We start from the raw sequence: 109,960 nt of genomic DNA, 5'->3' as shown, positions 1-109,960 counted from the left end.
TGGCACAGACCTCCTGACAACTGTCTGTCAGGAGCGATCTTCACTCCTGTCTTTCTGACATGCGCGATCAGCGATTATTTTATCACGCCTTGAAGGGCGGTGCTGCTTTATAGCTCAGCGGCAAGCGGCCTCCATCTGCATAGATTGTCTGGCCGGTCACAAAGCTTGAATCGCTCGACGCGAGAAATGAAGCAATGGCAGCCATTTCAGATGGTTGACCGATTCTTCCCAAAGGCGTGCGTTCCAGTATCGCGTTTCGCGCGCCTGTATCGCTGTTTACGGCAGACAGCATATCGGTTTCGATGGACCCGGGGCCGATTGCATTAACGCGAATGCCCCATTTTGCGAGCGCTATTGCCATCGTACGTGTCAGCTGGTTCACGCCACCTTTGGATACGGAATAAGCAAGCTGGTCGGGCAGGCCGAATATCGCGTTGATCGACGACATATTGATAATGCTGCCAGCCTCGCCACCCGCTTCCACGCGTGCAACCATACGCTTTGCAACCGCCTGAGAGCAGAGAAACGCCCCTTTGAGATTGACGCGCATAACGCGGTCGAAATCGTCTTCTTTCAGATCGAGAAAATCTGCCTGATGTACGATGCCAGCATTGTTGACGAGAATATCGATCTCCCCAAGATTGGCCGTGGCATAAGTCAGCAGATTATGGATATCAAGTTTATCGGCGACATCGCAGGCAATCGAAAGAATGCGGCCATATTGTTCCAAGTCTTTGACGGCTTTCGTTGCCGCCGCGCCGTCAATATCTGACAAAACGACGCTTGCACCGTCCATAAGGAAACGCCTGGCAATGGCATAGCCAATACCGCGGGCAGCACCGGTGACAATTGCCACTTTGCCTTCTAATTGCATGGATCATTCTCCGATTTTTGCCGGAGAGTGGACCGGCGATTTTCGCCGGTCAAGACCATGCGGTGCGATAACAAACGTCAGGCAAAGGCCAGACCAATGTGCCGCTCACGCAAAGTGGCACCGATTTCGTCGAGAATCGCCGGATCATCGATGGTCGCGGGCATTTTCCACTGTTCGCCATCGGCGATTTTCTGAATCGTGGAGCGCAAGATCTTGCCGGAACGGGTTTTGGGCAAACGTTTGACCGTCAGAGCAAGCCGGAAAGCCGCCACCGGACCAATGGCATCGCGAATCATGCTCACGCATTCCTTTTCGACCTCTCGCGGGTCGCGGTCGATGTTGGATTTGAGAACGATAAAGCCGCAAGGCACTTGACCTTTTACGGCATCGGAAATGCCAAGCACTGCACATTCGGCAACATCTGGATGACTGGAGAGCACTTCCTCCATAGCACCCGTCGACAGACGGTGGCCGGCGACATTGATAATGTCGTCAGTGCGGCTCATGATGTAGAGATAGCCGTCTTCATCCATGTAACCCGCGTCGGCCGTTTTGTAATAGCCGGGAAACTCATGGAGATAGGCTTTGCGGAAGCGCTCATCGGCATTCCATAAAGTTGGAAGGCAGCCGGGCGGCAATGGCAATTTGATGAGGATATTGCCAAGCTGGCCACGTTCGACCTCATGGCCTGCATCATCGAGCACCTGAATATCATAGCCGGGCAGGCAGACTGCGGGTGAACCATATTTGGTTTCGAGCAACCCAAGACCGAGCGGATTGGCAACCATCGGCCAGCCGCTTTCCGTCTGCCACCAGTGGTCAATGACCGGACAACCCAGCAGGTTTTCCGCCCAATGGATCGTGTCTGGGTCGGCGCGTTCGCCAGCCAGATATGGCATAGCCAATACCGCGGGCAGCACCGGTGACAATTGCCACTTTGCCTTCTAATTGCATGGATCATTCTCCGATTTTTGCCGGAGAGTGGACCGGCGATTTTCGCCGGTCAAGACCATGCGGTGCGATAACAAACGTCAGGCAAAGGCCAGACCAATGTGCCGCTCACGCAAAGTGGCACCGATTTCGTCGAGAATCGCCGGATCATCGATGGTCGCGGGCATTTTCCACTGTTCGCCATCGGCGATTTTCTGAATCGTGGAGCGCAAGATCTTGCCGGAACGGGTTTTGGGCAAACGTTTGACCGTCAGAGCAAGCCGGAAAGCCGCCACCGGACCAATGGCATCGCGAATCATGCTCACGCATTCCTTTTCGACCTCTCGCGGGTCGCGGTCGATGTTGGATTTGAGAACGATAAAGCCGCAAGGCACTTGACCTTTTACGGCATCGGAAATGCCAAGCACTGCACATTCGGCAACATCTGGATGACTGGAGAGCACTTCCTCCATAGCACCCGTCGACAGACGGTGGCCGGCGACATTGATAATGTCGTCAGTGCGGCTCATGATGTAGAGATAGCCGTCTTCATCCATGTAACCCGCGTCGGCCGTTTTGTAATAGCCGGGAAACTCATGGAGATAGGCTTTGCGGAAGCGCTCATCGGCATTCCATAAAGTTGGAAGGCAGCCGGGCGGCAATGGCAATTTGATGAGGATATTGCCAAGCTGGCCACGTTCGACCTCATGGCCTGCATCATCGAGCACCTGAATATCATAGCCGGGCAGGCAGACTGCGGGTGAACCATATTTGGTTTCGAGCAACCCAAGACCGAGCGGATTGGCAACCATCGGCCAGCCGCTTTCCGTCTGCCACCAGTGGTCAATGACCGGACAACCCAGCAGGTTTTCCGCCCAATGGATCGTGTCTGGGTCGGCGCGTTCGCCAGCCAGATAAAGCGCACGTAATTTGGAAAGGTCGTATTGGCGTACAAAGTTGCCGTCTGCATCTTCCTTTTTGATCGCGCGCAAAGCAGTCGGTGCTGTGAACATCCCCTCCACGCCATGCTCGGCAATAATGCGCCAATAGGTGCCTGCATCTGGCGTTCCAATGGGCTTGCCTTCAAAGAGAATGCTGGTGGCACCGGCAAGGAGCGGCGCATAGACGATATAGGAATGGCCGACCACCCAGCCGACATCGGAAGCGGCCCAGAATACCTGTCCCGGGTCAATGCCGAATACATTTTTCAGCGACCAGGCAAGGGCGACCATATGGCCGCCATTGTCGCGCACGACGCCTTTGGGCTCACCCGTGGTGCCGGAGGTGTAAAGTATATAAAGAGGATCGGTTGCCGCCACAGGCGTGCAGGGAACATGGCGACCGCGGGCAGCATCAACCGCTGTGCGGTAGTCAATGTCACGGCCTTCCAGCGGCGTGTGCCAATGCTGGTCGCGCTGCAGAATGATGCAGTGGCTGACCTTATGATGCGCTGTTTCCACCGCCTTATCGAGCATGTCCTGATAGGGAACGACGCGATTGGGCTCGATGCCGCATGAGCCCGCAATGATCATCACTGGCTTTGCATCATCAATGCGCGTGGCAAGCTCGTTTGCGGCAAAGCCGCCAAAGACAACGGAATGTATTGCGCCGATACGCGCACAGGCAAGCATTGCCGCCGCAGCCTCCGGGACCATTGGCATATAAATGAGCACGCGGTCGCCTTTGGTTACGCCGTTATCGATCATGACGGCAGAAAGGGCTTCGACTTCCTCAAGCAGTTCCCGGTATGTCAGCTTGCGCGCCGTACCGGTGATCGGGCTTTCATAAATCAGAGCGACCTGATCGCCGCGCCCATTGGCGACATGACGATCAAGCGCATTGTAACAGGTGTTGCACTCCGCACCCTTGAACCAGCGGCCATACACACCTTCATCGCTTGCGAGAACCTGATCCCATGGCTTGAACCAGTCTATAGCTCCGGCTGCTTCAGCCCAGAAGCCCTCAGGGTCATTCTGCCAACCGGCGTAGGTTTCTGCATATTTTGATGTCATGCTGTTCCTCCCAGAAGCACATGCTTTATCGGACCAGATGATCCATTAAAGCATCGCGATACCATGCGGGATGAAAGCGTTAGACAGACCACTCTGGTTCGACGCCATCTGGCTTTGTCTCCTCCAAACGCTTTTCATCTCCTTCGGCTATTAGTTTACGCCGAGGATTAAAGCTTCGTCCATGAAACTTAAGACGAATAAGTGTATCACGAATAGGCATAAATTGACGCGGCTTGCAGGATGCTGATCGCTTGCCACGAAAAGGAATGAAAGGTGTTTTTGTGAGCAAGGTCCTGCCTGTACTGCTTCTTGTCCTGATGGGGCTGCACATCATCAAGCCACTTGGCTTGCCGGGTCTGAAAAAGCGCGGCGATTTCTGGAAGATTGCAGCCTTTGCCCTGTTCGTTATGGCACTGGTGGTCGGTTTTCATTTTACTGAAAACTAAAATTTTGATCTGAAACGACTTTTTATTGGCAAAATGCCGCCGCCATGGTGATTTTAGCCATAATTGGGTTTTGACATAGCTCCCTATAATCCCATCTAAAGGATATGAAGTACAAGGAGGAGAGATGCGACGTGCCCTACTAAGCCTGCCATTTATTCTGGCCGCATCGATGATAGGCCTTCCAGTTCACACCGCGTTTGCAGAAAGCATCAATGCGGGAGACAGGGAAGCCACCACTGAGCTGCCGTTTAACGGTGCAGCCGTGGCGGAATTCGACACACCATGGGCGCTTGCATTTCTGCCGGGCGGCAAACTGATCCTTACCGAGAAGGGCGGCAAGATTTTTGTCGTGACCCAAAAGGGTGAGAAGACAGAAGTCTCAGGTGTTCCCGAGGTGCTTTTCAGTGGCCAGAATGGTTTGCTGGATGTGGTTCCTGCGCCTGACTTTACGAAAAGCAACGCGATCTATTTTACCTATGTTATGCCGGAAAATGGTGGCGGAAGCCTTGTGCTTGATCGCGCTGTTTTATCCGAGAGCAAAGGCAAAGCGGAACTCAAAGATCTTAAGACGATCTGGAAGCAATCGACGGTGGCAAAGGGTGGGCAGCCCGGCGGTAAAATCGCCTTTTCACCCGATAAAAAGCATCTGTTTCTGTCGGTTGGGGATCGTATGATCCCTGCTACTGCGCAGGATGAGAATGCGCCGATGGGCAAGATTTTGCGGATGAATCTGGATGGTTCAACGCCAAAGGATAATCCCAATGCATCAGATGATGGCATCAAGGCGCTGACCTGGACGACCGGTCATCGCAATCCCTATGGCCTTGCTTTCGCACCCGATGGCAAGCTGTGGGAACACGAGATGGGACCACGCGGCGGTGATGAATTCAACCTGATTAAACCGGGTCTGAACTATGGTTGGCCGATTGTTTCCAATGGCGACAATTACAGCGGCAGGCCGATTCCGCGCCACAGCACGCGCCCGGAATTTGAGGCGCCGATGTTGTACTGGACGCCGGTGATTTCGCCGGGTGGACTGGCGTTTTACAAGGGCAAGATGTCTGGTGACTGGAACGGCTCTGCGCTGATTGCGGGCCTGTCGTCCCAGGCACTTATTCGCGTGACTATCGACAGTGATGGTCAGCCGCATGAAGTCGATCGGTTCGCTATGGAAAATCGAATCCGTGATGTGGCGGTTGGGCCTGACGGCGCGATCTGGGTAATCGAAGATGCTCATCCGGGTCGGTTGTTGAAACTGACGCCCAAACCATAAAAATCAGGCCCCGGATTTCCGGGGCCTGATTTTTACTTCTTGAGAACATCAACGCCGGGAAGCGGCTTGCCTTCCATCCATTCAAGGAAAGCGCCGCCAGCGGTTGAGATATAGGTGAAGTCATCGGCAACGCCTGCTTGATTAAGGGCTGCAACTGTGTCGCCACCGCCGCCGACCGATACCAGCTTGCCAGCTTTGGTACGCTCCGCAACATGCTTGGCGGTCTTGACGGTTGCCGCATCGAACGGATGCAGTTCAAAGGCACCCAGCGGACCGTTCCAGACGAGCGTTGCCGCATCGTCAATGGCTGAGGCAATCAGATCCGTCGAAAGCGCGCCCGCGTCGAGAATCATGCCGTCGCTTGGGATCGCTTCCACACCATAGGTTTGATTTGGCGTGTTGGCAGCAAAGTGCCAGCCCACAACCGCATCAACCGGCAGGATGATGGCGCATTTGGTCTTTTCAGCCTTGGCCATAATTTCGCGCGCAGTGTGGGCAAGATCATGTTCGCAAAGCGATTTGCCGACATCGTGGCCCTGTGCTGCGAGGAAGGTGTTGGCCATGCCGCCGCCGATCACCAAGGCATCGACCTTTTCAATCAGGTTTGAAAGCAGGTCGAGCTTGGTCGAAACCTTGGCACCGCCCACGATTGCCACAACTGGGCGCGCTGGCTGGCCGAGGCCTTTTTCAAGTGCTTCGAGCTCTGCCTGCATGGCGCGTCCAGCATAGGCCGGCAGCACATGCGCGAGACCTTCGGTCGAAGCGTGGGCGCGGTGAGCAGCCGAGAAGGCATCGTTGACATAGATGTCGCCATTGGCTGCGAGTGCGCTCACAAATTCCGGGTCGTTCTTTTCTTCGCCCTTATGGAAGCGGGTATTTTCGAGAAGCAGGACATCGCCGTCTTTCAGCGCGTCAACCGCAGCCTTGGCCTTGTCACCAATGCAGTCTTCAGCAAAATGCACGGCGTGCCCCAGCACTTTTGAGAGTGGCTTGACGACGTGGTTGAGCGAGTTCTCGTCAGAAGCAACGCCTTTGGGGCGTCCGAAATGGGCGAGCAGGATAACCTTCGCACCTTTCTTTGACAGTTCCGTAATGGTTGGAACAATACGTTCAATACGGGTGAGGTCAGTGACCTCGCCGTTCGCCATCGGCACGTTAAGATCTACACGGACCAGAACGCGTTTGGATTTGACGTCGGCATCATCGAGGGTGCGAAAGGACATTTTTCTTCTCTCGGTTTTGAAAATGTAAGTGAAAACGCCCCTTCATGATTGAAGGGGCGTTGTCAGTCATTAGATCAGCTTGCCGAAGGCGACTGCGGTGTCGCTCATGCGGCTTGAGAAGCCCCATTCATTGTCATACCACGACAGGATGCGCACCATGGTGCCGTCCATGACCTTGGTCTGGTCGGTGTGGAAAACCGACGAATGCGAATCATGGTTGAAGTCGTGCGAAACAAGCTTCTCATCGGTGTAGCCGAGAATGCCCTTGAGACGGCCATTGGCGGCTTCACGGATTGCATTGTTGACTTCTTCAACGGTTGTTTCGCGCTTGGCGATGAAGGTGAGATCGACAACCGAAACGTTGGGCGTTGGAACGCGGATTGCAACGCCATCGAGTTTGCCTTTAAGTTCCGGCAGAACCAGACCAACAGCCTTCGCAGCACCCGTTGAAGTCGGGATCATGGAAAGCGCTGCTGCGCGAGCGCGGTAGAGATCCTTGTGCATGGTGTCCAGCGTCGGCTGGTCGCCCGTATAGGAGTGGATCGTGGTCATGAAGCCCTTTTCGATGCCGATGACATCGTTGAGAACCTGAGCCACGGGTGCAAGGCAGTTGGTGGTGCACGAAGCGTTGGAAATGACCTGATGGTCCTTCGTCAGCTTGTCATGGTTGACACCGTAAACGACAGTCAGGTCCGCGCCGTCGGCAGGAGCCGAAACGATGACACGCTTTGCGCCAGCTTCAAGGTGAAGGGCTGCCTTGTCGCGTGCGGTGAAGATACCGGTGCATTCCAGTGCGATATCGACGCCTTCTTCCTTCCATGGAAGTTCAGCCGGGTTGCGGACAGCGTGAACTTTGATCGGGCCGTAGCCGACGTCGATGGTGTCGCCAGCGACTTTCACGTCCTTTGGAAAACGACCATGAACGCTGTCATAGCGCAAAAGATGTGCATTTGTTTCTACTGGGCCGAGGTCATTGATTGCAACGACCTGAATGTCGGTGCGGCCCGACTCGACGATAGCGCGAAGGACATTGCGGCCGATGCGGCCAAAACCGTTGATTGCGACGCGAACTGCCATTTTCTCTATATCTCCCAAAAGGGTTCTGCCTATGCAGTGGCTTGATAAAACAGTTGAAGGTTTTTGCAAATGCTTCAGCTGGAAATGTAAACGCCGGCGTGTTTAACGCCGGCGTTTGATAATTATGCGGCGGCGTTGAGTTTCTTTTCCGCAGCTTCGGCAGCAGCTTCTGCTGTGATGCCGAAATGCTTGTAGAGATCGTTGATTTCGCCCGAAGCGCCGAAGCCCTTCATGCCGATAAACACGCCGTTTTCGCCGATGAAGCGTTCCCAGCCGAGCGCCAGACCTGCTTCGATTGCGACCCTGACCTGTGCATTGCCGAGTGTGGCCTGCTTGTAGGCATCGCTCTGTTCTTCGAACAGTTCAAAGCAAGGAACGGAAACAACGCGGGTTGCAATGCCTTTGCCTTCGAGAAGGTCGCGGGCTTTGAGGGCGATTTCCACTTCCGAACCGGTTGCGAAGATCGAAACCTTTGCATCGCCGTTTGCAGCAGCGAGTTCGTAGGCGCCGAATGCGGAGAGGTTTTCTTCGCGATGTTCAGTGCGCACGACCGGCAGGTTCTGACGGGTCAGAGCCAGTGTTGACGGTGTACCCTTCGAATGCAGTGCAATCTGCCAGCATTCGGCCACTTCCACAGCATCTGCCGGACGGAAGACATTGTGGTTTGGAATGGCGCGCAGAGCTGCGAGATGCTCGACGGGCTGATGCGTCGGGCCGTCTTCGCCAAGACCGATCGAATCATGGGTCATGACGTAAACAACGCGGATGCCCATCAGTGATGACAGACGCATTGCCGGACGGCAATAATCCGAGAAGCACATGAAGGTGCCCGAATAAGGGATCAGACCGCCATGCAGTGTGATGCCGTTCATGGCAGCAGCCATGCCGTGTTCACGAATGCCGTAATGGATGTAGCGGCCACCGTAGTTTTCCGGCGTCACAGCCTTGGTCTGACTGGTCTTGGTGTTGTTGGAACCGGTGAGGTCGGCAGAGCCGCCCAGCGTTTCAGGCACAACGCCGTTGATGACTTCCAGAGCCATTTCCGAAGATTTGCGGGTCGCAACCTTCGGCTTTTCAGCGGAAAGCTTCTTTTTGTATTCGTTGATCGCGTCATCGAAGTTTGCCGGCATGTCGCCGCGCATACGACGTTCGAATTCTGCGCGGGTTTCAGCATCGACATTTGCCAGACGCTTTTCCCATTCCTGACGCTTCTTGGCAGCGTTCAGACCGGCAACGCGCCATGCGTCGAGAACTTCTGCAGGTACGACGAATGGCTCTGCTGTCCAGCCGAGTGCCTTGCGGGTCGCAGCGATTTCTTCTGCGCCGAGTGGCGAGCCGTGGACCTTGTTGGTGCCAGCCTTGTTTGGCGAGCCAAAACCAATGGTGGTCTTGCAGGCGATGAAGGTTGGCTTTTCCGAAACCTTGGCCATTTCGATGGCTTTGGCAATCGCGTCCTGATCGTGGCCGTCAACAGCGAGCGTGTTCCAGCCGGAAGCGGCGAAGCGTGCAGGCTGGTCAGTGTTGTCAGAAAGCGAGATCGGGCCGTCGATGGAGATGTTGTTGTCATCCCAGAAGACGATGAGCTTGTTGAGCTGCAGATGGCCAGCAAGGGCAATGGCTTCCTGGCTGATGCCTTCCATGAGGCAGCCGTCGCCAGCAATCACATAGGTGTAGTGGTCAACAAGGCTGTCGCCAAACTGTGCATTGAGAATGCGTTCGGAGAGCGCCATGCCAACAGCATTGGCGATGCCCTGACCGAGCGGACCGGTCGTGGTTTCGATACCAGCGGCATGGCCATATTCAGGGTGGCCTGCGGTGCGCGCGCCGAGCTGGCGGAAATTCTTGATTTCATCGATGGTGATGTCTTCGTAGCCCGAAAGATAGAGCAGCGAATAAAGAAGCATCGAGCCGTGACCGGCTGAGAGCACGAAACGGTCGCGATCTGGCCAATGCGGGTTCTGCGGGTCGTGTGACAGGAAACGCGTATAAAGCGTCGTCGCGATGTCGGCTGCACCCATCGGGAGTCCGGGATGGCCGGAATTGGCTTTTTCAACCGCATCAATCGACAGGAAGCGGATTGCGTTGGCCAACTGGTTTTGTTTATCGGAATTCGTCATGGTCTCGGCCGTCTTTCCATAGTGGTTTTAACGGGGTTGCGGCGATGCCTCGGAACTGAAGCACGAACTCCTTATACTAAACGATTTAATCTCTTTAAACCGATTAAATGCTTGAGATGCTCGCGCTGCAGAAGGCTTTGGGACACATAGCAGCTGCATTTGTGGAGTCAACAAAACGATAGCTTTTCGACAATAAACAGTCTGCGATCATCGTGCTATACCAGCTAATTTATGGGGTGTTCATCACTGAAAAGCCTTTTTTGCGCGGATAACGGTGCATGAATGGCCTCTCGGCCCCCTCATTTGTTGCTTATCGGGCGGTCGATTATTACAGTCTTTTCAAAGATGCCCGTCCGGCAGGCGCGATTCGATGTCTGTGATCTGGCATTGGAAAGGAAATGGATGGCACCCGATACGACCCTCAGGCAGGTTCTTGAAAGGCTGGAAAAGGCACTCAACACGCTTGAACAAGCGGTGGACCTGCGGCTGGACAAGGAAGGCGATTTCGCCGAAGCTGAGGAAGAGGTGCAGCGTATGAACGCTGACCGTAGCCGTCTTGCACAGGAACTCGATCAGTCTGAGGCGCGCGCTGAACGGCTTGAAGCTGCGAACCGCGAAGTTTCGCGCCGTCTTGTGACAGCTATGGAAACCATTCGCGCCGTTCTGGATCGATAAAGGATACAAGCATGGCGACTGTAACCGTTACCATCGATGGCAAAGCGTATCGCATGGCCTGCGATGAAGGTCAGGAAGAGCATCTTTCCGGGCTGGCTGATCTTTTTGACCAATATGTCACGCATCTCAAATCATCGTTCGGTGAAATTGGCGATCTTCGCTTGACGGTCATGGCTGGCATTATGGTCATGGATGAGCTTGCAGAAATGCAAAAGCGCATCAAGGGCCTTGAAAGCGAGGTCGAGGCGTTAAGACGGTCGCGCGACGAGGCTCTGACCAATGCTGATCAGAACGATGCTGCCATCACTGGTGTGCTCGCAGATGTTGCCACACGGCTTGAGCAGGTGGCATCACGCATCGCGCCGCGCCCAGGGTCGGTGTGATCTAAAAAAGATTTCTGTATCTGGCGCTTACGCCACTGGCGCTCCCGCCTGACTAAGCCTATATATGGCATTGGCGTACTGCGCTTCCCGACAGGTGTAACAGCATCCCCGGGGCCTTATTGATCTCTAAGGGAGCTGTCCCTGTGAAGGCCCGTGGGCTTTCGCATATGGCGCCCACCTACGTTGTAGGTTCCCGGGATCAAACACTACCATCGGTCGTCGTGGTCGCCACTTTCTTTCGCTTTTGTGCCGTTCGGGGCCAAGCGCTTTGTTATTGAAGGCAAATATGTTTTAAAACGCCTTATCCTTCAAAGTTATGTGCGTTTTCTGATGACTTCTTCTTCGCCCGATCTGCCCCCTTTTTCTGAACGTATCAGCATCGCTGTTCCGATTGCTGCGGTGTATGGGCTGTTGCTTTATGTCCTGATCTGGCTGACGCCTGTTTCTGACATGATGCCTTTTATCGCCGGACTCATGCTGTTGCCGATGGGGATTGCCAGCCTTGCATCCAGTATCAGCGATCCACGGGCGCAAAAGACTCTTTGGCGCCATGTAAAAATGAGCTGGATGATTATTGGCGGCCTTGTCGTCATCAGCATGGTCTTCTTCCGGGAAGGTGGCATTTGCGTGATTATGGCGGCCCCATTTTTCGCTGTTTTTTCCGCAATTGGATCATGGTTGACGCTTTCGCTCATCCGCCGCTTTCGCACACCACGCTCCACAATGCTGGTGATTGCATTGCCGTTGATGTTCTACCCATTTGAACCATTGCTACACTATGAGCCGCATGAGGGAGCGGTCACGACAATTATCGATATTGCAGCTTCGCCTGATGTCGTGTGGGCGCAGACCGCTGAAATCCGCCATGTCCGCCCGGATGAACTGTCATGGACATTCAGTCACGGCATTGTTGGTGTTCCGCAGCCTGTTGATGCGCGTTTGGAGGGGGAGGGTGTTGGTGCTATACGCCAGCTTGAATGGACTCGTGGCGTCCGATTTCAGGAGATTGTGACGCGTTGGGAAGAAAACCGCCTTCTGGCTTGGGATTTCAATTTTGGTCCGGAGTCGATACCGGCGGCTGTTGAAGCCCATATCAACGTGGATAGTTCTTATCTCAAGCTTACCAATGGTGATTATCGCCTTGAAGCGCTGCCCAATGGTCATACACGGCTCACACTCACCACACGCTACCGGATTGCAACGCCGATTAACTTCTACTGCGACCTGTGGGGCCAGGTCTTTCTGAATGATTTCCATGGGGTTGTTGTGAAAGTCATTCGCGATCGCGCGGAGAGATTAGCAACAGCGGCTTGACGGATAAGCGCATTCCGGTTCCACTATCAGCAATTGGTGGAGGCGTTGGATGAGTGATCACGGACAGCCGCGATACGGCGATAAACAACAATTGAGGCGAGCGGTGCTTTCGCGTCGCGATGCGCTTGATCCGCGGTTTCGCTATGAGGCTTCTCTAACGGCAGCAAAAAAAGCAGAAACTGCAATTCCCGCACGCAAGGGCATCATTATTGCCGGCTATTGGCCGATCCGCTCCGAGATCGATCCGCGTCCGCTTTTATCTTTCATGCGTGATAAGGGGGCTCGCCTGTGTCTGCCGGTGGTTCTGGATAAGGAAACAATCGCTTTTCGTGAATTTTTGCCGGATGCAGAGCTGGTTCAAACCGGCTTTGGGACGATGGGACCCGATGAAAATGCGCCGCTGGTTGATCCTGCCATTATGCTTATGCCGCTTGCCGGTTTTGACAGACGCGGCCATAGGCTCGGCTATGGTGCCGGTCACTATGACCGCGCGCTGGCGCGTTTTGCGGAGCGTGGCCTGGAGCCGCTGTTGATCGGCATGGCTTTTGATTGTCAGCAAGTGCCACATGTGCCCAATGAGCCGCATGATATTGCTCTTCACCAGATACTGACAGAGACTGGCTTGCGCTCCTTCGATCAGGGCTGATAAAGACGAATTTATGAGATTACTTTTTCTTGGTGACATGGTGGGCCGGTCAGGGCGCACGGCGGTTTATGAAAAGCTGCCGGGCTTGATTTCTGATCTGAAGCTGGATTTCGTGATCGTCAACGGTGAGAACGCCGCTGGCGGCTTTGGTATTACCGAAGAGATTTTTCACGACACGATCCGCGCGGGCGCGGATGTGGTGACGACCGGCAATCACGTGTGGGATCAGCGTGAGGCGCTGGATTTCTCCAAGCGTGAAGACCGTTTCCTTCGCCCTGCGAATTTTCCGAAAGGAACGGCTGGCAAGGGCGAGGGGCTTTATATCGCCAAAAATGGTGCCCGCGTGCTGGTATCCAATGTGATGGGTCGCGTGTTCATGCACCCGGATCTGGATGATCCGTTTATCGCTGCCGAAAAAATCCTCGAAGCTTGCCCGCTTGGCGAGCAGGCGGATGCTGTATTTTTTGATTTCCATGCAGAAGCTACCAGCGAAAAGCAGTGCTTTGGCCATTTTGTCGATGGTCGGGCCAGCGCGGTTGTGGGAACGCATACCCATGTGCCGACTGCCGATTGCCAGATTCTGCGCAACGGCACGGCCTATATGTCGGATGCCGGTATGTGTGGCGATTATGATTCGTCTCTTGGCATGGATAAGGAAGAGCCGCTCAACCGCTTCTTGTCGAAGGTGCCCAAGGGTCGTTTTGAAGCTGCCAGTGGTCCTGCCACTGTTTGCGGGGTCGGCATCGAGATTTCTGATCGCACCGGACTTGCGGAAAAGGCTGCCCCTTTGCGCATTGGCGCAAGGCTCGAAGAAACGATCCCTGCTTTCTGGCGGTAGGTCTTTATAATTTTATCCGAACGCCCGCATAATCGTCGGTGACGGCGATGCGGGTGCAAAGCTCTGACCATTCGCAAGATGTACAGGCTTTGCGAATGCTGCCATCGGCGAAAGCCGCTCGCATCTGGCCAAGCTGTAGGGAATCAGGTGAGAGTTGTGCGCCAACTAAGATCGTTCGGCCAAACAGCTCCGCTATATCTTTTATAGCCAGCCTGTCCCGAACAGCCACGCTTGCTTGAAAACAGTGGCAATCACTCTCGCAGAGCAGTGGCTGGCAGATGTCGTCGGGGCCATCGATGATCTCAATGTCTTCCCCGTTCGACAAACGCCCGGCAATCGCATCGTAATTTTCCACGAAAGCCGGGCTGTAGCCCTTGCCGATATAGGTCAGCATACAAAGAAGATGATGACCGCGCAGGCGTACTGTCATTGATCGTTTATCGTGCTGCTGCTTTGAGAATTGCAGCGCCGAGTGCCGACTTGATCAGCGCGCCAACGAGGAACGGCGTGACACCAAAGGCAACGGCTTTTTCAATGCCTATCACGCTCGAAAGCCACATGGCACCGAGTGCAAGGCCAAGCAGGTTGGCAGTGCCGAATGATACAAATGCCAGCATGACGTTTTTGCCGTTCCAGCCACGTTCCGCAAGATATCCGGTCAGGGCTGCCATAATCGGGAACGAGACCAGATAGCCAGCTGTCGGGCCTGCGAAATGTGCGATGCCGCCAGCACCACCAGCCAGAACCGGCAGGCCGATCATGGCTTCGCCGAGCCATGCAAGAACCGTGGCAAGGCCAAGACGCCAGCCATAGAGTGCGCCGATCAACGGCACGACCAGTGTCTGTAGTGTGACGGGAACCGGCACCATTGGAACTTCGATCTGCGATGAGATGGCGAGTACAAACGTGCCGAAAACAACGGCTGCAAGACGCAGGGCCGGTGAACGGGATTCAAGGTTAAGCGGGCTGAAGGAAGGGCGGGTTTGGGTGATGCTTGTCATGGCGTCCTCAAATTATAGATAAAATAGAGATTCGATCTATTTAAATTCCAGATAAGTGGCGTGCTTGGCAAGTAAGAAATTCATTGAATAGATAAAATGCTGTTTGCGCACACCAAACAATCCCAAGTTTGGTCGAACTTTGGGATGAAAAGCAGAAAACTGAAAACTGGTTGTGGGGGATTAGCCTACAATTGCAAAGGAATCACGCGTCTTGCCCGAGGCCGTTTTTACCGGGCGATGACCGATCCATTGAACATGACGCGCTAGGATGCCTGCGGCAGTATCGACATCGTTTTGACGCAGCGCGTCGAGTATCGCACGGTGATCATGATCTGTGCGGGTTTCCCATTCCGAACGCCATGTGGCGAACAGAAATCGTGCGCTGGCGGCATGGAGATCGTCGATGGCGGCGAGTAGCCGCGGCATGTTGCAGGGTTCAAGAATCAGGCGGTGAAAGCGCCGATTGGCTGCCTCCCAGCTTTTTACATCGCGCGATTTGTCGCCTTCAACGGTGGCCTGTTCGGCCGCATCCAGTGTGGCGCGTGTAATGTGGGGTGCAGCATGGTGGAGTGCGAGCACTTCAAGGGCTGCGCGCATTTCTGCAACTTCGCGGATTTCGCTGATACTGAAAGATGCAACGCGAACGCCCCGGCGTGGTTCTGAAACCGCAAGCCCCTGCGCCTCAAGCCGCCTGAAAGCCTCGCGCACCGGCACGTGGCTTGTTTCGAACTCCTCGGCGATATGGTCTTGCCGCAATTTGGTGCCGGGTTCGATTTCGCCCGCAATAATCCGGTCCGCAAGAATGCGGCTGATACGGGCGGCGATTGTTTCGCCGGGCGTGTCGCTGGTGTGCTGATTCATGGTTTTATAGATAATATTTTTTGATTATGCGCGTCGACCGATAAGTGAGCGATCAACATAGGATTTTGTAATTTGGCGCTTTTGCTGGACGAATGCGGCTCAATTCCTTATAACGCGGCCATTCAGCACGGAAAGCGCGGTGGCCGATATGCCTACGGCCAGACCCATTCTTATGTGACGCTTTCTCCGTGCGCATCATATGAACAGAACAGGGGTGCCATGGCTGGCCATTCACAGTTTAAGAATATCATGCACCGCAAAGGGCGTCAGGATGCCGTGCGGTCGAAAATGTTTTCCAAGCTCGGACGCGAAATTACCGTTGCGGCCAAGCAGGGTCTGCCTGACCCGTTGATGAACCCGCGCCTGCGTCTGGCAATCCAGAACGCCAAGGCGCAGTCGATGCCGAAAGATAACATCGAGCGTGCCATCAAGAAGGCTGCCGGCAATGACGGCGAAAACTATGATGAAGTGCGCTACGAGGGCCGTGGTCCGGGCGGCGTCATGGTTATCGTTGAAGCGCTGACCGACAACCGCAACCGCACCGCATCCAATGTGCGTGCGGCTTTCACCAAGTCGGGTGGTGCACTGGGCGAAACCGGCTCTGCCGCGTTCATGTTCGATCGCGTTGGGGAAATCATCTATAAGTCGTCAGCTGGTGATGCTGACACAATTATGGAAGCCGCGATCGAGGCGGGTGCTGATGATGTTCAGTCCGGCGAAGAAGAGCACGTGATCCTCTGCGCTTTTGAAGACATTGGTGAAGTGTCAAAGGCGCTGGAAGCAGCACTTGGCGAAGCCGAATCGATCAAAACGATTTGGAAGCCGCAGACCAATACTGAACTGGATGAGGAAAAGGCACGCTCGGTGCTCAAGCTTCTCAATGTGCTCGAAGATGATGATGACGTTCAGAACGTCTACAGCAACTTTGAAGTCAGCGACGAAGTGATGGAAAAGCTGAGCGCCTAAGTTCTGGTATCAGTTCCGAATATGAAAACTCCCGGCTTGTCCGGGAGTTTTTTATCGGGCGTCATTCTTTGAAATGCAGACAACAAAAAACCTCGCCTAAGCGAGGTTTTTCGTCAGTTCATATTCGGCGGTATTAGATACCGAGATTGCCGAAACGATTCTTGAACTTGGTTACGCGGCCACCGCGATCAAGCAGGGTCTGCGAGCCACCGGTCCATGCTGGATGCGTGGATGGATCGATATCGAGGTTCATCGTATCGCCTTCCTTGCCCCATGTAGAACGGGTCATGTATTCGGTGCCATCGGTCATCACGACCTTGATGGTGTGGTAGTCGGGATGGATATCAGCTTTCATCTTCTCAATCCTGAAAGTCTGGGAGCAAAAGCCCAGCTCTAATTTTAAAACTGCGGCACTTTCGCCCAATGACAGATATGAAGACCCGTTACCAACAGCAACGGCTTCCAAAAGGGTTGGCGAGCCTATACATCAGGCGCACGGCAATAACAAGGGCGCAATCTCAAGAATGGCCAGCAGAGACAGTCAAATTCGCATGAATCCAGATTTAGACGCGCGGGGAGAACGTAAACGTCGTTCGCTGAAGCCGTTAAAGCGGATGATTCCCTTTCTTGCACGCTACAAGACTCTTGTGGTCGGCGCGCTTTTTTCGCTGGTCCTTGCAGCCGCCACAACGCTTGCCGTTCCCGTTGCTGTGCGTCGCATGATTGATCATGGCTTCACCGGCGCCAATGCCGTCTTCGTCAATAATTACTTCGGTATGCTGGTCGCGCTGGCGCTGGTTCTGGCGCTGGCATCGGGTCTGCGCTATTTCTTCGTCATATCGCTGGGCGAGCGCGTGGTTGCGGATTTGCGCAATGCCGTCTTCTCTCATGTAACCAGCCTTTCGCCGGAATTCTTTGATCGCTCGCAATCCGGCGAGATCGTCTCGCGCCTCTCTGTCGATACCACACAGATCAAATCTGTTGTGGGGGCTACGGCGTCTGTGGCGCTGCGCAATGTGATTCTGGGTGTCGGTGCGCTGATTATGATGGTTGTCACCAGCCCCAAGCTGTCCGCACTTGTGATCGCCGCGATTCCGCTGATCGTGATTCCACTGATTGCCTTTGGTCGTTCGGTGCGCCGCCGTTCACGCATGACGCAGGATATGCTGGCGCATGCCAATGCCTATGCCAGCGAACAGATCGGTGCCATGCGCACACTGCAAGCTTTTACCAACGAAAATATGGTGGTTCGGCATTTTGCAAATGCGGTCGAGAAGGCCTATCAGGCAGCGCGCTCTTCGATCAAGGCGCGGGCCATTCTCACAGGTTTTGCGATTTTTCTGATTTTCTCCAGTGTGGTTGCTGTGCTCTGGTTCGGTTCGCGTGATGTGCTGTCTGGCACAATGAGCGCGGGCACGCTGGGGCAGTTCGTCCTTTATGCGGTGTTTGCGGCCAGCGCCTTTGGTGCGCTTTCAGAAGTGGGGGGCGAGCTTGCGCAGGCCGCAGGTGCCACAGAACGTCTTGCAGAAATTCTTGATGAAAATCCCGGCATTTCTGCTCCTGCAAATCCCGTTGCTTTGCCTGAACCGCCGCGTGGCGAAATCAGCTTTGACAATGTGTCTTTTTCCTATCCGACACGGCCTCATGCGCCTTCGCTTCATGGCTTAAGCTTCGCTGTAAAGCCGGGAGAGACAGTTGCGATTGTCGGCCCATCCGGGGCTGGTAAAAGCACGATCTTCTCGCTGGTGATGCGTTATTACGATCCGCAGAGCGGCTCGGTGATGATGGATGGTGTTGCTTTGCCTCAAGCTGATCCTGCGAAGGTGCGCGAACGCATTGCGGTGGTGCCACAGGATGTGGCGATCTTTGCCACCAGCATTCGCGAAAATATTGGTTTTGGTAAGCCCGGTGCGAGCGATGCGGACATTGAAGCCGCAGCCAAAGCGGCGCTTGCGCATGACTTCATTATGGCGCTGGACAAGGGTTATGATACGCAAGTCGGTGAACGCGGCGTGACACTTTCAGGCGGCCAGCGTCAGCGCATTGCGATTGCGCGTGCGATTCTGCGTGCCGCGCCTATTCTGTTGCTGGATGAAGCCACTTCGGCGCTGGATGCAGAAAGCGAAATGCTGGTGCAGAAGGCGCTCGACAGTCTCATGGACAACCGCACGACGCTTGTCGTGGCGCATCGTCTGGCAACAGTTCTCAAAGCCGACCGTATTCTGGTGCTTGACAAGGGCCAGATCGTCGAAGAGGGCACGCATCAGACGCTGGTTGAGAAGGGTGGCATTTATGCCCGCCTCGCCAAGCTGCAATTTGAAGCAGGCGCAGGCGTCTTCGGTAAATGAATAAGGGGGGCTTCAAGCCCCTTTAACTCATTATCTCTCAGTAAGCTTAAGCTCGATGCGGCGGTTTCTCGCACGGGCATCGGCGGTATCGGAATTGTCGAGTGGCTGATATTCGCCAAAACCTGCTGCAACCAGGCGGTTGGCTGGCACGCCATTGGCGATCAGATATTTGACCACTGCCGTTGCGCGCGCGGAAGACAGTTCCCAATTGTCGCGGAAGCGGCCAGTGCCTGTCAGGGGTACATTATCGGTATGACCGTCCACGCGCAGAACCCAGTTGATGTCATCCGGGATTTCCTGATTGAGCGTGATGACGGCTGCCGCAAGCTTTTTCATCTCTTCTAGACCGGCAGGGTTGAGATCAGCCGAGCCCGTTGGGAAAAGCACCTCTGACTGGAACACGAAACGGTCGCCGACAATGCGGATGTTTTCCTTGTCTGACAGTATAGCACGCAGGCGGCCAAAGAAGTCGGAGCGGTAGCGGTTAAGTTCTTGTACGCGCTGCGCAAGCGCCACATTAAGACGGCGACCGAGATCGGCGATCTTGGCTGTCGATTCGCGATCACGCGATTCGGAAGCATTCAACGCATCTTCAAGCGCTGCGATCTGGCGGCGGAGTGCTGAAATCTGCTGGTTGAGCAATTCCACCTGAGAAAGTGCCTGTGCACTGACCTGTTTTTCCGCGTCGAGACTCTGGCTTAATTCACCTGCGCGCTTTTCTGCGGCAGCTCCTGCACCACTGCCTTCATTGAGCAGGGCTTGCAGGCGAGAGCGTTCGCTTTCCGCACCCGAGAGCGAGGCTTGCAGATTGGCAATCGTGTCCTGCAGGTCCTGCGAATTGCTTTTTTCAAGCGATAGGAGTTGCGTGAGTTCCTGTATCTGGCTGTTCAGGCGCGCCAAAGCGCTGTCTTTGCTATCAACATCGCGGCTGAGCAGAAATTGCCCGAGCACGAAGACCGTCAGCAGGAACATGATGGCCAGCAGCAATGTTGTGAGCGCATCAACAAAACCGGGCCAGTAATCAATATGGCGCTGCGGGCGACGGTTACGGGCAAGAGCCATGGTGCTTACTCCGAACGTTCGCTTGGGGTTTTGGCACTTATCGTCTTGTTAAGACGGTCAAGCGTTTCGCGGATGGCCTTTTGCTCTTCTGCCTGTTTTTCAACCCAGTCGCGCATCATCTGCTGTTCGCTGCGCATGCTCTTGACCAGACCCTGAATGCCTTCGGCAAGATTGGCAAGGGCTGCTGATGTGCGCTGGCTGGAAGCCTCGCCACCCTGCAAATTCTGCACGCGTTCGGCAAGATTGCGAATACCGCCGAGATGCTCATCGATGCCAAGATCAGAGCCAAGATCGGTCACGGATGACAGCCAGTTTTCAAGCTCGGTGTAAAAACGATTCTGGGCGCGGCCAGCCTGAAGATCAAGGAAGCCGAGAATCAGCGATCCCGAAAGACCAAACAGCGAGGATGAGAAGGCCGTTCCCATGCCCGAAAGTGGTGCCTGTAATCCGGCTTTGAGCGAATCAAGAACATCTGTGGTGCTGCCTGAGCTTGGATCAAGGGATTGGATAGTCTGGCCGATCGAGCCGACCGTCCCAAGCAGCCCCCAGAATGTACCGAGCAGGCCCAGAAAGACCAGAAGGCCGATGAGATAACGCGAAATATCGCGGCTTTCATCAAGGCGCGTGGCAATCGATTCGAGAATGGAGCGGGTGGAGTTGGTGGTGAGTGCCATTGATTGTCTGCGGCCAATCAATGCGCGCATCGGTGCAAGGAGAACCGGTGGGCGCGTGGCGCCGTCGCGATCCCCGTCGCGGAAGGAATTGACCCAGCGAATTTCAGGCAGCAATCGCAGAACCTGTCCGAAGGCAAGCAGGATGCCGACGAGCAGAACGCCGAAAATCAGGCCGTTAAGGACGGGATTGGTGATGAAGAATGTATGTATCTGTCGTATCAGCACAGCCGCCAGAAAGGCGACGATGATCAGAAAGATCACCATGGACAGAATGACAATTCTCGGACTGCTCAGGCGGTAGGGATCATAATCCCGCGTGTCGTCCAGTCGTTCCCGAGAAAGTCTCAAATCGCTCATGCGTTTCGCTCCGTGGATATCCGCAGGGATAATCTGTCGTGGGGGAGCCTACTGCATAATTTGGTGAAGCGGAATCGTCCGGCGTGAAAAAAATATGCGCAAAACAAAGCACCCCGGCAATCATGCCGGGGTGCTTTGTTGAAAGAAACGTATGATCAGATTGGTTTGTTGATCGTCTTGAGCAGGGCTTTCTGAATGCTTTCATTGCCTGCAACGATGGTCTTGGTGCCGAAAATGTCCTGACCACCCTTTTTATCGGATACAAAGCCACCGGCTTCACGGATCATCAGCATGCCAGCACCGAGATCCCACGGGTGCATACCGTCTTCCCAGAAGCCGTCGAGACGGCCTGCGGCGACATAAGCGAGATCGAGAGCAACCGCACCCATACGGCGGATACCGGCGGTTTCACCCATGACGTTGCGCAGTTCGACCAGATAATGGCCGTGGCCGGGGCGACCCAGATGCGGGATGCCGGTGCCGATCACGCAATCGACCAGCTTTGTGCGCGCTGCAACGCGCAGACGGCGATCATTGAGGAACGCGCCACCGCCGCGTTCAGCGGTATAAAGCTCATCCATCGCTGGGTTGTAAATGACGCCAGCAACAATCTGTCCCTGACGCTCGAGAGCGATAGAGACTGCAAAAACCGGAATACCATGCAGGAAGTTGGTGGTTCCATCCAATGGATCGACCAGCCAGCGATGCTGTCCGTCCTTGGAAGGAACTTCGCCCGATTCTTCCATCAGGAAGCCAAAATCCGGGCGGGCGCGGCTCAGTTCGGTGTAGATGATTTTTTCCGCTTTGCGGTCCGCCTGACTGACATAGTCGCCGGGGCCCTTCAGTGAAACCTGAAGATTTTGCACTTCACCGAAATCGCGCGCAAGGCCGCGACCGGCTTTCATGGCGGTTTGAACCATAACATTGAGGAGGGCTGAACGGGCCATCTGATCATCCTTTGAGAGCGCATAACGAAACCTGTGAGCCGGTTTTCGATACATATGCGCGTTAATAAACCTGTGAGTGTCGATCTGACGCGATCAGACCACTGACACTCAAAACTGAGCAAGCTGAGAAAGAACTGTCACATCCCCTTGAGAAGGGGGGACTGCGGCGCCGGGCATGTGCCGGCGCCGCTCAATTTTGAAAAAAGACGTTATGCGCGGCTGATATAGGTCAGTTCGCTGGTGTCAACGATCACGCGTTCGCCCGATTCAATGAATGGCGGAACGAGGATGCGGATACCGTTTTCAAGCACTGCTGGCTTATAGGAAGAAGCAGCGGTCTGGCCTTTGACGACCGGGTCAGCTTCGACGATTGCCAAAGTTACCTGTTCCGGAAGACGAATGCCGATTGGCTTTTCTTCGTAAAGTTCAACCGTAACCATCATGCCGTCCTGAAGGAAGGCTGCGCGGTCGCCGACGAAATCCTTGAGGAGTTCGAGCTGCTCGTAGGATTCGGTATCCATGAAAATCAGCGCTTCGCCCTGTTCGTAGAGGAACGAGAAGTCCTTCTGTTCCAAACGAACCCGTTCAACGGTTTCTGCTGCACGGAAACGTTCGTTGAGCTTGGTGCCGGTGATGAGGTTTTTCAGTTCGACCTGATTGTATGCGCCGCCTTTGCCTGGCTTGACCGCATTGGTCTTGACCGCAACCCACAGGCCGCCATCATGCTCAATGACGTTGCCGGGGCGGATTTCGTTACCATTGATCTTCATGAGTTTAATCCGGGAATAAATGTGAAAACTGTTGCGGCCCGGCGCATCACGACAGAAAGGCAATCTCCCGCATCTTTTCGGGGATTGCGTCCATCTTTAACTCGAACCACGATAATCGGGCTCTCCAAGACCATAAATTGGCGCTTTGTGCAAGTCTGCGGCGTCAATGAGCGGATCAGACACCCAAAAAACTACCCGGAATTTACCGCACGCGCAGACTGTTTGCTGTTTGAACAGCCTCTTTAAGCTGTTCGTCGGCGAGTCCATCCATCATATCGTTGAGGTCGGGTGAGCGATAACCGGCCCGTTGCGCGACGATGTACCATGCCGCAGCCTTGACCAGATCGCCATCTGTGCCGATACCATCGCGATAGAGCCGGGCAAGCCATGCCTGCGCCATCACTGTGCCACGCTGGGCGGCAATCTGCATCCAGCCAAAGCCTTGTTCGTAATTGCGATCGCCGCCACGCCCTTCAATAAGCCAGCGCGCAAGATCATATTGCGCTGTGTCATAGCCTTTGCGCGCCGAAAGCAACAGATAGTCGCGAGCCTTCTTATCGTCATGAGTGATTTTGTCAGTGCCGTTGGCGTAGATCTGACTGAGCGCATACTCAGCATCCGGCAATTTTGCTGTTGCAGCTTTTTCAAACCACGGGAAAGCTTCATCCAATCCCTTTGGTCCGGGCGTCTTCATGATGACAAGCTGGCCGTAATTAAACTGTGCCATTGCATTGCCGCCTTCAGCCGCCTCATGCATCAGCTTGGTGGCCTTGGCCGTATCTTTGTGAATATATCTGCCCTGTAAAAGCAGGGCTGCATAGCGAAACTGTGCTTCGTTCACGCCTTTTTCGGCGGCTTTCGCATACCATTCTGCCGCCTTTGTCTGATCGGCTGGCACGCCAAGACCACGGGCATAGATTTCGGCAACCAGAGTTTGGGATGCTGGATCGCCTTCTTCAGCTTGTGGCAGGGCAAGATTGAAAGCTGTCAGATAGAGGCCGCGCTGATAGGCACCAAATGCTTCATCAACCGGCTTGTCCCCAAACCGGCGTGGATCGATGGCTGGCAAATGTGCTGTTGTTGCCGGTTGCGGCAACATTTTTGGCTTCTCAGCCGGTTTGTCGCTTTTGCTGTCGTGTTTTGCTTGCGCGCCTGCGGGTTTGTCTGCAGCGCTTGCAGCCATGACGGCTGGAGTGGATGCAGCAAAGATCAAAGCCGTGGCGAGAAGAATTCTGCTCTTCATGGGGCGTGCAAACCTTGAACGTTATTTATCGAAACGTGGAGCGTGTTCATCCAGAAGCCGATTGGCATGTGCTACGGCCTCTGCCGGGTCTTCCGCCTCAAAGACAGCACGGCCAAGGGCAACAAAATCAGCGCCGGTTTTAGATGCGGGGATGACACTTTCAACCGTGTTGCCTGCCTGGGCGATGCTTGGGATTTCGACCATCTCCGACCACCATTCAGCCAATGACAGATTGCGGGGATGGGCATCGGGCTTGTTATCCGCACCAATTTTGCCAAAGAAAACATAATCGGGCTGCAACTCACCAATTTCCATGGCGCTATGGCGATCACGCAGATTGCCAGTGCCAATAATGAATTTAGGTGTGTGCTTCTCAATGGCTTCGGCAAGTTCCGCCGCCTTGCCTTCAATATGAATGCCGTCCGCACCCACACGGCCTGCGATGCGCGTATCATTGAGAATGATGGCTGCGGCAGCTTTGGCCTGAATCACAGGAACCGCTTTTGCAGCGGATGCCTGAAATGTTGCTTCATCAAGATCGCTGCCATCAAGGATCACACTTGCCACATCGCCGCCTGAAAGCGCTGCGGTCAGGAGTTTCGCCAGTGCATCCCCATTGGCCATGGGTGGTGCAACCAGCAAAAGGCGGCAGCGTTCATTGTTTTGTTTTGCAGTTGGCGCGTTCATAAACCAAACCTAGCGAAAAATGTTGATGGAATTCGGGCATAAAGTAAGAGGCGTTCGTTGAACAGCCCCTTTAGGCGGACTCAGCCTTGTCCGACATGCGCTGTCTGGGTGCTGGCATAATGTTATCCACTGGAACGAAAGTTGATTGGAACCAACCGGGTTCTGCCCGAATTAACAGCTATATAGGCGGCAATGAGTGTTGCGCTATTGCAGACAGAAAACAAACAGCAGGCAGACGAAATGACGAATGAAACGGCGAAAATAGTGCCAAAAGTCCGCGATACACGCATTGATGTGTTTCGCGCTCTGGCTCTGCTTACCATTTTCATCAATCATGTGCCGGGTACGATTTATGAGCACTTCACGCATAAGAATCTTGGCTTTTCTGATTCTGCCGAAGCTTTTGTTCTGATTTCAGGTATGGCCGTTGCATTGGCCTATGGTTCCAAGTTTGCACCGGGCAACCGTCTGGTTCTGACACTGAAAATGTGGCGCCGTGCATGTGTTCTTTATACAGCGCATATTATGACCACGCTTGCGACGGTGGGTATTTTTGCTTCCGCTGCCATTTTCCTCAAGCATCGTGAGCTTCTCACACAGATCAATATCGGACCGCTGGTCAAACAGCCGGTCGAGGCGCTTCTTGGCCTTGTCACACTCGGCCATCAGCTTGGCTATAACAACATTTTGTCGATGTATGCGGTCGTGCTTCTGCTGACGCCGCTGCTGCTGCTGCTTGCGCGTATCAGCCTGTCGCTGATGCTTGGTGTGTCGGGCATGGTGTGGTTGCTGTCGGGTCTTTATCATGTCGCGCCAGTGAATTATCCAACGCCGGGTGTCTGGTTCCTCAATCCACTATCGTGGCAGTTTCTGTTTGCCATCGGTATTGCCGGCGTCATGTATGTGCGTCGCGGCGATAAAATTCCGGCACATCCTGCATTGATTGCAGCTGCTGTTGGCTATCTGGTGCTGTCGCTTGCATGGGTTCGTCTTCCGCTTTGGGGTATTGATGCCTCAATGGGCATGCCTGCGGTGCTGACCGGTTTCGACAAGACGTTCCTTTCGGCGCCCCGTCTTTTGCATGTGCTGGCGATGGCCTATCTGATCGCGGTTGTGCCGACGCTTAACAGCATTGCGCGTACGTCACCACAAAACCCGCTGGCCATTCTGGGCAAGCATTCGCTGCCTGTGTTTATTGCCGGGACTCTTCTGGCGATGGTTGCACAGGTAATGAAGCTCGTTAATCCGGGCGGCTTTCCATATGACACGTTGCTGATTGCAACCGGTGTCGTGATGCAGTTCGCTTTGGCTTATTATCTTGAATGGCTGCCGACCATTGGCTGGGGCAAGAAGCCTGTACTTAAGCCGGTTTCTGCCGAGGGTGCAAAGGCTCCGGTTGTTTCAAGCCCCAAGCCCGCATTGCAGCAGGCTTAAAAATACGGATTTTAAAAGCCGCCTCCGGGCGGCTTTTATGTCTGTCGGGCCTGAAACACACGATGTTAACCATTCATTAATCTTAATACCGTTAAATAGTTCATATCCAGTTCGGCTGGATTCTTACCGAGTGGTTTAGCCACTCTGTTTGACGCCTCCCTGTTAAACTCCTGAGAGCCGCCTTTGCGGCTCTTTTTTTATGCCTTTTTGCCAGTTTGCAGCCGCAGCCATTTACCATTCCTGAAAATCCTCCCCAAATTTTTAACCTTTCGTTAAACATATTCTTGCGCGACGGTGCATGAAGGTGCAGTTTATCGTGGACTCATGAAAACTGCCTGTTCCGTCTTCGCTCTCCCCATGGTCGAACAGCAGTTCAAATAATTCATTTGCATACCTTGGCGGTATGCGAGCAACAAAATGGACGTGAACGCGTTCATGTAAGGTGGCAGAGCAGTGATTAGCGAACAGGGACAGATGCCGGGTAATATGATCAGCCTCGCCGAGCGCATGGTTTTCTCGGATTCCTTTAAGCCGATTTACAGTGAAGGCATGGATATGGTTGAGGAAGCCGCGAGCTATCTCGACGGGGAGGGCCGTGAAGAAGCGCGCAGTCTTTCGCGCGTTGCTGCAACCCTTTATGCAGCCGAATCGATGCGCCTGACCACACGGCTCATGCAGGTGGCTTCGTGGCTCTTGTTGCAGCGTGCCGCGCGCAATGGCGAAATGTCCCGCAAACAGGTCGAAGCCGAAAAGGCAAAGGTGCGTCTTGATACGCCGTCTGCCGGTGATATTGCGCCGGGCTGGAACGAATTGCCGTTCGCCTTCATTGAACTCATCGAACGCTCAATGCGCCTTCAGGCGCGTGTGCGCCGCATGGACCGCAATGTTTACGGTGAAGTTGTTTCATTGCAAAGCGCACCCCATGGCAATCCCGTATCGGATCAGATCGTTTTGCTGAAGACGGCTTTCGGCGCATCTTAGAGCGTGCCGCGCTTAATCGTACCCAATAGGCTCGCTCTATCTTCTTGTTCTCACGCATGTCGTTCTTGAAACGTAGCGGGAACCCGCCTTTCCGCGTTGTACTTGAGAGCGCCGAGACCGTGTTGGGCGCACAAAGGTCTCTCTAAATCTGGAAAATGACAGCGGCGCGATTGCGAAGGTTTTGATCGTCGCCGATTGGTTTTTCGTTATGCTCAACCCAGGCATGTGCGACGAACGGGAAACGCTGTATGCCAAGATACAATCGGGTATTTGCTATAGACCGCACCAGTGCATAGCATCGCACTGCGATTGCAAATTCAAGACATTCAAAGCGGAATGGCGAAAGTCGAGACGCCACCATTATGTCGTCGGAAAACGCGTTTATATCCAGAATAGGAAGCCATTTTCGGAACAACCACCTGTGGCGCGTGATAAAATTTACCGCTCCAACAATTCCGCGACGCTTTATCAGGATCTGGATCAAATAAACCCATAGAATCAAACGAGGTTTGGCGCGGCCCGAGACATAGGCGGTTGGGTTTTCTGGCAGGTAGCGCCATGAATAATCATTCATGCCTCTGGCTATCTGAGAGGCGACAGGCTCCCTTTCACCGGTCACTGACGGCGCAATCAGTGTTTCAAGTTTGGGTGACAATGCATCATTGAATTCAGGATTCAATAGCGCAGCCTGAATGATTGTCGTTTCCTCATCCGAGAGCAGTATATATTGGTCATTCTTACTGTCAAAAATGACACCGCCGTCTCTTGTGAAGCATGGATGGTAATAATCCCTGAATGTGATGCCCATTACATTTCGCTTTTCCAGCATTTGTAATAAAGTTCGAGCGACAAAAGCAGCAGCGTTGACGGCGAAATGAATTCGCCGCCCATTTGGCATCTGCGAATATCGTCAAGCACATTCGCTTTATTGATAAAGCCACATTTGGCTGCTTCGCCATTGAGTATCAACTCAACGATGTGTTCACTTTCCGCACGGATCATACGCTGGACAATACCGCTGATATCTCCTTTTCCCTTACGCATGAAACTCGTGGCGCCGAAACGACGATGGAAGCTTTCTCTTTGCGGCAATCTATTGAATTCATAAGAAAAGGTTGAGCTGTCCGACCTGTTTTCCGACCAACGGATCAGCGTTTCATTAAGGTATGGATAGACAGTCTGATATCGGATGTCTGTTAGACGGTCTGCCGCGCCATGATGGACCGCTGCCATGAGTGATCGGCGATGCCGTATCCAATCACTCGATACGGATTGATTTTGGAAAATGCTGTTAACGCGTTTTTGCTCATTAAACGCAATTCTATACAGCTCGCTATTGAATATTGCTTTTTTATCTTGAGAGGAACCAATATTGGCCGCGCCGTAGATATGGAAATACAGCCGTGCCTGGCAGTCTGATAAGCTCTCACGAGCAAGCCGCAACCATGATTTTTGGTTCAAAACGGTAAGTTTGCGCGCCGTTTCAAAGGCTTTGGTAATATTGGGGTGTTTCTTCCAAAGATGATCAATGACTGCACTCGCCACAGGATTTGCCAGAAATATGTGGTCGCCACCGTGCCCATTTAAAATCATGCAGTCAGTCGGCAAAGACTGAGCATAATCGATCAGGTCTCGTTGCGAAGCCGAATGAAGCAGCCATAGAGATGGGCGCTTTGGTTTGTAAGCAGGTCCGGCGAACAGATCGGTGAATATGCCGTCCGAACGGATTGGTATCAGGTGAAGATTAACGCCATGCTTGCCGCAAAGCGCCTGAGCGGCAACCACATCGGAAGAATTCGATATATTGGGGTCGTAATAGGTAACGGGATATAGTTGTTCAGCCGTTCGTGGCTGTGTCAGGGCAGCGTAGAAAACACCTGAAGAATCAAGACCTCCTGACAGTTCCAGAATGAACGGTCTGTTTGGCCCGCCAGCGCTGTTGATGTGCTCAATGAGAGTTTCAGGGATTTCATTGCTATCAAGTTGAGACGTCTCACCGCAGATGAGTTTATACGTTATTTGCCCGTTTGAATGAAGAATGGCAGTGGTTCCGGGCATGACACAGCCTATTCCGGTAAAGGGCGTTTGATCTGTGGCAAACTCAGTTGATGATAGATAGTTCGCGATGAAGCCAGGATTCGATTTGAGCTTGGCCTGCATAGCTGTCATCGCGGTCATATCATCTGAGATTAGCCACTGATTTTTATTATAGAAAAAGAATATATCATGCGCGCACCAGAGTGGTCTCTCGACAGTAACTTCTCCTCCGGCTGGCTTGATGTGGAATTCTCCGCGGTGCCCATAAAGAACCATTTCATTTAATATGGGGGAGAAAGAATAAAGGAATAGATTTACTTCACAAGAGGATGAAGAATCTTTACGCTTTAAATATTTAAAAAATCCAGACGATACGAATGCATCGTCGTTTGAAATAGAGAGCACCGCATCACCAGATTTATCTTGAAAATTCGACAGACATGAATTCTCACTCATGCCTGTCTAATCATTCATTCACTGACTTAATCCATCATCCCAAAGCTGAGGTGATTCAGACCTAAATCCACCGCCGCCTTTTGTTGCTTTTTTTGCGTCTATATAATCAACAGAGTCTTGATGTTGTTTTGCCGATATAAATCTAAAAAATTTAGAGAAAGTCATAATTATTCTCCTAATATTTATTAGCTTCAAAGATAATTTGCATAAGTACTTTATAATATTAATCTAAATTTGTAATGCCCAATAAATTGGTCAAAATATAGTGTGTCCATTTTTTTGGATATGAGAGGTGGCCTGTTGGCTTGCGTATGTTTCTCTTTTGTTCACTTTTGTGCTGTCAAGTGAACCTGTCTGAGGATAGGGTTCACGTATGAAAGAAACGATTCGCATCATTGGTATTGATCCGGGGCTTCGTCGTACCGGCTGGGGCGTTGTCGAATCGCTTGGCAATTCCCTGCATTTTATCGGCTCCGGCACCGTGACGTCGAATGCCGAGCTGGATCTCGCTTCACGGCTTTGTCAGCTTCATGAAGGGCTGTCAAAAGTCCTGCATGACTTTGTCCCGCATGAAGCGGCGGTTGAGCACACATTCGTCAATAAGGATGCAACTGCCACGCTTAAGCTCGGGCAGGCACGCGGTATTGCACTTCTGGCCCCTGCGCAGGCGGGACTGCCGGTGGCAGAATATGCGCCCAATGCCGTCAAGAAGGCGGTCATTGGCGTTGGCCATGGCGAAAAGCAGCAAATCCATATGATGGTGAAAGTTCTGATGCCGCGCGCAACGTTCGATACGAGTGACGCTGCCGATGCGCTTGCCATTGCCATTTGCCATGCGCATCATCGTCAAAGCATTGTCAGCGCTCGCAGAATGCAGGCGCTTTTGAGTTAACGCGCATCTTATTGCGAAGACCGTTCTACATTTTTCGCGATGCGCTTATAGCGGGGTAGGTATCCAATGATCGGCAAGCTCAAGGGTGTGATCGATGAAATTGCAGATGATCATGCGGTTATCGACGTGCATGGCGTTGGCTATGTCGCTTTTTGTTCGGCGCGCACGCTTGGTAACCTTGGCGGGGTAGGGGAAGCTGCGGTTCTCTTGATCGAGACTTATGTACGCGAGGACATGATCCGCCTTTATGGTTTCGGGTCGCAGCTTGAGCGCGAATGGTTCCGTCTGTTGCAGAATGTGCAGGGCGTGGGTGCGAAGGTGGCGCTTGCTGTGCTTGGAACACTGACCCCTTCCGAACTTGCCAATGCGATTGCTTTGAGAGACATTGCCATGGTTTCGCGTGCGCCGGGCGTTGGCAAAAAAGTAGCCGAGCGGATTGTCACCGAGCTGAAGAACAAAGCACCGGCCTTTGCAGGAGAAGCCAGCGGAACAATCGGTCTCAAACAGGAACTTGGCTCAGGTGTTGCCTCGGCGCCGGTCAGCGATGCTGTCTCGGCGCTATCCAATCTCGGTTATTCCCGTGATCAGGCGGCCAATGCTGTGGCTGCGGCGCTAAAAGAAGCCGGTCAGGATGCCGATTCGGCCAAACTTATTCGCCTCGGTCTGAAGGAGTTGTCGCGGTGAGCTACTTGTGTGCGCTGAATGTTCATGCGAGAGGGATGGCATGAGCGACCGCAATCCCCTTATCGATGCTGATCTGCGCGGCGAAGATGCCGATACAACTTTGCGCCCGCAAACGCTGGATGATTTTGTAGGGCAAGCGCAAGCGCGCGCCAATCTCAAAGTCTTTATTGAAGCCGCCAAAGTGCGCGGCGAAGCACTCGATCACGTGCTTTTCGTCGGTCCTCCGGGACTGGGAAAAACCACGCTCGCGCAGATTATGGCCAAAGAACTGGGCGTCAATTTCCGCTCTACCTCTGGTCCGGTGATTGCCAAGGCTGGTGATCTCGCAGCGCTTCTGACCAATCTCGAAGATCGTGATGTGCTGTTTATCGACGAAATTCACCGTCTCAGCCCGGCTGTTGAAGAAATTCTCTATCCGGCAATGGAAGATTTTCAGCTTGATCTCATTATTGGTGAAGGTCCGGCAGCGCGTTCGGTGAAGATCGATCTTGCGAAATTCACGCTGGTTGCAGCGACAACGCGTCTGGGGCTTTTGACGACGCCTTTGCGCGATCGCTTTGGTATTCCTGTCAGGTTGAATTTCTATACGGTTGAAGAACTCGAATATATTGTGCGGCGCGGTGCGCGCATCATGCAGATGGGTATTTCGCCCGATGGCGCGCTGGAAGTGGCACGCCGTTCGCGCGGCACACCGCGTATTGCGGGCCGTTTGTTGCGGCGTGTTCGTGATTTCGCGCTGGTTGCCGGTGCCGATGTCATTGATCGCAAGATCGCCGATGAAGCGCTTTCGCGGCTTGAGGTCGATAATCGCGGGTTTGATCAGCTGGATCGGCGCTATCTTGATATGATCGCGCGAAATTTTGGCGGCGGACCAGTCGGGATCGAAACCATTGCGGCCGGACTATCCGAACCGCGCGATGCCATTGAAGATATTATCGAACCCTATATGATTCAGCAGGGCTTTTTGCAGCGCACGCCGCGCGGGCGTGTTCTCACGGCGCTTGCCTGGCAGCATATGGGACTTGCTGCCCCTGCGGAAGTGGCACAGCAGTCGCAGTTTGGCCTTTTCATGGAAGACGAATGACGCACACAATCGATCAGGCAGCAGCACAATCAGTTTCAGGCGCATTAAAGGATGGGGTGCATCATCTCTATGCGCGTATCTATTATGCGGATACGGATTTTTCCGGCTTTGTGTATCATGGCCGCTATCTCGAATTTTACGAGCGCGGCCGCACTGATTTTCTGCGTCTTCAGGATGTGCATCACATCGAACTTGCTGAAGGCGCCTTGGGTGAAGAAATGGTCTGGGTCGTTCGTCGCATGGAGATCGATTACAAATCGCCTGCAAAGATGGATGATCTCATTCTGATTGAAACCCGTGTGCATGAAATCCGCGGCGCGCGTGTGATCATGGCGCAGAAGATTACCTGTGGCGACCGTCTGCTTTCGGAAGCAAAAGTTGAAGCGGTGATGATTACCAAGCAGGGTCATCCGCGTCGCATACCGGACGAATGGCGTGAGGCTTTCACAAAAGCGGGCTGATATTTTCAGCCGATCTGCAATAATTAACGGGCCTATATCGCCTCTTATTAAATGCTAACTGATCTTTAACCATAATGGCCGATTAATCATGATGACGGAATCGGTTGAGAGGTTGGATCGTGTGTAACGCCTTCCTTTCACCAAAATTAACCATGACAAGCGCTGTGAGGATTTTAATTTGAAGTCCGTTTATGGTGGTTGGGGCGTTCGGTAGCGGGCGTTTTAAGAAGAATTTGTGATGCCGCCCGGTTCTGACGCCGGGCGTTTGGATTCGAGGACGGTAGATCGATGGAAAATATTGCGCTTGCGGCCCCAGCCGCCGATATTACCCTCTGGGGCCTGTTTATGCATGCGGGCTGGGTGGTCAAGCTGGTTATGCTTGGTCTCATTCTCGCTTCGGTCTGGACGTGGGCGATCATCGTGGACAAGATCGTGTCCTATGGCCGCGCACGTCGCGCCATCGATCGCTTTGAACAGGCTTTCTGGTCGGGGCAATCGCTTGAGGAGCTTTATCGCACTCTTAATGAGCGCCGCACCACGGGAATGGCGTCGATCTTTATTGCTGCCATGCGCGAATGGAAGAAATCGTTCGAAAAAGGGGCGCGCTCGCCGATTGCGCTTCAAATGCGTATCGACAAGGCAATGGATGTGGCGCTTGCCCGCGAAGGTGAAAAACTTGAATCGCGTCTCGGCTTTCTGGCTACGACCGGTTCAGCCGCGCCGTTTGTGGGGCTGTTCGGTACTGTTGTCGGTATTATGACGTCGTTTCAGGCGATTGCGGCCTCGAAAAATACCAGCCTCGCGGTTGTTGCTCCCGGTATTGCGGAAGCGCTGCTTGCAACGGCCATTGGTTTGCTCGCAGCTATCCCTGCGGTTATTGCCTATAACAAGCTCTCGGGTGATGCAGGCAAAATCAACGGACGCCTTGAAGGCTTTGCAGACGAGTTCTCCGCCATACTGTCGCGCCAAATTGATGAGAAGCTGACGCCACGCAACTAAGCGTGTTCCAGCATCAAAGCTAAATCGAGCCTTCGGGAATATTGAAATGGGCATGTCAGTTGGAAATCAGGGAATGCAATCGGGTGGTCGCCGCAGGCGTGGCCGCAAGAAGGCATTAATGAGCGAGATCAACGTTACGCCATTCGTGGACGTGATGCTGGTGCTGCTTATCATTTTCATGGTTTCCGCACCGCTTCTGACGGTTGGTGTGCCGATTGATCTGCCCGATACGCAGGCCAAGGCCATGAATGCCGATACGCAGCCAATCACTGTTTCGGTCAACAACGAAGGTCGGATCTTTATTCAGGAAACTGAAATCCCGATTGATGAAGTGGTTCCCAAGCTTCAGGCGATTGCCAAAACCGGGTATGAAGAGCGCATTTTTGTGCGCGGTGACAAGGCTGCCGATTATGGCACTGTCATGAAGGTTATGGCTCGTATCTCCGCCGCCGGTTTCAAGAATATCGGCCTTGTGACACTCCAGGAGCAGGATAGCTGACGGCATCATGAAGGCTGGCCTGATATCTTCTGTTGCACTCCATGCCGTTGCGCTTGCGCTGGTTGTGGTTTCGTTTTCCTCGCCGAAGCCTTTCGACGTGCAGGATTCGGAATCATTTCCGGTCGACATCGTGCCGATCGAATCGATCACGCAAATCCAGCAGGGCGATAAAACTGCGCCCATGAAGGAAAAGTCGGCGCCCGTTCCGACCAAAAAGCCGAACACCGTACCGGATGCCCAGAATGTCGGTGACAATGAAGTCGATCTTCAGACGCCGCCGAAACCAGACAACAAGGCCAAGCCAATTGAAGCGGCTGAGGAACCAAAGGCACAGCCGGAGCCGGTGAAAAAGCCGGAGCCGAAGCCTGATCCTAAGCCCGAACCAACGCCGCAGGAAAAGCCGACACCGGTTCCTGCGACGGAAGTGCAAACCAAGCCTGAAGCAAAACAGGACGTGAAGCCTGATCCGGTCGCAGAAGCGATCGAAAAACAGGCGGAAGCTCCTGACCAGACGGCACCGAAATTGCCGGATAATGTGCCGGCGCCACAGGCAAAGCCCAAACCGCCGCAGGCGCAGACGGCAAAAACGCCGGATCGCAAGCCCGTGGAAGAAAAGAAGCCGACGCAGTCGGCCTCGCAGACGTCGCAATCGAAAAATGATGCGATTGCTGATGAAGTGGCAGCGCTTCTCAACAAGCAGAAGACATCAGGCGGCGGTGCAAAGCGTTCGACCGATCAGGCATCGCTTGGCGGCAAGAAGAATACGGGTGGCTCAAAATTGAGCCAGAATGAAATGGATGCGCTTCGTGGTGCCATTTCCAAGTGCTGGAATGTGCCTGCCGGTGTGGCAGACGCGCCAGGACTGATTGTCACGGTGAAGATGCATCTCAATCAGGATGGTTCTATTCAGGGTGTTCCTGAAGTGACATCTGGTGGTGGCGCTGACGGTGTTGGTCGTGCAGCAGCGGAAAGTGCGAAACGCGCTGTGGCCCGTTGTGCACCTTATAACCTGCCAGCAGACAAATATGATTCATGGTCGGAAGTGATCGTCAACTTCGACCCGAGTGAAATGTTCTGATCAGCCTTGCTGGTCACTCCTATCGATTGCCTTAACGAGGCCAAAGGACAAAAGAGGTCCCTAAAGACATGAAAATCGGCATCATGAACAAAAAGATCCGGATCGTTTTTTCGGCTTTCGCCTGTATGATTGCTGCGAGCCTGGTGGCCACCATGCCTGCGCGTGCGGTGGTGGAAATCAACATCAACAAGGGTGTGGTTGAGCCATTGCCAATTGCGGTCACCGATTTTCTTTCGGGTGATCAGCTGGGTGCGAATATCACGTCGGTCATTGCAGCCGATCTTGAACGTTCGGGCCTTTTTGCGCCGATCAACAAGGGGGCTTTCATTGAAAAGATATCCAACCCTGATGCATCGCCGCGTTTTGAAGACTGGAAAGTGATCAATGCGCAGGCACTGGTGACAGGTCGTATCACCAAGCAGCCCGATGGACGGCTCAAGGCTGAATTCCGCCTTTGGGATACGTTTGGCGGTCAGCAGCTGATCGGTCAGCAGTTCTTCACAACGCCCGATAACTGGCGTCGTGTTGCGCATATTATTGCAGATGCGATTTATGAGCGCCTGACGGGTGAAAAGGGTTATTTCGATACACGCATTGTTTTTGTGGATGAATCGGGCCCTGCGCAGAAGCGCGTGAAGCGTCTGGCGATTATGGATCAGGACGGCGCGAATGTGCGCTATCTCTCTGACGGTCGTGACATGGCGCTGACACCACGCTTCTCGCCGAACCGTCAGGAAGTGACATATATGTCGTTTGCCGGTGGTCAGCCGCGCGTTTATCTGTTGCAGCTGGAAACCGGTCAGCGCGAACTGGTTGGCAACTTCCCCGGCATGTCGATTGCACCACGCTTTTCGCCGGACGGACAGAAGGTTGTCATGAGCCTTTTGCAGGACGATGGCAGCGCCAATATTTATACGATGGATCTGCGTAACCGCACGACGACACGTCTGACCAGCAGTCAGGCAATTGATACGAGTGCTTCTTATTCGCCCGATGGCTCGCAGATCGTGTTTTCGTCGGACCGTGGCGGTCGTCCGCAGCTCTATGTCATGGGTGCTGACGGTTCCAATCCACGCCGCATTTCGGCAGGGGATGGCAGCTATTCGACGCCTGTCTGGTCTCCGCGCGGTGATCTGATCGCTTTCACGAAGCAGTCGCAGGGTCAGTTCTCCATTGGTGTCATGAAAACCGACGGTACGGGTGAGCGCCTTCTGACTTCCGGCTTCCATAATGAAGGCCCGACCTGGGCTCCCAATGGCCGCGTGCTGATGTTCTTCCGCAAGGCCGCTGGTGCTGGTGGTCCCAAGCTTTTCACGATTGATCTGACAGGCCGTAATGAACGTCAGATCCAGACTCCGAACTTCGGTTCTGATCCAGCCTGGTCGCCATTGCTTGAGTAATTGCCTTCATGGTGAGCCTAAGGGCGTGAAACGTTGAGCATTTCCAGTTTTGATTGAAACATTGGAAATGCTCTATCTGTTTGTTTCATGCTTTTTTCGGTAAAATGCCATAATTCAGGCCGTTGGGTCGTGTTTCTGCCGCATTTAGCCATCATGGCCTAAAAGGAGAATTGCAACTGAAAAGCCGTTCTGCATTTGGCCATAAGGAATTGTTAACCATACTTCTTGAGCCTGCCTTAACCTAAATATGATTATTGGTTGGTCACGCAGGAACATCAAATCTTAAGGAGCTCCGGCCCATGCGCCGTTTCCAGTCGATCGCACGTAGCCCTATCGCTATTGCCCTTTTCATGTCGCTCGCCGTTGTCGGTTGTGCGTCCAAGAAGAACCTTCCGAACAATGCCGGAGATCTTGGTCTTGCTGGTGGTGCAGCAGCGCCTGGCTCTTCTCAGGATTTCACTGTGAACGTCGGTGACCGCATTCTTTTTGACCTCGACTCGTCGCTGATCCGTGCAGACGCACAGCAGACTCTGTCGAAGCAGGCTCAGTGGTTGCAGCGTTATCCGCAGTATTCGGTCACGATTGAAGGCCATGCGGACGAGCGCGGCACACGCGAATACAATCTTGCACTCGGCCAGCGCCGTGCTGCTGCAACCCGCGATTTCCTTGCGGCTCGTGGCGTTCCAACCAGCCGTATGCGTACCGTTTCCTACGGCAACGAACGTCCCGTGGCTGTTTGCGACAACAACTCTTGCTGGTCGCAGAACCGCCGTGCGGTTACCGTTCTCAACGGTGCCGGTAGCTAAGTTTCAGAAAATCGCCTGAACCTAATCCAGAAAAAGCGGCCTTTGGGCTGCTTTTTTTGTTTCAGGGACCGACTTATTGGCATCTTCGACAAATTTTGGCCGAACTCACCTGTGTGATAGGGAAAGCATCTTTGCTTTTTATGGATTTTCTCTAAAAGCGAAAGAGAGCCGCGCGAAGTTGGGTGTTCAGTTGATATTCAGGCATCAAATATCACGATGAGCATGAACATGATGACCGCGGTCGAAAGGTTTTAGGGTACATGAGCAATAGGGGCGAAAGGGAATGAGGAAACCAATGAGAAAAGTGACACTGGCATTTGCCATGCTGCCGCTTTTGGCGGGTGCTCCGGTTCTGGCTGCATCTGTTTCTTCTGAGCAGGGAACCATCCAGATTGCGCAGGCGGGCGATCTCGGCGGTGGCCAGTTTTCGCAGCAGATATGCAATCTTGCGCATCAGAATGCGCAGTCATACGCCCGCATCCTGCAACTTCGCGATAAGATGCTTCAGGTTCAGCGTGATAATGAAACCCGTTTCCGGGCACTTGAAAAAGGCAAGGGCGGCGCACAGAATCATGTTGTCATTGGTTCGACAGCCATTCTCGATGACGCCATGCGTGATAGCGGTGGCACAGGCGGGCAGGGTGGCTACCAGAGCCCCGGCTTGCAGCAGGAACTCATTCGCAACCTGACCGGCAAGGTTGAGGATGTGGATGCGCAGATTCGTTTTACCGACGAATTGCTGCAAAAAACGCAGGACGACAATCTCTTCCGATTTGAAGAGTTGGAAAAGAAAAACGGTGGCACAGCTTCCACCCAGTCAAGTGCTGGTCAGAGTGCACCATTGGCAGCACCACCTCCGGGTGGGGATCTTTGTTCGCAGGGCATGGGTAATCCGGTTGATATTGCGGATAAGCTTGGTAACCGCGCGGAAGCCATGAATTTTCAGGTTCTGGAATTTCAGGACCAGATGCAGAAAATGCAGGAAGAAAATGAACGCCGGTTCCAGAAGCTCGAAGGTGGGCGCGCTGATGCAGGCAAGGAGGCAGGTGAAACGTCACTTGCCGACGCAACAGCCACCGGAACCCCTGATAACGGGGGTTCGGGAACCACAATGCAGGGCGGGAATCTCGGTTCTTCTTCACAGACGGCGACCAATAATGTATCGGGCGCCGATTCCATGGCTATTGGTTCAGGCTCTGCCTCACAAGGCGGGCCGCAACGTGGGGAGCCGCCAAAAACGCTTGGCTCCATCGAGTTTGACAACAATGGCAATGTAATCGGCGAAACGATCAATGTTCAGCCGCGTCCGGCGGAACAGGGAGCAGCCGTGCCGGGAGGCGATGCGGTGGCGTCTCTGCCGACGGATGATAATCCGAATTCGCTTTATCAGGCTGCCTATCAATATCTTATGTCGGGCGATTACAAAGCGGCTGAAGCAGGTTTTCGCGAACATATTAAACGCTATCCAGCCGATCCGGCCACTGCCGAAGCGCGTTACTGGTTGGGTGAATCGCTTTACGGCCAATCACGTTATCCTGAAGCTGCGACTGTTTTCATCGATACGCAACGCGATTATCCAGAGTCCAAACGTGCCCCGGAAAACATGTTCAAGCTTGGTATGACGCTTGAAAAGATGGACAATAACGATGTCGCCTGCGCGACATTCAAGCAAATTCCCGAGCGTTATCCGAGCGCCGCACCTGCCATTTTGAAGCGGGTTACGGATGAACGTAAACGGATTAAATGCTGATTTTGGAGATCATTCGTGGGGCTTTCCCCGGTCGATATTTTAAAACCTTTCGAATTAGAGCATGCAAAAGGAATTGTCGCTGCTGTTTCAGGTGGCAGTGATTCACTGGCATTGCTGTTTTTGCTGAAAGACTATCTCGCGACGCTCAAGTCCCCGCCGTCGATCACCGTTGTCACCATTGATCATGGTTTGCGGGCCGAATCGGCCAAAGAAGCGGCTGATGTCGGGAAGCTTTGCAAAGCGCATGGGCTTTCTCATCGCACGCTGACATGGGACGACGCCAAGCCGAAGACAGGCATTGCCGCAGCCGCACGTTCTGCCCGATATCGCCTGCTGGTTCAGGCAGCACATGAGGCTGGTGCAGATGTTATTGCCACTGGCCACACAAGCGACGATCAGATCGAAACATTTCTGATGCGCAAAGAGCGCAGCTCGCATTCAGAAGCGCGTGGACTTGCGGCCATGGCATCGCGTTCGAGGCTCGAAAATTCGGTTGAGCTTATCCGGCCATTGCTTCATCTGTCGCGTGCTGTCTTACGCGATATGCTTTGTCAGCGGGGTGTTGTGTGGATTGATGATCCAAGCAATGTCAATACGCGTTATGAACGTCCGCGGGTGCGCGCAACCACAGCAGCATTGGCTGACCCCGCCATGGTTCTCGAAAAAATCGCTGTGGCGCGCGCTGCGCGTCAGCGTGACAACGCAATTCTGATTGCTGCTCTGGCAAATGCGCATTGTCTTCAAATGGACCCGTTTGGCACGATTGGGGTCGATGCGGATGTCTATGCTGCATTGCCAGAAAATATCCGGCGGCTTTTATCGGGGCTGCTTGCTTCGCTTGCCGGAGGGCGCCGCTTTTTGCCCGGTGATGCCGAGCGCTCGCGCATTGAAAAGCTTCTGTCAGGTCATGAGAAAGTGGACCGCTTGACAATTTTTGGCGCGCTTATCGAACTTGGCAAAAACGGCCAGCCGCACTGCTTTCGACGTGAGCGGCGCAATCTTCCCGTTATGCGTCTTGATCCGGGGCAGCAGATCATCTGGGATGGTCGGTTCCGTTTCCACAATGATGGAACAGCTTCCTTGAAGGTGGCGGCACCGGATCGGCAGGAGTTTGGCGATTTCGTTAAAGGTGCGGGACTGGAAGTTGATTCTGCGCTGCGCGAAGCTTTGCTTGTTTTGCCTGCGATTTATGAAGACGGCAAACTTTCGCAGCTTCCAATACTCGACGGGCAGAAATTGCCTGCGGGAATCAGCATCGAAAAGCACTTCGCGCTCTTTGATCACGTTCTTCCTGGCTATGATTTTGCGCTGGCAAAAGCCTTTGAGCAGCGTTTTGGACGACAATGTCCTAATTTTTATAAACCAGTTTGATAAGAATCGAAGACTGTGCGGCTCTCGCGCCTTGGCAAGGCCTTCCTTCGATCCTATGTTAGAACGAAACATCATCCCGTTCTCGCGGGGTGGCCGTGGTATCGATTGGACCCGTTATGAATCCGAACTATCGCAACTTCGCCCTTTGGGCGATCATTGCCCTGCTCTTGATCGCGCTGTTCAACCTGTTCCAGAGTCCTGGCCAGCGCACGAATTCCCGTGAAGTTTCCTATTCCCAGTTTATCGATGACGTTTCCAATGGGCGCGTGAAGTCGGTTACGATCACTGGTGAGCGGATTAGCGGTACGTTTGCTGATAATGGCTCGACCTTTCAGACCTATTCACCCGGCGATACTGGGCTGGTTTCGCGCCTTGAAGATAAAGGCGTGACGATTACTGCTCGCCCTGAAAGCGATGGTTCCAGCTCGCTTTTAGGCATTCTGCTTTCCTGGTTGCCGATGATTCTTATTCTTGGCGTGTGGATTTTCTTCATGCGTCAGATGCAGGGTGGTTCGCGCGGTGCGATGGGCTTTGGCAAGTCCAAGGCCAAGCTTTTGACCGAAGCGCATGGTCGCGTGACGTTTCAGGACGTTGCGGGCGTTGAAGAAGCCAAGCAGGATCTGGAAGAAATTGTTGAATTCCTGCGCGATCCGCAGAAATTTCAGCGTCTGGGTGGTAAGATTCCACGTGGTGTTCTGCTCGTTGGTCCTCCCGGAACCGGTAAGACTTTGCTCGCGCGCTCTGTTGCAGGCGAAGCCAATGTGCCGTTCTTCACGATTTCGGGTTCTGACTTCGTTGAAATGTTCGTCGGTGTTGGTGCAAGCCGCGTCCGTGACATGTTCGAACAGGCCAAGAAGAATGCGCCTTGCATTATCTTCATCGACGAAATCGATGCTGTCGGTCGTCATCGTGGCGCCGGTCTTGGTGGCGGTAACGACGAACGCGAACAGACACTTAACCAGCTTCTGGTTGAGATGGATGGTTTTGAAGCCAATGAATCGATCATTTTGATTGCTGCAACCAACCGTCCTGACGTTCTTGATCCTGCATTGTTGCGTCCGGGCCGTTTTGACCGTCAGGTCGTCGTTCCGAACCCGGATATTGTGGGCCGCGAGCAGATTCTCAAAGTGCATGTGCGCAATGTTCCGCTTGCACCCAATGTTGATCTCAAGGTTATCGCTCGCGGTACGCCGGGCTTTTCCGGTGCTGATCTTGCCAATCTCGTCAACGAATCTGCCCTGATGGCCGCACGCCGTAACAAGCGCCTTGTGACCATGCAGGAATTCGAAGACGCCAAGGACAAGATCATGATGGGTGCGGAACGCCGCTCCGCCATGACGCAGGAAGAAAAGGCCAATACGGCCTATCATGAAGCAGGGCACGCGATCGTTGCGCTCAATGTTCCGAGTTCGGATCCTGTTCACAAGGCAACTATTATTCCGCGCGGGCGTGCGCTGGGTATGGTGATGCAGCTTCCTGAAGGTGATCGTTATTCAGCGACCTATACATGGATGATCTCGCGTCTGGCGATCATGATGGGTGGCCGTGTGGCGGAAGAGCTGAAATTCGGCAAGGAAAACATTACGTCTGGTGCTTCTTCCGATATTCAGCAGGCGACGAAACTTGCTCGTTCGATGGTCACGCAGTGGGGTTATTCCGACAAGCTCGGTCGTGTGGCTTATGGTGACAATCAGGAAGAGGTTTTCCTGGGCCATTCGGTTTCGCGCACGCAGAATATTTCGGAAGAAACCGCGCAGATCATCGACGCCGAAGTGCGCCGCCTGATTGATGAGGCCTATGCCGATGCCACCCGCATCCTGACGGAAAAGCGTGCGGACTGGATTGCACTGGCGGAAGGTCTTCTGGAATATGAAACGCTCAGCGGCGATGAAATCAGGGAACTGATCGCAGGCAACAAGCCATCGCGTGATCAGGGCAATGATACGCCGTCGCGCGGTTCAGGTGTTCCGAAAGCGGGAAGCAAGCGTAAGCGCAAGGGTGATGAACCGGGCAGTGAGCCTGGCATGGAACCGAACCCGCAGCCGCAATAAGCATCTGTAATGATTATGAATAGCCGGGCAGTCTGCCCGGCTTTTCTGCTTTCACAGCGAGTTTTGTCGGAAAGGCTCGGTTAAGGATTTCGGCGCATCATAGGACAGATTTGGAAATTGATGCTTTAAAGTGGTCTGTTTCCCCGAAAGGTGAAATTGCAATGACGGGTGGTTTTGCGCTAATAACGCAGACAATCGATTGCCGGGCTCAGGAAAGTTCGGATGCCATTGCTGCCTTAGGGATTAACAGCGACTGATATTTGTTTGCTTCGAGACAGCTCTATGGCGCAACGCAAGGCTAAGAATATGACACGCAAGTATTTTGGAACCGATGGCATTCGCGGCAAGGCCAACAGCTTTCCGATGACGCCTGATATTGCCATGAAAGTTGGTATGGCTGTCGGTCATATCTTCCGTCGCAAGGGACAGGCCTCACGCGTTGTGATTGGCAAGGATACGCGGCGTTCCGGCTATATGCTGGAAAATGCACTGGTTGCGGGCTTCACCGCAGCCGGCATGGATGTTTTCCTGCTTGGTCCAATTCCAACGCCGGCCGTTGCTATGCTTTGCCGTTCTTTGCGTGCTGATATTGGTGTGATGATTTCGGCTTCGCATAATCCTTTCTATGATAATGGCATCAAGCTTTTCGGTCCTGATGGTTTCAAGCTGTCCGATGAAATCGAGCTGAAGATCGAAAGCCTGATCGACAGTGATTTGTCCGCGCATCTTGCGACCCATGGTGAAGTGGGCAAGGCCAAGCGCGTTGATGGTGATATCTATCGCTATATCGAATTTGCGAAACGCACGCTGCCACGCAATATTTCGCTCAATGGTCTGCGGGTTGTGGTCGATTGCGCCAATGGCGCGGGCTATAAGGTTGCACCTGCAGCGCTATGGGAGCTTGGCGCGGAGGTCATTACCATCAATGACGAGCCAAACGGTATCAACATCAATGAGGATTGTGGCTCGACCCATCCGATTGGGTTGATGAAGAAAGTGCATGAAGTGCGCGCCGATGTTGGTATTGCACTGGATGGCGACGCTGATCGTGTTCTGCTTGTCGATGAAAACGGCACGGTGATTGATGGCGATCAGCTTTTGGCTGTGATTGCCGAATCATGGGCTCGGTCTGACCGTTTGCAAGGCGGCGGTATCGTTGCGACAATTATGTCGAATCTCGGCCTCGAACGCTTTTTGCATGATCATAACATGACGCTCGCCCGCACCAAGGTCGGTGATCGTTACGTGGTTGAGCATATGCGTGAGCATGGCTTTAATGTGGGTGGCGAACAGTCAGGGCATATTGTTCTGTCAGATTTTGCGACCACGGGTGATGGCTTGGTTTCTGCATTGCAGATCCTTGCCGTTGCACAGGAAGAGAATAAGCCGCTGAGCGAATTGTGCCGCAAGTTTGAGCCGGTTCCACAGCTTCTCAAGAATGTGCGTACCGCTGGCGGAAAGCCACTTGAGAACAAGAAGGTCAAGAGCGCGATTAATGAGGCGCAGGACCGTCTTGGTACGCAAGGCCGTCTGGTTATTCGCCCTTCCGGAACCGAGCCGCTTATCCGTGTTATGGCGGAAGGCGATGATCGTGTTCTTGTTGAGAAGGTCGTCAACGATATTATCAGCGTCATTTCTTCGGAAAGTGCCGCTGCCTGATCGGCATGCGAGATAAGGTATCAGAAAGCGCGGACATTCCGCGCTTTTTTATTGGCGGAAGCGGGCGGGGTTGTAATTTAGCAGGCTAATTAAATATGGTTAAGAAATAAGGTTAAGTTGTATTTAACTTTTCATCTTTAGTCTCGCTCTTGAAATTCAGTTGCGACGCGTTTGCGGCGTAACAGCTTGATGGGACGCATAGATGAACGGCTTTATTAAAATTTTCTGCGCAAGCCTTGCTGTGTCGTTGTCCATAATGGCCTTCGCTCCGGCAGCTGTTGCGGCAGATTTTACTGAAGAGGTTCCGGAAGTAATTGTTACCCCACCTGCGGTTGGTGGCTGGTATCTGCGCGGCGATATCGGGTATTCGTGGAACCGCTTTAAGCACGCCGATTACGCCACGTCCCCTTGCACCAGCAATTGTGGCAGTTCCGTATTTGAGAACAACACCATTTCGGGCGACCTCAAAGGCTCGTTCCTTATTGGTGGCGGTGTTGGCTATCAGGTGACGGATTATTTCCGCACGGATCTAACCCTCGACTATATGGCACGCTCTAAGTTTGCTGGCGAGCGTGACGAAAGCCACATGTCCGGCTTGTCGCTTCTGGCAAATGCCTATGTTGATCTGGGAAATTTTGCAGGCGTGACCCCTTATCTGGGCGCTGGCATCGGCGGCACGCGCGTGAAATGGGCGGATGTGGTCGATACGCAGAACAATGATGTCTATTCTGGTGATGCGAACTGGCGTTTCACCTATGCGCTGATGGCCGGCGCTTCGGTTGATCTCACACACAATCTCAAGCTTGATGCCGGATATCGATATCGTCATATCAACGGCGGAAAGATGTTTGAGGGCAACCCGACTATCGGCAACGGCTACGACAAGGGCATGAATGTGCACGATATACGCGTTGGCCTTCGCTATATGTTTGGCGGCTGATCATACAGAGCGCATTGATTGAACCAACGACTCGGCAAGCCGGGTCTTTTTCTTTTTATGTCCTAACTTCCCATCCAAACCACACATAAGTTAGCAACTTAGCGATTTTTCGTTTTTAAAATTTCAAATTGCGCATAAAAGGCCGCATGAAATTCATGTTGTCTCAAAAATAAAAATTAGACTGTGCGCAGTCTGAAGGGAGAGAAATGAAAGCCCTCGTCGCTTTGTCAGATTTCGTCGGACGCTCCTTTGCTGTCTGGATACTCGTCTTTGCCGTGCTTGGCTTCCTGCTGCCATCGACGTTCAGCGTGTTTGCGCCATGGATCGTTGTGTTGCTTGGCATCATCATGTTTGGCATGGGTCTTACAATTTCGACCAAGGATTTTGCGGAAGTTGCAAAGCGGCCGTTTGAAGTGCTCATTGGTGTTGGGGCTCAATTCCTGATTATGCCGCTCCTTGCGGTTTTGTTGACCCGGATTATTCCGATGGGACCTGAGGTTGCTGCCGGTGTCATTCTTGTCGGCTGCTGTCCGGGTGGCACAGCCAGCAATGTTATGACCTATCTCAGCAAAGGAGATGTTGCGCTCAGTGTTGCCTGCACCAGTGTTACGACTTTGCTTGCTCCCCTCGTTACACCGTTTCTCGTGTGGTTTTTTGCCAGTCAGTATCTTCCGGTCGATGCGATGAGTATGTTTATCAGCATCCTCAAGGTTATTCTCGTACCGCTCGCGCTGGGCTTCATTCTGCAAAAGCTGATGCCTGGTCTTGTGAAGGCTGCGGTACCGATGCTGCCACTGGTGTCGGTTATCGGTATCGTTTTGATTGTTGCGGCTGTGGTTGCCGTCAACAAAGCCGCGATCGCCCAGTCAGGTGCAATGATTTTCGCAGTTGTCGTGCTGCATAATGGTTTCGGTTTGCTGCTGGGATATTTCGCGGCCCGCGCAGCCGGTCTTTCGCTTGCCAAACGCAAGGCCATCAGTATTGAGGTTGGTATGCAGAACAGCGGTCTGGGTGCGGCGCTTGCGAATGCGCATTTCTCGCCTTTGGCGGCTGTTCCGAGTGCTGTTTTCAGTGTGTGGCACAATGTTTCCGGTGCGCTCGTTGCAAGTATTTATAGGCGCATGCAAGATAAGCCATCCAGCAAATAACTTTTGAACAGTTGAACCCGCTGCGGCTGCCGTGGCGGGTTTTGTAAAAATAACTGCCACACCATATTGTGAAAATTTTGCTTTCCGGTATTTTCATCAGCGGGCCACGCCTCCCCAACGAGGCGCGTGCTATCTGAGAGGATAGGAAACAAAATGACGACGATTGCGAAGCCGGCAGTTCGCCCGGCTAACCCTAATTTTTCTTCAGGTCCCTGTGCAAAACGTCCCGGCTGGTCGCTTCAAGCGCTTGCCGATGCGCCGCTTGGCCGCTCGCACCGCGCGAAAATCGGCAAGAACAAGCTCAAAGAAGCCATCGACCTTACCCGTGAAATTCTTGGCGTTCCAGCTGATTACCGCATAGGCATTGTTCCTGCATCGGATACAGGTGCGATGGAAATGGTGCTGTGGTCGATGCTTGGTGAGCGCGGCGTTGATATGGTGGCATGGGAAAGCTTCGGCGCCGGCTGGGTTACAGACGTGATCAAGCAGCTCAAGCTTGAAGACACCCGCACCTTTGTTGCACCCTATGGTGAGATTGTCGATTTTGCTGAAGTTGATTTCGACCGCGACGTGGTTTTCACATGGAATGGCACCACTTCGGGTGTGCGTGTGCCGAATGCCGATTTCATTCCGGCCAACCGCAAGGGTCTGAGCATTTGCGATGCGACCTCGGCTGCTTTTGCGCAGCGCCTTGATTTTGCAAAGCTTGATGTGGTGACATTCTCCTGGCAGAAAGTGCTGGGCGGTGAAGGCGCGCATGGTATGCTCATTCTTTCCCCACGCGCTGTTGAGCGTCTGGAGAGCTATAAGCCAGCATGGCCGTTGCCAAAGATCTTCCGCATGACGTCCGGCGGTAAGCTGATCGAAGGCATTTTCGTTGGCGAAACCATCAACACCCCTTCGATGCTCTGCGTTGAAGATTATCTTGATGCACTGAGCTGGGCGCGGTCCATCGGTGGCCTTGATGGTGTTGTCGAACGTGCGGATGCAAATTTTGCCGTGCTCAATGCCTTCGTTGAGAGAACGCCGTGGATTGCCAATCTGGCCAAAAAGCCAGAAACGCGCTCCAACACATCGATATGTCTGACAATTGTTGATCCGGAAGTAAGCGCACTTTCGGCGGATGCACAGGCAGCTTTTGCCAAGGGCATCGTCTCGTCTCTCGAAAAGGAAGGCGTTGCTTTCGATATCGGTTCTTATCGCGATGCGCCTTCTGGCCTTCGCATCTGGACGGGTGCGACGGTCGAGGCTTCTGATCTGGAAGCGCTGACGGCCTGGCTTGATTGGGCTTTTGCCACGCAGAAAGCTGCATTGAAAGCCGCTGCATAATCGCAAGCGATGCAGAGAGCTGTGGCCGGAGTTGGGACGGCCATAGCCCGCATCTTATTATCGTGCACATCCGAAATCCGAAGGAGGCCCTTATGGCACCTCGCGTACTCGTATCCGATAAATTGTCGCCGACTGCCGTTCAGATTTTCAAGGATCGCGGCGTTGAAGTTGATTACCTGCCAGAGCTTGGCAAAGACAAAGAAAAGCTGCTTGAAGTTATTGGTCAGTATGACGGCCTTGCCATTCGCTCTGCCACCAAGGCAACCGAAAAGCTGATTGCAGCAGCAAGCAAGCTCAAGGTCATTGGTCGCGCCGGTATTGGCGTGGACAATGTTGATATTCCAGCGGCCTCGCGCCGCGGTATTATTGTGATGAACACGCCTTTTGGCAATTCCATCACCACCGCCGAACATGCCATTGCATTGATGTTTGCAGTTGCGCGGCAGTTGCCAGAGGCAGACGTTTCCACCCGCGCTGGCAAGTGGGAAAAGAACCGCTTCATGGGCGTGGAAATTACCGGCAAAACGCTTGGTGTTGTGGGTTGCGGCAATATTGGCGCGGTTGTTGCTGCGCGCGCTATTGGTCTCAAGATGCATGTCGTTGCGTTCGATCCGTTTCTGTCGGAAGCACGGGCGCAGGAGCTTGGCGTCGAAAAGCTTGAGCTGGATGAACTTTTGGCACGCGCTGATTTCATCACGCTGCACACACCACTGACCGATAAAACGCGCGGCATCATCAATGCTGAGGCACTTGCGAAAACAAAGCCGGGCGTGCGCATTGTCAATTGTGCACGCGGCGGTCTGATCGTTGAAAAAGACTTAGTCGCAGCGCTGAAATCCGGTCATGTTGCCGGTGCCGGGATTGATGTCTTCGAAACCGAACCCGCCACAGAGAACGAATTGTTCAATCTGCCCAATGTGGTCTGCACACCGCATCTTGGTGCTTCCACGTCCGAAGCGCAGGAAAATGTGGCGATCCAGGTGGCCGAGCAGATGTCGGACTATCTGGTTAAAGGGGCAGTTTCCAACGCGATCAACATGCCTTCGATCACCGCAGAAGAAGCGCCGCGTCTTAGACCATTCATCAAGCTTGCAGAAGTTCTGGGGGCTTTTGTCGGTCAGGTGACGGACGAGCCTATTCAGGAGGTGGAAGTGCTTTTTGATGGCGCGACAGCCGCCATGAACACCCGTGCTCTGGTCAGTGCTGCTCTTGCTGGTCTGATCCGTCCGCAAGTGGCCGATGTGAATATGGTTTCGGCACCGATCATGGTGAAGGAACGCGGAATCATCGTTTCCGAGATCAAGCGCGACAAGTCCGGTATTTTTGACGGCTATATCAAGCTGACCGTGAAAACCACAGAACGTGAACGCTCGATTGCCGGCACCTGCTTTTCGGATGGCAAGGCCCGTTTCATCCAGATCAAGGGAATCAACCTTGATGCGGAAGTCGGTCCGCACATGCTTTATGTCACCAATGTCGACATTCCAGGCATGATCGGTCTGCTGGGAACGATCTGCGGCAAGCATAAAATCAACATCGCAAACTTCGCGCTCGGACGTGATCATCCAGGCGGCGATGCTATTGCGATGCTCTATGTCGATGACAAGATTCCACAGGCAGCACTTGACGAACTGATCGCTCAAGAGGCAATCAAGGCGGCAAGACCTTTGGAATTCAACATCGAGGAAGCTTGAGCGATATGGCAGACGGGATTGAACAGGCAGAATGGCGACGGATGCAGGCGCTGGATATTGCGGGTGTTACGTCTGTCGCCAACATTGTTCATCCCGATTTTTTCGAGGACGAGGCGGTCTTCCGGGACCGCTTCAAAATCTATCCGGCGGGTTGCTTTGTGCTGGTGCGTGGCGCTGAAATCCTCGGTTATGGCATCAGCCATCCATGGCAACTCGATTCGGTGCCTGCGCTGAATTCTGTTCTGGGCGAACTGCCCAAGGAAACCAGCACCTATTATATTCACGATATCGCCCTTTTGCCGGAGGTTCGCTCTGGTGGGCAGGCATCGCGTGTGGTCGACCTGATGGCCGCTCAGGCAGAGCGCGATGGTTTTGTCACCATGGCCTTAGTTGCGGTGAATGGTTCGCAGGGGTTCTGGGAGAAAAAAGGCTTTGTTACCCGCGACGTGCCAGCACTCGAAGAAAAGCTGAAAGGCTATTCGGATGAAGCGCTGTATATGGTCCGTGCAGGTTAGAGATCACAAATATACCCGCTCGGCTGGGTTGAGGACGCCTTTCGCACCAATATTTTCAATTTTTCCTTAGTTTCTTGCATGAAAGAGTCGCGCAAGCGGTATTCAGTCTGTATAGAGACGAGGGATCAGCACCTCGCGTTGCATATGTGAGGCTGCTTGCGATCCTTGGGTTTTTTTAAACGGCTGTATGCCGGACCGAGGAGTTTTCTCAATGGCGAATGTAGTTGTCGTCGGGTCGCAATGGGGCGACGAGGGCAAGGGAAAGATCGTGGACTGGTTGTCCGAACGCGCCGATGTCATCGTGCGCTATCAGGGCGGTCATAACGCGGGTCATACACTTGTTATCGATGGCGTCAGCTACAAGCTTTCGCTTCTTCCATCCGGCCTTGTGCGTGGCAAACTGAGCGTGATCGGTAATGGTGTTGTGGTTGACCCGCATCATTTCGTCATGGAAGTTGAAAAGCTGCGTGCGCAGGGGATCGAAATCACCCCTGACGTTCTGCGTATTGCAGAAAATGCACCGCTGATTCTGTCGGTTCACCGCGAACTCGACGCGATGCGCGAAGGGGCAACCGAAGGCCTTAAGATCGGCACCACCAAGCGTGGCATCGGCCCTGCATATGAAGACAAGGTTGGCCGTCGCGCGATCCGCGTAATCGATCTGACCGAGTTGGACACGTTAGAGCCAAAGGTTGAGCGTCTGCTTGCGCATCACAATCTGCTGCGCCGCGGCATGGGCCTTGAAGAAATTCCTGTTGCGACCATTCTTGAAGAGCTGACCTCGGTTGCGGACAAGATCCTTCCCTATATTGATCAGGTCTGGCGTGTTCTCGATGAACGCCGCAAGGCTGGCGACCGCATCCTTTTTGAAGGTGCGCAGGGCGCGCTGCTTGATAACGACCACGGCACCTATCCGTTTGTGACCTCTTCGAACACCGTTGCCGGTCAGGCCGCTGCTGGTTCGGGCCTTGGTCCAACAGCAATCGGTTATGTACTTGGCATCACCAAAGCTTACACGACCCGCGTTGGAGAAGGTCCGTTTCCGACCGAACTCAACGATGAAATCGGCGAATTCCTTGGCACCAAGGGCCATGAATTCGGCGTGGTGACGGGTCGTAAGCGTCGTTGCGGCTGGTTCGATGCGGTGATCGTTCGTCAGACGGTTCGCACTTCGGGCATTACCGGCATTGCACTGACCAAGCTCGACGTTCTCGACGGTCTTGAAGAAATCAAGATTTGCGTGGCTTACGAGCTTGATGGCAAGCGCATCGATTATCTGCCATCCTCGATGGGTGCGCAGGCGCGCGTCAAGCCGATCTATGAAACGCTGCCGGGCTGGTCGGAAACGACGGCAGGCGCACGTTCGTGGAACGATCTTCCGGCGCAGGCAGTCAAATATGTTCGTCACATTGAAGAACTGATCGGTGCTCCGGTTGCAATGCTTTCGACAAGCCCAGAACGCGAAGATACTATTCTTGTCACGGACCCGTTTCAGGACTAACTTATTTTCGTAGCAACATTATTCTGAAAAAATCCCCGGTTTGTCATCATGGCTGACCGGGGAATTTTTTAAGGTTTTTTTGCGATCATTTTGCAAGGCCTTGCTTAATCGTGCCGTAGGCCTTTGCTTTCTATCGATTATTGTGATTATTGAGATATTTATTGCATTTCGTACTCGCGGAAACTGGGTAAGACGGCATGGCTGATTTTGTAGCGGTTCTGAAAAAGACAATCGATGCGCAGGCGGACAAATCGCCGGAGCTGCGCCAGCGCGTCTATGCAAAGGCACGTGCAACGATTGAACAGAAGCTTGTGACGGCTAATGCCTCGCAGTCCGTGGCTGTTCGCCAACGCAAAATTCTTGAAGATGCGATTGAAGAAGTCGAAGCTTTCTACGCGCCGCCTGCTTCGGTGCCTGCGCCCGAAGAGCCGCAGAGTGATGCACTCGAAGAGTTTCTGCACGAATCAACCCTTTCAGCCGCAACCTCTTCCTATGATGATGAGGTTCCGTTTTCGGCAGATCGCCGTGCCTCCGATAGTAATGGCGATGATGACGGTGATGCAGCGCCCGTATATGCGCGCCGTCCGGATGAATGGATTGTGGAACGTGATCGGGATGGTGAGGATGAGCCAGCCTCTTCGCGCCGCAGAGAATATGCCGATGCTGATGGTTCCGGGACAAAGCGTTCCTACACTGGTTTGATGATTGGGCTTGTCGCCCTTTTGGTGGTTGGTGCAGGCGGTTATGCGCTCTGGAGCAACAAGGACACGTTGCAGGAAATGGCCTCCAGCCTTGGCCGCAGCGATGCGCCTGCAAGCAGCGATACGACGACAGCGCCGTCAGATGCGAACACATCACCGGCAGCCACCGAGCCGCAGCAGAATGCACAACAACCATCGTCTGAAAACCAGAAGATGACGCAGCGTCTGATGCCCGATGGCAGTGAAGTGGATAATGGCCCTTCGGGTGGTGATGCTGGCATTGGTGAGGGCAAGTCCACCGCCGCTTCAACGCCTGGTAATGAGCAGACAAACACGCAGAATCAGCCGCAGTCTCAGCAAGCCGTCGCTGTTGGCCAGCAGGCGCTTCTTTACGAAGAGCGCGGCGGAACAGAAACCGGTTCGGTCGAACGCGGAAATGTGGTCTGGTCTGAGATTGAAGAAAGCCCAAGCGAAGGCGAACCGGCAGCGCCTGCCATTCGCGCAACGGTGACGATGCCTGAAAGCAACGTCGAGCTGAAAATGACGATTCGCAAGAACACCGATCAATCCATTCCGGCCAGTCATCTAATTGAGATGGTGTTCACAGTGCCCGAGAATTTTGTTGGCGGTGCGATTGATAATGTTCAACGCATTACTTTTAAGGATACTGAGCAGGCCGCCGGCAATCCCCTGATCGCCGTACCGTCGAAGATTGCCGATAACTTCTTCATTATCTGGCTCAACGATGCAAAGACCGCGCAGGATACCAACCTTTCGCTGATGCGCCGTCTGCAATGGATCGACATTCCGATTTCTTATCGCAATGGTCGCCGCGCCTTGATCAGCCTGGAAAAAGGCGTTCCGGGCGAGAAGGTCTTCAATGACGTTCTGGGTGCCGGCTAAGACTTAAACCGGAATCAGAAAAGGCCGCTTGAAGCGGCCTTTTCTTTTACCCGATATTTCGTCCGGTTACTTCTTTTCAGAAAAAGCCTTAATCGCTTGAGCGACTTCGTTTGCAGCGGTTTCAGCATTGTCAAAACCGTTCAACTCAACGAGCTTTCGGCCTTCTGGCAGCTGCTTATAAACGCGGAAGAAGGCTTCAAGGCGCTGCTGCTCAATCTTAGGAAGGTCTGAAATTTCTTTGATGGTGTCATAGGTCGGGTCGATTTTTGAGGTCGGGACGGCCACAATCTTGTCGTCCTTTTCGCCGCCATCAATCATCTTGAGAACGCCAATTGGGCGAACCTTGATGATGGCGCCCGGAACGATCGGCTCACGGGTATAGATAAGGGCGTCGAGTGGATCGCCATCGCCTGCCAGCGTGCTGGTGATCGAACCGTAATTGGCTGGGTAGACGACTGGCATCGACTGATAGCGATCAACCACGATGTGGCCGGTCTTGTCATCGATCTCATATTTGGTGAAGCTACCCTGAGGGATTTCAATGGCAGTGTAGAATTCTTTTCCGTCCTGCTCTTTCTGAGGATAATCAAGATAAGAGACATATTCAGAAGCAGATACAGCAGTGGCAGCGCTCAGAGCAAACGTTGCAGCAAGCAGGAGCTTTTTCATTGGGAGACCTTCAGGCTTCGGTGAAATATGTACCGTTGCCTAAAGACATTCCATTACAGTTATTTGACAGATTCTTATTGATTGGATGACAGAAACGAAACTGCCGCAAAATGGAAAGATCCATTTGCGGCAGTAACAATCCGAATTTGTCAGGTTCAGGCTTGTGCATCCTCAACATGATTGAGTGCCTTTTGCTGTTTGAAAGCTGCGGCCTTGACTGCAGCCTGGACTTTTTCAAAAGCGCGCACTTCGATCTGACGCACGCGTTCGCGGCTGATTCCGAACTGGCCGGAAAGATCTTCCAGCGTCATTGGATCTTCCGAAAGGCGGCGTGCCTTAAAAATAAGCCGTTCGCGTTCGTTCAGTGTATCCATCGCCTGTTCAAGCAGCGAGCGGCGGCTGTCCAGCTCGTCCTGTTCGATCAGAACCTGCTCCTGGCTGCTGCTATCATCGACAAGCCAGTCCTGCCATTCACCCGATTCACCTTCGGCTGCGCGCAAAGGAGCGTTGAGCGAAGCATCGCCCGACAGACGGCGGTTCATCGAGACCACTTCGTCTTCACTGACCTGCAGCTTGGTTGCGATCTGCTTGACCTGATCCGGGTTGAGATCACCATCATCGAGCGCCTGAATCTTACTCTTCATCTTGCGCAGATTGAAAAACAGGCGCTTCTGATTGGCCGTCGTGCCCATCTTCACAAGACTCCACGAGCGCAGGATATATTCCTGGATCGAAGCCTTGATCCACCACATTGCATACGTGGCAAGACGGAAACCCCGTTCGGGTTCAAAACGCTTGACTGCCTGCATCAGGCCGACATTGCCTTCGGAAATAACTTCGCCGATTGGCAGGCCATAGCCGCGATAGCCCATGGCGATTTTTGCCACAAGACGCAGATGGCTTGTCACAAGCTTATGCGCAGCCTTGGGGTCAGCATGTTCATGATAACGCTTCGCCAGCATGTATTCTTCCTGCGGCTGAAGCATGGGAAAGCGGCGAATTTCTTCCAGATAACGGGTAAGCCCGCCGTCACCGGATGTAATACTTGGAAGACTAACCTGGGCCATAAAGCACCCTCCTTTATAATTTCAGGTTCCCGTCTGGCGAACCTGTCACGCTGGCTGCCTCCTGCACTTCCTGCGTGAACTTACATATATAGGTATGATTTTGGCGAAAACACGATCTTTAAACCCATGAAACAATGTGTCACTAGAATGTGAACGCCAGCCGAAATTCGCATGACGGCTGGCTGTTTCCGAGCCGGAATGATTGACAGGGCTCTATATAGAGTGCTGGCGGAAATTTTCCAGAAGCTGCTGCATATCTTCGGGCATGTCCGCTTCAAAACGCATCAGTTCTTCTGTTGTGGGGTGGGTGAAGGCAAGAAGCCTTGCGTGCAATGCCTGGCGTTGGAAGCCATTTACGGCATTTTTAAGCGGCTCTGGCAGCTTGTTGGCCTTGGTTTTGTAAGCGCCGCCATAATCCATATCGCCAACCAGTGGATGACCAATATGGGCCATGTGCACGCGGATCTGGTGTGTTCGGCCTGTTTCAAGACGGCATTCCACCAGCGAGGCAAGTGAGGTTGCATCCTCTTGCGGCGCAAATTTTTCAATTGTCACATAATGGGTGACGGCATGACGGGCATCTTCACGCTCTTCATTGACGACAGCCTGCTTGGTGCGATCGCGATGCGAGCGTCCAAGATAGGCGTCGATATAGCCCTGGGGGCGCTCGGTCATGCCCCAGACAAGCGCGAGATACGCGCGTTCCAGATCGCCAGTGCGGCCATGGTCGGCAAATTGCTCACTTAAATGCCGGTGGGCGTGATCGTTCTTGGCAACGACCATCACGCCGCTGGTGTCCTTATCCAGACGATGCACAATGCCGGGACGGCGAACACCGCCGATGCCGGACAAGCTATCGCCACAATGGTATATCAAGGCATTGACCATTGTTCCCGTCCAGTTGCCATTGCCAGGGTGCACGACAAGCCTCGCGGGCTTATTGATGACGATGAGATCATCGTCCTCAAAGAGAATATCAAGTGGGATGTTCTCGCCTTGCGGATCAGCCGGTTCAGGCTCGGGCAGCACGACGGTAATCTTCATACCTGCGCGCAGCTTCTGCTTTGCGCTGCTGGCAGGAACACCATCGAGGGTCACATGGCCTTCAGCAATCAGGGACTGGACGCGACTGCGGGAGAGTTCCGGCCCCAATGCTGCGGCCAACCACTGGTCTAATCTCTTGCCCGTAGCATCCGTGTCGGCAATTAGTTCTTTCAATTGTCTCTTCCCTTCGTTATCACGCGCCACGCGGGTGCATGAACCGGAGTCATTTAATGCAGGATCCACACTATCCCAGATATCAGAATCAGCAGGATTCAGGATATCAGGACTATCAGCAGGGCTATTATCCGGACCAACAGCAACCGGAACCCCCGCTTGATCCGGCGATGGAGAAGGTCCGTCGCAAGATGATCCGTCTGCTTGCGGTTTCCATAGGTGTTATGTTGATTGGTCTTATGGCTGTGCTTGTCGCAGTTGTCTACAAGATCAATCGCGCACCGGAAACTCCGCCTGCGGCTGAGGCGCGTTCTGACATCCCTGGACAGGTTGCGGAACCTCTTAAGCCGGAGCCTCCAAAGCTGATTGAATCGCAGATTGAGCTTGCGCCGGGCACACGCTTGTTGTCGCAAAGCCTTTCCGGCGAGATGCTTTCCCTGGAAACGCTTCTGCCGGATGGCGGTACTGAACTCATTATTTATGACTATCGCGAATCACGAATTGTGGGGCGCGTTAAGCTTGGCAATGTAGAGTGAACGGGATTTCCGGGCGGCGGTTTTGCCGCCCATATTATTTCTAGATGCTGGTCTAGATACTGGCATTGCGCTTTTTCGCGGTCGAGGCTATATCAGCAACGACGATCCAAACTCCGCGCCCATCGTCTAGCGGTTAGGACGGCGCCCTCTCACGGCGCAAACAGGGGTTCGATTCCCCTTGGGCGTACCAATAAAATCAAACACTTAAGTTAATGATAGAGAAAGTCGTCTAATAACCGTCAAATAAGCGGTTTCTGAAAATGCTTTCGGACTTATCTTTCCGACATACTTTGAATGTCGGAGTGTGACAATCTGTCGTTGTCTGCCCGACCACTAGAATGTCGTGTCTAATAGCGCCAACACGCCAGCCTAAGCGCCCTCTCCAATGCGCAGCGATGTGTCCATTCACCAAAACGCAGTATTTTGGTGATGAACTTGAACTCGGCTTGATTTGGACAAAAGGGGCACTACCAATGGAATGGATTTTTATTCACACACTGACATTCACCTTCATGTCGGTATTTTCAATGGTTAATCCTATTGGCATGGCTCCTGTGTTTCTGGCTCAAACCAGTCGCCAGCCCAAAGAGGAACGTCACAAGCTTGCCTATAGGGTGGCCTGTTACGGAGCTATCCTGCTCATCATAACGTTGTTCACCGGTCCAAGCGTCCTCCAGTTCTTTGGTGTCGCTCTTGCCGATATACGGGTGGCAGGAGGGATTTTCGTATTCTTCACTGCTTGGCAAATGCTAGTTGCGGACCCGGCACCACCAGCGGGTGTAGCAGAAGCGCCTACTGGTCGTGATAAATCAGCAGATATAGCATTCTTCCCATTGACTATGCCCATCACAGCCGGGGCCGGTACGATTGCTATCATCCTCACATTATCGAGTAAAATGGAAGGTAGCCTACAGAACGAAGTGGCATCTTACGCCGGTGCGGTTGTCGGAATCGTCTTGGTCTTCATCTGCGTTGCAATTTGCTACAGGTACTCAGACGCAATCTTTAAGAAAATCGGTCCAGCGGGAACGGCGGTATTGACGAGGCTAACCGCATTCTTGCTCTTGGCTATCGGCGTCTCCGTGACATGGGGCGGCTTGAGCAGCTTGATACTATCCTTGAAATAAAAGCACGGCCACAAAACCATCCGCAACGGGGTGTCTCCAGATTTGGAGAGAGCCGTCACTTTTTCTGCTCGCGTTATGATGTCACTTAAATCGGTGTTTCTCTCGCGTAGTGATGTCAGATTAATCGGTGACGCCTCGCGCGCGTGCGCGTATTGGTCCCGAAAGTCGTTTTTCGGATAGTTCCGAGAAAGGGTGTCGATTGAACTGATACCCCCGGTAAATTCTTACCGAACGGCCTGCACGGGCACTACACCCTTGCAGATAGCGCTCCACGGTGGGGCACGTCACCCGTACAAAATTCGTACGCTGGGTTTTTCTGCTTATAACGAATGAAGGTCTGCTCAATTTTGAGCATACCCCCTCCTTAAAATTCAGGAGACCTTAAAAGGCGCTGGCACCGATAAGAGGTCGCTACAGATTTCATACCAATCTCAGATGCGACGGATTTCGTCGGATGACTTAAAACGATGGACGTTATACCTGCACCCGCCTTAAGGTATGCGCAGAGGCTTGAGCTTTCCGGTCTATTTGGTTTCTTCTAAAAGCTTGATGAGGCGTTCGTGAGTTTTTTTCATATCGTATAGGTGCTCAACAACCAAACCAAGGCAGATCAAAACCACACCTGATAAACATAGGCTTATGCCGCAAGACAATAGAACAAGCCTATCGTTACCTGTCTCTCCAACGCCGAAAACAGCAATCGTCAATCCGGGGATTAATGCGAGTATGCCAATAATTTTTATGAAAAGGCCCATTTAATCCCATGCTCTCCCGCAAATTAGCATCTGTGGTTTAGTTGCACACTGCCAAAGCGGCCAGTTCGTTAATTCTCCGGTCAAGAAGCGTTTGATCTAAATCACGACGGCGCTCGTACTCTTCAACCTCCTCGGCGTGTATATCCGCATTAGGATTTGGAAGTCGCTCAATGAGGTCAAGGTGTTGGTGGTGGCGCTCGATATTTGCTCTCAATGCCTCAATACGGCTTTCAAGAAATTCGCGAATGTTTGACATGAAACCACTCCCACTGTTTACCGCAAGCTGGCAGAGGTGCTCTTGGTGGTCAAGGGGGCAATAAAAAACCCCACCGAAGCGGGGTTTGACTTGCAAATTTACTTCTTAGGCGGACCTACGCGGTCGAGAAGTTTGTAAACAACCTCGGCGCACTCAATCGTCGACTGGTCTTCTGCACACTTTACGTCGACCTTATACCCCTTATCTTCCACGCGGATATGTGCGGACTTATCAGGGGCGCGGTGCGGTCCACCGTGTGGAGGAGGTGGTGGCGGTGTTCCCGGTGCACCAGCTTCGGGAGGTGCAGGCGGCTTAGGTGGCTCCTGCGCAAGGGCAGAGCCGGAAATCATTGCAAATGCAGCGGCAGCAATAAGAACGTTCTTCATTGCATTACTCCTATAGGTGTTTGCGCATAATAAACATCCACGCCACATATATGTTCCGAGACAATATGATGACATTTCTGTCACGCTAAAAATATTTGCTCCAACCATAGCAATTGCTCAAAAGCGAGATGTAGCCTAAATCCGTCTCATGATTACGATTTCTTGGTGGGTTGCCATCATTTTTTACATGTCGATCTATTGGCCTGTCACAATCTTGGTGGCTGGTTCAATCGTAGCAACCGCGTTCATGGCAACGAATAGCGTTGGCTGGCGTGTAGTTTGGTCCACAGTCGCTGTTCTGCTCATTGCGCCAGTCATCTGGTTTTTTTCCGTTGCATAAAAAAGCCCCGGCATGTCTCCCAATGTCACGGGGCTCCTTGCCTAAGAGCCAAAGGGTTTTAAAGACCCCAATTCATTTTCGTCTGGCGGGGTGCGTCCAAGTTGGGCAGACCTTCAAATTGTTCCGGCTAAGCTAGTAGATTGATAAGATTGAGCAGATAAACAATTGCTTGAGCCATTGCCGCCGCTGCCGCCGCTGATGCTGCCGCCTTGTTGTAGCGCGTAGATTTTAGCCATTGCTTGCGATGCGATTTCAAATTAGCCGAAAACTGCTCAACCCATTCATCTGAAAGGCTGCCTTCTTTGTTCTTGTGATGTTTCGTGGGTGCGATATCCGGAATATCAATATCGGCTGAGCGAAACCACAAGATGGCGGCGGCAACACCAGAAAAGACGGAAACGACATGTAGCGAGATAATAAGAGCGTGCGTCATCATTGCGATTATTCCGGTATTTCGTGCGATTTAGTTAGATGAGTAAGAAAGCTCATTGGCTATGCAAATCGCTGCCATGACGGATCAATAAGGCCTTTTCAAGCTAACTCATGAAACCGCGTCGCATTCCACCTTGGGAAAGTCTGCCGACCTGACTTGTAAGCAATTGCCCACAAGTGGCAACGAGCAATTTTACCTCTCTCCCCACAGCGGGGCGCTGGCATCCTGCCATGCAAACAGTTTCACAGCTTCCCCGTAAATTAGCTTATTTAGGCTCTGACCAATGAAGCGACCTGCCTTACCTTGTAAGCTTTTCGGCAATGTTCCTCGCAGTATGGCTGTCCAATTTGGACTGCCTCACCACAGAAAAAGTGAAGCTCTCCAGCGTGCGCCCGATTGACCGGCCACTTACATTGATGGCGCGAAAGGTCAACGATTGGGAAACCTTCATGCAGGCTGGTCAGCTTATCGAGCATGGGAAGCACCTCCGAAAGCTGGCTGCTTCTCCAGTGCTTCGATGCGCGCTCTGACGAACGCCGGTGTGAGCAATCCATTCATCAGGCGTTTGCGGCAACCATCCAGCACGCGCTCATGCATCTGGTTCAAATCTGAGCCAAACACGGTCGCTAAAAATTTATCGGCCTCTTGCTGTGATGATGGAGCCGAAAATGGTGTGCTTTCATCCTCACCGTTTGCAGCGAGTGCGTACCCGTTTTTTTTCTTTGCCGGGAAGTCGGGGGAGCTTGCTACAGCGCTTTTGATTTGCGCGCTTCGCTCCCCCTCAACGTCACCCATAACTGGAGAACCGTCGCTGTCTTCATAGCCGTTTATTACAGGTAATCCTGTAAGGTATTCCTTAAAGGTATTTGGTTGCACTTCTTGCAATCCCTGCCTTGCACTTTCTGCAATCCTTGGGGTGCAAATATTGCAATCCTTGAGATTTTCAGGGGCTGCATTTTCTGCAATCCCTATCGCTGGCAAGGTTGCAGTTTGTGCAATCCTTTTCCGGTCGCTGCTTCGCTCTCTGGCTAGATCCTCCATCTCTTGAATGAGCATCTGCACGCGCTCCTGATGCGGGTTGGCGAGACGATAGATTGTCATGCCTTTGGTTTTACCCGTTGGAATTAGATAGCCGTGTTGCTCCAGCTTCCGGCGTGCCTTGATTGCTGTATGCGCCGACCTTAGACCAGCGCGCGCATAGATACGGCTGTTTGATGCGTAGGCGGTCGTTGCCTGCAATGTCTTCTTGTCGATGGTGACAAGGGACGCGTAGACGATAATCAGATTGAGGCATTGACCAGCGCGCAAAAGCGGATCGGCTGCAACTGTCTCAAATAGCGAGAACTTGAACGCGGCGAGTTCCTGCTTTGCCTGCTCAAATGGGTTCAGACCATTACGACGCGGGAAAGCATGAACCTCGGCTGATGAATTGGCGGGCTGGTTCATGCTCCTTGCCCTCCCAGCATCCTTTCCGGGTTTTCGCGTTCGTCTACGAAATCCTCGTTGGTGTCTTCAAAGTCAGCATCCCCGTCAATCTGATCGAGAAGCGCGATAGCTTTATCAATCCATTGCTCCAGAAACAGACGGCGCAGGCGGTTGATGGCAGGGCTACTCATTTGGTGCCTCCATCCTTCGGAAACAACGCAAAGGCTATACGTCTAGCGGTCTTGAGAATGACAAGGGCTATAACAACACGCGCAAGCTTCATGATTGTGCCCTCACACACGGCCAATCAACTTTTCGGATCAGGGCGGCATCGATAGCGGCTTCGTACAGGTAAACAATCTCGCCACGATGGCAGGATATTGGGTGCGAGAAGCGATAGCAGCGGCCATCGTTCTTGCAGTCATAGGCACTCCAGCGAACGACACTCAGAATCCGAATATTGCCCGCGTCCAGTACCTCATAGTAGCCGTCGCCCCGCCACTTTTCAGAGAGATGGGCTGGCTCGCCTAGAACCAGCTTTGAAGTGGCTCCAGTCACATCAACAGGCAGAGCAACGGAGGCACTTGCGGCAGGAAAAAGCTTGAGAAAGAAACGGCGGTTCATTCTGCCACCTCAAACAACTTATCCATCTGGCGGCAGGCTTCGGTTGCTCTATCGCGAGTGACGACCGCTAACGTGGTTGCAATCCTTACTCGGTCCTTGGCGCGTTCGGGGAAGTCAGAAGGGTTTATTTCCAAGAGGTTCTCAGCTATCACTTCGACCAAATCTCGAAGAAAAGTTACTTCACTTTCTAAATCATTTTGAAGCTGGAAGCGTCCAGCGTCTGAGATGGAATGGCTCATGATAATGCTCCCTTGCTGTTCCTGCTGATCAGCACGTAGCCAACCTCATGATTGATGTCTGTTCGGAAAGGCTCGCCATAGAGCGACTGCATGAGGAAAACCAAGTCTTCGACGGCTTCCTGAATGGTGCGTGCAATTGCCTGTCCATCTTGGACAGATTGACCGAAGGTGTCAGTAACAAGCTTTTTGTTGATCGAGGTCATTGGACAGCCTCCAACGCTTTGAGCATATCCGCATGGGCTTCAAAGGCCCGCCGCCTTGTGTCCGATACCGCGAAAAGTATTTCGTCACGCAAACCAGCGGAGAAACAAAAAACATATTGGTCGTATTCGTTTTTGCTGGCGACCGCCTGAGAAAGATGACGCTCAATCATGGCATCCATCATCGAAGCCATTTGCTTCAACTCCCAGAGAGCGCCGTTAAGATTTTCGAGGGCCAGACATGCCACGTCTGACAACTGCGGCTCGCTTTTAGACAAGCCTTCGGCGTTAGCCGGAATGGTGCGTTCCGTCATTCGACTTCTCCAGATTTTCAGAATTGGTTAGATCGGTCTTGCCCTTGTCGGGCATACTCTCTCAGAGTGGTTCCAAATAACCGTCACAGGCGTCACAACCGTCACAGCCATTGATTTTATTACGTTTTCTCGTGACGGTTAGAAATACGTGACGATTGCAACCGTCACACTATGCCGCCAGAAGCCTCGAAATCTGCGCTTCCATATCGCGGCGGCGGCTCTGAATGTCCACGCTCCAAGGCTTATAGGAAAGCATTTCAATTTGTTCGCGAAGGGCTTCCACCTTTGCCAGTACCGGATTGCTGATGCGCAGTGCTTCATCCTTTGTGCGCTTCCACGACACCATCAGGAGCCAGTTAAACGTGCTGCGCTTGAAAGCGCGCTTGCTGTACTGGCGGTGATAGCTGGCCCACGCTTCATTCATGATTGCTGACAAGTTGAACATCTTTAACCATCTTTCATGTAATATTATTCGTTAACCATAACGATAATCGTTACATATAGACGTGTCAACATTAATTCGTTACACATAACGAAAATAGTTATGTGAGGTAATAATGCTTTCTTCTGAACAATGCCGTGCCGCGCGTGGCTTGGTTGGCCTATCGCAAGATGAATTATCAAAAGCTGCACGCGTGGGAGCCTCCACCGTTCGCAACTTTGAGGCCGGTCGCTCTGTGCCGGTAGTCAATAATCTGGAGGCGATTAGCAAAGCCCTCGAAGCGGCAGGCGTCCAATTTCTCGAAGATGGACAGGTAGCAAGCGGGCCGGGTGTGGCGTTGAAGAGATGACCGAGGGGCAAAAGACACTCGATTGAAGGACCTTGTTTGAATTCTGATTTTTTGCTGATAGTGATTTGCGGTGCCGGGGCGGCACCGAGGGGAATCCATGAATTACGTAACTGCTCTATTAATTGGTGCTGCACTTGGCATTATCCAATTTGCTGTCTCTTCTCAGAAAAAACCGACTAGGAATGGCCATCCCATTCAAGCATTGGTCGTTTTCGTTTTCATTGGTGGCCTAGTCTATGGGACGATTATTTGGCTCGTTGCCAAACTGTTCTAAGCCCCGCCGCGTTGATGCGCCGTGCGATTGTGTTTCCTTTGGACAAAAGAAAAAATCCCGCATGAGTGAGGCTATGTGAAATTAAACGAAAGTCAGAGGGAAACTTATAAGCACGTCAAAGTTGAATGAGCTATTTGGCATTTCCCATCATGAATTTCGTAAGCAATTCAATCTGCTCCTGCTGCTTTTCGATAAGTGAGCGCAGTTCAGTTGATCTCATTTGATCTAATTTGTCATGAAGCGCCATAATCTCAATTTCAGCTTTTAAGTTCACCTCATAGTCATGACCAGCATCAAGCCTGTCTCTTGATGTCTGTCTATTCTGGCTCATCATAATTATCGGAGCCTGCAAAGCAGCAATCATCGATAGAATTAGATTTAGAAATATAAACGGGTACGGATCAATCGCGTGCGTAGCGGCCAGCAAATTAATACTGACCCAAATTGCGAGCAGTGCGGCGAACACAATAATAAATGCCCACGACCCACCAAACTCAGCAACTTTGTCAGCCAGCCTCTGCCCGAAAGTTAACTTATCGTCAAATACGCGATTTACATTTCGTGCAATGGTTTGCCTCTCAACGAGCCCCTGAAAGATACGCATTTCCCTTTCAGTGAGGGATTCTAACGGTTTGCCAAGGTAGTGGATAACTTGGTCGGCCAACTGGCGCTTATTATCAGTTGCCACTTTAGTAGTACGAGCCATATCAACCTCATTTTATCAGTAACAATATATCTCCAATTCAAGGCTTGCTACTGTATATATCTCATTAGCCAAAGCAGATGCATAAAATAAGCCAGTACGGCTACCTCGCTCAGCTCCAGCTTTACGAGCTAAGTCAAGCAAAAGCGCCGAGCTTGGGGCACGGTTTTTGTCCATTGTTTTTTCCTTAAGTTTTGGTGATGTTGATTGAAGGTTGCCTATCTTGTCGGACTTATAATCATCACGAGAGAATAATATGTATTAAAAACACCAATTCAGGAGCGGTGGCCTCCAATCGGAGACAAGTTCCATAAGGGGAACCGGTAATTGAAAAGCGAGGATTTTGAACTAAACCGCTCATCGTTAGTTATCCCATCAGAAGGGAAGTCCGATGATTAAAAACGGCTTCGACATCCGTCACGATAGCGACGGGAAATTTGCGGTAATTGACGTCTTCAACGGTGCGGTGGTAGTGATAAACGGCCACCTGCAAACTGGATTGACGGAGGCAATGGCAGAAGCTGCCCTTGACTACCTTAGTCGAAAATACAGTGAGCGTCACGATGAAGGTGGCTCTGGCCGCTTGCCTTGACGGAATTAAAAAGCGCAGCGCCGGTTTGCGCCCCTGCAGCCGGGGCTTTTTGCTGGCACAAAACACCGACTTAAGGGCAGTGCTTTTGAGCTGATTGTTGCACTATCCCTGTTGCAAGACCGGCCCGTTATCCGCCTTTAACAAACGGAGCCTGTCCCGTATTCTTCCCGTTAATACTGGAGGCATTATCACAAAGCCCATCTGATCCATTGAATTGTTACACGCTCGCTTGACATTGGTGATACGCTCAAATCTGAGCACAATGACCTGAACGAATATTCGTGAAGGTCTGGAACCTTCCGCTCACATGCAAGAGAGTGTCCATCATGGCAAAAGGCCAAGTACGCAGCAATCGTGAAGTGCGCAAACCGAAGAAGGACAAGTCAGCCTCTGCTGATAAGGCGGCAAGCAAGACAGGTGGCGGCTTCACCACACAGATCAAAGACGCCGAGAAGCAAAAGAAGTAACTGACAGAGGCTGATCAATACGCCAATCTTTTTGCGCTTAGGTTGCAAGAGAAGGAAATCGAGGTAGGCGTCAAAGCGCCTGCCTTTTTTATAATCTGCATAACGGAGGTCCGTATGATTGCGGCATATATCGGATCTGCTGCGGTTGGCGCTGGCGTTTATCTCATGTTGAGACGCAAGCAGCGGAAGCCACGGCTCAATATCTCCGTCACTGTATTTTTGGTGCTGTGCGCGCTATTCACCGTCTGGTTTATCAACACGGGTGGCACCTACGGCATCATGGGCAAAGATGGCATTACATCGGATTGGGCAAATGAACATTAATTGCTAATGATAGCAAACAGGACTGCGCCCGCCCGGTTTGCTGTAAGCGCTATTACGTCCGCATAAACGTCCATTTCGCATTCTATCGTATGGACAATCACAAGTTCCGACATAAGCGGAACGCGCTGGCTGTCCCGAACGACGCGCTGGAGCGGAACGAGATGCTACAGGCGGCGCAACTGACCTAGAAGTGTTAACAGCGTTCCTCGGCGCGATTGGCGGCTTTTCTGCCAGATACTGTTCAGACACCCAACCAGTGCGATTGTCATAAGACACACTGAACCAGCCGGATCGATAGTTCAAAGCCGTAACCGCATTGCCTCGCTGGATTGAGGTGATGATTTGTGCCGAAACAGATGGTTCCTGCCTCATATTTACGTTGGCGGTCGCATAGAGCGATTTGCCCACGAGCGGATGACGGGCAGACGATGGAGGTGGCTGTTCCGTCTGCCGTGGAGAAGTCGCCTGCACAAAGCCCAGCGGCTGCATTGCCGGTTCGGGAGATTTGTTAGCAGGTTGCGAAGCTACAGTGGGCGAGGATGGTACAGTTTGCGGTTCGTCTTTACCGAAAACCTTCACAAGTACGAATAACGCAGCTGCCCCTAGAATCCAGTTTTTCGCTTTCGCCAATTTTTACTCCCCCAACCCCCTTACGGATCAAAGCAAAGTTTTGGCAAGCTGTCGAGACAAGCGTTGTGCGGCGAAAGTTGAGATAGACTCTTTCCGCGTGCTGTGCTTCTGATTTCGTGGGGAAGCAGGGGGCAATTATGTCTGTTCATTATTTTCGGGCGTCAATGACGCTTGCCCTAGCGTTTGCATTGAGCGCTTGCACAACGTCGAAAGAAACGCTTCGTAATAATCCAAAGTCTGTCGGCAAAGCAGCATTGTGTAGATCGATGGTGACAACCAATGACGCTGAGTTTCGACAGGAACTTATCATCGAAGCGATAAAGCGGGGTATCACCGCTCAGCAATGCGTCGATATGGTGAGGCAACAAAACCAAGCAATCGCTGCTGGAGTGGCTATAGCTGCGGTCGGCACAGCCGTCGCAGTATGCGCAAACAATAACTGTGGTGGCGAGGGGTATCAAACCCAGAATTATGGCTACGCTTGGGATTTAATCCGCAATCAATATGGGCAACCCGTATATGTTTGCCGTAGTCGGAGCAATGGACAGTTCACGTATGATTATCATTGCTCTGGCATGGCAATGAACGATTATACGTGGCCGGGATATTAAGCTCAAAATTGCGTTGGTCCGCGACTTTTGCGACCTTGCTTTCCCTCAACCGTCGCAGTTTATTAATATCAACATTCACTGGAGGGCGGCTATGAAATATGGGGTGACTTCGGATCAGGAAGATTGGACAGACCGCGACATTATCGTGACGCTGTTCAGCGATGGAACTGCTTGCCCGCGCAACAAGGCTAAATATCTCAGCCACAAGCGGACGCCAGTGCATGAAGCTATCAAGAACGCCGAAACATGGCTGGCTCAGGAAGCGCATCAATATGAGCGTATCATCATTCATCTGATGGATGGTGCCGAGCTTCCAGAAGACTTGATATGAATTTGAAAGCGGCAGTTTTCCTTGCGGCTTTCTTTCCGTTGGCAGACTGCACCAATATGCGACCGGCGGGCGCGGAAGAAACGCCTGAGTGCATGAAGTACCGTTCGATGATGACGGCACCACTGCCGCCAGACCAGAGCGAGAAGCTTCGCAAAGCCTGCATGGGTAGCAGGAAGTAACCGGCCTGTATTTTCCCTGTATTATCAGGGATTTTTTTCACTCGAAGTGAGAGAAAAACAGCGTTGCGATTAAATGATTAATAGATAAAGTCCGCGTTTAGGGAACGGTTGTCTAAGGGGGGCGCACATGACATGGAGGCTTTATCTGCTTTCCATCGCCTGCGGATTAGTTGTTGATGCTGTAATCGCGTGGATTTTTGTGACGTTTTTTGCGTATGCGCCAAATTCACCCGGCAATTTTTTCTTTGCTTGGGGGGTACTAATTATCGGCTCTGCGGTTTTCTCGGCCTTATCTTTAGTGAAGCAGTGGGCTTTCTTCCTGATATACGGGAAAGAGCGGGCTATTCGGTTATACTTGAAAGCTTTTCACAAGGCGAAGCTGCCGTCTCCAGAAGGCGAATTCGACATAGACGCCTACCTAACGAACATAATTGACAGCGCTGAGGCAGCAGAGAAAACCAAGATTGCAGCGGCCGGGATAGCGGGCGAATTGATTGGTTATAGAGCTGTAAAGCCAATGTCTGCGGGCTGGATGACAACAATAGCCTCCGAACATGCTATTCAACGATATATTCCCGTTCAAGTGTCTGGTAACATCGGCTTGGAGGAAGGCTTCTTCAAAGGCACGTAAATGAATCTGAATAAAGAACAAGACAAAACATTACGATCAGATATGCGCAATCGTGCAACGGTCGGATTTGTCGTTTTTGTTTTGATGACGTCAATTACAGTTCTGAATAAGCCGCTTTCTTCATACGGCTTATTCGATGATTTGCTGCTTGTAGCATTTATCATTCTGCTAGGATGGTTATTGGCTCCCAGTTTGCGCTCCAGCGAGCATAAAGATTCTCGCGATAGCAAGTCGCTGATTGCTGGTCAGGCTCTTAAGCGTACCCTTCGCAGCTTCAAGCGATTGTTGCGTCCCGCCGGACCTGATAAGTTCTGACAGGCCAGAAATGCCTTTTTGAACACCTTTATCAGCAAGCCATTTTGAAGTAATTCCGGCACCTGCTAAGGGCAAAGACGCTCCGCCTGTAGCATAACCACCCACGCCTTGTAGCATCATCATCAGCCCATTCCCTTGAGGGGATAACTTGCCGACAAGTCGGAGCAAGTTCTGTCCAGGCGAACCCGTAACGATTTCGGTCATCACCTTCTTTTCGTCAGCGGTATACCCCTTACCCTTGGTCAACAGTTTACGAACTTCTTGCCGAGAAGCATTTTCAATGTTTCCACCTGTGCCAGTTGAGCTTGCGCGAAGCTCCGCGCGGGCAAGTGCGTCTTCAAGCGCTTGAGCTTTTGATGTTTGCAGCCACATTTCACGGGCCTTAAGTAGGCTTTGGAGGCCTTCGACCTGATTACCCATAACTATGTCTTTGCTTCCGGGGCGAGTTACCATGTCGTCAAAAGCATCAAGTATCTTGGATACGGCGGCATTATTCTCCTTAGAAAAATCTGAAAGAGGGCCTTTATATCCGCCTCGGATGGCTTTGCGCGCCTGCTCAAGTCCCTTGAGGGTGGTATTTTTCCCAGATAGTTCATTAATAACATCGAGCGCATTTTTCGCGCCACTGTGCAGATCCGGCCTGTAACCGAACTCCGCAAGCTCCGGCACTATACGTTGCTTTAGGCGCTCTACCGCATTCGGGGAGTAAACAACGCCAGCATTTTCGGCGGCAGCATAGGCATCGGCAGCGGACCGCTTAAGCGCGTCAGTCGATGGGATGTTGCCTTTGCCGCGCACAGCACTGGATACACCCCGAACAAGCCCATTGAGAGTATCAGCAGCTATAGAGCCTCCTGCGCCTCCAATTGCGCCATATAAGGCCCCTTTACTAACATCTGTGTCATGGCCGAGTGCGTCTGCCATACCATAAGCGGCACCTTCCGGCACAGCCAGCGCAGCGCGAGCCGCAACCCCCTTACCGCCTGCCATCGTACCCGTTCCAAGACGCCCTGCCAAAGTTGCTCCTCGCGAAGCCAGCCCTACACCTGGCCCTACTGCGCCAACGATGTTCGCAGCTGTGCCTGCCGTGCCAGCCCGGTCTCGGCTTGCCTGTGTGTCTTGGCGAAACGATTTCAACGCCTCTTCATAGGTTTCGTCTGTTAGCGCTGACCGGACGCCTGCTGAAATTTTATCACCAAACCCGAAGGTCGCGCCGTCGCCTATCAAGTTTGCTACGTCATATGCTGCCGTTCCGATTTTCCCCAGTGTTGGCATATTATCGTATTGCTCACGGTTGTACCTGATACGCTCATTCTCGATTGCAGACGCTGGGTCGCGCGACATTTGAGACAAATCAGACAGTGCCTCGTCATATTCTGGAGAGCGGGACTCAACAGGCGAAGCCTGCCCAGACTGGTCACCAAGATACGATTGCAGAGCGTTGAGCGCACCCTCTCTGTTCTCGCCAGTAATGTTGTAAACTTTGCCGTCTGGGGCTGTGATACGATATTTCTGCATCAGTTTGCCTCCTCAATGATATAGCCGCCAACATTCACGCCAGCGCCGGAAGCGGGTGAATGGACCTTTCCCTGCACAGCAAGGGCTTGAATATCGCGGCGTTTCTGTTTGATGAATGCCTGCAAAACGGCCTTCTTTTCAGCAGGGCTTTTGTCTGCGTCGCCAAGTGTGGCGCGCAGCGTTTCGCCTTCCTTCTGAGTGAAGGCCGCACCGAATGTATCGCGCAGCATTGGCAGGACTTGGTTGTCCACCTTGGCGATGTATTCAGATCGAGCGAGTGCAGAATCCCTTGGCGATGCTCCAAACTCTTTGCGTCCAGCATCAAGCAATTTGCCCGCCGTCGTGTAAGTCGCCTTGTCCGACAGGTCTTCCAGTTCCTCCACGACCAACTCAAGGCCGGGTAGCTTGCTCGCCATGCTGTAATATAAGGCCAGCGCTTCACCTTCTGCTGCTCCAGCCTTTTTATCGCGTTCTGCGTTGGCAAGGTTTTTGGGCACGGAGCCGATAATCTGACCGGAACGTTTATCCTTGAGGGCAAAGCTATCACCCAGATCGATTTGCTCTGTGCCTGTCGAAATATCGAAGCCACGCGTATCGACCTTTTTGAATGAGCCGTCTTTGCCCAGAACACCAAGAACAGGATTGCCCGTTTCATCCTGCCCCCAAATCGGGTTCAGTCCGTATTCAGTATCTCCGCCATCCTCGCCAGCAGGCAAATCGACAAGCTGGCCTGACTGACGGTCAAAGACCTTTTTGCCAACTGCCATGTATCGGTCTTTCGCATCCAAACCGCCCTGAGCTTTAAGGCGTGCTGCATCGACTTCATAACCGAGCTTCTGCAATTCGAGATTGGTTTTCGGGTCCACGCCCTTCCGCAAGTTCAGCAATACTTGATTAAGAGCCTGCGGATTGCGAGAAATAATCTGCGCTTCGCCTTCGGAAATGCCCTGCGAGGTGAGATATTTAACGGTCTGGTTTTCCTGCTTTCTCTCCTGAACCGCACCCATACCGCCACCGATAGCAGACAGCACACCATTGCCCCGGCCAAGCCCCTGTAGGAAGGCTGCGACCGTTCCCATGTCCATACCGCCCGACAGACCAGAACCAGCTTGTGCGGGCTGCTGTGGCGCGCTCTGCGGCTGTAGGTGGCGCAAGGACGCCTGATAATCCTGCTGAGTTATAGGAGCAGCATTCGCGTCAGGCTGTGGCGGGAAATAGTTCAGGTCGTTCATGCCAGCTGCCACCAGCGCGCTAACATTCCCCTGCGGGCTTTCAAAAGCTGCGCCGATGCCGCCTTGTGGGATAGTCTCTTTCGAAGGAATAGAGCCGGTCTGTGTCAAATCGACGGTCGGCTGTGCCTGCTCTCCTGTAAGCATGTTCATCGGCATCATGTTAGGGCGGGCTGTGAGCATGTTCTGGAGATTTGGAACTCCCAGAAAACGCAGATCAAAATTGTTCATGGGTGTTCACCTTCACTGAACGCCTGTCGCGCCTGCGACAAAGCTGTCAAAAATACCGAGTGCTTGAATTTTCGCGATTTCATCAGGTGTGCCGCGAGACTGTGCGTCTGCGACTGCCAGTTCCTCAAAGGCTTGCAGAGCCAATAAGACCTCCTGATGTGTGGCATCCTGATCGAAAGCCCGACGCTCATTGTCGTAATTCTGGAGCGATAGGTGCTTGATTAACCCGCTCACAAAGTCGGGGTGCATGATGTAAGAGCCGTCTGGTGCTTTGAATGGACGGATCAGCGGCCTGTTCATATTCAAGCCTCCGCCCGCTGTCCGGCTTCGGCCGATGCCGAGGTGCGGATAAGCTCGGAGAGTGAAGTGCCTTTCTTTCGGGCAGCTTCTTTCAACGCCTGCTTTTCATCCGTGAAAACGCGGACGAGGATATAATCAGCCATTGCAACATTTGCGCGCATTACAGTCTCCTTTCGTTAATACGATTGTATTACGAGGGGGTTCTAAAATCGACAAAAGCACAATTAAATCATTATGTTAGTATAAATTCCGTAGTCGTTCGTGGGTGTTCGTGGCCGTCCAAACTAAAATGAAAAAGGCAGGGTGCGGCAATCTGTCATTCAAAAACTATTGCCTAGCTTGCAGATTGCGCATTCTTTTTTTGCGGTAAAGTCTCTCATCAGCTTGGCTGACAACGTCCTTAAATGTCTGCTTGGACTTGCAGGCTATTTTGCCCACCGAAATAGACAGCGCGGCTCCATCCATCTTTGTAGTATCCGTAAAGTTTGTTCCTGCTTGCTCACTAACATGGCTCAGAAGTGAGAGCATATCGTCTTGTGATACACCCGGAACGAAAGCGCAGAATTCATCACCACCAATTCGAGCAATTAAACTGTCTGCTGGCAAGACGGATTCCAGCGCTCTCGCGGTCGAAATTACCGCTTCGTCCCCGGCGAGATGGCCGAAATTGTCATTGATCAGTTTCAGATAATCAATGTCCGCTATGATGAACCATCCGCGCACACCGATTTCCATTGCACTCTCAAACCGCTCAATGAAGCTACGCCGGTTCAGCAGACCTGTAAGAGGGTCTGAACTGGCTCTTCGCGCAAGCTCGTTCGCTTGTCTCACCAATGAACGGTAGGCAACTTCAAGGCGTTCAAGCTTATTGAACCATAACAACGCGATTGGAATAGCGATGATGAACGGAAGCACCAAACGAACAACAATAGTAATAGTGTCCGAATGAACACCCAAGAGAAAGCGGATGCCAGTTGAAATCGAGATAGAAAAAATAGCTGCGATAATCGACACAGCGGCAGTTCGTCTCAATACTCTTCGAGAAGGCAAATGCACGATGCACCTATGCTAAATGTCCTATAATGGATCAAAAATTGCGATAGAATAGCTTGCCTTCTAATCGGAGTGCTTCTGCATATTTACAACTTAATATGATGATCTGGCCGTTGTTTGCAGAAGCATTTTAAAATCAAGCTCAATTGTTACGTTATAGGCTTTCCTGTTTCAAAGGCTCACTAGAATTCGTCTAATGCGTTCCGGCTGATTTTAATCAACTCGCGGTTTTCAGCAACCATAGCCTTAGTTTCTCGCGTATAAGCGCCGTGACGGTAGTTGCTGTTTTCCTTGCCAGTTCGGTTGCCACCTCGCGCTCCATGCATCCGGCAGACTGTAAACCCTTTGACAGCGGGCGACCGACACGGCTTGCCGCTATGTTTTGCTGTCGCAGTGCACCTAGGGGCTAACTTCATGAGGCTGACTTTATCAACCATGATTGCCCCCTCTCTTGCCGCTTTGAGAAACGTTGCCGACGATTGCCTGACCTCCTTCATAGACGTGAACGTGTTCAACAGTCATTTTCTGCTGTCCACCTGATCGATAGCGCGTCAATGCATCCACCTGTGCTGTGAATGTACGGGAAAGCTGATTGAGCGACCGGGATGCGCTATCATACTGCGGGATGGTTTCAGCGCGATTGATCCGAGCGGCGAGTTTCATTGTCGCATTGTGTATCGCTGCCATTTGAGCTGCCAGCATTGTTTCAACTTGATCGCGTGGCTTTACACCGGCGACCAGTGAGGCTGTGAATGCTGATGCATTATAGGATGTGACTTTTAGAGAATGGCCAGTTTCAATCATCTGAACAACTATGCCTTCAATGAAATGTGGGTCCGATGAACCCAAGGTTTCCTCTGCTAGTCGCTGATTAACCATCACCGCTCCGTTGCTATCCATACAAAATAGCTCTGACGGTTCTGGGATGGTTTTGCTTACAGCCGCATCGGGGCTTTTCACGGGAGGTAAACCGCTGGAGACGGCAGTTTCATTTGCGGCAGTTGGTTTATCTGACATGTTAAGAATCCTTATCGCAACTTTGAGAACGGGCCGCGTTGATGACTTCGATGGCCTGCAATGCTGAGAGCTTGAACTGCTGTTTCAGGAAAGGGATTAGTGGTCTAGGCCTTGAACCATGAGGCACTGAGGCTAACCACTGAATGGCTGTTCGCATCTGCTCACTCATCTTGGTCGTTCATGAAGAATTGAATTTTGGGAATTGCTATCGCCCGGTTCGCTCACCTGCTTTTTGATTGGCTGTTCGCGACCGGGCTTGCTCCAGCCATTGCGCTGAAGGCTGCGGATCAGGCTTGGAGTGGGGATTGGCTCAAGTCCGCTTTCGCTACCTGTATATGGTATATTAATAGTGCCCGCTCTCGGCGTGCAGGGAATGGTCGAAAATGAGGGTTCACTGTACGCTCTGGGCGTGCTGACAGCCCGCTCTAAGCGTGCGGTAGTGCCGTTTGCTGTACGCTCTAAGCGTGCTGCGTGTACGCTCTCGGCGTGCGGTGTTTTTTTCTTCGGTGTTTCAGGCTTGGGTTTCCATGACATGAATTCCTTCGATGGGATAAGCGAGCGCTCTGGCTCATCCTGTGGCAATTCGGTCAAAATCCAAGTCGTTGCAAATGGCGTACCTTTGAAACTGCCCCGTCGCTCCTGCTTAATGAAGCCTCGTTCAATCAGGTCGCGGAAGGCTGTCGGAATAGGTTTGTTGCTGCACCCGACTAATTCCTCAGCTTCACGATAGCTCATCGAAATGGCACCATTATTCTTGCCGTTATAACGACGCTTGATTTCGATGTAGAGACAACGTGCATACACGCTCAGTGAGCGCCAGGCATCACAATCAAGGAACCAGCGATGAAGCTGCAGATACGGAGATGAATTGCTTCGGCCACGGTTGTCATGTTTCGCCATGATTACCTCCCCGAATGAGAAGGGAGGCACGAAGCCTCCCCATTTTGTATTGGATAGCCATTACGCGGCTGCTCCTACTGAAGTTTCGCGCAACACCTTCACGTCAGAGCGCAATACGTAACGACCATGCGTGCCAGAGTAAGGGCCGCCGTGCTCTTCATGAATCGTCTCGACAACAATGCCAGCCTGACGAAGTTTGAAGATATAGTGCGACCAGCGCGGGGCAGGATTGTGAAGTGGTGTGCAACCAGTTTCACCAGCCGCAATAAGCTGCTCTAATGCCCACGCATCACGACCAACAACGGTAACGAGACCACCATCTGGCTTCATCATGACTGTCAGAGACAAAATCGATTTCCGCTTACTCATGCTGCACCTCCAATTCCGGCGAGTTCACAAACTACGCGTGCCGTCGCAATCGGAAGGCCGAAGCGCTTTGCTATGATCAATGCTGTTAAAGTCGTTGCGGGGAGGGGCGGATTGCGGTAATCAGTAGGTAGCGACACCATTTTGATTGCCGATCCGCCGTTCTTGCTGCTGTCCAGCAAGTGCGGCGTTTCTGTTTTATCACTCATCTTAGGCCGCCTTCACTGGAGGCAGGTTCTCGAGATAGCGTTTCAAGCTTTCAGCAAGAATGAGTGTACGACGACCTTCCTTGCGGGCGTCGATTTTGCCTTTACCGATCAGTTCATAAATCTTGGTAGGTCCAAGACCACAAGCTGCGGATGCATCCTTAATCGTCAGCGCAAATGCTGGCATTTGTTTTCGCCTTTCTTCATCTGGGTTCGTTAACGAGCGCGGTTAACGTGATGAAGAATGGCGAGGCTCAGTGTTCAATTCGATTGAGCAAATGAGTGTTTTGTGAAAACAGCTATTTGCTCAAGTCTGCACTTCGATATCGTTGTCGTCACATCTGCCGCTCAGTCGAGTGTTTCGCTCTTCGCGAACTCTTCGAATTTTTGCCGCCATTCCGCCTGGAGAACGATGTTTCTTTGATTGAAAATCTGATGGGAAATAACTCTGCAAATTCAGTAAGAAGTGTGCAAAAAGCGAGGGGTCGTAGCCTTCTTTGGTAGAATATGAAGAACGAGGCAAAAAGTGCAATGCGGCCCAATCGGTAAGATGTAAAATTAGATAATCTACAGCCCCATCTGGATTCTCGGCATTTGCAGCATTTATCGATAAAGCTTCGAGTTTTGCTTGGGCCCGATTAACAGCAACCGTAAATACTTGGGCCATTTCCTTTATCATGTCGTCGGAAACCTGAATGAAATATGATGCAGGAGGTAGGAAAAATTGGGTAACAGCTGGCACTAGCTCAGCTTTAGAAGTGGAATTCGAAAATTTTAATAGGCATGCCTCCGCATCAAAAGAGACTGCCTGAGATTGCAACTCAGGTTCGATAATTCTTTTTAATACGAATGCTGCATCAGAAATTGATTTCTGCTCGGATGATAAGTTCCAAAGAGCCTCCGCGAGCGCTCTGTACGGTCCCAAACGTTTCTCAACATCAAGCCATGATTGCCGCGCATTTTCTGCTGCTTTTACTGCAAAATAATTCACGCAACGTTCAAGTAAATTCTCTCGCGCAGTCTGCTTTATTTCCTGCTTCAACATTTTTTCAAGGCAGATGAATTGTTCCTCAGTAAGTGTGAATTCGGTTTGCCAATCTGAATATGAAACGAAATCTAAAGGTTGCTTTCTAACTGCCACTGTTAACCTCGACCTTGAATTTTATCACTTTACCACGCTCGTTATCGACCAGCGGCACCACGGCAAGCGCAGCCAAGTCATCAAGAGCGTTGACGATTGCGGATGCATAATGCCGTTCAATCATTTTGTCGGAAGTGTCATGAAGTTGGGCGACCAATCGAACAGGCAGCGCAGCCCGAAGTGCGCGAACAATCGATGAATGGCGCAAGGAATATGGCACTGTGTCAGATGGAAGACCCGCGCGCTTGACAATCGCTGCCCATGGCCGTGTTAATTCGGCAGGCGAATTCCATGTGCCGCGCTTATCCTTAACCCATATTGGTTTTGCTTCGGGGTCCGGACGCTCTTGCTTATGTTTCCAGCGTTCAAGCAATGGATCAGCTGGGCGACGAGCTGCTGTTGCCGGCCGCAGCGCTTCCAGAACATCGCTCCCGACTTTTACGCCTATGTGAGTTGTGCGCTTTTGACCTCGCCCCTTGCGCGAAGTTGGTATCATGAGACGTGATTGCTCCGGCTGCACGTCGCCAACCTGAATCCGTCGGATCTGTGAAAAACGCATACCGGTTGCAGCCAACACCAATACCAATCTGAACAGGTCGCCTGACCAACCATCCTCATCATCGACAATTCTTGCTGCTTCAATGATGCGACGCACGTCAGCATCAGGGAGAGCAGCACCGTCGCGCGCTGCTGCGGGTTCTGCCTCACCAGTCTTCAATCCAATTTTTATCATAGTTAGATATGACGCAGGCAGTCGCTTAAGAATACGGGGAGGGACGGCATTCAATGCCGCGCGAAGGTCATTGACGATTCGCTGGATGCTCGAAGTCGCTAAAGTCTCTGGCAGGTCCGCTCGCCAGCCCGCTAAGTCTTCATCTGAGAGCGCATCGAGGCGCTTGTCTGCCAGCGGCTTTCCGAGAACATGCAAATTGAGTCTGCCATATGCGTCGTTCGGGCGCGCGCCCTCTTGTTTCTCTGCCCGAGCCCGTCTTTTTGCTACATATGTTTCGATAGCATCCCGAACAGTGGGGATAGGCTCCTTGCCTGCATCGCGTTCACGTTGACGTTCTTGCTCCACATGCTCGGCAGCTCTATTTCGCGCCTGTTCGAAGTTTAACGTCTCAACGCCGTCCGCGCTTATACCGTCGTCTGCCGCTCCGATACTTTCCTGCTTGTACCGACCATCTGGTAAACGCCAGCGAACAAACCAGCGACCGGCGCGCTTACCTTTCCGATACCCAAGATGAACTTCGGCACTAACGCTTCGCCAATGGTTGCCAATCGGCAATCCCTTTCGAGCGTTCGGCGTTGTGAGTGAAGATTCTTGTAGCGTCTTCGACATGGGTTTCCAAAAGTCGTCTAATAACCGTCTAATAAGCAACCGCGCATAGTGACGGTCAACCACGACGTTAAATTATCGGAAACCGGAACACAAGAAAAACAAAAAGGGTTCAAACAAGGTAATGACGATCAATGGCGAAATGTGGATTTTTTAGTTTTCGCCCTCTCACGGCGCAAACAGGGGTTCGATTCCCCTTGGGCGTACCAGCTATTCCAACTAATTGGCAGACACCACAGCTGTTTGAATTATAAGCACGCAGGCGTTCAACAACGGGCATACGATATGCCCAAAGCAGAAAATGCCAGATAACCGGGCTAATTCAATCTCGCTGCCCTTTAACGATCGCTGCAATGCCAGCCACCCGTGGAGTCTGGGCAGCATTTGATCTGCTGCCCATCCCAATAATAATATTTACATTGTTCATCAGATGGTAAGTCAACTCCGGTCTCTGCCAAGCTGATGTTACCTGCAATTATTAGAATGGAGAAGGCCAGTAAGAATGAAGCATAATTTCCCATGACAGACCCATTTATAAATTAATTTTTATATAAACTATATTATGGAATTTATTTATTTTAATAAATATTAAACTAAGTAAACTTATTAAAAGCATATATTCCATATGGCGAAAACTGCAGTGCAATATACGGCACAATTCAAGGCATCGCGGCCATTCGCTATGCATAGCGCACTATTTTCAGGTTTTAATTGAGATAATGATTCAGCTTCCGCATATTCGGCTGATGTAATACAGATGCACCCAATTAATGCTGAAAGTATAACAAATTTACGCATTATAATTTCCTCCCATTTATTATTATTGTGCATCCATTTTCTTATTATAAATATATTATTTCAACGGCAATTTTTCATGAACAAAATATTGGGGTTGGGATAGCGGGATTATATGTCCAAGCGCAGATGCAAAGTGATTTGCTCTTGGTTCGATGTGAGATCAAACTTTATCATCGAAAAATGAGGATAGCTGGAGCAGAGCCATGAACGGACCGAAAAGGATTATCTCAGCAGTTTCGTTTGTCTTCATGGCGGCATTGCTGGCGGGTTGCATGGGCAGCCCGTACAATGATGGCTACCGGAATTACGAGCCGTCTTATGGCGGTTATTATGGTGGGTCTACAGTGGTTTATCGGTCTGGACCGAGATACAATTCAAGATATTATCGGGATGACCGGTACTATAAAGGGCGCCATTATCGTCGCGGCGACAATTATAACAGACCGCCGCAGCGTCCAGATGATAAACCGGGTGAACGCCCTGTTGCGAGACCGGCGCCGCCACAAAGCGAAACGAACGTACCGCAGGAAGCTTTGCGCAGGCTTATGCGGTCGAAACAGGAATAAGTTTCGGCATTCTGGGCGTCGTCTTGCGAGGCTATAGCATGTTGCGGAAAAGCGGGAACCACCTTCGCGTGAAAATCAGTCCACCGGACTGATTTCTATTCCCGCTAGAATTTGAGAACGCCGTGCATCTAAACAAGAAGATAGAGCGAGCGTATTGGGTGCGGTTATGCGCGACGCGCTCTAATCGCTTGCCAGTCCTGAAAATTTTGCTTTAGGTTGCAAGCTGCCATGCAGAGCGTTGACCTGATCCGTCGAATTGTTACACGCCCAGCTTCATTGGTGGTATGCTTAAAAAAGAGCACAATGACCTGAACGGATAACTGTGCAGGTCTGGAACATTCCGCTCTTAAGCAAGAAAGTTTCCATCATGGCAAAAGGCCAAGTACGCAGCAATCGTGAAGTGCGCAAACCGAAGAAAGACAAATCAGCTTCTGCTGAAAAGGCATCTGGCCCCGCAATCGGGCGCTTCGCAACCCAGATCAAGGAAGCTGAAAAGCAGAAGAAGTAGTTGACAGAGACTGCTTGCTACATCTGTCTTTCCTAGAGCATGTCGCGGAAAAATGAGAACCGCCTTTGCGGGAAAATCAGTCCGCCGGGCTGATTTCTATTCCCGCTACGATCCGAGAACGACATGCGTGAAAACAAGGTAGGCGTGGATGCGCCTGCCTATTTGTATAATCCCCATAACGGAGTTTGGTATGATTGCAGCCTATATCGGATCTGCTGCGGTGAGTGCCGGTGTGTATCTTTTGTTGAAACGCAAGGCGCGAAAGACGCGGCTTATCATCTCCTGGAGCGTGTTTCTGGTTCTGTGCGCACTGTTCACCATCTGGTTCATCAACACCGGAGGGGAGTACGGAATTATGGGTAAAAACGGTATTAATCCCGATTGGGCGAGACAATAACACGCCAGTTTATTTGCTTGGAGCCAGCCGGTTCGAATTGACCCTAATCAATGCATTTCTTCAGCAGATAATCGATTATAGCAGCATCGACAGGCAATTTTCTTGAGACGTTTTTACGAGGATGGACAAAAGTCGATAGTGCGTATCTATTTGTTGAAACTATACTGGAGGGGATATGGGGACACGGCTTCAATTGGCATCGATCATAAGTTCGATTGCGTTTATCGTTTTGATCGGCATCGGCTTTATCGTAATCCTGACAGTGCCGGAGCTTTCACAGAATCCGGCCTATCCTATGATCTGGGCGGTGGTTATCAGTGCCATCATCACGCCCATCGTTGGCTGGATAATCGCGATTAAAATACTCAAGACGCGATAAGATCAATCTGCGTGGCGCTTTCCGATCCGCGTGAAATGCTGCGTCGGCAAACAGGGTTCACATCTGCACCATAACGTCTGGAACGTTGTAAAAATGGGCAGGGAACACAGTTTGTCGATTGATCTAACATGCGGATTACAAAATGGCTTGGGGAGATATTCTCTCTTCCAGTTGCAAAAATTTGCAACTGGCGCCTTGCGGGTGCATAATCAGGCCATGAGTGAATCGCACAAAAAACCCGATTATGAGCAGGAGCTGAGGCAGGCTGGTATCCGCATTACGCGGCCACGCCGCATCATCCTCAACATATTGACTGAAACGGAAGATCATCCGGATGCGCTGGAAATTTTCAGGCGCGCTGTTGAGGTTGATAATAGTATTTCATTATCAACCGTTTACAGAACTATGAAGCTGCTGGAGGAACTTGGGGCTATCCATCGCCATGCCTTCGCTGGCGGTCCATCGCGGTTTGAGCAGGCGAATGGGGCACATCATGACCACATCATCGATATGGATTCGGGGGAAGTGGTTGAGTTCAGCTCTGAAAAAATAGAAAAATTGCAGGAAGAAATCGCCCGGGCGCTCGGATATGAAATCGTGCATCACCGGCTCGAACTTTATTGTAAAAAAATCGAATCCTGACGGAACCAAACTTTTGGATATCCGTTCATGTTTTCGAGGACCCCGATAAGCCCCGTAAGCGGTCCTCATTGGCCAACAACAATGTCCCCGTTTGAAGTTGGCTGTGAGAATGTCGCGCAGACGCCCCCCCGTTATGTCGCCGACGTTCCGCATCTTTAAGGAAAGCCGTTGTGGTTCAAACCATGACGGCTTTTCTTTTATGAGTGGGGAAATGCGGGAAGGTCTTTCAGGCGTCGAATTGTTCTGCCGGAACGTGCAGGGAATAGACTGCACCTGAGCCATCAACGCGGTATTCTGCATGTCCGTTCACCGCTTGCGGCACAATGCGCTGCAGGACCGCACTGCCAAAGCGCGGATCGTGCTGAAACACGTCCGGCATGGCCGGATTGGTTTCTTTCCAATAAAAGAGCAGTTCGTCTTCGCCTGCATCGGTCTGGAGAATTTTTGCAGAAATGATGACGCGGCCATAAGGAATCGATAATCCGCCAAAGGATGTTGCATTGACGATCAGCTCGTGCAGAGCAAGGCCGATATGCAGCGCTGCCCCCGGAAACAAATAAGGGTTGTCGCCTTCAATGCTCAGCCGTTCATCATTGATATCGATATATTTTTCGATTTGGGACTGCACAAGATCGACAAATAAGGCACCGTGCCAGTTGGAATCGGTCACCAGATCCTGCGAATAGGACAGAGACTGAATGCGTCCGCGAAACTTGAGAAGAAAGTCATCGACAGAATCAGTGAAGCGCGCCGTTTGGCTGGCAATGCTCTGCACAATGGCGAGCAGATTTTTCGAGCGGTGGCTCACTTCGCGCAACAGGGTTTTTAAAACTTGTTCGCGGCGTTTTAGTTCACTGATTTCCAGCGCCGTTGTAACAAGGCCAACAACGTTGCCATTTGCATCAAGATCACAATCAATGTGAAAGTCGATCCAGCGAAGCTTGTAACCATCATTAATGGCCAGCTCAATATTTTGTGCCGTTCCGGTTTCGATTGCTGTGCGCTTTGCTTGTTCGAGCCTCGACATTGACGTCGAGAAAATAAAATCACAATCCCGTCCACCCGCTTTCCATTTCTCCTGCCAATAGCTGGGAATGTTCTCCCCCCAGGCATAAAGCATATCGGGCGTCTGGTAGAGCACGCAGATATTGCTGTTTCGCACAGCGCCCAGCAATGCGCGCAATCGTGACGCATCAGACTTTGTTTCGTTGAGGGGGGATGGGGTTAACGCGGCCATGAATGCCTCAATTACCATGCGTTGTAGAGTGAAAAGGAATGGGTGAATAACAAAAGCTTGGTTGATAAAAACAAGAAGCAACAGGCAATAATTTCAATAATTTTGGATCAACACTGTGATGAATAACCGCGCCGTTGACGAAGGTCGTGCAACGGTGCAATTTTTGCTGGCTGCCTTGCAAGGCGGTGAGCCGCCTTGCAAGAGCCGACAGGATTAAGCCTTGCGGATAGCCGAGGCGATCAAAGATATGACCAGCAGGGCGAGGAATACGAAGAAAAGAATCTGCGCTATACCCGCTGATGCGCCGGCAATACCGCCAAAGCCCAAAGCGCCTGCGACCAGCGCGACGACGAGAAAGACAAGAGCATAATAAAGCATTGTGGGTCTCCTTTTCATTGATTGAAAGGGAAACGTCTGATCGTTGCTTTTGGTTCCTCGAAATAGACAATTTGAAGGTCCAGACTGCAAATAAATCGCGCTTTTTAGCACATAGTTGTCAGTTTAACGCTGACACCCCCGCAAGAAGTCATTCTTTGCAGGGTTGTCACTTTGCGTCATATTTCCAGTTCAGGCTGCAACCTGAGCGGCTTCTTCAAAGAACAAAGCCTGGCTGATAAGCGCCTTGACCATGTCTGGATTAAACGGCTTGGTCACAAGGAAGGTCGGTTCAGGGCGCTCGCCGGTCAAGAGCCGCTCAGGGAACGCGGTGATGAAGATCACGGGGATTGTGCCATCCTGCAAAATCTCATTCACAGCATCAATGCCGGAACTGCCATCAGCCAATTGAATATCTGCAAGCACCATTCTCGGCTTTTCGCGGCTATAGAGCGCAAGCGCTTCATCCTTGGTGCGTGCAATACCGACGACTTCATGGCCAAGACTCTCGACCATCTGTTCGATGTCCATCGCAATCAGCGGTTCATCTTCGATAATCATAATTCGCGTTGCCACCTGTTTCGAAATTTCTGTCGAAGCAGATGTCAAAATACGGCCGAATTCACGCTCATCGATTTCAAGAATTTCAGCGGCTTCCCGATCATTGAACCCTTCAACAGCGACGAGCAAAAAGGCCTGTCTCGGCAAAGGGGAAATATAAGAAAGATTTCGCGCTGCCTGCTTTTCCCATGCAAATTCAGAGGCAGGCTCCGGAATTTCGACAGAGGCCGTTTTATACAGATTGCAGAACAACCGATAAAGCGCGATCCGGTCTGCTGATGCAGGCGGGAAGATGCTGATGTCTGCGATCAATGCTTCCAATGTCGCAGCAACATAGGCGTCGCCTGATGCCTGCGAGCCTGTCAGAGCACGCGAAAAACGGCGGAGATAGGGAAGATGCGGCGCAATACGCGTCGATAACGTCATGGTTTTTGGACTCCTCATTGCCGCACTTCTTGCTTTTTACACTCACCGACAGGACGCGAAAGCTCTTCGGCAATGTTATAGAGCACGGCATAATGCTACACAAACGTTGCAGTTTGAGAAAAGTTCCTCGAGATTTTAAAAAAGTGAGGGAACTTTTTCAGAGTGGGCGCATTTAGCCTCCAGAGTAATGCATTTGTGATCGTGGAACAGGGCGAGATGCCTGGAATGAATAAGTGATGACAGAAAAGAAAAACCTTCAAGCGAACGGGGCCGGGATCCGGCTCAACGGGCGCGTCCGGAAGGACATTTTAGGACCGAACTGTGAAGTCGGTCTCAAACTCAAAGCGCTTTATACCTCAATACAGGAAGAGACAATTCCAGATCGTTTCCTCGACCTTTTGGAAAAACTCGATCAGGCTGAACAGGAGAGTACGCGTGGGCAAAGCACTGGTTCCGTCGGCTGAAGAGTTGGCGCAATTCAAGCGCGAACTCCTGGCCTCGCTGCCAAGTTTGCGTGCGTTTGCGGTATCATTGATCGGCCAGCATGATCGTGCTGACGATCTGGTTCAGGACACAATTATGAAAGCCTGGGCCAAGCAAGAATCCTTTGAGTTGGGAACCAACATCAAGGCATGGCTGTTTACGATCCTGCGCAACGAGTTTTACAGCCAGATGCGTAAGCGTGGTCGTGAGGTGCAGGATACGGACGGTGTTTTCAGCGAACAACTGGCTGTGCATCCATCGCAATATGGCACGCTTGATTTGCAGGATTTCAAGGTAGCGCTCGATCAGCTGCCTGATGACCAGCGTGAGGCCATCATTCTGATTGGAGCGTCTGGCTTTGCCTATGAAGAGGCTGCTGAAATTTGTGGCTGTGCTGTTGGCACGATCAAAAGCCGTGTCAGCCGTGCGCGCACGCGCCTTCAGGAGATACTGCAAATTGAAGGCGATGCAGATTACGGGCCGGATGCCAATTCATCCCGCGCCACGCTGAGAAGCTTCGCCTGACACCTGTGCTTGATGCATGCAAATGCCGGAAACAGACCGGGAAAGCATTTCCTGTTTTGATTGAATTATTGGAAATGCTCTGCCGGTTTGTTTTCACGCAATAGGCTACGAATTTCGGTTTCGGCATACCAGGCCGTGTGGACAATTATATTCTGGTTCGTGGTATGGAGATACACGCCACGGCGGCCTTTTCTGCTGTTCAGAAACAAAACCCTCTCATGCCACGACTGAAAAATAATTGTCCACACGGCCTAGGCACTTGAAGAGTTCGCTTTACTAATATTTGCTTGTCAAACCATTATGGAAGATCCGTGCGGTCCTCCGCACTGGTTTGTAACTTTGAATTCTTGTGGATTTGCCGTTGTCATCAGCCTTTTCAAACCGCCTGTTCAAACCTTCGATGCGCCCGATTGCCTTTATCGTGTCGCTTAGTCTGGTTTTGTTATCGGCATTGATAACACTGTTTCTTTCCTATGGGGTGAACAAGCAGGTTGTCGATATTTCAAGGAACTTTGAACTGCGCGAGCAGGTCAACAGGGTGACACGCATTGCCTATAATATTGAGATGAGCCGTCGCGGATATCTTCTGACGCTGGATGAAGATTATCTTGATCGCTACGAGCGTTCGATTGCCAATATTGACCAGACGCTGGATGATCTTGCCGTCATGACAGAAAATAATCCGCCGCAGCATGCGCGGGTTATAGAGATCAAGTCGCTGGTCAAGCAGGGTCAAAAAGATGTTCGTGAGACGATCATTCTTGCCAGGCAAGGCAAGATTGGCGAGGCCACTCAACAACTTCGCAGTAACGAGGGCAAAAATCTGCGCGATCAGCTTGCGCAAACAGTGTCGCAATTTGTCGCCACGGAGGGACAGGAACTTGCACAGCGCAATGCCTATATAGACAGGATGCGCTCCTTGCTGACGGCGACTTCGATCGTCGCGCTTGCCTCAGCAGCCGTGCTGGTTTTTTTGCTTTTGTCACGTGTTCAGCGCGCGGCGCGTCTGCTCTTTGAAGGGCAGTCGGCTTTGCTGTCTGAGAAAGAGCTTCTTGAGGAACGCGTGAAAGAGCGAACAGCGGAGCTCGAACGGGAGCGTGCTGTTGCTGAGCATGAGCGCAAACGGGTTGAAATCCTTTTGCAGGATTCAAACCACCGCATCGGCAATTCACTGGCCACTGTTTCTTCGTTGCTTGGCCTGCAATTGCGACAAACGCGCAGTGAAGAAGCCCGCGCGGCCCTCGTTGCGGCGCGCGATCGGGTGCAGACGGTTTCGACCGCGCATCGCAGGCTCCGGCTGGGCGAGGATATGGAATCGACGCGCATCGATGAGTTTCTGGAAACAGTTATCGAAGATATCCGCGAGGGAATTGCGGATGATCGCCAAATCACTTTCACAACGGATTTTGCGCCACTTGATCTCAAAGCGCGGGATGTTACGACAATCGGTATCATTCTGGGCGAGCTTATCACCAATGCGATCAAGCATGCTTTCAAGGGGCGGCAAGGCGGTCGAATTTCAGTCAGCTTCAAAAATGACGTTGAGAGTGGAAAGCCTGCTTTGATGGTCGAAGATGACGGTATCGGCTGGCAGGGTGGCGATACGGATAATGCGCGTGAACAGAATGGCCTTGGCACGCTGGTGGTCGAGCAACTTTGCATGCAGTTTGGCGAAAAGCCGGTTTATTCGACGTCCGAAGATGGTACGGGAACACGCGTGATCGTCCGGTTGTCGTCCCTTGTTCACGCGCAGCCAGATCAGGAGCACGAAGCTTCGTCATAAAAACGGCCCCCAACGAAACATCGCGGGGGGCCGGTCTCATCCTGTTTTGCTTATCGTAAAATCAGCGCTTCGTCTTATTTGAAAGCAAGCTCACCAGCGCTATGCCTGCCAATGGCAGTGCGACAGCGAGAATTGGACGTTTCAGAATTGACGGCACGGTTGCAATTGCAGCCGTTGCCACGAGTGCTGATTTGTCTGCGGCGATACGCTCTTTGCGTTTCTTTTCTTCTGCCGCAGCCTGAACTTTGAGCACCGCAATGATAAGCAGGGCAATGATAATCGATAGCCCTGCGAGAATGAGTGCAGCAATCGGCCCGCCGTAATTTTGAGCCAGTGCAAGAAAAGCGGCGACGCAAAGAAACACAACCGCGATCAGTCCGAAGACAGCAATTGCTGCTCCAAAAATTGCAGCACGTTTAGCACGTCCGGTGAGAAGTTTTAGCTCATCACCGGCAAGCGTTGCCACGACTGGTGCCAGAAGCTTCAGCATGGCGCGGATCAGCGGCGCGAGAGAAGGGCGAGCAGATACCCGATACCAACAGCCGTCGCCAGCGATGCAATCGGTTTGGCCCGCACTGTTTCGGTCAACTGTGCTTCGACATCCTGCGCTTTGCTTTTCAGGTCATCGACAACGTCTTCACCCTGCACATATGCGCTTTTATACGTTTGCTTGGCGGTGCGTTTCGCATCGCGCACAGTCTGTGAACCCAGATTCGCCAGGGTTGCGGCGATGGCAGCAATATCTTCCTTCAGCTGCTCGACCTGAGACTGAAGGTCTTCAGTTGTCGAATCGGTCAGTGCCTCTTCGAGATTTTCCTCAATCTTACGCGTGTTGGTTGTTCCGCGCGCCATGTCAGGCCTCCTGTTTAATCACTGTTTGCAACATATGTTGTTCGACGAGTGGTCTAATTTCTAAAATTGCATCCCACGGTAACAGGCGTCGAGCCAATTTAGGCATCAAGAAGACGACAAGCAACCGTATCAATCCACCACAATAACGTTGTTACGGCGCAATGGTTGCATGTTCAGGCATAAGTCAGCAACTCAAACCATGACGATCTGCAAGTCATGGTAAATATCGCTGGAATCGTTTGCGCTGACGCGTCCTGTCTTACGCAAAAAACAGATAGGCTGCGCAAGCGACAGTGATGAAAGCCAGACCGCCGTAATAGGATGGCTTTAATGATCGCGCGCGAACAGGCAATGGATCATCGTTGCCTGCCATCGCCATACGAGCAGCGTTTTCAAGTGCCTGAATGTCTTTAAGCATCATGAGCCTCTCCTCCCGAATTCCGTTCAGTCCCAGGCAATGATTGGAAATGCCCAAACTATCCCCAAACTGTCCATTGCAGCATATCACGCCTGATTTGAAGCTTTTATGCAAGTGCTATCCCGATAAGGGGTTTAGTGTTCCTGGGGTCGGCAGGTTTGAGAAATTTATGTGTTCAATCCTAAAAATAGCAGCATTTTCAAAACATGACTTGCATCATCATATTAATGGGAGTTAAGAAAAGGCCTCAAGTGGCATGACAGGCGGCGGGGCAGTCTGCATGATTGATCTGTCATGTACGCTCGGACCTGAACAATCAAAAGGCGATGAAAATGACTGGTTTCTGGCGAAAAAGCTTCATGGCTGCGGCGATGGGCATGGGGCTGCTGGCATTTGCGGGTTCTGCACTTGCACAGGAGGCACAGCAGCCTGTCAACGATAGCCCCGCTGCGACCAGCCCAGCTCCCGTTCAAGCACCGGCAGCCCAGCCCGCCATTATACCATCCGCAACCCCAGCAAGTGAACCCAGTGCAGCAGAGCCAGTGACCGCAACCGAGGCGCCCCCTGCTTTTGTCCTGCCGCATGACCTTTCGCCATGGGGGATGTTCATGGCCGCCGACTGGGTTGTGAAAGGGGTGATGATCGGTCTTGCGGTTGCATCACTTTTAACCTGGACGATCTTGATCGCGAAATCGCTTGAACTGGCCGGTGCTCGCGGCCGCGCCAAACACGCATTGAAGATCATTGGTCATTCGGCGACACTTTCCGAAGCTGTTCGTACACTTGAAGGCGCGAAGGGACCGGCTTCCATTCTGGTCCGCGCTGCCGAAGATGAAGTTCGTCTTTCTGGCCCGGCATTGGCGCGTGCCGGAGGGGAAGGCCTTAAGGAGCGCGTTACCTCGCGCCTGTCGCGCATCGAAGCAAAAGCCGGACGCCGTCTTTCCAAGGGCACGGGCATTCTGGCAACCATCGGTTCGGTCGCGCCCTTTGTTGGTCTTTTTGGAACTGTCTGGGGCATCATGAATTCGTTTATCGGCATCAGTCAGGCACAGACGACCAATCTTGCTGTTGTTGCTCCGGGCATTGCGGAAGCGTTGCTCGCCACGGCCATCGGTCTTGTTGCGGCCATTCCTGCCGTTGTTATCTATAACGTTTTCGCCCGTTCAATCACTGGTTACCGCGCGCTGCTTGCCGATGCTTCAGCGGGCGTTGAGCGTCTGGTAAGCCGGGATCTTGACTTCAGAACAGCTGGCGTGCGTGAAGGCGCGCTGCACGCAGCGGAGTAGTATCATGGCTGGCAAAGTTCGAGAAGGCGATGGCGACGATCTGGAACTGAACCACGAAATCAACGTGACACCGTTCATCGATGTTATGCTGGTTCTCCTGATCATCTTCATGGTTGCGGCCCCTCTTGCGACTGTGGACATCAACGTGGATCTGCCTGCGTCGAGTGCAACACCTGCACCCCGCCCTGACAAGCCGATCTATGTGACGCTCAAGGAAGATTTATCCATCAGCGTTGGCAACGACACGGTTGGTCGCGAAGGACTGGGGCAAAAGCTTGACGGTGTGTCTGAGCGAAACAAGGATGCGCGGGTCTTTTTGCGGGCTGACAAAATGGTTGGTTACGGTGAATTGATGCGTGTGATGAACCTGCTGCGAGAAGCTGGCTATCTCAAGATTGCGCTGGTCGGCCTTGAAACTGTGGGGGCTGCCTCTGATGGTTCAGCACCAGCCTCTGCGCCGGTTGGTCAGGGAGCACAGTAAATGGACAGATTGCCGCCCGAACATCCCCCCCTTAAAAATGTGGCATCGACGGATAGCCATCATTATTCCTTTTGGCATGATGCAGGGCGTTGGATTGGTGCGGGGATTATCGTCTTAAGTGTACATGCTGCCGGCGCCTATGCGATCAGCATGAATCAGGATGAGGATCAGCCGGATGGCGCGCAGGTTGCTGCCATGGTGGTTGAGTTTGCACCTGAGCCGGAAGCTCCGATGGAAGAAGTGGTGTCCGAAGCACCTCAACAGGAAACGGCTGTAGAGCCTGTCGAAGAGGTTCAACCGGAGCCCGTCGCTGAGGAGATCAAGGAGCCGGAACCAGAGCCGGAGCCTGAAGTGATCAATGAACCGGAAGACGTAATTCCGGATATTGTTGAGGCCCCTAAGCCGGAAGTGGCTGTACCGGCTCCGGTCGAAAAGCCGAAGCCAAAGATTGAAAAGCCTAAGGAAGAGAAGCCAAAGGCCGAAAAGCCAAAGCCGGTCAAGAAAATCGAAAAGCCGAAGCCAAAGCAGGCGGAGAAGGCCAAGGAAACGCGCCAGGCAAGTGCGCCGCGCATGGACGTGGATTCGGGTGCCAAACCCGTTGCCAATCGCCGTGGCGACAACAACGCATCAGCCGGTGTCAGTTCCAATAAGTGGCAGTCGAAACTTTATTCGCACTTGTTGCGTCGCACGCGTTCATTGCAGCGTGAGGCTGGCAGAGGTGTGAAAGGGACGGCACAGGTTGCGTTTGTCGTTGATCCGTCTGGTAATATTCTCTCTGTGAAACTGGCGCGCTCATCGGGCAATCCAACTGTTGATGAACTGGCTGTTCAGGCCACGCGCAACTCATCGCCCGTGCCTGCGCCACCCGCCGCAATTGCAAAGCCGCGGATGCCAATCACGGTGCCAATTCAGTTCAAATAGGCAGCGAAGCGATGTCTTAATAAAAAGCCGACCTGTGAAAACAGGTCGGCTTTTTGATGTGCATGCGTTCGGCCTTATTTTTCTTACGCATTATCCTGCGCAAAAAGCTCACGCACTTTTGCTGGAAATGTTTTATTCAGATGAAAGCGCAACGGCAGGCAACAATCGTGAAGCTTTGCGGGCGGGCAGAAAGCCAAACACGAGGCCGGTGGCAAAGGCACAGGCAAAAGCCAGCAGAACCGGACCTGCGCTATAGCCGATCGTCAGCCCGGCCAGACCTGCAAGCGTTGCGGCACCCAGGCCCACAAGGACGCCGATAGCGCCTCCGATAGCCGAGACGGTCAGAGCTTCGGTGATGAATTGCAAAAGAATATCGCGGCGGCGTGCGCCCGTTGCCATGCGCACACCAATTTCGCGCGTGCGTTCGGTCACGCTGACCAGCATGATGTTCATCACGCCAATGCCGCCAACCAGCAGTGAGATTGCTGCAACAGATCCGAGAAATATGGTCAGCGTCGACCCCATCGCCGCTGCATCATCACGAATAGAGGCCATATTGGTGATCATGGTATCGCGCTGTTTGTGGCGCTGGTCCAGCAATTCCTGAATCTGGTCCTGTGTGGTGTTGATGAGGTCCGAATCTTTCACCTGAACCGTGATGGTGCGCACATATTTCTGGCCGAAAAGCCGTAGATTGCCCGTTGTCAGCGGTACAACCACGACGTCGTCCTGATCTGATCCACCAAAGCCTGCGCCTTTTGATTCCAGCGTGCCAATGACCTGAAACGGTATTTTCTGGATCAGAATATACTGGCCAATCGGGTTTGAACCATCTGGGAACAGCGTTTTCTCGACAGTCTTTCCAATCACAGCAACCGGCGCATAACTCTCCATGTCATGTTCAGTGATGAAGTCGCCGCTTTCGATTTTCCATGACTTTGCGGTCGAGAAAGCCGGAACAGTGCCGTTGGCCTGTGACTGATAATCAATATTTCCACGTCTCAATGTCACACTGCCGGTCACTTCCGGTACGGCCGTTTTCACATTGGGCAATTGCAGGATGGCGTCAGCGTCTTCGGGAACAAGCGTTGCGACCGAGCCGGAGCCGCGAAACCCCGGCATGGATGGCCGGATAAGCACCAGATCGGTCCCCATCGCATTGATGCGATCCAGGATAGAATTTTGTGCGCCTGTGCCGATTGCAAGCATTGTGACAACCGAACTCACCCCAATGATGATGCCAAGCAATGTGAGCACCGTGCGGAAGATGTTGGCGCGCAAGGCCCGCATCGCCATTTTGACCGCTTCTGAAATATCGGCCATGCCTGCGGCACTGTTTGCCGCTATTTGCTGCAGGTTCTGCGGTGCATCACTGTCAGGCATTTCACGCATGAGCGTATCGGACAGGATTTGTCCATCACGAATCTCGATCAGCCGGTCTGCGCGCTCCGCCACTTCGCGGGCATGGGTGATCACGATGATCGTATGACCCTGTTCATGCATTGCGCGCAGCAGCGCCATCACATCTTCGCCGCTCTGGCTGTCGAGCGCACCTGTCGGTTCATCGGCAAGAATGATGCGTCCGCCATTCATCAGTGCGCGCGCAATCGAAACACGCTGCTGCTGACCGCCAGAGAGCTGATTGGGGCGATGGTCCAGTCGGTCGCCAAGCTTGAGTGAATTCAAAAGTTCGGCTGCACGCGCATGACGCTCTGCTGCCGGCATACCGGCATAAATGGCCGGAACCTCGACATTTTCCTGAGCCGTTGATGTGGCAATGAGATTGTAGCTTTGGAACACGAAGCCGAATGTGCGGCGGCGCAGCGCGGCCAACTCATCCGCATCAAGCGTCGAGACATCCTCACCTTCAAGCCAATATTCACCACCGCTGGGGCTGTCGAGACAGCCCAGAATGTTCATCAGCGTCGACTTGCCTGAACCGGAAGCGCCCTTGATGGCCACGAATTCACCGGCACGAATATCAAGCGTGATGCCATGCAGCACTTCAACGGCAAGGTCGCCATTGTGATAAGTTTTGCGAATATCCTGCAATCTGATGAGGGGCATGTCATTCATCGCTGATTCCATTAGAGCCGCTCCTGTTTTAACGGTCTCGTAGGATCCGCTCTATCTCTTTGTTTTTAAGCATTATCTCACGCAAAACCGCGTCGCACTTTTGCTGGAAATGCTCTAGAAGAACATACCGCCGGACCTGCGGCCACGTGCATTGGAGCCTGCGGTTGCAGATGCTGAGGTGACGATGACCTTGTCGCCTTCTTCAAGACCGTTCTTAATTTCAGCCTGCACGCGGTTGCGAACGCCGACTTCAACAGTGCGTTCTGCCACCGAACCATTTTGATCGACGACCTGAACACTCGTCTGCGGTTTGCCTGCACCATCAGGCTTGGCGTGAAGCGCTGCGGTGGGAACAATGAGCACATTGTCTGCGTGATTGAGCACGAAATAGACCTGTGCACTCATATTGATCATGAGTTCGCCGGTTGGATTGGGAACGTCAAACAGCGCATAATAAAGAACGACATTATTGTCAGTCTGAGGCGTTGGTTTGATCTGGCGTAACGTGCCGGTAAAACGCTTGTCCGGCTGGCCGAGAAGTGTGAAATAGACTGGCATTCCGGGCTTCAGCCTGCTGATGTCAGCTTCGGAAACCTGGGCTTCCACGGTCATGACTTTGAGGTCTGCGACCGTTACCACGGTCGGTGCACTCTGCACGGCATTCAGCGTTTCGCCCTCTTTGGTGGTCTGATCAACGACGGTGCCGGTCATAGGGCTGTAAATTTTTGTATAGCCAAGATCGACCTTGTCGCTTGCAAGCTGTGCCTCCTGCTGGCGGATTTGCGCACTCAGGGCTTTGACATCGGCTTCGGCCATGGATAGGTCGGCATCAGCCTGATCAATCGTCGACTGCGATGCGTTGCGGGTGGCGAGCAGCGAGCGCTGGCGGGCAGCATTGGCTTTCTTGAGCGTAAGCTGTGCCTGTTTGCTTAACAGCTGCGCTTTCAGATTATCGAGCTGGGCGCTGGAAATCTCTACTTTTTTCTCAAAAGGGGAGGGGTCGATTTCGGCAATCAAGTCACCTTGTTTGACTTCATCGCCAACTTCAACCTTCACGCTTTTTAACTGCCCCGAAACCTGCGCGCCGACATTGATGCTGCGCAAAGCGTTGAGTTTACCAACTGCTGTTATCGAATCTTCGATATTTCCACGTTGCACGGTTTCAGCCAGATAAGCGCTTTGCTGGCTGCCGGATTCCCGCCCACTCAGCACATACCAGCCACCACCCAGTACGATCACAGCAATCGGCAGCAGAAGCCAGAAGCGGCTTCGATTGCGCTTTACGCGCTTTTGCTTTGAACCTGTGGAAAGTGAATCGTTGGATTTGAGCACCCGGTAACCTCTGAAAATCAATATCAAACCAGTCTTTGCTGGTTATCTATGTCTACATATTCAGGAATTCATCTTAATTATTTGTCATGCGCCTAATAGCCCCAAAAATGGGTGGCTTGAATCATCATTTAACCCAAGGGTGAACAATAAAAGAAAAGCCGGGGATCCCCGGCTTATTCTCACTTTATATGCCCGATTTATCAGGCTGTGCCGGTTGAACCGAAACCGCCAGCACCGCGGGCTGTTTCGCTGACCTGTGAGCGCTCTTCGATTTTTGGCTGAATGACCGGCGCGAAGACTGCCTGCGCAATGCGCATGCCGCGTTCGATGCGGAAATCTTCGTCACCGAGATTAACAAGAAGCACCTTCACTTCGCCGCGATAGTCGGAATCAATGGTCCCCGGCGTGTTGAGGCAGGTGATGCCATGCTTGAAGGCGAGGCCAGAGCGAGGGCGGATCTGCACTTCATAGCCTTCCGGGATTTCAAAGATGAGGCCGGTTGGTACCAGGGTGCGGCGCCCCGGCAGAAGCACGATCTGGCGATCTTCTGCTACAGCGGCGCGGAGATCCATGCCAGCCGAGCCGGAGGTCTCATAAGCGGGGAGATCAAGGCTTTCCGCATGTTCAAGGCGAATGATGCCGAGCGTTGGTGCTGTCATGAGGGGGCCTTTCCTACGTGAAGTTAAATTGGCGACGCTCATACGTGAAAACACATCAAAGGTGTACCGCCTATTTTTAGTTTTGCAATGATAGTGCGGCACAGGATCATGCTTTTACACCATGAGCTGCCTTTCACGGGAGAATTAATCCCGTTCAAGCGGCACAGCCGTGGTTTCCTTGATCTCTTCCATGACGAAAGAAGCCGACACATCCGACAAAGGAACGCTTGCGATCAGCCGCTGATAGAGCCGGTCATAGGCCTTGACGTCTGAAACGCGCGCTTTGAGCACATAGTCGAGATCGCCGGTCATGCGATAGACGCCAACGATTTCCGGAAAACGGGCCGTGGCGCTGCGAAATTTCCCCAGCCACTCAGGGTCGTGGCTTGATGTGCGAACCAGAATGAAGACGGAAAGGCCGCAACCTGCCATTTCGGCATCGACCAAAGCGACACGCGCCTTGATGACGCTTTCATCTTCCATGCGTTTGACCCGCCGCCAGCAGGCATTGCGGGAAAGATGCACGCGCTCTGAGAGAGAATCAACGGATAGGGTTCCGTCAATTTGCAACTCATTCAAGATTTTTCGATCAATTTCATCCAGTGTGAGCTTCATATTGGGATGATTGTCTCATAAAATGTAAATTATCAAGGATAAATTGAGATTTCATCTCGTTTGCTTTTGCTAAAATGATTTTCCAGAAAGGCGCTTCTGCGCCGCATAAATGGGAACAAATTGCTCGTTGACGGGAGTATTTTCAATGACAACACGTATTACACGGCTTTTTACGGAGCATCCTGAATCCGTAGATGAAACCTATTTTGAGCATATGGCCTTTGCGGGTCGTTTTTCGTTCAAGCTTTTTTGTGCAGCTTTTGCTGCCCTCATTCATGCAATTTTGCCATTTTTGTTCGAGAAGACTGCGAGCACAATTGTTCGCCAGTTGTATGAGCGAACTCATAACCGGGGCCGGTAATCGCCGGATCGAAAATGTGTCGTTGGGCCGCTTATCTTGGACCTGAAACCTATCTGGAAGACATTATATCGTCTCCCTGTCATTCGCTCGTGGCGCAGAGCCACGATGCGCATGAAGCAAAAACACGAACCAATGGCGACGGTTTTGGTGTTGCCTGGTATGGCGAGCGCAGTGAGCCGGGGCTTTATCGGGATATTCTGCCCGCATGGTCCGATCAGAACTTACACAGTCTTGCGCGGCAGATCCGGTCGCGCCTTTTTCTTGCCCATGTCCGCGCATCAACCGGTGGATTGACAAGCCGCTCCAACTGTCACCCCTTCGTTTCAGATCGCTGGAGCTTTATGCATAATGGACAGATCGGCAATTTCAACCGTTTGCGGCGCAGGCTGGAAGGCCATCTGAGCGACGAGGTCTATGCGCAAAAACACGGCGCGACTGATTCGGAGCTGATCTTTCTTCTGATGCTGGAGTTTGGCCTTGATCGAGATCCTGTTCTGGCCATGAAGCGCATGGTTTCAACAATTGTTGAAGATGCCGTGCGCGCGGGTGTGCCGCCATTCCTGCGGCTGACGGCGGCTTTCTCCGATGGCAATCAGCTTTATGCAATCCGTTATGCCACCGATGCCTTTGCGCCGACGCTTTATACGGCCACGCTGGGCAGCGCGTCTGGTATATGCGTTGTATCGGAGCCACTTGATGGGGATGCTGCAAACTGGATGGCCGTGCCGGCAAACAGTTTTGTTACTGTTTCCCGGCAGGGGCGTATTGCGATTGATGCGTTTTTGGAACCCGCTTCGCGTTCTTGTGAGAAGGCCGAGGTCTAGGCACTGCCAATCAATATGCCGGCAGCCAGCACAAGCGCGCCACCGAACACCACCTGAAGGGCTGCGCGGAAGAATGGCGTTTCCATATAGCGGTTCTGGATGAAAGCGATGGCCCAGAGTTCGAAGAACACAAGAATTGCTGCGATGCTTGTCGCGGTCCAGAAGTCTTTGATGAGATAGGGCAGGGTGTGGCCAAGGCCGCCGAGTGTCGTCATCACGCCGCAGGAAATGCCGCGCTTGATCGGTGACCCACGGCCTGACAGCTTGCCATCATCATGCACGGCTTCCGTAAAGCCCATCGAAATACCCGCACCCACCGAGGCCGAAAGGCCGACGAGAAATGTCTGCCATGTATCCTGCGTGGCGAAAGCTGCCGCAAAAATCGGCGCGAGAGTGGAGACCGAGCCATCCATCAGTCCAGCCAGACCCGGCTGCACATAGGTCAGGATGAACTGTTTCCGCTCAAGTGCGCGTTCTTCGTCTTGCACGGTGTGCGGTGTGAGTTCATTCTCAAGCGATTCAGCTTTTGCTTCGTGCTTTTTTTCCTGCAGTGCAAGGTCGCCCAGCAGCTGGCGTGTCTGCGCGTCGGTGACACGTTTGGCAGCTTCAATATAAAAGCGGTAGGCTTGCTCTTCCATTTGCGCTGCGGCGTCACGCACCTTGTCGATCCCCAGCGGGCGGACAAGCCAGTCGGGTTTGCGCTCATAATATCCGCTGACATGTTCACGGCGAATGAGCGGAATATTGTCCCCAAAACGGGCGCGGTGTCGCGCAATGAGCGCATCACGATGCTGATGCTCTTCATCAGCCATTTGTTCAAAGATTTTCGCTGACTGCGGAAATTCATCACGCAGGCCGTCAGCGTAGGCCAGATAGATGCGTGCGTCATCTTCCTCCGATGAAATGGCGAGGGCGAGGATCTCCTGTTCGGAGAGTGATTCAAAAGGGCGGCGGCCATTGCTGAAAAATCGACTAATCATTTCTCAAATCCATAGTTTAGAATGGTTCTAAGTAAGGGATTTTTGGGCTGAAAGTCAAGCCTTGCAGCGAAGGCACAATTGGCGCATTAAACCCCGGCCCAATAAAGAGGGCTTCACATCAGCAAACCCGTCAGAAGAGAACGAATTGATGGCATCGACAAACTCCCATACAAGCCCCAATCCCCGCCCGCTAAACCGGCAGGATTTCCGCACCCTTGGCCTTTCTGCATTGGGCGGTGCGCTGGAGTTTTATGATTTTATCATCTTCGTGTTTTTTGCGAGCGTCATTGGTCATTTGTTTTTCCCGCCCGATATGCCTGACTGGCTGGTGCTGATCCAGACTTTTGGCATCTTCGCTGCTGGTTATCTGGTGCGTCCGATTGGTGGCATCGTGCTGGCGCATTTCGGTGATAAATTTGGCCGCAAGCGCGTGTTTGCATTCTCGGTATTTCTGATGTCGATCTCGACCTTGGCGATGGCCTGCCTGCCAACCTATGCAACGCTTGGCGTTGGCGCGCCCATTCTGCTGATCATCTTCCGCATGTTGCAGGGCGCTGCCATCGGTGGCGAAGTGCCCGGCGCATGGACCTTTGTGGCGGAGCATGTCCCCGCCAATCGTGTTGGCATGGCGTGCGGCTTTCTCTGCTCGGGCCTGACACTCGGTATCATGATCGGCTCGCTGATCGCCACCGCCATCAACTGGATTTTCACGCCGGAAGAACTTGCTGCTTACGCCTGGCGCATACCATTCTTCATCGGTGGTATTTTTGGCCTATTCGCCGTTTATCTGCGCCGCTGGTTGGCTGAAACCCCGATTTTCACCGAGATGAAGAACAGTCATCTCCTCAAGGACAAGCTGCCGCTTGGCACCGTTCTGCGCAACCACATGCATGGGGTTATCATTTCTGTGCTGCTGACCTGGATTCTGTCGGCTGGCATTGTCGTCACCACGCTGATGACGGCAACTTTCTTGCAAAAACTTTATGGCTACACGCCTTTGCAGTCGCTTGCCGCCACGAGCTTCGGCACGTTGTTTCTGATGTTCGGAACAGTGAGTGCCGGCGCGATCGTTGATCGCATTGGCAGCGGCCGATTCTTTGCCGTTGCAGGCATTTTCTTCGGTATTGCGACGTTCGTGTTCTACACCTATGCGGCAGTTTCTCTGCCTGTTCTGTTTGCGCTTTATGCAGTGATGGGCCTTTCGGTGGGCATGGTTGGCGCGGCCCCTTATGTGATGGTGCGGGCATTTCCGGCGCCAGTGCGCTTCTCGGGCCTGTCGTTTTCCTACAATGTTTCCTATGCGGTTTTTGGTGGTCTGACGCCGGTGATCGTAACCTCGCTTCTGGCGGTCAACCCGATGGCGCATGCCTGGTATCTGGTGTTCATCGCCGCTCTGACCTCTGTGCTTGGCCTCTACCTGATTGCCCGCAGCGATCAGGTTGAAGGGGCTATCGGGCTTGATGATCTGCCTGCCGTTCCACAGCCGAACTGATAAAAAGGGCCGCGAAAGCGGCCCTTTTCTTTGTTTAGTGTACCGCCAGTTTCGCGGTGCCAATTTCCTTATCGTGGACGGCGAAGCGGTCGATCATGTCACTACTTGCTTCATTAAAGCCGATCACCGAAACATCCGTACCGTCAGCACGGTATTTCAAAACAACTTTATCAAGAGCGTCGACTGATGTGATATCCCACAGATGGGCATGACTGACATCAATCGTCACTTTCTTTGCAGGCGTGGAAAAATCGAAAGCCGCAATGAAGCTTTGCGCGGAGGCAAAGAAGATTTGGCCCTGAACGGTGTAGGTGCGCTCGTTTTCATCCTCATTGAGGGTTTCGCTTACACGGAACATCTTTGCGACCTTGCCTGCGAAAAATACACCGGAAAGCAGCACGCCAACCAGAACGCCCTTGGCAAGATCATGGGTGGAAACCACCGTTATGACGGTTGCCAGCATGACAATGGAGGAGGATGGCGGGTTGCGGCGTAGATCAAGGATCGAACGCCATGAGAAGGTGCCAATTGACACCATGATCATCACCGCCACGAGGGCTGCCATCGGAATGATCCGCACCAGATCGTCGAGAACGAGAATAAGAAACAGCAGGAAAGAACCAGCAACAAAGGTTGAAAGCCTGCCGCGACCGCCGGATGTGACATTGATCACCGACTGTCCGATCATGGCGCAACCACCCATGCCACCAATCATCGCGGATGCGATATTGCTGGTGCCCTGACCAATGCATTCCTGGCTTTTGTTGCTGGTTGTATCCGTCATGTCATCGACAATCTGGGCGGTCAACAGCGATTCGAGCAGGCCAACGGCTGCAAGCGTGATCGAATAAGGCAGGATGATTTGCAGTGTTTCGAGGGTCAGCGGCACTTGTGGAAGCGCGAAGATCGGCAAAGCCGATGGCAATTCGCCAAGATCACCCACGGTGCGCAGATCCATGCCGGTTGTCCACGCAAGCGTGGTCAAAACCGCGATTGCCACCAGGGGCGATGGGATCACTCTGGTTATGCGCGGAAACAGATAGATGATGGCGAGGCCACCTGCGATCATCCAGTATGTCTCGACGGGGACATGGATGAGTTCGGGCAATTGTGCCATGAAAATGAGGATTGCCAAGGCATTGACGAAGCCGGTGATGACGGATCGCGAAACGAAACGCATCAGCCGCCCGACTTTGAGAAAGCCTGCGATGATTTGAAAAAAGCCCATCAGGATCGTGGCTGCAAAAAGATATTGCAACCCATGTTCTTTGACGAGTGAGACCATCACCACAGCCGTTGCAGCGGTCGCAGCAGAGATCATGCCGGGGCGTCCGCCGGTGAAGGCGGAAACACAGGCAATGGCGAAAGAAGCGAAAAGGCCGACTTTGGGATCGACGCCGGCGATAACAGAAAAGCCGATAGCTTCCGGGATAAGAGCGAGTGCTACGACGATACCGGAAAGAATATCGCCGCGAATATTGGAGAACCACTCGCGGCGGTAGGCAGCAAGACGTGTCATTGAATTTTCCGCAAATAGAAAACGGACAGGGATGCCCGAATCAACATGGCCGATTGTAAAAATGGGGATGTTGTTGCGTTGTCTGGCGGATAGGCGGCCAGAAGAGCCACCCGGGCTTTCACCGGGTCCTTGCGAATACGCTTGTATAAACAAAAAAGGCGCAGCAGGGCAATAAGCGGCTGCGTCTTTATTGGATAGCCGTGTTTAGAGTATTTTTTGCATGAAAGTCAGGTCTAGCCAGCGTCCGAATTTCTGGCCGACCTGTTTCAGCGTGCCACCATCTGTAAAACCCTGCGATTTGTGCAGCGCGATGGATGCGGCATTGCCAGATTCAATGCCTGCCACAAGGACATGGACTTTGCGATCGCGTGCTTCTTCTACAAGCTCTGCCAGAAGTGCGCGTCCAATACCGCCACCGCGTGCATCGCTTGCCACATAAACAGAGAGTTCGGATGAGTGGCGGAAACCTTCAAACGGACGAAATGGGCCATAACTTGCATAACCAACGACCTGTCCCTCCCGTTCGGCCACCAGAACTGGAAAGCCGTCACGGTTGCGATTTTCAAGCCATTCGCGACGGTTTTCCAGATCGACAAGCGTTTCGTTCCAGATGGCGAGCGTGTTTTCGACTGCATCATTGTAGATCGCAAGCAGAGCAGGGAGGTCAGCTTCGTTGGCAAAGCGGATGGTGAGGGTCATTTCAGAGGCCTTAATGAATAAGAAAACGGCGGGATTTTTCCCGCCATTTTCGATCACTTTCAAGTGGATAAAAATCAGCCTTGCGCTTTTAACTCCAAACGGCGGCGATGCAGGACTGGCTCGGTGTAGCCATTCGGCTGTTCGCGGCCCTTGAAAACGAGATCACAAGCTGCCTGGAAAGCAATCGACTTATCGAAGTCTACGGCCATCGGACGATAAAGCGGATCGCCTTCATTCTGCTTGTCCACGACAGCTGCCATGCGTTTTAGGGTTTCCATGACTTGCGCTTCTGAAACCACGCCATGATAGAGCCAGTTGGCGATATGCTGTGCCGAAATACGCAGCGTGGCACGGTCTTCCATCAGGCCAACATTGTTAATGTCCGGCACTTTCGAGCAGCCTACGCCCTGATCAACCCAGCGCACGACATAACCGAGAATGCCTTGCGCATTGTTGTCGATCTCGTGCTGGATGTCTTCCGGTGTCCAGTTTGGACGGCTTGCGACCGGCACGGACAGAATGTCGTCGAGCTTGGCACGTGGGCGACTTTTCAGTTTCTCCTGAACTGCTGCCACATCAACCTGATGATAATGGGTTGCGTGCAGGGTTGCTGCGGTCGGCGATGGCACCCATGCGGTGTTCGCTCCAGCCTTCGGATGGGCGATTTTCTGTTCGAGCATGGCGGCCATCAGGTCCGGCATCGCCCACATGCCCTTGCCGATCTGCGCATGGCCGGAAAGGCCGCATTCAAGACCGATATCGACATTCCACTGTTCATAAGCGCCGATCCAGGCGGCCTGCTTCATGTCGCCTTTGCGGATCATCGGGCCAGCTTCCATCGAGGTGTGGATTTCGTCGCCGGTGCGATCAAGGAAGCCGGTATTGATGAAAACGACGCGTTCTTTCGCGGCGCGGATTGCTTCCTTGAGGTTAACCGTGGTGCGGCGCTCTTCATCCATGATGCCGATTTTCAGTGTGTTCGGCTTCATGCCAAGCAGCTCTTCGGTGCGGGTGAAGATTTCATTGGCAAATGCCACTTCCTCCGGTCCGTGCATCTTTGGCTTGACGATATAGACCGAGCCTTCGCGCGAATTCAGATGGCGACCGTTCGGGCCAATGTCATGCAGTGCAATCAGGCTCGTGAAAGCGGCATCCATGATGCCTTCCGGCACTTCATGGCCGTCGGCATCAATGATCGCCGGATTGGTCATCAGGTGGCCGACATTGCGCACCAGCATCAGCGAACGGCCCTTGAGGGTAAGGTCGGAACCATCAGGCGTTTTATAGCTGCGGTCTCCATTGAGGCGGCGCGTCATCTGCTTGCCGTTCTTCTCGAACGTGTCTTCAAGCTTGCCATTCATCAGGCCGAGCCAGTTGCGATAAACCGCAACCTTGTCTTCCGCATCGACGGCCGCAATCGAATCTTCGCAATCCTGAATCGTGCTGATAGCCGACTCCAGAACCATGTCTGCGATATGCGCCGGGTCGGTCTTGCCGATCGGGCTGTCCGCATTGATGACGATATCGACATGCATGTTGTTCTTGGCCAAGAGCACATTGGTGGGTGCGCTTTCATCGCCATTATAGCCTTTGAACTGACTGCCGTCCTTCAAGGCGGTGGCTGAGCCATCGGCAAGCGTTACAGCGAGTTTGCCGTCCTTGACGGAAAGGCCGGTGACGTCGGCCCATTTGCCCGCATTGAGCGGTGCGCTTTCATCGAGAAAATTCTTGGCCCATGCAATGACTTTTTCGCCGCGCTTCGGGTTGTAGCCTTTGCCTTTTTCCGCGCCGTCCTCTTCGGAGATCGCATCGGTGCCGTAAAGCGCGTCATAGAGCGAACCCCAGCGTGCATTGGCGGCGTTGAGCGCATAGCGTGCATTCATGACCGGAACGACAAGCTGCGGCCCTGCAATATGCATGATTTCCGGGTCGACATTGGCAGTCGAAACCTTGAATTCTCCGCCTTCCGGCAGGAGGTAGCCGATATCTTTCAGGAATTTCTGGTAGTCGGCCTGCGAATAGCCTTTGTCGCGATTGTCCTTGTACCAGGCATCGATCTTGGCCTGCATGTCGTCGCGCTTTTTGAGGAGGGCGCGATTCTTCGGTGCGAGATCGCGGATGATGGCGGCGAAGCCCTTCCAGAAGGCGTCTGGTTCAACGCCCGTGCCGGGTGCGGCTTCGCTTTCCAGAAACTCCACCAGTTCAGGGGCAACGCGCAAGCCTTCTATCTCAACGTAATGACCGGCTTTCTGAGAAACCATGGCTCTGCCTCCTTCAAATAAAAAAACACTGCCAGTATCTTTCAACACCAGCCATTAAGATGTCTTTGAACCGCTTTAGCGCGCTTTCGTCAATCAGCGTGCGGGCACATCATCTGTGACGCTGCGGCGAAAATGAATTACAAGTTCAGGGTGCGTTTAATCTGATCAGGAGTCCAGCCCTGTTCGCGCAGGCTGCTGAGTGCCGTATCCTTGCGGCTTTTGGATAGTTTCAGACCATCATCGCCCAGCACAAGATCGTGATGATGATAAAGCGGTTCCGGCAAGCCCAGAAGCTTCTGCAGAAGCCTGTGCACAGATGTTGCATGAAACAGGTCGCGCCCGCGGACAATATGCGTGATGCCTTGCAACGCATCATCCACCACGACGGAAAGATGATAGCTCGTAGGTGTGTCTTTACGGGCAATCACCACGTCGCCCCATTGTGCAGGATCGGCGATAAGGTGGCCGGTCTCACCGTCCGGGCCTTGGCCGCTTTCATTCCAGAACAGCGCTTCGCCAGCCATGTCGAGCGCTTTCTCCATATTGAGCCGCCACGCATAGGGCGCACCGGAAACGATGCGTTGCATCTGTTCCTTGTCGCTCATCTCCCGTTCGCCTTGCGGATAAAGCGGTGTGCCGTCCGGATCGGACGGCCAGTCCTGGCCCTTGGCATGCGCTTCGCCGATAATCGCGCGCACCTCGGTGCGACTCAGAAAGGCGGGGTAGACGAGGCCCTTATCTGCAAGCTTGGTCAGCGCATTGCGATATTCGCTAAAATGCTCCGACTGGCGGCGTACCGGCTGTTCCCATTCAAGTCCAAGCCAGTGGAGATCATCATAGATGCCCTGTTCGAGCACTGGCGTGCAGCGGGCGGTGTCGATGTCTTCCATGCGAAGCAGAAAGCGTCCTTCGCTTATCCGTGCCATTTGTGCATTGAGAAGTGCAGAATAGGCGTGGCCAAGGTGTAACTGACCATTGGGGCTGGGAGCAAAGCGAAAAACAGGTTTTGTCATGTTGATGTCAGTTGATTGTCATTTGACGGTATTGGTACTTTGCGCGCGTGTGAAAAGAAAGGCCTGACAATGCGGCGGATCGATACATTGGACGATATTGAAGCCGGGCTTGAAGCGCTGGTGTTAGCCGACGCACGGCTAATCGATATCCGAGGCCGTTCTCATGCCGTGCCGCTGCGCAGGTCTCAGCCGGGCTTTGAAAGCCTCGCCTCGATCATCGTTGCACAACAGGTTTCAACAGCCAGTGCGAGTGCCATATGGGCGCGATTCAAGCAGGTGATCGATCCGATGACACCGGAAGCTTATATCGCAGGTGGGGAAGAGGCATGGCGTTTTGCTGGGCTTTCACGACCGAAACAGAGAACGCTGTTTGCCTTGAGCGAAGCCTTGGCAGAAGGGGCAATCGACCTGTATGGGCTGTGCGATCTGCCTGCCGAAGAAGCGATCAAGGCGTTGACCGCTATTAAGGGCATCGGCCCCTGGACGGCTGAAGTCTATCTGCTGTTTGCTGCTGGTCATCCTGATGTGTTTCCGGCGGGCGATGTGGCGCTGCAAACGGCTGTCGGTCACGCTTTCGCGCATGAAATGAGACCTGATGCGGCGGCTCTTCGTCTGCTTGCGGAAGACTGGGCGCCATGGCGCGGCGTGGCAGCGCGTTTGTTCTGGGCATATTACGCCGCAATCAAGGGACGCGAAGCTGCGCCTCTTCTGTAAATCTTGCGTGTTTCCGGGGTGATAAACGCGTTTCCGCTTCACAATCCTGTCACGTCGGGATTACATTATTCGCATCAGGTGAATGACGGTATTTCGATTCGCAGAAACTTGATCTCCTGCCTATCGCGCTGCCGCTTTCACAAAGCTGGAGCGTTGTAGGTTGCGCCCATAACGGGTGCGGGGCGCTTCGGTGAAGAGCGCAGTTCCGCATGGAAAGCCATTCGCACTTTTCCTTTCGGAGTTGCTCTGAAGGAGGTGTGCCCTTGAATGTAGCCGTCTCTCCCCGAACCGTTTCGAGCAGTGGTTTGCCTGCTCTGGTTCTCAATGCGGACTATCGGCCGCTCAGCTATTACCCTTTGTCGCTCTGGTCCTGGCAGGATGCGATCAAGGCAGTCTTTCTTGAACGCGTGCATATCGTGGCGGAATATGATCAGGTCGTATCTTCGCCATCGTTTTCCATGCGTTTGCCGAGCGTGATTTGCCTGAAAGAATATGTAAAGCCGCCGCGTCATCCGGCGTTTACGCGCTTCAATCTGTTTCTGCGTGATCGTTTTGAATGTCAGTATTGCGGCTCTCCGCATGATCTGACCTTTGATCACGTTACCCCGCGTTGCCATGGCGGCGAGACGACGTGGGAAAATGTGGTCGCCGCGTGCTCCCCTTGCAATCTGCGCAAAGGCGGGTTGATGCCAGCTCAAGCACATATGTGGCCGCGTCAGAAGCCGGTCATGCCGAGCGTGCAGGATCTGCACAAAAATGGCCGTCTTTTCCCACCCAACCATCTTCATGAAAGCTGGCTCGATTTTCTGTATTGGGATGTCGAACTGGAGCCTTAGTGTCTGCTCCAAAAGTCGCCATGCCGGTCTGCAAATGGCAATTTGTCTACGTTCCGATGCTCATGCACCCAAAATTATATTTCGCTTCGGCATTCGAGAACCACCATTTTCGCCATGGCCTGCCGCTTTTTGATTCGGATCCCAGAAAGAACAACTTCCTCAGAATTCCCTCTTACTTTCCACCTTTTGCAAAAGCGCCGTAGTAGCCAATCGCTGCAAAAAGCAGGCTTGAGACCACGTTCCATCCTGCAAATGACAGGCCGAGAAAGAAGCCCGGTGCGCTGTCACATGCAGGCGGCCGGGTCGCGTTGAGATCGCCGAGCAGATTGCCGGCATCCAGCGTGAGCTTCATGGTGGCTGCGCTGCAATCAGCCGGACCCGGCCAGTATTTGAGTTCGACACCGGTGTGATAGATGGCAAGCGCAAGGCCAAAGGTCATCAGCAGTGCACCAATCAGGATCAGACCGCGCGTGAGAACCGGAGGCCATTTCAATCTATAAGAAACCCAGGCTGCGGCCAGAACCGGAACGCCGATATAATAAGGCGTGCGTTCTTCAAGGCAGAGTTTGCAGGGCATGAAACCAGCCAGATGCTCGAAGCCCAAAGCCGTTCCGACTGTTGCAGCCATTCCGACTGCCATGATGCCTGCGGTCCAAGACTGAATTTTGCCAACCGGCTTGTTAAGTGCAAATGTCATATGAAATTTCCTGCGCCATGCTGGCCTTATTTCTTTAGCCTAAAATACTGCTTCGCCTCCAAGCAATTAAATTTGACCGGCTTGAGGCAAAATCAGGCGTTCAGATATTTAATCCCGACGAAGAGCACGATCAGCAAAACAGCAACGAGACCAGCCAGCAGGCCGAGACGCTTTTCGATAAATTCGCGGATCGGTTCACCATAACGCTTCAACAGCCATGCGAGGAAGAAGAATCGTGCGCCGCGCGCAATGATCGCGGATGCAATGAACAGCCAGATATTGATGCCTGCCGCGCCGGAGAGGATGGTGACAACCTTGATCGGCGGCAGATGCGCGAGGCCTGATGTGATGAGCATCAGCAGAATCATGTCGGCGCTGGTCGTTCCGCGCATTTGCTCGAAGGTGTCGAGCTTGCCATACATTTCAAGCACAGGCTTTGCGACCTGCTCATAGGCATGATAGCCCAAATACCAGCCTGCTATGCCGCCAAGAACGGAAAAGATGGTTGCGATGAGCGCGTAACGATAGGCCCGTTCCGGGCGCGCAAGCGCCATCGGAAGAAAGAGCACATCGGCGGGCACCAGAAATACCGAGCTTTCTATAAAGGCGATGAAGGCGAGCCAGTATTCGGCCGACTTTCGGGCAGCAAGCGAGATCGTCCAGTCATAGAGTCGGCGCAGCATGAAAATTTCCGGATTTTTTAAGGGGGCAAACACCCAGGGATTATTTGCACCGTCTATAATAAAAAAAGGCGGCGCGAACAATGCGCGCCACCCTTTTAAAGTCGTGTTTGCTGATTTTTATCGTTTGTAAGCGCTGCAAATATATTTGGTTTCGAGATATTCCTCGATGCCATATTTCGAGCCTTCGCGACCGAGCCCCGACTGTTTTACACCACCAAATGGTGCGACTTCGTTGGAGATAAGGCCGGTGTTGTGTCCAACCATGCCATACTCCAGGCCTTCGCTGACGCGGATCGCGCGGCTGAAGTTCTCCGTATAGAAGTAAGCGGCCAGACCGAAGATCGTATCGTTGGCAGCCGCGATCACTTCTTCTTCCGTGTCGAAGGCAAAGAGCGGTGCAAGCGGGCCAAAGGTTTCTTCCTTGGCAACAAGCATATCCGAGGTAACGCCTGTCAGAATGCCCGGTTCAAAGAACAGTCCACCCAGTTCCTTGCCGCCTGCAATAAGCTTTGCACCTTTTGAAACCGCATCTTCAATATGCGCCTTCACTTTGGTGATGGCCTTTTCTTCGATCATTGGGCCGATGACGACGCCCGGCTCGGTGCCATTGCCGACTTTTAATTCTTTCACTTTAAGCGCCAGCTTTTCAGCAAACGTGTCGTAAACGCCGCGCTGAACATAGATGCGGTTGGCGCAAACACAGGTCTGCCCGGCATTGCGGTATTTGGAAAGCATCGCGCCGTCCACAGCCGCATCGATGTCGGCATCGTCGAACACGATGAAAGGTGCGTTGCCGCCAAGCTCAAGTGAGATGCGCTTGATGGTCGGTGCGCATTGCGCCATCAGCAGGCGACCAACTTCGGTCGAGCCGGTGAAGGAAAGCTTGCGGACAATGTCATTGCTGGTGAGTTCGGCGCCGATGTCGCGGGCCTTGCCGGTCACGATCTGCAGAACGCCTGCCGGGATTCCAGCCTTTTCCGCCAGAACGCCAAGCGCAAGCGCGGTGAGCGGGGTGAGGTCGGCAGGCCGGACGATCATCGTGCAGCCAGCTGCCAGTGCGGGCGCTGCCTTTCGCGTAATCATTGCCGCCGGGAAGTTCCATGGCGTGATTGCCGCCGTCACACCGACCGGCTGACGGATCACGGTCAGGCGCTGGCCGGGCTGTGTGGCCGGAATGGTGTCGCCATAGACGCGCTTGGCTTCTTCTGCGAACCATTCAATGAAAGAGGCCGCATAAAGAACTTCACCACGCGCCTCAGCGAGCGGTTTGCCCTGTTCCGATGTCATGATAAGGGCAATGTCATCTGCATTGGCAATGATCAGGTCAAACCATTTGCGTAAGATTCCAGCGCGCTCTTTGGCGGTCTTTGCAGCCCAACCCGGCAGCGCCTTGTTCGAAGCGTTGATTGTCTCTTTAATAGTGTCGACAGAGAGGGAGGGAACGGTGCCAATGACGGAGCCATCGACCGGATTGGTGACGTCAATAGTTTTGCCGTCTGCTGCGTCTATCCAGTTTCCATCCACAAGACATTGCGATTTAAGCAGTGAGGGGTCTTTTAAAGCGAGCATATCTGATATTCCATCCCAGTCTTGAAGAACTAAGCTGTTCAGTATATTGAACGGCTTACGATATATTGAATTAAACAGGCCGTGACGGATAAAGTCAATCGGTCAGTCAGGTTAGCGGCTAAGCATATGGATAAAACGGTGAGCGACGACGAGAGTTCCCTGAAGCTGGTTCCGGCTGTGGTTCGGGCTTCGCAAATTCTGGATCAGATTGCGCAGGCAAATCAATCCGGCAGAGAAGGGCTGAAGCTCTCGGATATTGCGCGCCAGACCGGATTGCCCAAAAGCAGTGTCCATGGCCTGTGCCAGACAATGGTTCATCTTAAATTGCTGAAGCTTAATCGTGATGGCAGTTTTACCACGGGGCCGCATTCCGTTCGCTGGGCGAATAGCTTCCTTGCCGGAAGTGATATTGTGGATGCGTTTCATGAGGCCGTGGCAGAAGCAGAAGGGCTTGATCCTTATACATTGACGCTTTCGCACCTTGAAGGTCCGGAAGTCATTTATCTCTCTTGCCGTGACTCGTCTGCGCCGCTTGGCATTACGTTCCGCATTGGGATGCGTGTGCCAGCTGTGTTTACCGCGACCGGAAAGGCGATGCTGTCTTCGATGTCCCCACAGGAGTTGACGCGTCATCTTCCTTCTGAGTGGCCCAAGCCCATTACACCTTCAAGCGTTCAATCCTTGAGGGCGTTCGAAGCAGAGATGGCTGTGGTGAAGAAGAAGGGCTATTCGCTCGATGACGGTCAGTTGCGTGAAGGTATGTTTTGTATCGGTGCCGCGATCTGTGATCGTCCAAATCATCCTGTGGCCGGGATTGCTCTTTCTATGATGGCCGCAGAGGCGCGGCCGGAGATTATTGAGACGATGGGTGGGCGGGTGCGCGCATTGGCGGACTGCGTTGCTGAGCGTATGGGTTGGCTGCTCGCACCGTCGCGTTAAGTGCTGTTTTGATTTGGTATAGAGTTGGGATGTTTTAAATTGTTTCTGTTTGGTAAAAATGGGTTGATTTGCCTGTGGAAAGAAAAGTTATCCTTTTTGCGGATTATGCGTTGACAGTTTTGTTGAGTGGGGTCTATATGGCGCCACAACGAGGGCGGCGACGCTGCTAGCGGCAGACTGGTTCGTCCCTTGAGTTGGCAGATTGAGTTTGACAGCGAT

122 protein-coding genes, 1 tRNA gene, 1 other RNA gene, 1 pseudogene and 1 other annotated feature are annotated in these 109,960 nt (G+C 52.7%); of the genes and pseudogenes, 60 read left to right on the top strand and 65 right to left on the bottom strand.

Annotated features, from left to right (window positions below; all coding sequences use genetic code 11):
- Positions 1-82: 82 nt before the first annotated feature.
- From ABE530_RS10995 to ABE530_RS10985, 3 genes and pseudogenes are all read right to left on the bottom strand, one after another.
- Positions 83-874, bottom strand: a complete 792-nt coding sequence (locus ABE530_RS10995) for an SDR family NAD(P)-dependent oxidoreductase (protein WP_499694536.1) — start codon at positions 872-874, stop codon at positions 83-85.
- A 77-nt stretch (positions 875-951) separates the two neighbouring features.
- Positions 952-1,767: pseudogene (locus ABE530_RS10990) on the bottom strand (AMP-binding enzyme); the annotation flags it as partial.
- 138 nt (positions 1,768-1,905) lie between these two features.
- Positions 1,906-3,816, bottom strand: a complete 1,911-nt coding sequence (locus ABE530_RS10985) for a propionyl-CoA synthetase (RefSeq protein ID WP_499694535.1) — start codon at positions 3,814-3,816, stop codon at positions 1,906-1,908.
- A 266-nt stretch (positions 3,817-4,082) separates the two neighbouring features.
- Here ABE530_RS10985 and ABE530_RS10980 point away from each other — a divergent pair, with 266 nt between their 5' ends.
- Together ABE530_RS10980 and ABE530_RS10975 are read left to right on the top strand one after the other, a co-directional pair.
- Positions 4,083-4,262, top strand: coding sequence for a hypothetical protein (locus tag ABE530_RS10980; protein WP_499694591.1), 180 nt, complete (start codon positions 4,083-4,085; stop codon positions 4,260-4,262).
- Between the two features lie 124 nt (positions 4,263-4,386).
- Positions 4,387-5,535 carry a PQQ-dependent sugar dehydrogenase gene (locus tag ABE530_RS10975; protein WP_499694534.1) on the top strand — a complete coding sequence of 383 codons (1,149 nt, stop codon included), beginning with the start codon at positions 4,387-4,389 and terminating at the stop codon, positions 5,533-5,535.
- A 32-nt stretch (positions 5,536-5,567) separates the two neighbouring features.
- On the opposite strand, the gene ABE530_RS10970 is transcribed toward ABE530_RS10975, so the two are convergent.
- The 3 genes from ABE530_RS10970 to tkt form a co-directional block, all read right to left on the bottom strand.
- The gene (locus tag ABE530_RS10970; protein WP_499694533.1) at positions 5,568-6,758 is read right to left on the bottom strand and encodes a phosphoglycerate kinase; all 1,191 of its coding nucleotides are present in this window, start codon (positions 6,756-6,758) and stop codon (positions 5,568-5,570) included.
- Positions 6,759-6,827: 69 nt separating this feature from the next.
- The gene (gene gap, locus ABE530_RS10965; protein ID WP_265984825.1) at positions 6,828-7,835 is read right to left on the bottom strand and encodes a type I glyceraldehyde-3-phosphate dehydrogenase; all 1,008 of its coding nucleotides are present in this window, start codon (positions 7,833-7,835) and stop codon (positions 6,828-6,830) included.
- Between the two features lie 122 nt (positions 7,836-7,957).
- Positions 7,958-9,952, bottom strand: coding sequence for a transketolase (gene tkt / locus ABE530_RS10960; RefSeq protein WP_499694532.1), 1,995 nt, complete (start codon positions 9,950-9,952; stop codon positions 7,958-7,960).
- A 402-nt stretch (positions 9,953-10,354) separates the two neighbouring features.
- On the opposite strand from tkt, the gene ABE530_RS10955 reads away from it, so the two are divergent.
- The 6 genes from ABE530_RS10955 to ABE530_RS10930 all read left to right on the top strand — a co-directional run bounded on the left by ABE530_RS10955 (position 10,355) and on the right by ABE530_RS10930 (position 13,808).
- The gene (locus ABE530_RS10955) at positions 10,355-10,627 is read left to right on the top strand and encodes a DUF4164 domain-containing protein (protein ID WP_094540354.1); all 273 of its coding nucleotides are present in this window, start codon (positions 10,355-10,357) and stop codon (positions 10,625-10,627) included.
- Between the two features lie 11 nt (positions 10,628-10,638).
- Entirely contained in the window at positions 10,639-11,010 is a 372-nt protein-coding gene (locus ABE530_RS10950; RefSeq protein ID WP_499694531.1) for a cell division protein ZapA, read from the top strand.
- Positions 11,011-11,082: 72 nt separating this feature from the next.
- Positions 11,083-11,241, top strand: a non-coding RNA gene (ssrS, locus tag ABE530_RS10945) — 6S RNA.
- A gap of 99 nt (positions 11,242-11,340) precedes the next feature.
- Positions 11,341-12,324, top strand: a complete 984-nt coding sequence (locus tag ABE530_RS10940) for an SRPBCC family protein (RefSeq protein WP_499694530.1) — start codon at positions 11,341-11,343, stop codon at positions 12,322-12,324.
- Between the two features lie 49 nt (positions 12,325-12,373).
- Positions 12,374-12,970, top strand: a complete 597-nt coding sequence (locus tag ABE530_RS10935) for a 5-formyltetrahydrofolate cyclo-ligase (protein ID WP_499694529.1) — start codon at positions 12,374-12,376, stop codon at positions 12,968-12,970.
- Positions 12,971-12,983: 13 nt separating this feature from the next.
- A complete protein-coding gene (locus tag ABE530_RS10930; protein ID WP_265984820.1) occupies positions 12,984-13,808 on the top strand; it encodes a TIGR00282 family metallophosphoesterase in 825 nt (274 codons plus the stop codon).
- A gap of 4 nt (positions 13,809-13,812) precedes the next feature.
- Here ABE530_RS10930 and ABE530_RS10925 read toward each other — a convergent pair whose 3' ends face one another.
- The 3 genes from ABE530_RS10925 to ABE530_RS10915 form a co-directional block, all read right to left on the bottom strand.
- On the bottom strand, positions 13,813-14,238 hold the full coding sequence (locus ABE530_RS10925; protein ID WP_499694528.1) for a DUF1284 domain-containing protein: 426 nt from the start codon (positions 14,236-14,238) through the stop codon (positions 13,813-13,815).
- A gap of 7 nt (positions 14,239-14,245) precedes the next feature.
- Positions 14,246-14,809, bottom strand: coding sequence for a biotin transporter BioY (locus tag ABE530_RS10920; protein WP_265984818.1), 564 nt, complete (start codon positions 14,807-14,809; stop codon positions 14,246-14,248).
- Positions 14,810-14,989: 180 nt separating this feature from the next.
- Complete coding sequence (locus tag ABE530_RS10915) at positions 14,990-15,670, bottom strand: GntR family transcriptional regulator (protein WP_265984817.1); 681 nt, start codon at positions 15,668-15,670, stop codon at positions 14,990-14,992.
- A gap of 219 nt (positions 15,671-15,889) precedes the next feature.
- Here ABE530_RS10915 and ABE530_RS10910 point away from each other — a divergent pair, with 219 nt between their 5' ends.
- The gene (locus tag ABE530_RS10910) at positions 15,890-16,636 is read left to right on the top strand and encodes a YebC/PmpR family DNA-binding transcriptional regulator (protein ID WP_265984955.1); all 747 of its coding nucleotides are present in this window, start codon (positions 15,890-15,892) and stop codon (positions 16,634-16,636) included.
- 133 nt (positions 16,637-16,769) lie between these two features.
- On the opposite strand, the gene rpmE is transcribed toward ABE530_RS10910, so the two are convergent.
- Positions 16,770-16,991, bottom strand: a complete 222-nt coding sequence (gene rpmE / locus ABE530_RS10905; RefSeq protein WP_265984816.1) for a 50S ribosomal protein L31 — start codon at positions 16,989-16,991, stop codon at positions 16,770-16,772.
- A 169-nt stretch (positions 16,992-17,160) separates the two neighbouring features.
- On the opposite strand from rpmE, the gene ABE530_RS10900 reads away from it, so the two are divergent.
- Positions 17,161-18,984 (top strand): ABC transporter transmembrane domain-containing protein, encoded by a 1,824-nt coding sequence (locus ABE530_RS10900; protein WP_396997393.1) that lies wholly within the window; start codon positions 17,161-17,163, stop codon positions 18,982-18,984.
- Positions 18,985-19,014: 30 nt separating this feature from the next.
- On the opposite strand, the gene ABE530_RS10895 is transcribed toward ABE530_RS10900, so the two are convergent.
- From ABE530_RS10895 to ABE530_RS10870, 6 genes are all read right to left on the bottom strand, one after another.
- The gene (locus ABE530_RS10895; protein WP_265984814.1) at positions 19,015-20,046 is read right to left on the bottom strand and encodes a peptidoglycan -binding protein; all 1,032 of its coding nucleotides are present in this window, start codon (positions 20,044-20,046) and stop codon (positions 19,015-19,017) included.
- A 5-nt stretch (positions 20,047-20,051) separates the two neighbouring features.
- A complete protein-coding gene (locus ABE530_RS10890; RefSeq protein WP_499694527.1) occupies positions 20,052-21,077 on the bottom strand; it encodes a flagellar motor protein MotA in 1,026 nt (341 codons plus the stop codon).
- A 155-nt stretch (positions 21,078-21,232) separates the two neighbouring features.
- Positions 21,233-22,024 (bottom strand): inositol monophosphatase family protein, encoded by a 792-nt coding sequence (locus ABE530_RS10885; protein WP_265984812.1) that lies wholly within the window; start codon positions 22,022-22,024, stop codon positions 21,233-21,235.
- Positions 22,025-22,233: 209 nt separating this feature from the next.
- Entirely contained in the window at positions 22,234-22,794 is a 561-nt protein-coding gene (gene efp, locus ABE530_RS10880) for an elongation factor P (RefSeq protein WP_265984811.1), read from the bottom strand.
- 202 nt (positions 22,795-22,996) lie between these two features.
- Positions 22,997-24,037, bottom strand: a complete 1,041-nt coding sequence (locus ABE530_RS10875; RefSeq protein WP_499694526.1) for a tetratricopeptide repeat protein — start codon at positions 24,035-24,037, stop codon at positions 22,997-22,999.
- A 21-nt stretch (positions 24,038-24,058) separates the two neighbouring features.
- Positions 24,059-24,724, bottom strand: coding sequence for a thiamine phosphate synthase (locus ABE530_RS10870; protein WP_499694525.1), 666 nt, complete (start codon positions 24,722-24,724; stop codon positions 24,059-24,061).
- 240 nt (positions 24,725-24,964) lie between these two features.
- Here ABE530_RS10870 and ABE530_RS10865 point away from each other — a divergent pair, with 240 nt between their 5' ends.
- Entirely contained in the window at positions 24,965-26,158 is a 1,194-nt protein-coding gene (locus ABE530_RS10865; protein ID WP_499694524.1) for an OpgC family protein, read from the top strand.
- Positions 26,159-26,632: 474 nt separating this feature from the next.
- Positions 26,633-27,139: a protease adaptor protein RcdA gene (gene rcdA, locus ABE530_RS10860; RefSeq protein WP_265984954.1), complete on the top strand. Its 507-nt coding sequence runs from the start codon at positions 26,633-26,635 to the stop codon at positions 27,137-27,139.
- A gap of 142 nt (positions 27,140-27,281) precedes the next feature.
- On the opposite strand, the gene ABE530_RS10855 is transcribed toward rcdA, so the two are convergent.
- From ABE530_RS10855 to ABE530_RS10845, 3 genes are read right to left on the bottom strand one after another with little or no spacing between them, the layout of a single operon-like run.
- Complete coding sequence (locus ABE530_RS10855) at positions 27,282-27,947, bottom strand: lasso peptide biosynthesis B2 protein (RefSeq protein ID WP_265984807.1); 666 nt, start codon at positions 27,945-27,947, stop codon at positions 27,282-27,284.
- On the bottom strand, positions 27,947-29,632 hold the full coding sequence (locus ABE530_RS10850) for an asparagine synthase-related protein (RefSeq protein WP_499694523.1): 1,686 nt from the start codon (positions 29,630-29,632) through the stop codon (positions 27,947-27,949). Before ABE530_RS10850 ends, ABE530_RS10855 begins: the two co-directional genes overlap by 1 nt.
- An 18-nt stretch (positions 29,633-29,650) precedes the next feature.
- Positions 29,651-29,797: a hypothetical protein gene (locus tag ABE530_RS10845; RefSeq protein WP_499694522.1), complete on the bottom strand. Its 147-nt coding sequence runs from the start codon at positions 29,795-29,797 to the stop codon at positions 29,651-29,653.
- Between the two features lie 208 nt (positions 29,798-30,005).
- On the opposite strand from ABE530_RS10845, the gene ruvC reads away from it, so the two are divergent.
- The 20 genes from ruvC (at position 30,006) to ABE530_RS10745 (ending at position 53,097) form a co-directional block, all read left to right on the top strand.
- On the top strand, positions 30,006-30,524 hold the full coding sequence (ruvC, locus tag ABE530_RS10840) for a crossover junction endodeoxyribonuclease RuvC (protein WP_265984804.1): 519 nt from the start codon (positions 30,006-30,008) through the stop codon (positions 30,522-30,524).
- 66 nt (positions 30,525-30,590) lie between these two features.
- Positions 30,591-31,208, top strand: a complete 618-nt coding sequence (gene ruvA / locus ABE530_RS10835) for a Holliday junction branch migration protein RuvA (protein WP_265984803.1) — start codon at positions 30,591-30,593, stop codon at positions 31,206-31,208.
- Between the two features lie 40 nt (positions 31,209-31,248).
- Positions 31,249-32,292: a Holliday junction branch migration DNA helicase RuvB gene (ruvB, locus tag ABE530_RS10830; protein WP_265984802.1), complete on the top strand. Its 1,044-nt coding sequence runs from the start codon at positions 31,249-31,251 to the stop codon at positions 32,290-32,292.
- Positions 32,289-32,753 (top strand): tol-pal system-associated acyl-CoA thioesterase, encoded by a 465-nt coding sequence (ybgC, locus tag ABE530_RS10825; RefSeq protein ID WP_265984801.1) that lies wholly within the window; start codon positions 32,289-32,291, stop codon positions 32,751-32,753. Before ruvB ends, ybgC begins: the two co-directional genes overlap by 4 nt.
- Positions 32,754-33,041: 288 nt before the next feature.
- Positions 33,042-33,752 (top strand): protein TolQ, encoded by a 711-nt coding sequence (tolQ, locus tag ABE530_RS10820; protein WP_265984800.1) that lies wholly within the window; start codon positions 33,042-33,044, stop codon positions 33,750-33,752.
- A 46-nt stretch (positions 33,753-33,798) separates the two neighbouring features.
- Positions 33,799-34,251 carry a protein TolR gene (tolR, locus tag ABE530_RS10815; RefSeq protein ID WP_187544039.1) on the top strand — a complete coding sequence of 151 codons (453 nt, stop codon included), beginning with the start codon at positions 33,799-33,801 and terminating at the stop codon, positions 34,249-34,251.
- Between the two features lie 7 nt (positions 34,252-34,258).
- On the top strand, positions 34,259-35,329 hold the full coding sequence (gene tolA / locus ABE530_RS10810; protein ID WP_499694521.1) for a cell envelope integrity protein TolA: 1,071 nt from the start codon (positions 34,259-34,261) through the stop codon (positions 35,327-35,329).
- A gap of 68 nt (positions 35,330-35,397) precedes the next feature.
- Positions 35,398-36,729 (top strand): Tol-Pal system beta propeller repeat protein TolB, encoded by a 1,332-nt coding sequence (gene tolB / locus ABE530_RS10805; protein ID WP_265984798.1) that lies wholly within the window; start codon positions 35,398-35,400, stop codon positions 36,727-36,729.
- Between the two features lie 299 nt (positions 36,730-37,028).
- On the top strand, positions 37,029-37,535 hold the full coding sequence (pal, locus tag ABE530_RS10800; RefSeq protein WP_265984797.1) for a peptidoglycan-associated lipoprotein Pal: 507 nt from the start codon (positions 37,029-37,031) through the stop codon (positions 37,533-37,535).
- A 283-nt stretch (positions 37,536-37,818) separates the two neighbouring features.
- Entirely contained in the window at positions 37,819-39,285 is a 1,467-nt protein-coding gene (gene ybgF / locus ABE530_RS10795; RefSeq protein WP_499694520.1) for a tol-pal system protein YbgF, read from the top strand.
- A gap of 15 nt (positions 39,286-39,300) precedes the next feature.
- Positions 39,301-40,656, top strand: a complete 1,356-nt coding sequence (gene tilS / locus ABE530_RS10790) for a tRNA lysidine(34) synthetase TilS (protein WP_265984795.1) — start codon at positions 39,301-39,303, stop codon at positions 40,654-40,656.
- A gap of 116 nt (positions 40,657-40,772) precedes the next feature.
- The gene (gene ftsH / locus ABE530_RS10785) at positions 40,773-42,707 is read left to right on the top strand and encodes an ATP-dependent zinc metalloprotease FtsH (protein WP_265984794.1); all 1,935 of its coding nucleotides are present in this window, start codon (positions 40,773-40,775) and stop codon (positions 42,705-42,707) included.
- Between the two features lie 306 nt (positions 42,708-43,013).
- Positions 43,014-44,366 (top strand): phosphoglucosamine mutase, encoded by a 1,353-nt coding sequence (gene glmM, locus ABE530_RS10780; RefSeq protein WP_265984793.1) that lies wholly within the window; start codon positions 43,014-43,016, stop codon positions 44,364-44,366.
- Between the two features lie 202 nt (positions 44,367-44,568).
- Positions 44,569-45,306, top strand: coding sequence for an outer membrane protein (locus tag ABE530_RS10775; RefSeq protein WP_265984767.1), 738 nt, complete (start codon positions 44,569-44,571; stop codon positions 45,304-45,306).
- A 206-nt stretch (positions 45,307-45,512) separates the two neighbouring features.
- Positions 45,513-46,454 carry a bile acid:sodium symporter family protein gene (locus ABE530_RS10770; RefSeq protein WP_265984768.1) on the top strand — a complete coding sequence of 314 codons (942 nt, stop codon included), beginning with the start codon at positions 45,513-45,515 and terminating at the stop codon, positions 46,452-46,454.
- A 153-nt stretch (positions 46,455-46,607) separates the two neighbouring features.
- Positions 46,608-47,783: a phosphoserine transaminase gene (locus ABE530_RS10765; protein ID WP_265984769.1), complete on the top strand. Its 1,176-nt coding sequence runs from the start codon at positions 46,608-46,610 to the stop codon at positions 47,781-47,783.
- 92 nt (positions 47,784-47,875) lie between these two features.
- Complete coding sequence (serA, locus tag ABE530_RS10760) at positions 47,876-49,477, top strand: phosphoglycerate dehydrogenase (protein WP_265984770.1); 1,602 nt, start codon at positions 47,876-47,878, stop codon at positions 49,475-49,477.
- 5 nt (positions 49,478-49,482) lie between these two features.
- Complete coding sequence (locus ABE530_RS10755; protein ID WP_265984771.1) at positions 49,483-49,992, top strand: GNAT family N-acetyltransferase; 510 nt, start codon at positions 49,483-49,485, stop codon at positions 49,990-49,992.
- A gap of 211 nt (positions 49,993-50,203) precedes the next feature.
- Positions 50,204-51,493, top strand: coding sequence for an adenylosuccinate synthase (locus ABE530_RS10750; protein WP_499694519.1), 1,290 nt, complete (start codon positions 50,204-50,206; stop codon positions 51,491-51,493).
- A gap of 197 nt (positions 51,494-51,690) precedes the next feature.
- Positions 51,691-53,097, top strand: coding sequence for a transcriptional regulator (locus ABE530_RS10745; protein ID WP_499694518.1), 1,407 nt, complete (start codon positions 51,691-51,693; stop codon positions 53,095-53,097).
- A 66-nt stretch (positions 53,098-53,163) separates the two neighbouring features.
- Here the strand turns inward: ABE530_RS10745 and ABE530_RS10740 are convergent, their stop codons facing one another.
- From ABE530_RS10740 to ABE530_RS10730, 3 genes are all read right to left on the bottom strand, one after another.
- Entirely contained in the window at positions 53,164-53,766 is a 603-nt protein-coding gene (locus ABE530_RS10740; RefSeq protein ID WP_265984774.1) for an inorganic diphosphatase, read from the bottom strand.
- A gap of 155 nt (positions 53,767-53,921) precedes the next feature.
- Entirely contained in the window at positions 53,922-54,833 is a 912-nt protein-coding gene (rpoH, locus tag ABE530_RS10735; RefSeq protein WP_499694517.1) for an RNA polymerase sigma factor RpoH, read from the bottom strand.
- A gap of 213 nt (positions 54,834-55,046) precedes the next feature.
- On the bottom strand, positions 55,047-56,081 hold the full coding sequence (locus tag ABE530_RS10730) for an RluA family pseudouridine synthase (RefSeq protein ID WP_499694516.1): 1,035 nt from the start codon (positions 56,079-56,081) through the stop codon (positions 55,047-55,049).
- A 26-nt stretch (positions 56,082-56,107) separates the two neighbouring features.
- Between ABE530_RS10730 and ABE530_RS10725 the strand changes: the two genes are divergently transcribed.
- From ABE530_RS10725 to ABE530_RS10715, 3 genes are all read left to right on the top strand, one after another.
- A complete protein-coding gene (locus ABE530_RS10725) occupies positions 56,108-56,587 on the top strand; it encodes a hypothetical protein (RefSeq protein ID WP_265984777.1) in 480 nt (159 codons plus the stop codon).
- A gap of 115 nt (positions 56,588-56,702) precedes the next feature.
- A tRNA-Glu gene (locus tag ABE530_RS10720) sits at positions 56,703-56,777 on the top strand.
- A gap of 205 nt (positions 56,778-56,982) precedes the next feature.
- Positions 56,983-57,714, top strand: coding sequence for a MarC family protein (locus ABE530_RS10715; RefSeq protein WP_499694515.1), 732 nt, complete (start codon positions 56,983-56,985; stop codon positions 57,712-57,714).
- A gap of 792 nt (positions 57,715-58,506) precedes the next feature.
- On the opposite strand, the gene ABE530_RS10710 is transcribed toward ABE530_RS10715, so the two are convergent.
- The 11 genes from ABE530_RS10710 to ABE530_RS10660 all read right to left on the bottom strand — a co-directional run bounded on the left by ABE530_RS10710 (position 58,507) and on the right by ABE530_RS10660 (position 63,131).
- Positions 58,507-58,725: a hypothetical protein gene (locus ABE530_RS10710; protein WP_499694514.1), complete on the bottom strand. Its 219-nt coding sequence runs from the start codon at positions 58,723-58,725 to the stop codon at positions 58,507-58,509.
- 98 nt (positions 58,726-58,823) lie between these two features.
- Positions 58,824-59,111, bottom strand: coding sequence for a hypothetical protein (locus ABE530_RS10705; protein WP_499694513.1), 288 nt, complete (start codon positions 59,109-59,111; stop codon positions 58,824-58,826).
- A gap of 467 nt (positions 59,112-59,578) precedes the next feature.
- Complete coding sequence (locus ABE530_RS10700; protein ID WP_499694512.1) at positions 59,579-59,887, bottom strand: hypothetical protein; 309 nt, start codon at positions 59,885-59,887, stop codon at positions 59,579-59,581.
- A 266-nt stretch (positions 59,888-60,153) separates the two neighbouring features.
- On the bottom strand, positions 60,154-60,360 hold the full coding sequence (locus tag ABE530_RS10695) for a GcrA family cell cycle regulator (protein WP_499694511.1): 207 nt from the start codon (positions 60,358-60,360) through the stop codon (positions 60,154-60,156).
- Positions 60,350-60,760: a hypothetical protein gene (locus ABE530_RS10690; protein WP_499694583.1), complete on the bottom strand. Its 411-nt coding sequence runs from the start codon at positions 60,758-60,760 to the stop codon at positions 60,350-60,352. Before ABE530_RS10690 ends, ABE530_RS10695 begins: the two co-directional genes overlap by 11 nt.
- Positions 60,761-61,326: 566 nt before the next feature.
- Positions 61,327-61,500 carry a hypothetical protein gene (locus ABE530_RS10685; RefSeq protein ID WP_499694510.1) on the bottom strand — a complete coding sequence of 58 codons (174 nt, stop codon included), beginning with the start codon at positions 61,498-61,500 and terminating at the stop codon, positions 61,327-61,329.
- 88 nt (positions 61,501-61,588) lie between these two features.
- Entirely contained in the window at positions 61,589-61,933 is a 345-nt protein-coding gene (locus ABE530_RS10680) for a hypothetical protein (protein ID WP_499694509.1), read from the bottom strand.
- The gene (locus tag ABE530_RS10675; protein ID WP_499694508.1) at positions 61,930-62,172 is read right to left on the bottom strand and encodes a hypothetical protein; all 243 of its coding nucleotides are present in this window, start codon (positions 62,170-62,172) and stop codon (positions 61,930-61,932) included. Before ABE530_RS10675 ends, ABE530_RS10680 begins: the two co-directional genes overlap by 4 nt.
- Positions 62,169-62,375 carry a hypothetical protein gene (locus ABE530_RS10670; protein WP_499694507.1) on the bottom strand — a complete coding sequence of 69 codons (207 nt, stop codon included), beginning with the start codon at positions 62,373-62,375 and terminating at the stop codon, positions 62,169-62,171. Before ABE530_RS10670 ends, ABE530_RS10675 begins: the two co-directional genes overlap by 4 nt.
- Positions 62,372-62,686 (bottom strand): hypothetical protein, encoded by a 315-nt coding sequence (locus tag ABE530_RS10665; RefSeq protein WP_499694506.1) that lies wholly within the window; start codon positions 62,684-62,686, stop codon positions 62,372-62,374. The genes ABE530_RS10670 and ABE530_RS10665 overlap by 4 nt, the downstream gene beginning before the upstream one ends.
- 169 nt (positions 62,687-62,855) lie before the next feature.
- Entirely contained in the window at positions 62,856-63,131 is a 276-nt protein-coding gene (locus ABE530_RS10660) for a hypothetical protein (protein ID WP_499694505.1), read from the bottom strand.
- Positions 63,132-63,243: 112 nt separating this feature from the next.
- On the opposite strand from ABE530_RS10660, the gene ABE530_RS10655 reads away from it, so the two are divergent.
- Positions 63,244-63,477: a helix-turn-helix domain-containing protein gene (locus ABE530_RS10655; protein ID WP_499694504.1), complete on the top strand. Its 234-nt coding sequence runs from the start codon at positions 63,244-63,246 to the stop codon at positions 63,475-63,477.
- Between the two features lie 404 nt (positions 63,478-63,881).
- Here ABE530_RS10655 and ABE530_RS10650 read toward each other — a convergent pair whose 3' ends face one another.
- Complete coding sequence (locus tag ABE530_RS10650; protein WP_499694503.1) at positions 63,882-64,457, bottom strand: DUF1003 domain-containing protein; 576 nt, start codon at positions 64,455-64,457, stop codon at positions 63,882-63,884.
- 388 nt (positions 64,458-64,845) lie between these two features.
- Between ABE530_RS10650 and ABE530_RS10645 the strand changes: the two genes are divergently transcribed.
- The 3 genes from ABE530_RS10645 (at position 64,846) to ABE530_RS10635 (ending at position 65,837) form a co-directional block, all read left to right on the top strand.
- Complete coding sequence (locus ABE530_RS10645; protein WP_140023035.1) at positions 64,846-65,046, top strand: hypothetical protein; 201 nt, start codon at positions 64,846-64,848, stop codon at positions 65,044-65,046.
- A gap of 326 nt (positions 65,047-65,372) precedes the next feature.
- Positions 65,373-65,513 (top strand): hypothetical protein, encoded by a 141-nt coding sequence (locus ABE530_RS10640; protein ID WP_168436407.1) that lies wholly within the window; start codon positions 65,373-65,375, stop codon positions 65,511-65,513.
- 114 nt (positions 65,514-65,627) lie between these two features.
- Positions 65,628-65,837, top strand: coding sequence for a hypothetical protein (locus tag ABE530_RS10635; protein ID WP_499694502.1), 210 nt, complete (start codon positions 65,628-65,630; stop codon positions 65,835-65,837).
- A gap of 3 nt (positions 65,838-65,840) precedes the next feature.
- On the opposite strand, the gene ABE530_RS10630 is transcribed toward ABE530_RS10635, so the two are convergent.
- Positions 65,841-66,209, bottom strand: coding sequence for an SH3 domain-containing protein (locus ABE530_RS10630; RefSeq protein WP_499694582.1), 369 nt, complete (start codon positions 66,207-66,209; stop codon positions 65,841-65,843).
- A gap of 395 nt (positions 66,210-66,604) precedes the next feature.
- On the opposite strand from ABE530_RS10630, the gene ABE530_RS10625 reads away from it, so the two are divergent.
- The 4 genes from ABE530_RS10625 (at position 66,605) to ABE530_RS10610 (ending at position 68,219) form a co-directional block, all read left to right on the top strand.
- The gene (locus ABE530_RS10625; RefSeq protein ID WP_499694501.1) at positions 66,605-67,078 is read left to right on the top strand and encodes a hypothetical protein; all 474 of its coding nucleotides are present in this window, start codon (positions 66,605-66,607) and stop codon (positions 67,076-67,078) included.
- Between the two features lie 91 nt (positions 67,079-67,169).
- Positions 67,170-67,409 (top strand): hypothetical protein, encoded by a 240-nt coding sequence (locus ABE530_RS10620; RefSeq protein WP_499694500.1) that lies wholly within the window; start codon positions 67,170-67,172, stop codon positions 67,407-67,409.
- Positions 67,406-67,588, top strand: coding sequence for a hypothetical protein (locus tag ABE530_RS10615; RefSeq protein WP_499694499.1), 183 nt, complete (start codon positions 67,406-67,408; stop codon positions 67,586-67,588). The genes ABE530_RS10620 and ABE530_RS10615 overlap by 4 nt, the downstream gene beginning before the upstream one ends.
- A 127-nt stretch (positions 67,589-67,715) precedes the next feature.
- Positions 67,716-68,219: a hypothetical protein gene (locus ABE530_RS10610; protein ID WP_499694498.1), complete on the top strand. Its 504-nt coding sequence runs from the start codon at positions 67,716-67,718 to the stop codon at positions 68,217-68,219.
- A 177-nt stretch (positions 68,220-68,396) separates the two neighbouring features.
- Here ABE530_RS10610 and ABE530_RS10605 read toward each other — a convergent pair whose 3' ends face one another.
- The 12 genes from ABE530_RS10605 to ABE530_RS10550 form a co-directional block, all read right to left on the bottom strand.
- Positions 68,397-70,052 carry a hypothetical protein gene (locus ABE530_RS10605; RefSeq protein ID WP_499694497.1) on the bottom strand — a complete coding sequence of 552 codons (1,656 nt, stop codon included), beginning with the start codon at positions 70,050-70,052 and terminating at the stop codon, positions 68,397-68,399.
- Positions 70,052-71,512, bottom strand: coding sequence for a hypothetical protein (locus ABE530_RS10600; RefSeq protein WP_499694496.1), 1,461 nt, complete (start codon positions 71,510-71,512; stop codon positions 70,052-70,054). Before ABE530_RS10600 ends, ABE530_RS10605 begins: the two co-directional genes overlap by 1 nt.
- 12 nt (positions 71,513-71,524) lie before the next feature.
- Positions 71,525-71,812 carry a hypothetical protein gene (locus ABE530_RS10595; RefSeq protein ID WP_499694495.1) on the bottom strand — a complete coding sequence of 96 codons (288 nt, stop codon included), beginning with the start codon at positions 71,810-71,812 and terminating at the stop codon, positions 71,525-71,527.
- Between the two features lie 2 nt (positions 71,813-71,814).
- Positions 71,815-71,973 (bottom strand): plasmid mobilization protein, encoded by a 159-nt coding sequence (locus ABE530_RS10590; RefSeq protein WP_499694494.1) that lies wholly within the window; start codon positions 71,971-71,973, stop codon positions 71,815-71,817.
- A gap of 166 nt (positions 71,974-72,139) precedes the next feature.
- Positions 72,140-72,868: a GGDEF domain-containing protein gene (locus tag ABE530_RS10585; RefSeq protein WP_499694493.1), complete on the bottom strand. Its 729-nt coding sequence runs from the start codon at positions 72,866-72,868 to the stop codon at positions 72,140-72,142.
- 426 nt (positions 72,869-73,294) lie between these two features.
- A complete protein-coding gene (locus ABE530_RS10580) occupies positions 73,295-73,882 on the bottom strand; it encodes a hypothetical protein (protein ID WP_499694492.1) in 588 nt (195 codons plus the stop codon).
- 165 nt (positions 73,883-74,047) lie between these two features.
- The gene (locus tag ABE530_RS10575; RefSeq protein WP_499694491.1) at positions 74,048-74,782 is read right to left on the bottom strand and encodes a hypothetical protein; all 735 of its coding nucleotides are present in this window, start codon (positions 74,780-74,782) and stop codon (positions 74,048-74,050) included.
- Between the two features lie 60 nt (positions 74,783-74,842).
- Positions 74,843-75,151, bottom strand: a complete 309-nt coding sequence (locus ABE530_RS10570) for a winged helix domain-containing protein (protein WP_499694490.1) — start codon at positions 75,149-75,151, stop codon at positions 74,843-74,845.
- Complete coding sequence (locus ABE530_RS10565) at positions 75,148-75,357, bottom strand: hypothetical protein (protein WP_499694489.1); 210 nt, start codon at positions 75,355-75,357, stop codon at positions 75,148-75,150. The genes ABE530_RS10570 and ABE530_RS10565 overlap by 4 nt, the downstream gene beginning before the upstream one ends.
- 1 nt (position 75,358) lies before the next feature.
- Positions 75,359-75,541 (bottom strand): helix-turn-helix domain-containing protein, encoded by a 183-nt coding sequence (locus ABE530_RS10560; RefSeq protein ID WP_499694488.1) that lies wholly within the window; start codon positions 75,539-75,541, stop codon positions 75,359-75,361.
- A 120-nt stretch (positions 75,542-75,661) separates the two neighbouring features.
- Positions 75,662-76,495, bottom strand: coding sequence for a hypothetical protein (locus ABE530_RS10555; RefSeq protein ID WP_499694487.1), 834 nt, complete (start codon positions 76,493-76,495; stop codon positions 75,662-75,664).
- A complete protein-coding gene (locus ABE530_RS10550) occupies positions 76,485-77,837 on the bottom strand; it encodes a tyrosine-type recombinase/integrase (protein ID WP_499694486.1) in 1,353 nt (450 codons plus the stop codon). The genes ABE530_RS10555 and ABE530_RS10550 overlap by 11 nt, the downstream gene beginning before the upstream one ends.
- A gap of 998 nt (positions 77,838-78,835) precedes the next feature.
- Here ABE530_RS10550 and ABE530_RS10545 point away from each other — a divergent pair.
- The 5 genes from ABE530_RS10545 (at position 78,836) to ABE530_RS10525 (ending at position 81,124) form a co-directional block, all read left to right on the top strand.
- On the top strand, positions 78,836-79,198 hold the full coding sequence (locus tag ABE530_RS10545) for a hypothetical protein (RefSeq protein WP_396998118.1): 363 nt from the start codon (positions 78,836-78,838) through the stop codon (positions 79,196-79,198).
- Positions 79,199-79,565: 367 nt separating this feature from the next.
- The gene (locus tag ABE530_RS10540) at positions 79,566-79,706 is read left to right on the top strand and encodes a hypothetical protein (RefSeq protein ID WP_265984779.1); all 141 of its coding nucleotides are present in this window, start codon (positions 79,566-79,568) and stop codon (positions 79,704-79,706) included.
- 190 nt (positions 79,707-79,896) lie between these two features.
- Positions 79,897-80,103: a hypothetical protein gene (locus tag ABE530_RS10535; protein WP_265984780.1), complete on the top strand. Its 207-nt coding sequence runs from the start codon at positions 79,897-79,899 to the stop codon at positions 80,101-80,103.
- A gap of 175 nt (positions 80,104-80,278) precedes the next feature.
- The gene (locus tag ABE530_RS10530) at positions 80,279-80,482 is read left to right on the top strand and encodes a hypothetical protein (protein ID WP_265984781.1); all 204 of its coding nucleotides are present in this window, start codon (positions 80,279-80,281) and stop codon (positions 80,480-80,482) included.
- A 216-nt stretch (positions 80,483-80,698) separates the two neighbouring features.
- Entirely contained in the window at positions 80,699-81,124 is a 426-nt protein-coding gene (locus ABE530_RS10525) for a ferric uptake regulation protein (RefSeq protein WP_265984953.1), read from the top strand.
- A 226-nt stretch (positions 81,125-81,350) separates the two neighbouring features.
- Here the strand turns inward: ABE530_RS10525 and ABE530_RS10520 are convergent, their stop codons facing one another.
- The 3 genes from ABE530_RS10520 to ABE530_RS10510 all read right to left on the bottom strand — a co-directional run bounded on the left by ABE530_RS10520 (position 81,351) and on the right by ABE530_RS10510 (position 83,723).
- The gene (locus ABE530_RS10520; RefSeq protein ID WP_499694485.1) at positions 81,351-82,361 is read right to left on the bottom strand and encodes a sensor histidine kinase; all 1,011 of its coding nucleotides are present in this window, start codon (positions 82,359-82,361) and stop codon (positions 81,351-81,353) included.
- A gap of 213 nt (positions 82,362-82,574) precedes the next feature.
- Positions 82,575-82,739 carry a DUF1328 domain-containing protein gene (locus ABE530_RS10515; RefSeq protein WP_006473348.1) on the bottom strand — a complete coding sequence of 55 codons (165 nt, stop codon included), beginning with the start codon at positions 82,737-82,739 and terminating at the stop codon, positions 82,575-82,577.
- A gap of 189 nt (positions 82,740-82,928) precedes the next feature.
- Entirely contained in the window at positions 82,929-83,723 is a 795-nt protein-coding gene (locus ABE530_RS10510; protein WP_265984783.1) for a response regulator, read from the bottom strand.
- Positions 83,724-83,959: 236 nt separating this feature from the next.
- Here ABE530_RS10510 and ABE530_RS10505 point away from each other — a divergent pair, with 236 nt between their 5' ends.
- The 3 genes from ABE530_RS10505 (at position 83,960) to ABE530_RS10495 (ending at position 86,514) form a co-directional block, all read left to right on the top strand.
- Positions 83,960-84,187 carry a NepR family anti-sigma factor gene (locus ABE530_RS10505; RefSeq protein ID WP_265984784.1) on the top strand — a complete coding sequence of 76 codons (228 nt, stop codon included), beginning with the start codon at positions 83,960-83,962 and terminating at the stop codon, positions 84,185-84,187.
- Entirely contained in the window at positions 84,159-84,731 is a 573-nt protein-coding gene (locus ABE530_RS10500) for an RNA polymerase sigma factor (RefSeq protein WP_265984785.1), read from the top strand. The genes ABE530_RS10505 and ABE530_RS10500 overlap by 29 nt, the downstream gene beginning before the upstream one ends.
- Positions 84,732-85,092: 361 nt before the next feature.
- Positions 85,093-86,514: a sensor histidine kinase gene (locus ABE530_RS10495; RefSeq protein WP_499694484.1), complete on the top strand. Its 1,422-nt coding sequence runs from the start codon at positions 85,093-85,095 to the stop codon at positions 86,512-86,514.
- Positions 86,515-86,575: 61 nt separating this feature from the next.
- Here the strand turns inward: ABE530_RS10495 and ABE530_RS10490 are convergent, their stop codons facing one another.
- The 3 genes from ABE530_RS10490 to ABE530_RS10480 all read right to left on the bottom strand — a co-directional run bounded on the left by ABE530_RS10490 (position 86,576) and on the right by ABE530_RS10480 (position 87,787).
- A complete protein-coding gene (locus ABE530_RS10490; protein ID WP_265984787.1) occupies positions 86,576-87,004 on the bottom strand; it encodes a phage holin family protein in 429 nt (142 codons plus the stop codon).
- A gap of 8 nt (positions 87,005-87,012) precedes the next feature.
- Positions 87,013-87,366 (bottom strand): DNA gyrase subunit B, encoded by a 354-nt coding sequence (locus ABE530_RS10485; RefSeq protein WP_265984788.1) that lies wholly within the window; start codon positions 87,364-87,366, stop codon positions 87,013-87,015.
- A gap of 259 nt (positions 87,367-87,625) precedes the next feature.
- Complete coding sequence (locus ABE530_RS10480) at positions 87,626-87,787, bottom strand: hypothetical protein (protein ID WP_265984789.1); 162 nt, start codon at positions 87,785-87,787, stop codon at positions 87,626-87,628.
- Positions 87,788-88,116: 329 nt separating this feature from the next.
- On the opposite strand from ABE530_RS10480, the gene exbB reads away from it, so the two are divergent.
- Genes exbB through ABE530_RS10465 form a run of 3 tightly spaced genes read left to right on the top strand, consistent with a single transcriptional unit; the run spans position 88,117 to position 90,472 of the window.
- Positions 88,117-89,070 carry a tonB-system energizer ExbB gene (gene exbB / locus ABE530_RS10475; protein ID WP_499694483.1) on the top strand — a complete coding sequence of 318 codons (954 nt, stop codon included), beginning with the start codon at positions 88,117-88,119 and terminating at the stop codon, positions 89,068-89,070.
- A gap of 4 nt (positions 89,071-89,074) precedes the next feature.
- Positions 89,075-89,551 (top strand): TonB system transport protein ExbD, encoded by a 477-nt coding sequence (gene exbD, locus ABE530_RS10470; protein ID WP_499694482.1) that lies wholly within the window; start codon positions 89,075-89,077, stop codon positions 89,549-89,551.
- Positions 89,552-90,472 carry an energy transducer TonB family protein gene (locus ABE530_RS10465; protein ID WP_499694481.1) on the top strand — a complete coding sequence of 307 codons (921 nt, stop codon included), beginning with the start codon at positions 89,552-89,554 and terminating at the stop codon, positions 90,470-90,472.
- A gap of 132 nt (positions 90,473-90,604) precedes the next feature.
- Here ABE530_RS10465 and ABE530_RS10460 read toward each other — a convergent pair whose 3' ends face one another.
- From ABE530_RS10460 to ABE530_RS10445, 4 genes are all read right to left on the bottom strand, one after another.
- A complete protein-coding gene (locus tag ABE530_RS10460) occupies positions 90,605-92,548 on the bottom strand; it encodes a MacB family efflux pump subunit (protein ID WP_499694480.1) in 1,944 nt (647 codons plus the stop codon).
- 114 nt (positions 92,549-92,662) lie between these two features.
- Positions 92,663-93,880 carry an efflux RND transporter periplasmic adaptor subunit gene (locus ABE530_RS10455; RefSeq protein WP_499694479.1) on the bottom strand — a complete coding sequence of 406 codons (1,218 nt, stop codon included), beginning with the start codon at positions 93,878-93,880 and terminating at the stop codon, positions 92,663-92,665.
- A gap of 200 nt (positions 93,881-94,080) precedes the next feature.
- Complete coding sequence (gene dut, locus ABE530_RS10450) at positions 94,081-94,539, bottom strand: dUTP diphosphatase (protein ID WP_499694478.1); 459 nt, start codon at positions 94,537-94,539, stop codon at positions 94,081-94,083.
- A 144-nt stretch (positions 94,540-94,683) separates the two neighbouring features.
- On the bottom strand, positions 94,684-95,154 hold the full coding sequence (locus ABE530_RS10445; protein WP_499694477.1) for an Lrp/AsnC family transcriptional regulator: 471 nt from the start codon (positions 95,152-95,154) through the stop codon (positions 94,684-94,686).
- Positions 95,155-95,299: 145 nt separating this feature from the next.
- Between ABE530_RS10445 and ABE530_RS10440 the strand changes: the two genes are divergently transcribed.
- Both ABE530_RS10440 and ABE530_RS10435 read left to right on the top strand, forming a co-directional pair.
- Positions 95,300-95,515, top strand: coding sequence for a DUF6356 family protein (locus tag ABE530_RS10440; protein ID WP_140021890.1), 216 nt, complete (start codon positions 95,300-95,302; stop codon positions 95,513-95,515).
- A 14-nt stretch (positions 95,516-95,529) separates the two neighbouring features.
- Positions 95,530-96,339, top strand: a complete 810-nt coding sequence (locus tag ABE530_RS10435) for a class II glutamine amidotransferase (protein WP_499694476.1) — start codon at positions 95,530-95,532, stop codon at positions 96,337-96,339.
- Here ABE530_RS10435 and mbfA read toward each other — a convergent pair.
- Entirely contained in the window at positions 96,336-97,319 is a 984-nt protein-coding gene (gene mbfA / locus ABE530_RS10430) for an iron exporter MbfA (RefSeq protein WP_396998128.1), read from the bottom strand. The two genes, ABE530_RS10435 and mbfA, sit on opposite strands and share 4 nt — an antisense overlap.
- Positions 97,320-97,467: 148 nt before the next feature.
- Here mbfA and ABE530_RS10425 point away from each other — a divergent pair, with 148 nt between their 5' ends.
- A complete protein-coding gene (locus ABE530_RS10425; RefSeq protein ID WP_499694475.1) occupies positions 97,468-98,811 on the top strand; it encodes an MFS transporter in 1,344 nt (447 codons plus the stop codon).
- 34 nt (positions 98,812-98,845) lie between these two features.
- Here ABE530_RS10425 and ABE530_RS10420 read toward each other — a convergent pair whose 3' ends face one another.
- The 4 genes from ABE530_RS10420 to gluQRS all read right to left on the bottom strand — a co-directional run bounded on the left by ABE530_RS10420 (position 98,846) and on the right by gluQRS (position 104,303).
- Positions 98,846-100,330: a SulP family inorganic anion transporter gene (locus ABE530_RS10420; protein WP_499694474.1), complete on the bottom strand. Its 1,485-nt coding sequence runs from the start codon at positions 100,328-100,330 to the stop codon at positions 98,846-98,848.
- A gap of 76 nt (positions 100,331-100,406) precedes the next feature.
- Positions 100,407-100,462 (bottom strand) — a sequence feature (sul1 is cis-regulatory element that is thought to sense ions involved in sulfur or methionine metabolism; They are found in Alphaproteobacteria).
- 72 nt (positions 100,463-100,534) lie between these two features.
- The gene (locus tag ABE530_RS10415) at positions 100,535-101,029 is read right to left on the bottom strand and encodes a GNAT family N-acetyltransferase (RefSeq protein WP_499694473.1); all 495 of its coding nucleotides are present in this window, start codon (positions 101,027-101,029) and stop codon (positions 100,535-100,537) included.
- Positions 101,030-101,103: 74 nt separating this feature from the next.
- Positions 101,104-103,290 carry a malate synthase G gene (locus tag ABE530_RS10410; protein WP_499694472.1) on the bottom strand — a complete coding sequence of 729 codons (2,187 nt, stop codon included), beginning with the start codon at positions 103,288-103,290 and terminating at the stop codon, positions 101,104-101,106.
- A gap of 137 nt (positions 103,291-103,427) precedes the next feature.
- On the bottom strand, positions 103,428-104,303 hold the full coding sequence (gluQRS, locus tag ABE530_RS10405) for a tRNA glutamyl-Q(34) synthetase GluQRS (RefSeq protein ID WP_499694471.1): 876 nt from the start codon (positions 104,301-104,303) through the stop codon (positions 103,428-103,430).
- Between the two features lie 69 nt (positions 104,304-104,372).
- On the opposite strand from gluQRS, the gene ABE530_RS10400 reads away from it, so the two are divergent.
- Both ABE530_RS10400 and ABE530_RS10395 read left to right on the top strand, forming a co-directional pair.
- Complete coding sequence (locus tag ABE530_RS10400; protein WP_499694581.1) at positions 104,373-105,017, top strand: DNA-3-methyladenine glycosylase family protein; 645 nt, start codon at positions 104,373-104,375, stop codon at positions 105,015-105,017.
- Between the two features lie 263 nt (positions 105,018-105,280).
- Positions 105,281-105,853: an HNH endonuclease gene (locus ABE530_RS10395; protein WP_026070265.1), complete on the top strand. Its 573-nt coding sequence runs from the start codon at positions 105,281-105,283 to the stop codon at positions 105,851-105,853.
- Between the two features lie 172 nt (positions 105,854-106,025).
- Here the strand turns inward: ABE530_RS10395 and ABE530_RS10390 are convergent, their stop codons facing one another.
- The 3 genes from ABE530_RS10390 to ABE530_RS10380 all read right to left on the bottom strand — a co-directional run bounded on the left by ABE530_RS10390 (position 106,026) and on the right by ABE530_RS10380 (position 108,802).
- Positions 106,026-106,550 (bottom strand): disulfide bond formation protein B, encoded by a 525-nt coding sequence (locus tag ABE530_RS10390; protein ID WP_499694470.1) that lies wholly within the window; start codon positions 106,548-106,550, stop codon positions 106,026-106,028.
- A 92-nt stretch (positions 106,551-106,642) separates the two neighbouring features.
- Positions 106,643-107,233, bottom strand: a complete 591-nt coding sequence (locus ABE530_RS10385; RefSeq protein WP_499694469.1) for a YqaA family protein — start codon at positions 107,231-107,233, stop codon at positions 106,643-106,645.
- Between the two features lie 117 nt (positions 107,234-107,350).
- Complete coding sequence (locus tag ABE530_RS10380; protein WP_265984754.1) at positions 107,351-108,802, bottom strand: NAD-dependent succinate-semialdehyde dehydrogenase; 1,452 nt, start codon at positions 108,800-108,802, stop codon at positions 107,351-107,353.
- Between the two features lie 126 nt (positions 108,803-108,928).
- Between ABE530_RS10380 and ABE530_RS10375 the strand changes: the two genes are divergently transcribed.
- Positions 108,929-109,741 carry an IclR family transcriptional regulator gene (locus tag ABE530_RS10375; protein WP_499694468.1) on the top strand — a complete coding sequence of 271 codons (813 nt, stop codon included), beginning with the start codon at positions 108,929-108,931 and terminating at the stop codon, positions 109,739-109,741.
- Positions 109,742-109,960 lie beyond the last annotated feature (219 nt).

The organism is Brucella sp. TWI559, from assembly GCF_039674265.1.
In the GTDB taxonomy this organism is placed as follows: domain Bacteria; phylum Pseudomonadota; class Alphaproteobacteria; order Rhizobiales; family Rhizobiaceae; genus Brucella; species Brucella chromiisoli.
This window is presented reverse-complemented; position numbering and strand designations above follow the sequence as displayed.

What these genes read in the sequence shown, in the direction of transcription:
- ABE530_RS10995 (WP_499694536.1), bottom strand. Translation starts at nt 874, where the DNA reads ATGCAATTAGAAGGCAAAGTGGCAATTGTCACCGGTGCTGCCCGCGGT.
- ABE530_RS10985 (WP_499694535.1), bottom strand. Translation starts at nt 3,816, where the DNA reads ATGACATCAAAATATGCAGAAACCTACGCCGGTTGGCAGAATGACCCT.
- ABE530_RS10980 (WP_499694591.1), top strand. Translation starts at nt 4,083, where the DNA reads ATGAAAGGTGTTTTTGTGAGCAAGGTCCTGCCTGTACTGCTTCTTGTC.
- ABE530_RS10975 (WP_499694534.1), top strand. Translation starts at nt 4,387, where the DNA reads ATGCGACGTGCCCTACTAAGCCTGCCATTTATTCTGGCCGCATCGATG.
- ABE530_RS10970 (WP_499694533.1), bottom strand. Translation starts at nt 6,758, where the DNA reads ATGTCCTTTCGCACCCTCGATGATGCCGACGTCAAATCCAAACGCGTT.
- gap (WP_265984825.1), bottom strand. Translation starts at nt 7,835, where the DNA reads ATGGCAGTTCGCGTCGCAATCAACGGTTTTGGCCGCATCGGCCGCAAT.
- tkt (WP_499694532.1), bottom strand. Translation starts at nt 9,952, where the DNA reads ATGACGAATTCCGATAAACAAAACCAGTTGGCCAACGCAATCCGCTTC.
- ABE530_RS10955 (WP_094540354.1), top strand. Translation starts at nt 10,355, where the DNA reads ATGGCACCCGATACGACCCTCAGGCAGGTTCTTGAAAGGCTGGAAAAG.
- ABE530_RS10950 (WP_499694531.1), top strand. Translation starts at nt 10,639, where the DNA reads ATGGCGACTGTAACCGTTACCATCGATGGCAAAGCGTATCGCATGGCC.
- ABE530_RS10940 (WP_499694530.1), top strand. Translation starts at nt 11,341, where the DNA reads ATGACTTCTTCTTCGCCCGATCTGCCCCCTTTTTCTGAACGTATCAGC.
- ABE530_RS10935 (WP_499694529.1), top strand. Translation starts at nt 12,374, where the DNA reads ATGAGTGATCACGGACAGCCGCGATACGGCGATAAACAACAATTGAGG.
- ABE530_RS10930 (WP_265984820.1), top strand. Translation starts at nt 12,984, where the DNA reads ATGAGATTACTTTTTCTTGGTGACATGGTGGGCCGGTCAGGGCGCACG.
- ABE530_RS10925 (WP_499694528.1), bottom strand. Translation starts at nt 14,238, where the DNA reads ATGACAGTACGCCTGCGCGGTCATCATCTTCTTTGTATGCTGACCTAT.
- ABE530_RS10920 (WP_265984818.1), bottom strand. Translation starts at nt 14,809, where the DNA reads ATGACAAGCATCACCCAAACCCGCCCTTCCTTCAGCCCGCTTAACCTT.
- ABE530_RS10915 (WP_265984817.1), bottom strand. Translation starts at nt 15,670, where the DNA reads ATGAATCAGCACACCAGCGACACGCCCGGCGAAACAATCGCCGCCCGT.
- ABE530_RS10910 (WP_265984955.1), top strand. Translation starts at nt 15,890, where the DNA reads ATGGCTGGCCATTCACAGTTTAAGAATATCATGCACCGCAAAGGGCGT.
- rpmE (WP_265984816.1), bottom strand. Translation starts at nt 16,991, where the DNA reads ATGAAAGCTGATATCCATCCCGACTACCACACCATCAAGGTCGTGATG.
- ABE530_RS10900 (WP_396997393.1), top strand. Translation starts at nt 17,161, where the DNA reads ATGGCCAGCAGAGACAGTCAAATTCGCATGAATCCAGATTTAGACGCG.
- ABE530_RS10895 (WP_265984814.1), bottom strand. Translation starts at nt 20,046, where the DNA reads ATGGCTCTTGCCCGTAACCGTCGCCCGCAGCGCCATATTGATTACTGG.
- ABE530_RS10890 (WP_499694527.1), bottom strand. Translation starts at nt 21,077, where the DNA reads ATGAGCGATTTGAGACTTTCTCGGGAACGACTGGACGACACGCGGGAT.
- ABE530_RS10885 (WP_265984812.1), bottom strand. Translation starts at nt 22,024, where the DNA reads ATGGCCCGTTCAGCCCTCCTCAATGTTATGGTTCAAACCGCCATGAAA.
- efp (WP_265984811.1), bottom strand. Translation starts at nt 22,794, where the DNA reads ATGAAGATCAATGGTAACGAAATCCGCCCCGGCAACGTCATTGAGCAT.
- ABE530_RS10875 (WP_499694526.1), bottom strand. Translation starts at nt 24,037, where the DNA reads ATGAAGAGCAGAATTCTTCTCGCCACGGCTTTGATCTTTGCTGCATCC.
- ABE530_RS10870 (WP_499694525.1), bottom strand. Translation starts at nt 24,724, where the DNA reads ATGAACGCGCCAACTGCAAAACAAAACAATGAACGCTGCCGCCTTTTG.
- ABE530_RS10865 (WP_499694524.1), top strand. Translation starts at nt 24,965, where the DNA reads ATGACGAATGAAACGGCGAAAATAGTGCCAAAAGTCCGCGATACACGC.
- rcdA (WP_265984954.1), top strand. Translation starts at nt 26,633, where the DNA reads ATGCCGGGTAATATGATCAGCCTCGCCGAGCGCATGGTTTTCTCGGAT.
- ABE530_RS10855 (WP_265984807.1), bottom strand. Translation starts at nt 27,947, where the DNA reads ATGGGCATCACATTCAGGGATTATTACCATCCATGCTTCACAAGAGAC.
- ABE530_RS10850 (WP_499694523.1), bottom strand. Translation starts at nt 29,632, where the DNA reads ATGAGTGAGAATTCATGTCTGTCGAATTTTCAAGATAAATCTGGTGAT.
- ABE530_RS10845 (WP_499694522.1), bottom strand. Translation starts at nt 29,797, where the DNA reads ATGACTTTCTCTAAATTTTTTAGATTTATATCGGCAAAACAACATCAA.
- ruvC (WP_265984804.1), top strand. Translation starts at nt 30,006, where the DNA reads ATGAAAGAAACGATTCGCATCATTGGTATTGATCCGGGGCTTCGTCGT.
- ruvA (WP_265984803.1), top strand. Translation starts at nt 30,591, where the DNA reads ATGATCGGCAAGCTCAAGGGTGTGATCGATGAAATTGCAGATGATCAT.
- ruvB (WP_265984802.1), top strand. Translation starts at nt 31,249, where the DNA reads ATGAGCGACCGCAATCCCCTTATCGATGCTGATCTGCGCGGCGAAGAT.
- ybgC (WP_265984801.1), top strand. Translation starts at nt 32,289, where the DNA reads ATGACGCACACAATCGATCAGGCAGCAGCACAATCAGTTTCAGGCGCA.
- tolQ (WP_265984800.1), top strand. Translation starts at nt 33,042, where the DNA reads ATGGAAAATATTGCGCTTGCGGCCCCAGCCGCCGATATTACCCTCTGG.
- tolR (WP_187544039.1), top strand. Translation starts at nt 33,799, where the DNA reads ATGGGCATGTCAGTTGGAAATCAGGGAATGCAATCGGGTGGTCGCCGC.
- tolA (WP_499694521.1), top strand. Translation starts at nt 34,259, where the DNA reads ATGAAGGCTGGCCTGATATCTTCTGTTGCACTCCATGCCGTTGCGCTT.
- tolB (WP_265984798.1), top strand. Translation starts at nt 35,398, where the DNA reads ATGAAAATCGGCATCATGAACAAAAAGATCCGGATCGTTTTTTCGGCT.
- pal (WP_265984797.1), top strand. Translation starts at nt 37,029, where the DNA reads ATGCGCCGTTTCCAGTCGATCGCACGTAGCCCTATCGCTATTGCCCTT.
- ybgF (WP_499694520.1), top strand. Translation starts at nt 37,819, where the DNA reads ATGAGGAAACCAATGAGAAAAGTGACACTGGCATTTGCCATGCTGCCG.
- ftsH (WP_265984794.1), top strand. Translation starts at nt 40,773, where the DNA reads ATGAATCCGAACTATCGCAACTTCGCCCTTTGGGCGATCATTGCCCTG.
- glmM (WP_265984793.1), top strand. Translation starts at nt 43,014, where the DNA reads ATGACACGCAAGTATTTTGGAACCGATGGCATTCGCGGCAAGGCCAAC.
- ABE530_RS10775 (WP_265984767.1), top strand. Translation starts at nt 44,569, where the DNA reads ATGAACGGCTTTATTAAAATTTTCTGCGCAAGCCTTGCTGTGTCGTTG.
- ABE530_RS10770 (WP_265984768.1), top strand. Translation starts at nt 45,513, where the DNA reads ATGAAAGCCCTCGTCGCTTTGTCAGATTTCGTCGGACGCTCCTTTGCT.
- ABE530_RS10765 (WP_265984769.1), top strand. Translation starts at nt 46,608, where the DNA reads ATGACGACGATTGCGAAGCCGGCAGTTCGCCCGGCTAACCCTAATTTT.
- serA (WP_265984770.1), top strand. Translation starts at nt 47,876, where the DNA reads ATGGCACCTCGCGTACTCGTATCCGATAAATTGTCGCCGACTGCCGTT.
- ABE530_RS10755 (WP_265984771.1), top strand. Translation starts at nt 49,483, where the DNA reads ATGGCAGACGGGATTGAACAGGCAGAATGGCGACGGATGCAGGCGCTG.
- ABE530_RS10750 (WP_499694519.1), top strand. Translation starts at nt 50,204, where the DNA reads ATGGCGAATGTAGTTGTCGTCGGGTCGCAATGGGGCGACGAGGGCAAG.
- ABE530_RS10745 (WP_499694518.1), top strand. Translation starts at nt 51,691, where the DNA reads ATGGCTGATTTTGTAGCGGTTCTGAAAAAGACAATCGATGCGCAGGCG.
- ABE530_RS10740 (WP_265984774.1), bottom strand. Translation starts at nt 53,766, where the DNA reads ATGAAAAAGCTCCTGCTTGCTGCAACGTTTGCTCTGAGCGCTGCCACT.
- rpoH (WP_499694517.1), bottom strand. Translation starts at nt 54,833, where the DNA reads ATGGCCCAGGTTAGTCTTCCAAGTATTACATCCGGTGACGGCGGGCTT.
- ABE530_RS10725 (WP_265984777.1), top strand. Translation starts at nt 56,108, where the DNA reads ATGCAGGATCCACACTATCCCAGATATCAGAATCAGCAGGATTCAGGA.
- ABE530_RS10715 (WP_499694515.1), top strand. Translation starts at nt 56,983, where the DNA reads ATGTGTCCATTCACCAAAACGCAGTATTTTGGTGATGAACTTGAACTC.
- ABE530_RS10710 (WP_499694514.1), bottom strand. Translation starts at nt 58,725, where the DNA reads ATGTCAAACATTCGCGAATTTCTTGAAAGCCGTATTGAGGCATTGAGA.
- ABE530_RS10705 (WP_499694513.1), bottom strand. Translation starts at nt 59,111, where the DNA reads ATGAAGAACGTTCTTATTGCTGCCGCTGCATTTGCAATGATTTCCGGC.
- ABE530_RS10700 (WP_499694512.1), bottom strand. Translation starts at nt 59,887, where the DNA reads ATGATGACGCACGCTCTTATTATCTCGCTACATGTCGTTTCCGTCTTT.
- ABE530_RS10695 (WP_499694511.1), bottom strand. Translation starts at nt 60,360, where the DNA reads ATGCTCGATAAGCTGACCAGCCTGCATGAAGGTTTCCCAATCGTTGAC.
- ABE530_RS10685 (WP_499694510.1), bottom strand. Translation starts at nt 61,500, where the DNA reads ATGAGTAGCCCTGCCATCAACCGCCTGCGCCGTCTGTTTCTGGAGCAA.
- ABE530_RS10680 (WP_499694509.1), bottom strand. Translation starts at nt 61,933, where the DNA reads ATGAACCGCCGTTTCTTTCTCAAGCTTTTTCCTGCCGCAAGTGCCTCC.
- ABE530_RS10675 (WP_499694508.1), bottom strand. Translation starts at nt 62,172, where the DNA reads ATGAGCCATTCCATCTCAGACGCTGGACGCTTCCAGCTTCAAAATGAT.
- ABE530_RS10670 (WP_499694507.1), bottom strand. Translation starts at nt 62,375, where the DNA reads ATGACCTCGATCAACAAAAAGCTTGTTACTGACACCTTCGGTCAATCT.
- ABE530_RS10665 (WP_499694506.1), bottom strand. Translation starts at nt 62,686, where the DNA reads ATGACGGAACGCACCATTCCGGCTAACGCCGAAGGCTTGTCTAAAAGC.
- ABE530_RS10660 (WP_499694505.1), bottom strand. Translation starts at nt 63,131, where the DNA reads ATGTTCAACTTGTCAGCAATCATGAATGAAGCGTGGGCCAGCTATCAC.
- ABE530_RS10655 (WP_499694504.1), top strand. Translation starts at nt 63,244, where the DNA reads ATGCTTTCTTCTGAACAATGCCGTGCCGCGCGTGGCTTGGTTGGCCTA.
- ABE530_RS10650 (WP_499694503.1), bottom strand. Translation starts at nt 64,457, where the DNA reads ATGGCTCGTACTACTAAAGTGGCAACTGATAATAAGCGCCAGTTGGCC.
- ABE530_RS10645 (WP_140023035.1), top strand. Translation starts at nt 64,846, where the DNA reads ATGATTAAAAACGGCTTCGACATCCGTCACGATAGCGACGGGAAATTT.
- ABE530_RS10640 (WP_168436407.1), top strand. Translation starts at nt 65,373, where the DNA reads ATGGCAAAAGGCCAAGTACGCAGCAATCGTGAAGTGCGCAAACCGAAG.
- ABE530_RS10635 (WP_499694502.1), top strand. Translation starts at nt 65,628, where the DNA reads ATGATTGCGGCATATATCGGATCTGCTGCGGTTGGCGCTGGCGTTTAT.
- ABE530_RS10630 (WP_499694582.1), bottom strand. Translation starts at nt 66,209, where the DNA reads ATGAGGCAGGAACCATCTGTTTCGGCACAAATCATCACCTCAATCCAG.
- ABE530_RS10625 (WP_499694501.1), top strand. Translation starts at nt 66,605, where the DNA reads ATGTCTGTTCATTATTTTCGGGCGTCAATGACGCTTGCCCTAGCGTTT.
- ABE530_RS10620 (WP_499694500.1), top strand. Translation starts at nt 67,170, where the DNA reads ATGAAATATGGGGTGACTTCGGATCAGGAAGATTGGACAGACCGCGAC.
- ABE530_RS10615 (WP_499694499.1), top strand. Translation starts at nt 67,406, where the DNA reads ATGAATTTGAAAGCGGCAGTTTTCCTTGCGGCTTTCTTTCCGTTGGCA.
- ABE530_RS10610 (WP_499694498.1), top strand. Translation starts at nt 67,716, where the DNA reads ATGACATGGAGGCTTTATCTGCTTTCCATCGCCTGCGGATTAGTTGTT.
- ABE530_RS10605 (WP_499694497.1), bottom strand. Translation starts at nt 70,052, where the DNA reads ATGCAGAAATATCGTATCACAGCCCCAGACGGCAAAGTTTACAACATT.
- ABE530_RS10600 (WP_499694496.1), bottom strand. Translation starts at nt 71,512, where the DNA reads ATGAACAATTTTGATCTGCGTTTTCTGGGAGTTCCAAATCTCCAGAAC.
- ABE530_RS10595 (WP_499694495.1), bottom strand. Translation starts at nt 71,812, where the DNA reads ATGAACAGGCCGCTGATCCGTCCATTCAAAGCACCAGACGGCTCTTAC.
- ABE530_RS10590 (WP_499694494.1), bottom strand. Translation starts at nt 71,973, where the DNA reads ATGCGCGCAAATGTTGCAATGGCTGATTATATCCTCGTCCGCGTTTTC.
- ABE530_RS10580 (WP_499694492.1), bottom strand. Translation starts at nt 73,882, where the DNA reads ATGTCAGATAAACCAACTGCCGCAAATGAAACTGCCGTCTCCAGCGGT.
- ABE530_RS10575 (WP_499694491.1), bottom strand. Translation starts at nt 74,782, where the DNA reads ATGGCGAAACATGACAACCGTGGCCGAAGCAATTCATCTCCGTATCTG.
- ABE530_RS10570 (WP_499694490.1), bottom strand. Translation starts at nt 75,151, where the DNA reads ATGAGTAAGCGGAAATCGATTTTGTCTCTGACAGTCATGATGAAGCCA.
- ABE530_RS10565 (WP_499694489.1), bottom strand. Translation starts at nt 75,357, where the DNA reads ATGAGTGATAAAACAGAAACGCCGCACTTGCTGGACAGCAGCAAGAAC.
- ABE530_RS10560 (WP_499694488.1), bottom strand. Translation starts at nt 75,541, where the DNA reads ATGCCAGCATTTGCGCTGACGATTAAGGATGCATCCGCAGCTTGTGGT.
- ABE530_RS10550 (WP_499694486.1), bottom strand. Translation starts at nt 77,837, where the DNA reads ATGTCGAAGACGCTACAAGAATCTTCACTCACAACGCCGAACGCTCGA.
- ABE530_RS10545 (WP_396998118.1), top strand. Translation starts at nt 78,836, where the DNA reads ATGAACGGACCGAAAAGGATTATCTCAGCAGTTTCGTTTGTCTTCATG.
- ABE530_RS10540 (WP_265984779.1), top strand. Translation starts at nt 79,566, where the DNA reads ATGGCAAAAGGCCAAGTACGCAGCAATCGTGAAGTGCGCAAACCGAAG.
- ABE530_RS10535 (WP_265984780.1), top strand. Translation starts at nt 79,897, where the DNA reads ATGATTGCAGCCTATATCGGATCTGCTGCGGTGAGTGCCGGTGTGTAT.
- ABE530_RS10530 (WP_265984781.1), top strand. Translation starts at nt 80,279, where the DNA reads ATGGGGACACGGCTTCAATTGGCATCGATCATAAGTTCGATTGCGTTT.
- ABE530_RS10525 (WP_265984953.1), top strand. Translation starts at nt 80,699, where the DNA reads ATGAGTGAATCGCACAAAAAACCCGATTATGAGCAGGAGCTGAGGCAG.
- ABE530_RS10520 (WP_499694485.1), bottom strand. Translation starts at nt 82,361, where the DNA reads ATGGCCGCGTTAACCCCATCCCCCCTCAACGAAACAAAGTCTGATGCG.
- ABE530_RS10515 (WP_006473348.1), bottom strand. Translation starts at nt 82,739, where the DNA reads ATGCTTTATTATGCTCTTGTCTTTCTCGTCGTCGCGCTGGTCGCAGGC.
- ABE530_RS10510 (WP_265984783.1), bottom strand. Translation starts at nt 83,723, where the DNA reads ATGACGTTATCGACGCGTATTGCGCCGCATCTTCCCTATCTCCGCCGT.
- ABE530_RS10505 (WP_265984784.1), top strand. Translation starts at nt 83,960, where the DNA reads ATGACAGAAAAGAAAAACCTTCAAGCGAACGGGGCCGGGATCCGGCTC.
- ABE530_RS10490 (WP_265984787.1), bottom strand. Translation starts at nt 87,004, where the DNA reads ATGCTGAAGCTTCTGGCACCAGTCGTGGCAACGCTTGCCGGTGATGAG.
- ABE530_RS10485 (WP_265984788.1), bottom strand. Translation starts at nt 87,366, where the DNA reads ATGGCGCGCGGAACAACCAACACGCGTAAGATTGAGGAAAATCTCGAA.
- ABE530_RS10480 (WP_265984789.1), bottom strand. Translation starts at nt 87,787, where the DNA reads ATGATGCTTAAAGACATTCAGGCACTTGAAAACGCTGCTCGTATGGCG.
- exbB (WP_499694483.1), top strand. Translation starts at nt 88,117, where the DNA reads ATGACTGGTTTCTGGCGAAAAAGCTTCATGGCTGCGGCGATGGGCATG.
- exbD (WP_499694482.1), top strand. Translation starts at nt 89,075, where the DNA reads ATGGCTGGCAAAGTTCGAGAAGGCGATGGCGACGATCTGGAACTGAAC.
- ABE530_RS10465 (WP_499694481.1), top strand. Translation starts at nt 89,552, where the DNA reads ATGGACAGATTGCCGCCCGAACATCCCCCCCTTAAAAATGTGGCATCG.
- ABE530_RS10460 (WP_499694480.1), bottom strand. Translation starts at nt 92,548, where the DNA reads ATGAATGACATGCCCCTCATCAGATTGCAGGATATTCGCAAAACTTAT.
- dut (WP_499694478.1), bottom strand. Translation starts at nt 94,539, where the DNA reads ATGACAGCACCAACGCTCGGCATCATTCGCCTTGAACATGCGGAAAGC.
- ABE530_RS10445 (WP_499694477.1), bottom strand. Translation starts at nt 95,154, where the DNA reads ATGAAGCTCACACTGGATGAAATTGATCGAAAAATCTTGAATGAGTTG.
- ABE530_RS10440 (WP_140021890.1), top strand. Translation starts at nt 95,300, where the DNA reads ATGACAACACGTATTACACGGCTTTTTACGGAGCATCCTGAATCCGTA.
- ABE530_RS10435 (WP_499694476.1), top strand. Translation starts at nt 95,530, where the DNA reads ATGTGTCGTTGGGCCGCTTATCTTGGACCTGAAACCTATCTGGAAGAC.
- mbfA (WP_396998128.1), bottom strand. Translation starts at nt 97,319, where the DNA reads ATGATTAGTCGATTTTTCAGCAATGGCCGCCGCCCTTTTGAATCACTC.
- ABE530_RS10425 (WP_499694475.1), top strand. Translation starts at nt 97,468, where the DNA reads ATGGCATCGACAAACTCCCATACAAGCCCCAATCCCCGCCCGCTAAAC.
- ABE530_RS10420 (WP_499694474.1), bottom strand. Translation starts at nt 100,330, where the DNA reads ATGACACGTCTTGCTGCCTACCGCCGCGAGTGGTTCTCCAATATTCGC.
- ABE530_RS10415 (WP_499694473.1), bottom strand. Translation starts at nt 101,029, where the DNA reads ATGACCCTCACCATCCGCTTTGCCAACGAAGCTGACCTCCCTGCTCTG.
- ABE530_RS10410 (WP_499694472.1), bottom strand. Translation starts at nt 103,290, where the DNA reads ATGGTTTCTCAGAAAGCCGGTCATTACGTTGAGATAGAAGGCTTGCGC.
- gluQRS (WP_499694471.1), bottom strand. Translation starts at nt 104,303, where the DNA reads ATGACAAAACCTGTTTTTCGCTTTGCTCCCAGCCCCAATGGTCAGTTA.
- ABE530_RS10400 (WP_499694581.1), top strand. Translation starts at nt 104,373, where the DNA reads ATGCGGCGGATCGATACATTGGACGATATTGAAGCCGGGCTTGAAGCG.
- ABE530_RS10390 (WP_499694470.1), bottom strand. Translation starts at nt 106,550, where the DNA reads ATGACATTTGCACTTAACAAGCCGGTTGGCAAAATTCAGTCTTGGACC.
- ABE530_RS10385 (WP_499694469.1), bottom strand. Translation starts at nt 107,233, where the DNA reads ATGCTGCGCCGACTCTATGACTGGACGATCTCGCTTGCTGCCCGAAAG.
- ABE530_RS10380 (WP_265984754.1), bottom strand. Translation starts at nt 108,802, where the DNA reads ATGCTCGCTTTAAAAGACCCCTCACTGCTTAAATCGCAATGTCTTGTG.
- ABE530_RS10375 (WP_499694468.1), top strand. Translation starts at nt 108,929, where the DNA reads ATGGATAAAACGGTGAGCGACGACGAGAGTTCCCTGAAGCTGGTTCCG.